The sequence below is a fragment of the Paraburkholderia sp. Tr-20389 genome (assembly GCF_017104565.1).
Taxonomy (GTDB): Bacteria; Pseudomonadota; Gammaproteobacteria; order Burkholderiales; family Burkholderiaceae; genus Paraburkholderia.
This window is the reverse complement of the sequence record NZ_JAAGPD010000026.1, coordinates 1-112,658: the sequence shown is the minus strand read 5'-3', so window position 1 is coordinate 112,658 and position 112,658 is coordinate 1. Positions and strand designations below refer to the sequence as shown.

The window sequence follows — 112,658 nt, the reverse complement described above, 5'->3', positions numbered from 1 at the left end:
GATCACGCATGCTCTGTTCGAGGTGGGTGGCCAGTACCGACGCAACATGTGATGTGCCGCTGCCAAACAAAAAGGCCGCGTCGAACACACGCGGCCTTTTCATGGATTCATTGAAAGGTCAGCGGCCGATCCCCAACCGCGCCTTCGCCGTCTCATACTCGTCTTTCAGTCGCGCGACGAGTTCGGCGACGCTCGGCACATCGTGCATCAGGCCGACGCCCTGGCCCGCGCCCCAGATATCTTTCCACGCCTTCGCCTTGTCGCTGCCGAAGTTCATCTTCGTCTTGTCCGACTCGGGCAGCGCATCGGGATCGAGGCCCGCGTTCACGATGCTCTCGCGGATGTAATTGCCGTGCACACCCGTGAAGAGGTTCGTGTAGATGATGTCGGCGGAATTCGAGGTGATGATCGCCTGCTTGTAGTCCTCGACGGCGTGCGCTTCTTTCGTCGCGATGAAGCGCGTGCCCATGTACGCGAGATCGGCGCCCATCGCCTGCGCGGCGAGAATCGAGCCGCCGTTCGCGATCGAACCCGACAGCACGATCGGGCCGTCGAACATTCGCCGCACCTCGCCGACCAGCGCGAACGGCGACGTCGTGCCCGCGTGACCGCCTGCGCCCGCCGCGACGAGAATCAGGCCGTCGACGCCGGCATCCAGCGCCTTTTGCGCGTGACGCAGATTGATCACATCATGCAGCACGATGCCGCCATAGCTGTGCACGGCATCGACGATTTCCTTCGCGGGCGCACGCAGGCTCGTGATGAATATCGGCACTTTGTGCTCGACGCATACGCGGATATCGTGTTCGAGGCGCGCATTCGACTGATGCACGATCTGGTTCACCGCAATCGGCCCGATGACGGCGTCAGGGTTCGCCGCCTTGTGCTCGGCCAGCGATGCCTGAATCTGCGTCAGCCATTCGTCGAGCAGTTCGGCGGGACGCGCGTTGAGCGCCGGAAACGAGCCGACGATCCCCGCCTTGCACTGCGCGAGCACGAGTTCCGGATAGCTGACGATGAACATCGGCGAAGCGACGACGGGTAAGCTGAGGTGCTGCAGGACGGCGGGCAATGCCATGATGCGAGTCTCCTGATCGACGTGCCGGTGCATCCGATGCCCGGCGATATGAGTGTAGCGGCTGCAATTCCCGGTTTTTCGGTCCAAACAGTCGGCGCAAATTAAGAACGATCGTTCGATTATAGGCGAGTCTCGGATGTGATACCTGCGGATTGCCGTTCGAAGGAGAGTTCAGGTTCTACGAAAGCGTGGGCTATCCCACTCGTAGCGACATGCCGGCCTTCTACAATGCCCAGACTTACAACGAGAACGAGACCTGACATGCCCTTCGCAGACTTCACTCCGTTTCGGGTCACAGCCGGCGACGTCGATATCTTTGGAGTCAAGGGCGGAGCGGGGCCGCCTTTGTTGCTGCTGCACGGTCACCCACAGAGCCATCTGATCTGGCATCGATGCGCGTCGCAGCTCGCCGAGCATTTCACCGTGATCGCGACGGACCTGCGCGGCTATGGCGCGTCGGCGAAACCGCCGAGCGATGAGACGCACGCACCGTATTCGAAACGCGCGATGGCCGCCGATCAGGTCGCCGTGATGCGCCACTTCGGCTATGAGCGCTTTCTCGTCTGCGCGCACGACCGCGGCGCGCGCGTCGCGCACCGGATGGCGCTCGATTTCGCCGATTCCGTTGAACGTCTGATGCTGCTCGACATCGCGCCGACGCTCGCGATGTACGAAGCCACCGACCGTGCCTTCGCGACGGCGTATTTCCACTGGTTCCTTCTGATCCAGCCCGAGCCGCTGCCGGAGACGCTGATCGAAGGCAATCCCGATGTCTACGTCGACCGCGTGATGGGCAGCCGTCACGCGGGGCTCGCGCCGTTCGCACCCGAGGTGCTCGCCGAGTACCGCAACGCGTTGCGGCAGCCGGGCGCCGTGCATGCGATGTGCGAGGACTACCGTGCGTCGGCGACCATCGACCTCGAGCATGATCGGGCGGATATCGAGCGCGGTCACAAGATCGCGTGTCCGCTGCGCGTGCTGTGGGGCGCGGAAGGCGTGATCGAGAAGTGCTTCGAGCCGATCGCCGAATGGCGCAAGGTCGCGCGCGATGTCAGCGGACGCTCGCTGGCGTGCGGTCATTACATCCCAGAAGAAGCGCCCGCCGAACTGGTCGCGGAAATGCTGTCGTTCTTCGAAGCCGTCGAGCTTTGATTTCGTTCTGCGCCCGCGCCACCCTCCGGATCAGGCGAGCGGCGGCAGGCGCCGCGGCACCGGCGTCGACTTGACGATGGCCGTGCTCGTTTCCGCACGCTCGGTCACTTTCGACAGGATCTCGTCGAGCTGATCGATCGAGCGCAGATACAGGCGGCAAATGAAACAGTCGTCGCCCGTCACCTTGTCGCATTCGACGAACTCTGGAATCCGCCGTATCACCTCTTCCACCAGATGCAGCTGCCCCGGCAGCGGCTTTACGCGCACGATTGCCTGCAGCGTGTAGCCGAGCGCACGCGGATCGAGTTGCACGGTGAAGCGTTCGATCACGCCTTGCGTGTCGAGGCGCCGCAAGCGGTCCGCCGTCGCGGGCGCCGACAGGCCGACATTGCGCGCGAGTTCGCTGACGGGCTGGCGCGCGTCGTCGGCGAGGCTCGCGAGCAGCATGCGGTCGGTGTCGTCGAGCGTTGTCGGCGCGGGTACCTGCTTAGGAGTGGGAGTAAGGTTTCTGGCCATGTTGACCTTCACATTCAAGGTGAAATCAGTAGATCGCCTCATTTTAGATATGTATCGTTCACATCCGATTAATTACACTGACCGCAGGATGTGATTCTTCGCGGAGAGTGTGATGGCGACAGGCAATGAAGTGCGGCGCGGCGCGTTCGAGATGACTCTGGCGATGCTGATGTCGGGAACGATAGGCTGGCTGGTCGTTTCGTCGCAGCAATCGGCGCTGAACGTCGCTTTCTTCCGATGCCTGTTCGGCGGCGCGACATTGCTGCTGATCTGCGCAGCGCGCGGCCTGCTCAAGCGCAAACTGTTCTCGTGGAAGATGGTCGCGCTGGCGACGCTCGGCAGCGCGGCCATCGTCGCGAACTGGGTGTTGCTGTTCGCCGCGTACTCGCGCGCGTCGATATCGATGGCGACGACGGTCTACAGCACGCAGCCGTTCATGCTCGTCGCACTGGGCGCGCTGGTGTTCCGCGAACGCGTGACGGCGTCGACGGTCGTGTGGCTGCTGATAGCGTTCGTCGGCCTCGTGTTCGTCGTGAAAGTCGAGCCGGCCGTGCTCGCGGTGCCTGGGCAATATCTGCAAGGCGTCGCGTACGCGGTCGGCGCGGCGTTCCTGTATGCCGTCTCGTCGATCATCACAAAGCACTTGAAGAACACGCCGCCGCACCTTATCGCGCTGATCACCGTGACGACGGGCGTCGTCGTGCTCGCGCCGTTCGTACAGTACGACGCGTTGCCTTCGACGGCAACGCACTGGCTGCAACTCGTCACGCTCGGAGTCGTGAACACGGGAATCATGTACGTGCTGCTGTACGGCGCGATCCAGAAGCTGCCGACGGCGATGACGGGCGCACTGTCTTTCATCTATCCGGTCGTGGCCATCGTCGTGGACCGCGTCGCGTTCGGACAGAAGCTCGCATGGATTCAGGTGCTCGGCGCCGTGCTGATCCTGCTCGCCGCGGCGGGCGTGAATCTCGGCTGGCGTATCGTGCCCGCGCGGCGTTACTCGATATAACGGTAGTTCATACCGATAGTACGGATTCCGAATAAGGCGTCAGGCCGGACGTTAAAGAATCTGTAGGGAAATCACCGATGCGTTCGAAAGGTGCGCACAGGTATTATTTCTTCGACGCTGATCACGTCAACATAATTACGCCGCTCGAACTGAAAGCCGAGCGGCTTTCTTTTTGTACGTCCGTTCGCGATGCCGCCCGTCCTGTTGATCAGCGCGGCTTCGTCTCACGAAATCATTCGGCGCGCGCACTGATTTGCTCGCCGTCGAATTGCAACGGACCGTTGTCCACCGCCAATCCTTCGACCAGTTCACGCAGCAACGCAGACCACGCGCTGCGCGGCTTCAGCATCGACGCGGCCGCTCGCATCACGCTCGCTTCATCGACCATGCGCAGTAACGTTTCGAAAGACATCCTGCGCGCGTCGAGCAGCTTGAACACGATCAACACTTTCAGCGCGTTCTTCGCGTTGCGTGCGGGATCGGCGCGCAGCCACGTCACACGCGACAGCGCGCGGTCGAGCGCCGCGTGCACATCGGAAAATGGCGCGCCGTGGCCGGGAATCACCGTTTTTACATCGAGCGTGCCGATCAGTTCGAGCACAGCCTGTTGCTCGGCGAATCCGCTTTCACCTTCGAGTTCGGGAAAGATCACGCCGAAGCCGTTTTCCCACAGCGCGTCGGCGCTGATCAGCAACTGATGTTCGGCGCAGTAGAGCATCAGAGAATGCGGATCATGACCCGGCGCACCAAGCACGTCCCAGGTGAGCCCGCCAAGCGTCAGCCGCGTGCCCGGCTGGATCGTGCCTGAAAATGCGAAAGGCTCGCAGAACTGGCCTGTCGCGCGAAAAGTCAGGCGCGTTTCGTCCCATTCGCGAACGGCATCGGCTTCCGTCGATGGAATCAGCGTCTTGCACGGCCACGTTGCCTGCAATTGCGCGTTGCCGCCGCAGTGATCCGAATGCAGATGGGTGTTGACGATCAGATCGAGCGGACGCTCGCCGAGCGCATGCCGCACGAGCGCGACCGTCTGCGCCGCGTGCGACGCGTAGCCCGTATCGACGAGTGCCGCGCATGCGTCGTCGACGAGCAGCACATTGTTCGACGACAGCCAGCCGCGTTCGAACACGCGTATCGACGCAGGCAGCGCGATCATGCAGCGCCTTCCTGCGCAGCGGGCTTCGGCATCACGAGTATCGTCGACTTGCCGATCACCACCGTTTCGGCGCGTTGATTGACGACGTTTCCTTCTAGCTGCGTCAGGTCGCCATTGAGGCTCGCTTTCCAGAACGCGCTGACGACGCGCCATGTCATCGTCAGCGTGTCGCCGCTATGCACGGCCTTCTTCAGCTTGATGTCGAACTCGAGTCCGAGCGGCTGCGCATAAGTGGAAAAGTGCGTGGCGAGCAGCGCCATGAAATGCGCGGTCGGCTGCGTGCCCGAAGCGATCAATCCGCCGAAGCGGCTTTGCGCCGCGTAAGCCTCGTCATGATGCAGCGGATTCAGATCGTTGACCGTGGTCGCGAACGATTTGATCGAGTCGGCCGAGAGGTTCAGCGTCGCGCAGAAGGTCTCGCCAATCGTGACGACGCGCGGCGGCGTATTCATGTCTTCGCCTCGCGCCTGTCTGCCTGCTTCGACATGATGTCAGCGTGACGCGTTTCGATTTCATCCCAGACCGCGCGCTTTGCCGCGTCGTCGAACGAAGACCACTTCGCGATTTCGTCGATCGTGCGCAGGCAGCCTTCGCACAGTCCGGTGGCCTTGTCCATCCGGCACACGTTGATGCAGGGCGACGGAACGGGCGCGATGTCTTGCGCCGTTGCTTGCATGAGTGCGGTGTCAGCCGTCATGCCGATTCGCGCAACGCCACGTCGACAATGGGCGCGCCCGTCAGCGCGGCCAGTTCCTGCGGCGTCAGATTGAACACCGCATGCGGGTGGCCGGCGGCGGCCCACAGGCTGTCCAGCGTGAAGAGATCAGCGTCGATCAGCGTGACGGGTGGCGTTGCGTGACCGATCGGGCACACGCCGCCGATCGCATAGCCAGTCTTCTCACGCACGAACTTCGCGTCCGCGCGCGCGATGTCGCCGACCTGCGCCGCGACCTTCTTTTCGTCGACGCGATTCGCACCGCTCGCGACGATCAGCACGGGCGCATCGTCTTCGCGGCGGCGAAACAGAATCGACTTGGCGATCTGTGCGATCGAGCAGCCGAGACCCGCCGCCGCTTCCGCCGACGTCTTGCCCGTTTCCGGCAACATCACGACATGTCCGGCGTGGCCGCGTTCGCGCAGCAGCAGCGCGACGCGCCGCGCCGAATCGGGCAGCGCATCCAGCTCGGGCGTGTGAGAGGGTTGTCGTACGGTTGCGTTATCCGACATGTTGTTCGTTCCTGAAATCAATCAAACGCAGTTGGTTTTTTCGCTGCGCGCTTTTGCCAGCAGCGCCTTGCCCGCGCGCGACACGTTCGGCCGGCCGATCGAGGTCGAGATGAAATCGCCGATCTCGACGACCTGCGCGAGATCGATGCCTGTCTCGATACCGAGGCCGTTCATCAGATACAGCACGTCTTCCGTCGCGACGTTGCCCGTCGCGCCCTTCGCGTAAGGACAGCCGCCTAGCCCCGCGACCGAGGCATGATAAATCTCGATGCCTTCCTGCAGCGCCGCGTAGATGTTCGCGAGCGCCTGGCCATAGGTATCGTGGAAATGTCCGGACAGACGCTCGCGCGGAAAGACCTGCGTGACGGCGGCCAACACTTCGCGCGTGCGCTTCGGTGTGCCGACGCCGATCGTGTCGGCGATATCGATCTCGTCGCAACCGAGCGCGGCAAAACGCTCGACCACGTCGACCACCGACGCGACGGGCACTTCGCCCTGATACGGACAGCCGAGCGAGCACGACACGCTGCCGCGAATGCGGATGCCTTTGTCTTTCGCGGCTTGCGCGACGGGCACGAAGCGCTCGATGCTTTCCGCGATACTGCAATTGATGTTCTTCTGCGAGAACGCTTCGCTGGCCGCACCGAAGATCACGATCTCGTCGGCATGCGCGGCGACAGCGCCTTCGAAGCCCCGCAGGTTCGGTGTCAGCACCGAGTAGATCGTGCCGGCGTGGCGCGCGATGCCCGCCATCACCTCTGCGCCGTCGGCCATCTGCGGCACCCATTTCGGCGACACGAACGAAGCCGCTTCGACATTTCTGAACCCGGCCGCCGACAGGCGATTGATCAGTTCGATCTTGACCTCGGTCGGCACGAATTCCTTTTCGTTCTGCAGTCCGTCACGCGGACCGACTTCGACGATTTTCACTGCTTGTGGCATGGCCATGTCTGTCTCCTGTTGACGGGCATCGGCGGCATGACGCCGACTTTCGTCCTGTGCAAGTCACGTGATGCTGGCTTGCGTGTCTATCTGGATGTTGGCGTGATCGGCTCTTGTCGTCGTCAATATCCGCGTTCGATATCGACGATTCCGCCGATCGGCTCGCCGCGCATCAACGCGCTGATTTTTTGCGCGATCTGCACGACGCTCTCTTCGCGCAGCGTCAACGCCGAGATATGCGGCGTGATGGATATGCGCGGATGCTTCCAGAACGGATGCTCGGCGGGGAGCGGTTCTTCCACGAATACATCGAGCGTGGCCGCGGCAATCCGGCCTTGCTCCAATGCATCGAGCAAGTCCTGTTCGACGAGATGCGCGCCGCGAGCGATGTTCACGAGGTACGCGCCGCGTGCCAGCTTCGACAGATTGCGCGCGTTCAGCACACCATTCGTGTCGGGCGTATGCGGGAGCAGATTGACGAGCACCTTGACGCCATCGAGGAACGCGTCGAACTGAGCTTCGCCCGCGAACGTATCGACGCCTTCGATCTCACGCGCGCTGCGACTGAAACCTCGCACAGGAAGGCCGAGCGGTGCGAGCGACCTCGCCACGTGCGAGCCGAGCACACCGAGACCGAGCACGCCGACCGTGAAGGTTTCGCGCGCGTGCGGTTCGAGCACATGCCAGCGGCGCTCTGCTTTCAGCTGGTCGTATTCGTCGAAGCGGCGCATGTAGCGCAGCACGGCGTGTGTGACGTACTCGGACATCTGTCGCGCCATACCCGTATCTTCGAGCCGCACGAGTTGCGCATTACGCGGCAGCGTGCCTGGGTGATCGCGTTCGAGCTTCAGGATGGCGTCGACGCCGGCACCCAGATTGAAGATCGCGCGCAGATCGCTGCGGCCGGCAAGCATGTCGCGCGGCGGCTTCCAGACGATGGCGATGTCGGCAGGCGCGGTATCGCCCGCTTGCCAGACGCGCAGGTCGGCGCCGGGCAGCGCGCGCGACAGGTCGCGCAGCCAGACGTCGGCATCGGATTGCGGTGTGTAGTACAGGACTTTCATGCGTGACCGTTGAGCGTTGCCGTCGAGCCTTGCGTCGATTCAGCAAGGGCTGCTTTTATGGACAAGCTTCATTCTACTTTTTCGCAGCCGGTCGCGCCCGTTGCCGCCGGCGAGGAGTGGCAAAGACGGACACGCGCGAGCCTGCGCCGCGGCACGGCGATATGCAAAGCAGGAAAAATTGGTTCGGGCCGGGCGCCGCCCACGCGACAATGATTTCCAGGATTCCCGTAGCGAGGAAAGAATCATGTTTTCGTGCACCCAATCGATCTGGCCGCCGCGGCTCGTGACCGTGCCTGGTTTGCACGGCAGCGAAGGCGCGCATTGGCAGACGTGGCTCGAACGTCAGTTTCCGCGTTCGTTGCGCGTCGAGCAGGCGGATTGGGATACACCGAATCTTGCGCGATGGGCGCAGTCCGTTCGCGATCTGCTGGCGCGCGAGCGCGGTCCGTTCGTGCTGGCCGCGCATAGCTTTGGTTGCCTTGCGACTGCGCACGCGTTGCAGCAAGGCGTGCCGGCCGCCGATATTGCCGGTGTGCTGTTCGTGGCGCCCGCCAGCCCGAAGAAGTTCGAGTTTGCAGGTGCGTTCGATGCACGCCGTCTAGGCGTGCCTTCCATCCTGATCGGCAGCGAGACCGACCCGTGGATGCCGCTTGCGGGTGCACGCGAGCTGGCGACGCATCTGGGCAGCGCCTTCGTCAATCTTGGCGACGCGGGTCATATCAACACGGCGGCGGGCTATGGCCCGTGGCCGCGCGCGAAGTACCTGGTCGATACGCTCGCGCACTGCGCCGCGCCGCTGCGCTTTCAGGATGAAGCCGAGGAACTTGCCACGCAGGTATTCAGCTAGCGCGAGCGATGCGGTGCCGCGGTTTCAGATCCAGTGAAAGCCCTTCGCGAGAATGCCGGCGAGCGCGAAATTCGCAGCCCATAGCAAGCGGAATTCGGTGCGCATGGAGGATTCAAGCGCGCTGAACCGCGCGTCCATCTTTGCTTCAAACAGACGGAACCGCTCGTCGACATAAGCCTTCAACTCGCGCATTTCCCGTTTGATGTCTTCGAGATCCTGGAGAATGTGTTCGATTGTGGTTTCAGCTCGGGTCATGCGTGCCTCCAAATTGACACCGCCGTGAATGAGTCGAAGCGCGTGAAAGCGGCGCTTCGCAAGAGGTTTTTCTAACGTTTCCATCGACACCATCCTAAGCAAATTCCTTCTTAAACAGGGTTCTTTTTGATCAGAAACCTGGCAGATGAACCACGTGCAATCACGTTGTTACGCGACGATCCGCAATTTGTGAGCGACGTGATGAACCGATCGTACGCGTGGCTGACATGCCGGGAAACCTGGCCGGAAGGTATAGGAAGTCCGGCCGATGTTTCCAGGAGTCGCAACAAGCGATCCGCTAGAATCGCTGCTCCAGCCGCGTCGTGGCGGCCACATGCTTCATCATTGACGAGCGGGGAAAAGATGGCAGGCAGAGGGGATCAAACGCGCAGGTTCGCGGCCGGCTTCATGGCTTTGGCGCTTGCGCTCGGCGCCGCGCAGAGCGCGCATGCCGAAGCATCGCTGTTGAACGTGTCGTATGACGTAACGCGCGAACTTTACAAGGACATCAACACGGCGTTCGTCGCGGCATACAGGCAGAAAAGCGGCGAGACGGTGGCGATCAAACAGTCGCACGGGGCATCGAGTGCGCAGGCGCTGTCGGTGCTGCAGGGGTTGCAGGCCGACGTGGTGACGATGAACCAGCCGAACGATATCGACTTGCTGGCCGAGCGCGGGCATCTCGTTCCCGACAACTGGCGCGCGCGTTTGCCGAACAACAGCGCGCCTTACACGACGACGATGGTGTTTCTTGTGCGCAAGGGTAATCCGAAGCACATCAAGGACTGGGACGATCTGGCGAAGCCTGGCGTGCAGGTGGTGATTCCGAATCCGAAGACGGCGGGCAATGGTCGCTACACGTATCTGGCCGCGTGGGGCTACAAGAAGCAGAACGGCGCGACGGATGCGCAGGCGCTCGATTTCGAGAAGGCGATCTTCCGCAACGTGCCTGTGCTCGACACGGGCGGCCGCGGCGCGACGACGACCTTCACGCAGCGGGGCATTGGCGACGTGCTGGTAACGTTCGAAAACGAAGTATCGCTGATCGACACAGGCGTGGGCGCGGGCAGTTTCGAGGCGGTGTATCCGTCGATGAGCATTCTTGCTGAGCCGCCTGTCACGATCGTCGACAAGGTGGTCGACAAGCGTGGCACGCGCAAGGAAGCGCAGGCGTATCTCGACTATCTGTACACGGCGCCCGCGCAGGAGATCATTGCGCAGCACCACTTGCGTCCGCGCGACCCGGCTGTGCTCGCGAAGCATGCGAGCGAGTTCAAGCCGTTGAAGACGTTCACCGTGGAACAGGTGTTCGGCAGCTGGCAGAAGGCGCAGCAAACCCACTTCGCCGACGGCGGCACATTCGATCAGATCATCGTCGACCGGAAGTAAGCACAGCGCATCGTGCGATAAGAAAAAGCCGCTTCGAAACTCGAAGCGGCTTTTTTGTTAGGGGTGACGCATTGGCGCATCCGACACACCTCGAAGCAACCGGGGCATTCGCCGATGCGAAGCCGTATGAATCAGGTGAGACATTCACACAAGCGTCGGCAACGAACAAGGAAAAGAGCGTTGCCGTGGGAAGCATGGGGACGTTGCGAGGCCGAGGGTAGACGTCAAGAACTGACGGTGTGAGCGGCTTTCTTTTGCCTACTTTTCTTTGCCGCTGCAAAGAAAAGTAGGTGCCGCCCCGCGCAGGGGCAACGCTGACGAACCAGAAGCAATACGCGGATGCCAGCTCATCAATGCCCGTCACACCCATGCGAGCACTCACGCTCGACCGGCATCTGCTGAGCCGCCTCAGCCCGAATCCCAAGTCGGGCTAACAACTTGCGATCAGCCTCAGCCTGCGGATTGCTGGTAGTCAGCAACTGATCGCCATAAAAAATCGAGTTCGCCCCAGCGAGAAAGCACATAGCCTGCAGCGCCTCATCCATTTGCTCGCGGCCGGCGGACAACCGCACCATTGCGCGCGGCATCGTGATACGCGCAACGGCGATCGTCCGCACGAATTCGAACGGATCGAGCGCTTCCGTCCCCGTGAGCGGCGTGCCCTCGACCTGCACGAGGTTGTTGATAGGCACCGACTCCGGATACGGCTCCATATTCGCGAGCTGCGCGATCAGCCCCGCACGTTCGCGACGCGACTCACCGAGTCCGACGATACCGCCGCAGCACACGTTGATGCCCGCATCGCGCACGTGCTCGAGCGTATCGAGCCGGTCCTGATACGTGCGCGTCGAAATGATCTGGCCGTAGAACTCGGGCGATGTATCGAGGTTGTGGTTGTAGTAGTCGAGACCCGCCTCACGCAGCGCTTGCGCCTGATGCGCCTCGAGCATGCCGAGTGTCACGCAGGTTTCGAGGCCCATCGACTTCACGCCGCGAATCATGTCCTTGATCGGTTCGAGGTGGCGGTCTTTCGGGTTGCGCCATGCGGCGCCCATGCAGAAACGCGTCGCGCCGTTTTCCTTCGCGACGCGTGCGGCGGCCAGCACCTCATCGACTTCCATCAGCTTTTCGGCCTTCAGCCCGGTCTCGTGATGCACCGATTGCGGACAGTACGCGCAATCTTCCTCGCAGCCGCCCGTCTTGATCGACAGCAGCGTGGAGAGTTGCACGGTATTCGCGTCGAAGTGTTCGCGATGCACCTGTTGCGCGCGGAACAGCAGGTCGTTGAACGGCAGTTCATACAGCGCGGCGACATCGGCGACTTTCCAGCGCGATGCGGCAGCGTCCGCGGCCGCAGCAGCCTTCGACGGCGTGACGGGCAACGGTGCGGTTTGGATCTGGCTCATGGGGTGGTCCTTGATGATTTGATTTGTCGAAAGCCTTCAGCGCTGCGCGGCGCGCAGCGTCTGCAACAGTCGGGTGGTGTCGAGATGTGTCGCGGCCACATCGGGCGACGCGGGGCTCAGATGCGGCACGATGCCGAGCAAGGGCGCGTCGTACTGTCGGTCGAGCCGGTCGCGCAGCGTGTCGATGTTTTCGTCGGGAAACAGCATGGCGGGATCGACACGGTTCGCGACCCAGCCCACGATGGGCAGTCCCCGCGCGGCGATCGCTTCCGCCGTCAGCAGCGCGTGGCTGATACAGCCCAGCCGCATACCGACGACGAGCACCACGGGCAGATTCAGCGCGAACGCGAGATCGGCGGTGTCGTGCGCGTCGGTGAGCGGCACACGAAACCCGCCGACGCCTTCCACGACGACGACATCGGCCATCTGTAGCGCTGCCTTATGCGCGTCGACGATACGCGTCATGTCGAGCGTGACGTTTTCATGCGCGGCCGCGATATGCGGCGCGGCCGGTTCCTTCAGCATGAACGGTGTGCGGATGTCGGGCGGCAGCAGCACATTGGCGGCGGCGTCGAGCTGATCGGCGTCTTCGTTGTGCAGCACGCCGTTCACCAGCGTTGCGCCTGCCGCGATCGGCTTCATCGCGGTCGCGCGCAAGCCCTCGCGGACGAAGCCGCGCAACAGTGCCGCAGAAACGAGCGTCTTGCCGATTTCCGTATCCGTGCCCGTCACGAAGAGCGACAGTGCGGGGCTCATGCGCGTGCCTCCGCTGTCTTCATCAGTGCGTTCTCGAGTTGCTCGAGGTCGTTGTGCGAGTGTGCGGCCGACAGCGAAATGCGCAGTCGCGACGTGCCCTCGGGCACGGTCGGCGGACGGATCGCAGGCACCCACAGGTTCGCGCGATCGAGCGATGCGGCGACTTCGAGCGTCGCCTCGTTCGAGCCGATGACGAGCGGCTGCACGGCCGTGTGCGAATCGACGGGCAGCCACGGCGTGCGCTTGAGCATGTCGCGCGTACGCGTGATCAGCGAACGCAGATGCGTGCGCCGATGCTCGCCTTCGTCGCCGCCGATGATGCGCAGACTCGCCGATACCGCATGCGCCGCCGCCGGCACGGACGCCGTCGTGAAGATATACGGCCGCGCGCGCTGCACGAGCCATTCGATCACCGTCTCATGCGCGACGACGAACGCGCCCGACACGCCCGCCGCCTTGCCGAGCGTGCCGATCACGATCAGATGCGGCGAGCGCAGCGCGGCTTCCGCAACCGCGCCGCTTCCTTGCGGACCGAGCACGCCGAAACCGTGTGCGTCGTCGACGACGAGCCATGCGCCGTGCTGCTCGGCGAGTTCGAGCAGACGCGCGAGCGGTGCGATGTCGCCGTCCATGCTGAACACGGTGTCGCTGACGATCAGCTTCACCGCGGCGTCCGACGCTTCGAGCATCGCGCTCAACGCTTCGGCGTCCGCATGCGGATAGATCTGGATGTCGGCGCGCGACAGACGCGCACCGTCGATCAGCGATGCGTGGTTCAGCGAGTCGGAGAACAACGTCGTGCCGCGTCCCGCAAGCGCCGTGAGCGTCGCGAGATTCGCCATGTAGCCGGTGCTGAAGTACAGCGCGCGCGGGTTGTCGACGAAGTCGCCCGCGAACTCTGCGAGGTCGTCTTCGAGTTGCGCGTGCGCGCGCGAATGGCCGCCCAGCAGATGCGATCCGCCGCTGCCCGCGCCATAGCGTCGCGCGCCTTCCGTGATGGCCGCGACGAGTAGCGGATGCGCGGCCAGCCCGAGATAGTCGTTGCTCGCGAAGCCGATCATGTTGCGGCCGTCGACGGTCATATGCGCGGAGCACGGCGAATCGACGGTGCGGCGGCGACGGCGCAGGCCGCGCGCGTCGATGTCCTTCAGTCCCTGTTCAAGTGTGTCGAGCAGTTGCATCAGCGCGCCTCCGTCAATGTCGCATCGAACGTGGCGCGCGTGCGCTCGGCGAGCAGCGCGATTTCTTCGTCGTCGAGAATGTACGGCGGCATCAGGTACACCGTCGTGCCGATCGGGCGCAGCAGCAGTTCGCGCTTCAAACCGTTCTCGAAGAAACGGCGCGAGAAGGTCTTCGCGGCATCGGCGTCGTCAACGACGGCATCGAACGCGAGGATCGTGCCGCGCTGACGCAGGTTGCGCACCTGCGCATGTTGCGCGAGCGGTTCGAGCGCGGCGCGCAATGCCGCCGATTTCTTCTCGTTTGCGGCAAGCACGTTGTCGCTCGCGAACAGATCGAGCGTCGCAAGCGCCGCGCGGCACGCGAGCGGATTGCCCGTGTACGAATGCGAATGCAGGAAGCCGCGCGTGGTGTCGTCGTCGTAGAAGGCGGCGTAGATTTCGTCGCGCGACAGCACGATCGACAACGGCAGATAGCCGCCGCTGATGCCCTTCGACAGACACAGAAAGTCCGGCCACACGCCAGCCTGTTCGCTCGCGAAGAAGGTGCCCGTGCGTCCGCAGCCGACGGCGATTTCGTCGGCGATCAGATGCACGCCGTAGCGGTCGCACAGCGCGCGCAAGCCTGCGATATACGACGGGTCGTGCATCGCCATGCCCGCTGCGCATTGCACCAGCGGTTCGACGATCAACGCGGCGATACTGTCGGCGCGCGATTCGAACAGCGCGCGAACGTCGTCGAGCGCGCGCTGCGCGACGTCGGCGGCCGTTTCGCCTTCGCGTGCGAGGCGCGCATCGGGTGAAGCGACAACGTGCGCGTTGCGGATCAGCGGGTCGTACGCGTCCTTGAACAACGCGACGTCGGTGACGCCGAGCGCGCCGATCGTCTCGCCGTGATAGCTGTTCGCGACGCAGACGAACTCACGCTTGTAGTCGTAGCCGCGATTGCGCCACGAATGGAAGCTCATCTTCAGCGCGATTTCGACGGCCGACGCGCCATCCGACGCGAAGAACGCGTGACCGAGCGTGTTCTGCGTGAGCGCGCCGAGGCGCTCCGCGAGTTCGATCGCGGGTTCGTGCGTGCAGCCGGCGAGCATCGCGTGCTCTAGCGTATCGAGCTGGTCTTTCAGCGCGGCGTTGATGCGCGGGTTCGCGTGGCCGAACAGGTTGACCCACCACGAACTGATCGCGTCGAGATAACGATGTCCCGCGCGATCGTAAAGCCATGCGCCGGCGCCGCGCGAAACGGGCACGAGCGGATAGCGCTCGTGATGCTTCATCTGCGTACAGGGATGCCACACAGCGCGCAGGCTGCGGGCGATCCAGTCTTCGGTTGCCTGTGTATTCAAAACTGCTCCGGAACATGAACCGGGCAAGGCGCGAGCGCGGCGCGCGTCGTGCCGGGCGGTCATGTAAATGGGTGATGCAAATGCTGCTGGCGAATCGGGACGAATGACGTCCGCCTGAATCCGGCGATGGAACGCGTCGTTCGCAATGCAGGTGAGGGCGATTGCGGGCGCTTACCGTGCGTCGGATGGGCTGCTGCATCGGCGCGCTGCGAAGCTTCGAAGCGCGCCTTTTTGCGGCGGCGGAAGTGAGATTAGCGCGATATCCGCTGCGATGCACTATCTGAAAACATCATGTTTTCAATGGCTTGGGTGCGATTTTCCGGGGTTGGCGACAGCTCGCGGCAGTTCGTTTTCAAAGGCCGCAAATGACCGTAGATAACGACGGCAAAGTCATGGGCCCCTTGTGAAAAAAATCTGGGCACGCGAAGGCGGCTTGGGCTGGCCGGATGGAATACGGGCAGAGGTGGCGCTCACGGCTACGCGGTCGACGCGGGGCGGGCGCGCGGTCCACCCATCGCTCGGCACGGCGTTGAGTTCGACGATCGGATGATGTGCGCGAGTCTCGCGCGCGGCGTTCAGATGTGCGCGCGTTCGAACCGGCGCGCGATGTTCCGAATCCTGAGAACGAACGGGTTTCGACAGTTCGAGCGGAGATTCTGCCCGGACGAATGCCGGGCAGCGCGTGAAGGAGAAGCGGGGAAGTCAGGAAATATCGCCCGGCGCGCGGAGCACGCAGCGGGCGGTGCGTAGATCAGCGGCTAGCCAGCGCGGGCTTGCTGCCGTCCTTCGACGGGGAATCGGTGTCTTCGTCAGCCGTTTGGGTCGAGCCGTCCTTCCAGACGACGCTGTCGTTGACGGCATACAGGCGGCACGGGTCCGAGCTCTGCTTCTGGCAGTTCGCGATGGCCACCGACATCGGATCGTCGCCGCCTTCGGCCCACGACCACGCGCCCGAGTCGGACACCGCAAATGCGCGGCTCGGGTATTGGTGCAGGAAGTTGCGGTAACCGGCGCGGCCGGCTTCGTCGACGAATGGCACGGAGTCGACGGCATCGATCCTGGCGAAATGCGTGGCCTTCGGCTGCGTCGGTTCGGCGACGCGGTACTGGACGCCCGTCGGCATGCCGACGCGTGCAAGGAACGCTTCGACGGACGGCCACCAGACACGCACGCCGTCGCGATCGCCGACGAGGCGATGCGCGTCGTTCTTGTACGAGCCGAAATCGACCATCTTCGCGTTGACGCCCTTGCCCAGCGTGTTGCCCGTGTAGGCGGTGTACATCCGCGAAACGAGCGTCGACGGCCAGATCGAATCGTTGTCGCCATACAGCCACAGCGACGGCACGTGCGTGCTCTCGCCATACGTGCCGAATGCATTCGTCAGATTGCCTTGCCAGTCGGTGCAGGCGTCCTGGCGCAAGCCGCCCGAGAAATTGATCAGTCCGCGCACGCCGGGCGCGGCGTTCGTGCCGTACGCGATGGTCGCGAGGCCGCCGTGCGAGGTGCCCGCCACGACGATACGCTTCGCGTCGACATAGCTTTGCTTCGACATGTAGTCGACCGTCGTCGCGACGTCGGCGGCCTGGCTCAGGCCGTTGCGCGTCACGTCGCAGCCGTCTTGCACGTACGAGCCGCCGGAATCGGCGAAACCCTGGCGATTCGGCGCGACGACGACATAACCGCGCCGCACGAATTCGCGCGCCAGCGACACCGGATCGCTGCGCGTCTGCATACGCGGATCGCCGTGAATCTTGCCGTGGTTGAACACGACCATCGGGAACGGGCCGGGACCTTCCGGCTTGTAGACGGTCGTTTCGAGGGTGACTTTGCCGTCGGCGTCGACGGGAATGCGGATGATCTGTTCGCTGAGCTTGACGACGGGCAGGTAGCCGTCTTCGTCGAGGGCGAGTCGCTGCACCTGGGCGCGACCGAGCGGGCCGGCTTCGGCGTCCGCGAGCGGGTCCGCGTGCGCGGCCGTCACGGCGCAGGCCATGAACGCCGCCGACATCGCACATACCGACAGAACTTTGCTGAACACCATCCGCTACACCTGCTCTCAAAAACGCTTGAACCTTCCTGTACGGGTTCCAGGTACGGATCGCCGTAAGGCCGATTTGGCTCCGATCGAACGCCAAAACAAGGTCAAAAAGATCACACACGCTGCGCGGTTCGCGCACGCATACAGATCAGGACCGCATTGGGATGAACCGAAGCCGGTCGACGCGACCCCACGCGTCGAAGTGAGCGCCTCGCGATGCCCCGGATCGCGTGCCCGCTGAACGATCAACGGGCGGTGCGTCTGGACATCCTGCGGGAGCGGTGGTCCGCTACCTCGCTACGGAGCGCTGCAACATCTGTAGGACTCATACTGGCACGACAATTTATATTTGTGCAATTCAGTACAAACCCCCTGCGGCACTATTTGCGCGGCGAGAAGCGCGCTCGCGACGGCGCGGCGCGGCCTGCGGGGCAAGGGCGGAAAGATTTGGATATGAGGGACGTAGCGTCAGTCCAACACATTGATTTTTCTACGGAAACGGCCCTTATTTGACTTCTTTAACAGGCATTTAAGACGTTGTTGCAGTGCAATCGGAAAGGTAGTGTCAGCGATCGCTCACATCGCCGTCGACGTAACGCCAGCGCGCGTCCTCGCCTCTGATGAAGCGGCTGGATTCATGCAGCCGATGCGCCCGTCCGCCCACCTTGTAGCGCGCGACGAACTCCACTTCGGCGTGCGTATCGTCGAGTGGCGTGAAGCGTTTGATCTGCAGACCTAGCCAGCGCGGCGCCTCGGGCGCGCTCGTATCGACGTCGAGATCGGCGGGGCAGGTTTGCGGCGCCCACGTGTCGCGCAAATAGTGGGATTCGCCGAGCACGTAGGCGCTATAGCGCGAGCGCATCAGTTCGAGCGCGTTCGGCGCCGCAGCGCCGCCGTCGATATACCGTCCGCAGCAGTCCGCGAAACGCGGCGGCTTGTCGGCGTCGCGCCGGTTCGGCGCGGCGCCGCCGCAAGGACATTCGACGGGACGTTGTTTCGCTGATGCAGTCATGAAAGATCGAAGAAAGGTTTAGCTCAGTCCGCGCGCGATCAGGATCTTCTGGATATCGCTGGTGCCCTCATAGATCTGGCACACGCGAACGTCGCGATAAATGCGCTCGACGGGGAAGTCGCTCAGATAACCGTAGCCGCCGTGAATCTGCAAGGCGGCCGAACAGATGCGTTCCGCGGCCTCGGAGGCAAACAGCTTGGCCATCGCCGCTTCCGTCAGACACGGCTGGCCCGCGTCCTTCAGCGAGGCGGCGTGCCAGATCAGCTGACGCGCGGCTTCGAGTTGCGTCGCCATGTCGGCGAGCCGGAACTGCACGGCCTGGTGCGAAAAAAGCGGTTGCCCGAAACTTTCGCGCTCCTTCGCGTAGGCGAGCGCCGCTTCGAGCGCTGCGCGCGCCATGCCGACGCTCTGCGCGGCAATGCCGATGCGCCCGCCTTCCAGCCCCGACAGCGCGATCCGATAGCCTTCGCCTTCCGCGCCGATCAGATTCGCGGCGGGCACGCGGCAGTTATCGAAGACGATCTGCGCGGTATCGGACGAATGCTGCCCGAGTTTCTCTTCGAGCCGCGCGACGACATAGCCGGGCGTATCCGTCGGCACGACGAACGCGCTGATGCCGCGCTTGCCGGCGCTTTTATCGGTGACGGCCATCACGATCGCAACGTTGCCGTTCTTGCCGCTCGTGATGAACTGCTTCACGCCGTTGAGCACGTAGCAGTCGCCGTCTCGCGTGGCCGTGGTGCGCAGCGCCGAAGCGTCCGAGCCCGCCTGCGGTTCGGTGAGGCAAAAAGCGCCGAGCATCTCGCCGCGCGCTAGCGGCGTGAGCCAGTCCCGCTTCTGTTGCTCGTTGCCATACGTCAGCAGAATGCTGCAGACAGGGCAGTTATTGACCGAGATCGCCGTCGACGTGCCGCCGTCGCCCGCCGCGATTTCTTCGAGAATCAACGCGAGCGCGAGCGCGTCGAGCCCGGCGCCGCCATATTCCTCCGGAACGAGCACGCCGTACGCGCCGAGTTCGGCAAGCTGGCGATGCACGTCAGCCGGAAACGTGCGCTCGCGGTCCCATTGCGCGGCGTTCGGCGTCACGGCTTCGCGCACGAAAGTGCGCACCGCGTCGCGGATCATCAGATGGTCCTGATCGAGCAACATGCGGGTGTCTCCTGAATGTCTTTATTCGTCTGATGGAACTACCAGTCGAGCGCCGTGCCGTCGAACTGGAAGAAGCGTCCATGAAAAAGATGCGGCGTGCTCGCCGCCTGCGCCAGCACGTCGCGCATGCCGCGCACGCTATGCGCCGGATCGACGGCGGCCGACGCGCCGCCCATGTCAGTGCGCACCCAGCCAGGATGCAGCGATACGCAGGTCGCGCGGCGCGTCTGCACCGACGTCACCTTCAGCACTTCGTTCAGCGCCGCCTTGCTCGCGCGATACAGCCAGCCCGTCGTGCCCGTCGTCTCGCTGATGCTGCCCATGCGGCTCGACAGCACGGCCAGCACGCCCTGCGCGTCTTCGACGAGCGGCAGCAGAACCGGGATCAGCTGCATCGGCCCGCGCACGTTGGTCGTCATCACGAAGTCGAAGTCTTCGGCGGTGACGGTTTCGACGCCTTCCGTCTGCGGGCCGTACACGCCCGACACGATCACGGCGGCGTCGAGCCGCTCGCCGTCGAGTTTCCAGGCGAGCGCGGCGATGTCCTCGGGTGAGGCTATGTCGAGCGAGAATGCTTCGGCGCCGAGCGCAACCAGTTCACCGAGCGATTCCGCATCGCGCGCGGTGGCGAGCACGCGCCAGCCGTCGTGCCGATACTGCTTCACGAATTCGCGTCCGATGCCGCGCGACGCGCCCACGATCAACACTGTTTTCATCGGATATCCTTTCGCGCGCGGAATCCCGCGCGCCGCCATAGAAACGGGTTAGACCAGTTCGACGCCCATCGCCGTCGCTTCGCCGCCGCCGATGCACAGGCTCGCGACGCCGCGCTTCAGTCCGCGCTTCTTCAGCGCACCGATCAGCGTGACGAGAATGCGTGCACCCGACGCGCCGATCGGATGCCCGAGCGCACACGCGCCGCCGTTCACATTGACCTTGTCGTGCGGCAGGTTGTGCTCTTTCATCGCGGCCATCGTGACGACGGCGAACGCTTCGTTGATTTCGTACAGATCGACGTCTTCCGCTTTCCAGCCGTTCTTCTCGAACAGCTTGCGAATCGCGCCGACGGGCGCCGTCGTGAACTTCGCCGGTTCCTGCGCGAACGTGGAATGGCCGACGACGCGCGCCAGCGGCGTCACGCCGAGCTTCTTCGCGGTGGATTCGCGCATCATCACGAGCGCCGCTGCGCCGTCGCTGATCGACGACGAGTTCGCGGCCGTCACCGTGCCCGTCTTGCTGAACGCGGGCTTGAGCGTCGGAATCTTGTCGAGATTCGCCTTGAACGGCTGCTCGTCGCGCTCGACCGTCACGCTGCCTTTCTTGCCTTCGATCGTGACCGGCGCGATTTCCCACGCGAACGAACCGTCTTCGTTCGCGCGTTTCGCGCGCATCAGCGATTCGACGGCGAACTTGTCCTGCGCTTCACGGGTGAAGTCGAACGAGCCCGCGCATTCTTCGGCGAACGTGCCCATCAGACGGCCTTTCTCGTACGCGTCTTCGAGGCCGTCGAGGAACATGTGATCCATCACCTGACCGTGGCCCATGCGCATGCCGCCGCGCGCCTTCGGCAGCAGGTACGGCGCGTTCGTCATGCTTTCCATGCCGCCTGCGACGATCACGTCGACGGAACCCGCCGACAGCATGTCGTGCGCGAACATCGCCGCGCGCATGCCGGAGCCGCACATCTTGTTGACGGTGGTCGAACCCGTCGACAGCGGCAGGCCCGCGCCGAGCGCCGCCTGGCGCGCGGGTGCCTGACCCTGGCCCGCGGGCAGCACGCAGCCGATCACGGCTTCTTCGACCTGTTCCGGCTTTAGACCTGCGCGCTCGACGGCCGCCTTGATCGCGATCGCGCCGAGTTGCGGCGCCGTCAGCGACGCGAACTCGCCCTGAAACGCCGCCATCGGCGTGCGCGCGACGGAAACGATGACGACGGGATCTTGTGTCTCACTCATGTTTCATCTCCTTGATAACACCGTGAACGACGGCGGTCACGTCGCCGAGCTTCGCGGCGTCGGCGGCGACCACGTCGTTGTCAGCCGTATGCGCGCGGCTCGCCGAGACGGCTGCGACGCAGCTCGTGTAGGTCTCTTCGAGCTTTGCGGGGTCCTTCACCGTCATGCCGAGATCGCGCACGCGGCCGTCGTGAACGCCGTAGACCCAGCCGTGAACGGTGAGGTCCTGGCCGCGTGCCCACGCGTCGTTGAGAATGGTCGTGCGGCACACGTTGACCACCTGTTCGATCGTGTTCAGTTCGACGAGGCGGCGATGCCGTGCTTCGCCCATCGGCCATTCTTCGAGAAGCGTTGCGTGCTTCGTGCGCACGTCCTGCACGTGATGCAGCCAGTTGTCCGCGAGACCCACGCGGCGGCCGTGCAGCGCGGCGCCGACGCCCGAGCAGCCGTAATGGCCGACCACCATGATGTGCTTGATCTTCAGCAGATCGACGGCGAACTGGACGACGGACAGACAGTTCAGGTCCGAGTGCACGACGACGTTCGCGATATTGCGGTGAACGAACACTTCGCCGGGCGGCAGGCCGATGATCTCGTTGGCGGGCACGCGCGAATCCGCGCAGCCGATCCACAAGTATTCAGGCGCCTGCTGGTGCGCGAGCCGCGAGAAAAACTCGGGGTCGTCTTCGAGCTTGTGTGTGACCCACGCCTCGTTGTTCGCGAAGAGATGGGCGAGGGGATGTTCAGCGGAAGAGGCGTTCGTAGTCATGATTCGTTTCAGTTCGATCGGGATGGTCGATGTTGTTCAATTGCGGACGGTGCGCCTTTTCAAGCTGCGCGTTCCGCCTGCGCGGTAGCGTGATCGGCAGCGAACCTTTCCGGGTAGCGGATGGAGAAACGCAGGCTGCGATCGTAGGGATAAAAGTCGGGCAACTCGCCCCGCAGAATGTGATCCTTCTGCTTTTGCCACAGTGCGGGATCGAAGAAATCCGCGTGATGCTTCAGAAAAGATTCGCGCACGCGCGGATCGCCGAGCAGGAAAGTGTTGTACGTCTCCGGAAAAATATCGTGCGGCCCCACCGAATACCACGGCTCGCCCGACATCTCGTCTTCCTCGTTGCGCGGCGGCGGCACCGCGCGCACATTGCAATCGGTGAGATATTCGATTTCGTCGTAGTCGTAGAACACGACGCGTCCGTGCCGCGTGACGCCGAAGTTCTTGTACAACATGTCGCCGGGGAAGATGTTCGCCTGCATCAGTTCCTTCACCGCGTCGCCGTATTCGCGGATGCCGTGTTCGATGTCGGCATCCGTGCCGTTCTGCAGGAAGATGTTGAGCGGCACCATGCGCCGCTCGATATACACATGCCGGATGACCAGATTGCCGCCTTCGTATTCGAGCATCGAAGGCGCTTCTCTTTCGAGTTCGCGAATGAGCGCATCGTCGAGGCGCGATAGCGGCAACGCGACGCTCGAATATTCGAGCGTGTCGGCCATGCGTCCCAGACGGTCATGTCGCTTGACGAGCTGATACTTGCCGACCACCTGTTCGCGGGTCGTTTCTTTCGGCGGCGGAAACGCGTCCTTGATGAGCTTGAACACGTACGGAAACGACGGCAGCGTGAACACGAGCATCACCATGCCCTTGATACCGGGCGCGATGATGAACCGGTCGCTCGAATGTTTCAGATGCCGCAGCAGATCGCGGTAGAAGAGATTCTTGCCCTGCTTCTGCAATCCCAATGACGTATAAATCTCCGCCTTCGGCTTGCCGTGCAGAATGCTGCCGAGAAACTCGACATACGCGGACGGCACTTCCATATCGACGAGGAAGTACGAATGCGCGAAGCTGAAAATGATCAGCAACTGGTCGCGCTTGCAGAGCAGCGCATCTAGCGCGAGCAGGCCCGGCTTCACGTGATGGATCGGCAACGCGAACGGCACCATCGTATCGCCGTTGATGATGCGCCCGATGATGTACGCCGCCTTGTTTCGGAAGAACAGCGACGACAGCACGTGAATCTGGAAATTGGGCGCTTCGTTGAACGTGCCGAAGTTGTCGCGCAGCGCCTGCATCACACATTGCACGTCGCGCGTCAGATCCTCGAACGGCGGGTTCAGCTGAAAGTTCGTGACGATGCGCTCCAGCGTGACGGCGAGGCCGTCCCTGCCGGGGTAATACGCGCGATACGTCGGCTTCGCGGCGGGCTCGTCGTTCTCGATGTACTCGGTCGAAATCGCCGGCCGCACGAAGATGAAGTCGTTGTTGAAGTACGAGCGATGCAGGATATGGCAGCACACCGAATTGAAGAACGTCTCCGCGCATTCGGGCTGCCGATGTGTCGTCAACAGACCGATGTAGTGCAGCTTGATCTGCTGCCACACGTCGTCGTCGATGTTCTCCGCGTCGTACTCGTCTTCGAGCTTGACGATGCACTCGCGCACGCGTTCGTCATACGACGTGATGCGCTCGCGCGCGAGTTTTTGCAGGCCGTGCCAGTCGGCGGCTTCGAAGAGGTCTTTGGCGCGGATCGCGGCTTCGCGGAAGATGCAGTAATGCCGGTCGAACCCCGCGAGCAGCGTCTCCGCGACGTCGAAGCCGATCTGTGACGACAGCAGTTTGGGAAAGTGATTCATGTCGACCGTGCATTCGCTCAGTGTTCGCTCAATGTCGTGAAGACTCCCGCGATTGTATCGCCCGGGTGAGCTTGCGAGACGCTCGTGAGCCTTTTGGGCGCGGCGCCGGCATATCGTCTTGACTGCGTGTTGCGTGGCGTTCGGCGCATCTTCATGCAATGCCGCGCCTACTGCCGCGTTTGTCGCGCTATCTCCGCATCACGATTTTTCTTTCAGCGCGTCTTCGTGCGCGGGCTTTTCAGCGCCGCCATAACCGTCGCCGCGCGTGCCGCTTTCGAGCAGCGCGCGTGCCTGCGCTTCGTATTGCGCGAGGTCTTCGAGCGTTGCATTCAGATCTTCGCGCTGACGTTCGAGCACTTCGCGATGCTGGACCACCGTCGCGAGAAACGCCTGCAACTGCGGCAAGGTATCCGTCGGCGAATCGTACAGGTCGAGCAGATCGCGGATTTCCGACAACGTGAACCCCAGCCGCTTGCCGCGCAGCGTCAGCCGCAGCCGCGTGCGGTCGCGGCCCGAGTACACGCGGCGCAGTCCGCTCGAACCTTCGCGGCTCGGTGAGAGTAAACCCTGATCTTCGTAGAAGCGGATCGCACGTGGTGTCACGTCGAATTCGCGGGCCAGCTCGGTGATCGTGTATTGCGTGTATTGGGTGTTCATCGCGGAATCTTCAGCGCGGCATAGTCGTCGCGCCCGTTTGGTCCGACGGCCGGGCACGAAAACGGATTGAACGTTAGAATCGACGTTTACGTTATCGTCAACCTCAACAAAGCGCAACCACGCTGCAATATGTCACCGACATGCAGCCGACGAAGGAAACCCCACGATGAATGCTCTCGAACACCAACTCGACTATCCATTCGCTGACGGGATGCCCGCCGCCGGCACGACCCAGGAAGTCGCACCGGGCGTCTACTGGCTGCGCATGCCGCTGCCGTTCGCGCTCGATCACATCAACCTGTGGCTGCTGCGCGACGAGATCGACGGACAGAAGGGCTGGACGATCGTCGACTGCGGCATCGCCTCCGACGAGATCAAGGCGAACTGGGAAACGCTGTTCGACACGGCGCTCGAAGGCTTGCCCGTGCTGCGCGTGATCGTCACGCATTGCCATCCGGACCACCTCGGTCTCGCGAACTGGCTGTGCGAAGGCGGCGACAAGAAGCGCTGGAACGTGCGTCTGTGGATCACCCTCGGCGAGTACATGCTGGGCCGCGTGATGGCGGCGGGCGACGGTTCGAACGCAGGCGGAGCGGGCGCGGCGCGTCATTTTGCGCGGCATGGTCTGCGCGACGAGGCATCGCTCGACAAACTGCGCAATCGGAAGAGCTATTACGCGAACCTGGTGCCGGCTGTGCCGGGTCAGTACCGGCGGCTGCGTGAGGGCGATGCGTTGTCGATCGGCGGGCGCACGTGGCGTGTCGTGACGGGCTTCGGTCATTCGCCGGAGCATTGCGCGTTGCATGCGGAAGCCGATGGCGTGTTGATCTCCGGCGACATGGTGTTGCCGCGCATTTCGACGAACGTCTCGGTGTTCGATATCGAGCCGGAAGGCAATCCGCTCGCGTTGTATCTCGGTTCGCTCGGCCGCTACGAAACGATGGCCGCTGACACGCTCGTGCTCCCTTCGCACGGCAAGCCGTTTCGCGGACTGCACACGCGTATCGGGCAGCTTCGCGATCACCACACGGCGCGGCTGGCGGAAGTGCGCGAGGCTTGCGCGGACAAGCCATGCAGCGCGGCGGATATCGTTCCGATCATGTTCAAGCGCGCGCTCGACATTCACCAGATGACGTTCGCGATGGGCGAGGCGCTCGCGCACCTGCATCTGCTGTGGCTGCAAGGCGAGTTGAAGCGTTCGCAGGGCGAGGATGGCGTGATTCGTTTCAGCGTGAAGTGAAGCTCGCAGTGCGGCGCTAAACGCGCACGCACCCAAGTAAAAAGCCCGGCCGCATTTCGCGACCGGGCTTTTTTGATGGATCGATGTGTCGTGACGACTACTGCACCGTCACCGCGCCAAAATTCTGCCGCCCGAACGGACTGACGTGATACCCGCTCACGTTCGTGCGCGTAATCGCGGCTGCCGTCGGATAACCCAACGGAATCCACAGCGCTTCGTCGTGGATGATCTGCTGCGCGGCTTCATACGCTTTCGTGCGTTTGCTCTGATCGGCGGTTTCCTTGCCTTGCGCGATCAGCTTGTCGAGTTCCGGGTCGCAGTAGCGCGCGAAGTTGATCCCCGACTTCACGGCATTGCAGCTGAAGAGCGGCGACAGATAATTGTCCGGGTCGCCGTTGTCGCCGGCCCAGCCCATGAACAGCGTGTCGTGCTGTCCCTGCTTGGCCTGCTTGATCAGCTCGCCCCATTCGATCACCTTCACCTCGGCCTTCACGCCGATCTTCGCGAAGTCCGCCTGCAGCATTTCCGCGCCCGCCTTCGGATTCGGATTCAGCACGCTGCCGTTCGGACGCACCCAGATCGTCGTTTCGAAGCCGTTCGGATAGCCCGCTTCAGCCAGCAGCTTCCTGGCCTTTTCGGTGTCGTACGGCCACGGCTTCACGGCCTTGTCGTAGCTCCACGTATTCGGCGGATACGGATTGTTCGCGGGCGTCGCGGTGTTGTCGAACACCGCCTTCAGATACGACGTGCGGTCGAACGCCATGTTCAGCGCGGCGCGCACCTTCTGGTTGTCGAGCGGCTTCTTCTGCGTGTTCAATGCGACGAACGCGGTCATGAACGCGGGCGTCTGCACGACGGCGAGCGACTTGTCCTTCTTCGCATCGGCGACATCCAGCGGCTTCGGCGACAACGCAATCTGGCATTCGCCGGCTTTCACCTTTTGCGCGCGCACGGCGGCGTCGGGCGTAATCGCGTAGATCAGCCGCTCGATCTTCGGCTTCGTCCCCCAGTACGTCGGATTCACGTCATAGCGAATGATCGAATCTTTCGTGTAGGTCTTCAGCACGAACGGACCGGTGCCGATCGGCTTCGCGTTCAGGTCGGCCGTCTTGTCCGCCTTGAGCAACTGGTCCGCGTATTCAGCCGAGTAGATCGACGCGAAACCCATCGTCAGGATCGACACGAAAGTCGCGTTCGGCTCGTTCAGTTCGAACTTGACCGTGTTGTCGTCGACCTTCGACACCGACTTGATGAGCTTCACGAGGCCCATCGATTGCGCATGCGGAAAGCCGCTCGCCCCCGTCACCTTGTGCCACGGATTGCTCTCGTTGAGCATGCGGTCGAAGGTGAACACCACGTCGTCGGCGTTCAGCGCGCGCGTGGGCTTGAAGTAGTCGGTGGTCTGGAACTGCACGTTCGGGCGCAGATGAAACGTGTAGGTGAGGCCGTCGGCGCTCACGTCCCATTTGTCGGCGAGCGACGGCACGACCTTCTTTGCCGCCTCGTCGTACGACACGAGCGAATTGAAGATCACATCCGCCGATGCATTGGTCGTGACGAGCGAGTTGTACTGGACGACGTCGAAGCCGTCCGGGCTCGATTCCGTGCAGACAGTGAGCGGCTTCGCGACGGACAGCGCAGGCGAGATGGCGAGGGCCGTCAACGTCGCGGCGGCGGCAAGCAACTTGAAACGCATAAGATCTCCCGGGAGTTCGAATTGTTCGTGGCGGGGCGGCGTCGTGGCTGCTGCGAACGACGCGCGCTCCGGGCGGGCTGTCACGCATTCACTCTGAAACGGTTCCGGCGCTGGCGCGCGATGTCGACGTCGATGTCAGCTTCGGCCGGTTCTGGCGCAAGCTTATCGAAGGCGTACGGCAGCGACAACAATTGAATCCGCATATCCATATGGCTGCCGATTTCGCCTAGCGGCTGGCGTAGTCCACAAGATACGCGATGCCGTCGATTGCACGCGAGCCATACCACGACACCATTTCGCCGTCGATCCGTTCGATTCGCCTGCCTTTGAACCGTGCGTCCTGTGAGAGCGCATCGCAATGCTGCTTGGTGAAGCGATACGGCTCGCTCGACAGCAACACGCGGTCGGCGCCAGCAAGCCACGCGGCATCGAGATCGAACGAAGGATAGCGCGCCGCACCCGTGTCGCCGCCGAGCAGGTCGGGCAGCGTGTGCCAGTTCACGAGGCGCAGCATCGCGGAAATATACGTGTCGCGCGCGACCGTCATCCACGGTTCGCGCCAGATCGCGTAGAGCACGTTCTGCCGCGGCCATGCGCGCGCTGCCGCTGCGTCCAGTTGCGCCCGTAGCGCGAGACTCAACGCGCGCGCTTCGTCGTCGCGATCGAAGAGCGCGCCTAACAGCGTGTATAGGGCGAAGTTGTCGTGCGGTACGAGCGGATGCGTGACGACGATATGCGGCACGAACGCGCGCAGTTGCTCCACGGTGTCGCGCTCGTTTTCGTCGATATTGACGATCACATGTGTCGGTTGCAGGGCGCGCACGGCGTCGAGTTTCACCGCTTTGGTGCCGCCGGTTTTCGGCACGCGGCGCACCTTCTCGCTCGGATGCACGCAAAAGCCCGTGCGTCCGACGATCTGCGCGTCCAGTTTCAATGCAAACAGAAGTTCGGTGAGACTCGGCACCAGCGACACGATGCGCGCGCCGCGTTCCGCTTTCGCGTGCTCGACACCGGCTGCATCGACGGCACGCGTGGCCATGACCTACTGCGCGGCGCGCGGCTTGCGTGGCGCCTTTTCGAACACGGCGTCGTAGAGCCAGCGCGGCGCGACGTGCAGCAGCATCGCCGCGAAGCGCATCTGCCACGGGAAGATCGCAAAGCGCTTCTTGCGCGCTATCGCATCGGCGACCTTGGCGGCGAAACGGTCCGCGTCCATCAGGAAGGGCATGGCGTATGGATTGTGCGCGGTCATCGGCGTGCGGATATAGCCTGGCGCGATCGTCGTTACCGACACGCCGAGCGGCCGCATCTCGACGCGCAGCGCTTCCAGATACTTGAGCGCCGCCGATTTGGACGCGCTGTACGCGCCCGAACCCGGCAAGCCGCGCACGCCCGCGACGCTCGCAATGCCGACGAGCGCGCCCTTGCGCGCCGCGATCATCGCTTGCGCGAAGGGTTCGAAGGTCGCGACCATGCCGAAGTAGTTGATGTCCATCACGTCGCGGAACGTCTGCAGATCGCCGTGGCCCGTGACGGCGCCGCGGCTGATGCCCGCGTTCGCGATCACGATGTCGGGGCAGCCGTGTTCGGCGATGAACCGCTGCGCCGCTTGCGCGAGCGCGTCCGCGTCCCGTACGTCGACGGCATACACGGAGATGGTGCTCTGGGGATGGGACTGCTGGAAGCGGGCCAGTGCGTCGCCGCGGCGGGCAACGAGGCCGAGGATCGCGCCGCGCCGCGCGTATTCGGCGGCGAGCGCTTCGCCTATGCCACTGGACGCGCCGGTGATGAAGACCTTCAGTGGTGAACTCATACCGGCGCTTGTGGGAATTACATCTTCTTGGCGCGAACCTGCGCGACCAGGTAGTCGAGCACCTGGATCGTGCCGGGCAGGCTGTTGGTCTGCGCCGGGCCCGTTTCGTACTTGCCCTGCACGGCGAGCGTGGGCACGCCGTCGATACGGAAGTCTTCCATCAGCTTCTTGTCACGCTGAACCGCGCTTTGCGTCGAGAACGAGTTGTACGCGTCCATGAACTTCTTCGAATCGACGCCGTTCTTCGCGAGGAATTTGGCCTGATCTTCCGGCGTCAGCAGATAGTTCTTGTTGACGTGGATTTCGTGGAAGATGGTCGGCGTGAGCTGGTTCGCGAGGCCGAGCGCGTCGACTGCGTGATAGAGCTTCGAGTGCGGGATGAAGTCGTCGCGGAACGCAACGGGCACGCGCTTGAACACGACATCCGGGCCCTGCTTCTTGATCCACGCTTCCAGATACGGGTCGAACTCGTTGCAGTGCGGGCAGCCGTACCACATGAACTCGATGACTTCGATCTTGCCGGCAGGCGCTTCGACAGGCTGCGGCGCGGACAGCACGGTGTAGTCCTTGCCGGCGACGGGCGCAGCGGGCGCCGCATGCGCCGCGCTAGCAACGAGGCCGAACGAAAGGAAAAGAATGCTGAGCAGTTTTTTCATGTCTTGTGAACCCAATCAGGGGAAGTAACGGTGGCGGGCAGTTACGCGCCGCGCCCGCTACGGATTCGACGGCAGGCTTCTGCCGCTCATGAGACTTGCGCCGCGCGCCGAAGGTTCAGCGGCGGCGCATGACAACTCATTACCGAATGTGAATCACTGCTTGCTGAAGCGGATCACTGCCGTATCGACACCTGCATCGGACAGGCGCTGACGCGTGGTGTTCATGTCCTCGAACTTCGAGAACGGGCCGATACGCACGCGATAGTACGTCACACCGCCTGCATCGCGCTGCGTGACCTTCGATTCGAAACCCTGGAACGCGAGACGAGCACGCTGCTGTTCGGCATCGGCTGCCGTCTTGTAGGCGCCGACCTGCAGCAGATAACCCGTGTTCGCGTCGTTGGCGGCGGGCGGCGTGCCGTTCGCATTCGGCGTCGAGCCGGCCTTCGGCTGCTGAGCGGGTGCGTTGTTCGCGGTCGTCGGCGCGCTGGTCGGGTTCGGCGCCTTCTTCGGCGGAATCATCGCCGTGGTCGTGCCGTTGTTCGCGTTCGCGCCGTTGTCCTGCGCGGGCTTCGGCGCGACGGCGACACCGTTGTTGTTCGACGGCGGCACTTCGACGATCTGCGGCTCTTCAAGCATGCCCGACGTCTGCGTCTGATTCGTGGTCTGTCCGGGTGCCGTGTTCGGCGGCGCAGGCTGCGCTGCCTGCGGCACCGGCTGGCCGGGGCTCTTGCCCTGCAGCGGACGGTTCGGATCGTATTGCGGCTGGCTTGCGCCGCTATCGGACGCTGCGGGCGGCGCGACCTTCGCGACGAACGGCGTAGGTGCGCGCGTGATGTAGAGCGCCACCACCACCGCGATGGCCAGGCCGACGATCAGGCCCAGCACGATACCGAGAAAAGTGCCCCCGGTCTGTTTAGACTGCTGCTTTGTAGTGCGGCGTGGTTTTGCCATCGTCTAATTCACCTGCAAAAAGAAATCTGAAATGACCGTCGATTATAGCGACGGTCATTCGGCTCGCGTCCCGAATAAATTCAATTAAACCGCGGGGAGATTACATTTTGGCGGGTGCGGACACACCGATCACAGCGAGGCCATTCGCCAGCACCTGGCGCGTTGCCGCGAGCAGCGCGATGCGCGCGTTGCGCGGCGCTTCGTCGTCGACCAGAACGCGCTCGGCATTGTAGAACGAGTGAAATTCGCCTGCGAGGTCGCGCAGATAGAACGCGACCGCGTGCGGCGCGAGCTCGCCGGCGGCATGCGTCAGCATGTCCGGGAATTCCGCGAGCTTTTGCAGCAGGGCGGTGGCGCGCTCGCTGTCGAGCGGCGACAGGTCGACGATGGGCAGACCCGTTTCATCGGCACCGTAGCGCGACTTCCATTCGTTGATCACCGAGCAGATGCGCGCGTGCGCGTACTGCACGTAGTACACCGGGTTCTCGTCGTTTTGCTTGAGCGCGAGGTCGACGTCGAACACGAACTCCGTGTCGGCCTTGCGGGAAATCAGGAAGAAGCGCACTGCGTCGCGGCCGCGGCGAATCGTCTCTTCGTCGAGCAGGTCGGGAGCGGCTTCCTGGCCGGGCACTGCGCCGCCCGACCATTCGATCAGATCGCGCACCGTCACGTAGCTGCCCGCGCGCTTCGAGATCTTTACTTCCTGGCCGTCGCGCATCACCGTGACCATCTTGTGCAACACGTAGTCGGGGTAGCCCTTCGGAATGCCGATGCCGAGACCCTGCAGACCGGCGCGCACGCGCGCGATCGTGCCATGATGGTCCGAGCCCTGGATGTTGATGACCTTCGTGAAGCCGCGCTCCCACTTCGTCTCGTGATAGGCGACATCGGGCACGAAGTACGTGTACGTGCCGTCGGACTTGCGCATCACGCGGTCCTTGTCGTCGCCGTCGTCGGTGGTGCGCAGCCACAGCGCGCCTTCCTGCTCGTAGGTCTTGCCCGCCGCGATCAGTTCGTTGACGGTCTTCTCGACGCGACCTTCCTTGTACAGCGACGATTCGAGGTAGTACTGGTCGAACTTCACGCCGAACGCCTGCAGGTCCATATCCTGTTCATGGCGCAGATACGCGACCGCGAAGCGGCGGATCGCTTCCAGGTCTTCGACGTCGCCCGCGCCCTTGACGGGCTCGCCGTCGCTGGCGGAGACGGTTTCGCCGTTCAGGTAGTCGTTCGCGATGTCGGCGATGTACTCGCCGTTGTACGCGGCTTCGGGCCAGCCGGCGTCGCCCGGCTTCAGGCCGCGGGCGCGCGCCTGCGTCGAGATGGCGAGATTGCCGATCTGCACGCCCGCGTCGTTGTAGTAGAACTCGCGGTGCACGTCGAAGCCTTGCGATGCGAGCACGTTCGACATCGCGTCGCCGAGCGCCGCCTGGCGGCCGTGGCCGACGTGCAGCGGACCTGTCGGGTTCGCCGATACGAACTCGACCAGCACGCGCTTGCCGGCTTCGCGCTGCGAGCGGCCGAAGGCGTCGCGCTGCGCGAACACGGCGGCGATCACGGCCTGCTTGGAAGCCGCCGACAGACGCAGGTTGATGAAGCCCGGACCGGCCACTTCGGCGCCGTCGACGAGACCCTTTGCGAGCGGATGCGCGAGCAGCGCGTCGACGATCTGCTGCGCGAGCTGGCGCGGATTGGCGCGCATCGGCTTGGCGAGCTGCATCGCGACGTTGCACGCGACGTCGCCGTGGGCGGCGACCTTCGGTCGTTCGAGCGTGATGGCGGGCGCGATGAATGCGGCTTCGGATTCGCCTTGAGTGGCCTGGGCGACCTGCTTGACCACGTCGGTCAACAGGGTTTCGAGAGTTTGTTTGTGTGCAGGCAGCATGCTTGTTGCGAGTCCAGTGAGGCAGTCCGATGAAGCGGGGCAGCGCCGCAAACGGCGTGGAGCCGGCCGTCGACGGCGTGGAAAGCGCCAGGGCATCCGCTGAGCGGCGCCGGCTGGTACAGCTGCGGCGGCGCAGCGAGCCGTGGCAACCGTGGCGGACACGCGCGGCTGCGATGCGGCGCAGCGTGCCCGTGCGCACGGCAGCGAGCTTTTTCCGTCAATGTCGGATTTTAGCAGGTGCTAATATGTCCAATGAGATGCCCAGCAAGGGCCGTGGCCGTCAACTCGCCGTGAAACGGCGGGCGGGCGCGCAAACGGAACTCGTGCGGCTGGCCGCGCGAGAAGCCACATAACGAAAAGGGAACCCTCATCATGCTGATTACTTTCAAATGCCGCTCCGCGCCTGACGTAATAATGCTCGAGAATCTCGCCCAGTATTTGCTGGGCATCATCGGCAAGCGGCTCGGCGCACGCGGCGTGATCAATCACGACGAACTGGGCGTGGCGATCTCGAAGCTCGAAGCGGCTATCGTCACGGACAAGCAGGAGCGTGCCGAGCATGAAGGCCACTACCACGAAGGCGAGGAAGGCCACGACCATCACGAGCTTCCCGTCGGCCTCGCGCAACGGGCGTTCCCGTTCCTGGACATGCTGCGCGCGGCACAGAAGGAAAACACAGATATCGTGTGGGGTATCTGAGGCGCAAACAAAAAGCCCGTCGTGACCGACGGGCTTTTTTCATGGCGATGTCGCTTACTGGCTCGCGCCAGCCGGCGCGGTCGCGGGAGCGGACGCGCCGTTCTTCTTCTTTTTCGGCTTCTTCACGTGCTTGACGGTGGGCGGCGAATACGAACTCACCGCGCTCGATCCACCCGGCGCCTGAGGCTGGGCCTCTGACAGCGGTGCAATGGCGGCGAGCGATAACGCGGTCAGCATCAGCGTCAGCTTCTTCATACGATTTTCTCCGTTGTTGCAAGTCGTTGAGCCGACGCGTTTTTCGGTTCGCGTCTGGCAGGGCGGCAGGTCATGCCCGAGCAGTCTACAAAGCCGAAAATATTCGCTGTGTTTGCAGCCGAAAATATTCAGCCTTCGGCCAGCGATATAGTCCTGCCTGTTTGCCTCCCGCCCGTCCCGTCTTACAGCAGCGGCGCTAGCGCACGCCCGGCATCCGCGAGCGACAGCGACATGCGCTGTGCGTAATCCTCCAGCTGATCCTGGCCGATCTTGCCGACCGAGAAGTAAGTGCTGTCGGGATGCGCGAGATAGAAACCGGAGACGCTCGCCGCGGGCAGCATCGCGAGCGATTCGGTCACGCTCATGCCGATCTCCTCGGCCTGCAGCACGGTGAACATGTCGCGCTTCACGAGGTGGTCCGGGCACGCCGGATAGCCCGGCGCGGGACGGATGCCGCGATATTTTTCGCCGATCAGATCGTCGTTCGACAGCGTCTCGCCTTGCGCGTAGCCCCACAGGTCGCGGCGCACGCGCGCGTGCATCGCTTCGGCGAAGGCTTCCGCAAAACGATCGGCGAGCGCCTTCAGCATGATCGCGCTGTAGTCGTCGTGATCCTGTTCGAACTGCTTTTCCTTCGCGTCGACGCCGAGACCCGCCGTGACCGCGAACATGCCGATATAGTCGGCCACGCCCGAATCCTTCGGCGCGATGAAGTCGGCGAGCGAGCGGTTCGGGCGCATCACGCCGTCCACCACGGGGCGCACGCTTTGCTGGCGTACGTTGCGCCACGTCAGCGCGACTTCGCTGCGCGATTCGTCCGTGTAGATTTCGATGTCGTCGTCATTGACGGTGTTCGCGGGCAGCAGCGCGATCACGCCGTTCGCCGTCAGCCAGCGCCCCTGGATCAGGCGCGCGAGCATCGACTTCGCGTCCGAGAACACGCGCCGTGCCGATTCGCCGACGATCTCGTCGTTCAGGATGGCGGGATACGGACCGGCGAGATCCCACGTCTGGAAGAACGGGCCCCAGTCGATGTAGTTCGAGAGATCGTTGAGATCGAAGTTCTTGAACACTCGGCGGCCGATGAACTTCGGCTTCACGGGTTGATACGCGCTCCAGTCGATCTTCGTTTTGTTCGCGCGCGCGTCGGCGAGCGTAACGAGCGGCAGCGCTTTCTTGTTGGCGTGCTGGTCGCGGATGCGGTCGTAGTCGGACTTCAGTTCGTCGAGATACTTCGCCGCGCCTTCGTCGGACAGCAGGTTCGACGCGACCGACACCGAGCGCGACGCATCCGGTACATACACGACAGGGCCTTCGTAATTCGGCGCGATCTTCACGGCGGTGTGCACGCGGGAAGTGGTTGCACCGCCGATCAGCAGCGGAATCTTCTTCACGCGGAAATAGTCGTCGCGCTGCATTTCCGACGCGACGTAGGCCATCTCTTCGAGCGACGGCGTGATCAGGCCCGACAGACCGATGATGTCCGCGCCTTCGACCTTCGCCTTCGCGAGAATCTCGTTGCACGGGACCATCACGCCCATGTTGACCACTTCGAAGTTATTGCACTGAAGGACCACCGAGACGATGTTCTTGCCGATGTCGTGCACGTCGCCCTTCACGGTCGCGATGACGATCTTGCCCTTCGCGCGCACGTCGCCGCCCGCCTCGGCGAGCAGACGCTTTTCTTCCTCGATGAACGGAATCAGATGCGCGACGGCCTGCTTCATCACACGCGCCGACTTCACGACTTGCGGCAGGAACATCTTGCCCTGGCCGAACAGGTCGCCGACGATGTTCATGCCGTCCATCAGCGGACCTTCGATTACGTTGATCGGGCGGCCGCCGCCGCCCATGATCTTCGCGCGCGCTTCTTCCGTGTCGTCGACGATGAAGTTGGTGATGCCATGCACGAGCGCATGCGCCAGACGCTGCTCGACGGGCTGGTTGCGCCATTCGAGGTTCTCTTCTTTCTTCGCGGCGCCCGTCTTGAACTTGTCGGCGATTTCGAGCAGACGGTCGGTCGCGTCGTCGCGGCGGTTCAGCACCACGTCTTCGACGCGCTCGCGCAGTTCGGTGTCGAGATCCGCGTACACGCCCAACTGGCCCGCGTTGACGATGCCCATGTCCATACCCGCCTGGATCGCGTGATACAGGAACACGGTGTGGATCGCCTCGCGCACCGGGTCGTTGCCGCGGAACGAGAACGACACGTTCGACACGCCGCCGCTCACCTTCGCATACGGCAGGTTCTGCTTGATCCAGCGCGTCGCTTCGATGAAGTCGACGGCGTAGTTGTTGTGCTCTTCGATGCCCGTCGCGATCGCGAAGATGTTCGGGTCGAAGATGATGTCTTCGGGCAGGAAGCCGGCTTCGTTGACGAGAATGTCATACGAGCGCTTGCAGATTTCCGTCTTGCGCGCGAACGTGTCGGCCTGGCCCTGCTCGTCGAACGCCATCACGACGCTCGCTGCGCCATAACGGCGAATCAGCTTCGCGTGATGGACGAACTGCTCCTTGCCTTCCTTCAGCGAGATCGAGTTGACGATCGCCTTGCCCTGCACGCACTTGAGGCCGGCTTCAATCACATCCCACTTCGACGAGTCGATCATGATCGGCACGCGCGCGATGTCCGGCTCCGACGCGATCAGATTCATGAAGCGCACCATCGCGGCCTTCGAATCGAGCATCGCTTCGTCCATGTTGACGTCGATGACCTGCGCGCCGTTTTCGACCTGCTGGCGCGCGACGGCCAGCGCTTCGTCGAACTGGTTGTTCAGGATCATCCGCGCGAATGCCTTCGAGCCCGTCACGTTGGTGCGTTCACCGACGTTGATGAAGAGCGTCCCCGAAGTGACGTTGAACGGCTCCAGGCCGGAAAGGCGCATCGTGTGATCGGTCATGGTTGGTGTGCGTGTTTCGTCAGTGCGTCAGTGCTTCGGTGTGTTCTTGCGATGCGCTTCGCGCGGGCTCAAGCCGCGTCGCGGTACTGGCTCGGCCACTTGCGCGGCTTCACTTCGCTCAACGCCTTCGCGATCGCGGCGATGTGGTCCGGCGTCGTGCCGCAGCAACCGCCCGCGATGTTCACGAGACCCGCTTGCGCGAATTCCTTCAGCAGGCCGGAGGTGTCGGCGGGCAGTTCGTCGAAGCCCGTATCGCTCATCGGATTCGGCAGGCCCGCGTTCGGATAGCACGACACGTAGGTATCGCACAGCTTCGCGAGTTCCGCGATGTACGGGCGCATCAGCGCCGCGCCGAGCGCGCAGTTGAGGCCGAACGTGAGCGGCTTCGCGTGGCGCAGCGAATTCCAGAACGCTTCGACCGTCTGGCCCGACAGAATGCGGCCGGATGCGTCGGTCACCGTGCCCGAGATCATGATGGGCAGGCGCTCGCCCGTGTCTTCGAAGAGTTCGTCGAGTGCGAACAGTGCGGCCTTGGCGTTCAGCGTGTCGAAGATCGTTTCGACGAGGAACAGGTCCGCGCCGCCTTCCATCAGCGCCTTTGCCTGCTCGTAGTACGCCGCGCGCAGTTCGTCGAACGTGACGTTGCGGGCGCCCGGATCGTTCACGTCGGGCGAAATGCTCGCCGTTTTGGGAGTCGGTCCGATCGCGCCCGCGACGAAGCGCGGCTTGTCGGGCGTCGAATATTTCTCGCACGCAGCGCGCGCGAGCTTCGCCGATTCGCGGTTCATCTCGACGGCGAGATCTTCCATCCCGTAGTCGGCCTGCGCGACGGTCGTGGCGCCGAAGGTGTTGGTTTCGATGATGTCCGCGCCCGCCGCGAGATACTGCTCGTGAATCTCGCTGATGATCTGCGGTTGCGTGATCGACAGCAGTTCGTTGTTGCCCTTGATGTCGCGCGCGTAGTCCTTGAAGCGTTCGCCGCGATAGGCGGCTTCGTCGAGCTTGTAGCGCTGGATCATCGTGCCCATTGCGCCGTCCAGAATCAGGATGCGCGATTCGAGCAACGCGGGCAGGGCCGCGCCGCGCGTGTAGGCGGCGCCGGCGCGGGCGGGAACGGCTGACGGGGCGGGCTGGTTCATGGTCTGATCGGCTCGTGCCGGCATGGCCGGCTTTTTTCAGGAAACTCAATATTGTAGCCGCATGGTCGCAGGCGCGCCGGACGCGGTGGGCGAGGCGGGATCGCGGCCCTTCAAGGCGCGTCGGATGCTGGGAATGTAGCGCGGAAAGTATTTCTTTCGCTGTTTGCGCAACGAGATGACGTCGACGCCGATCCGGCGTTTCGCGCCATATGCGGAGCGGCTGGCCGAACAAAACGAAAAACCCCGTCGGGCGATGCCGGACGGGGTCGATGGGGAACGTGTCGCCAAAGGGTGGCGCGTGGCGATCAGTGAAGAATGACCGGCTGGTTCATCAGGCTGTCGAATTGACCGAGAAATTCGTCCACTTCGTCGAGCGTGGGTTCGTCTTCGATCAGCTTTTGCACGTGTTCACGAAAACTGGCTGCCATCTCACCGTCGATGTAAATCTCGCGCTGCGTATTCTTGTCGACGATCTCATACCCGCCGGACTTCATCGCGAGATGGCCGTCCTGCGGCGGAAACTCGACGACGCAATAGTTGGGGCTGTTGTAGATCATTTGCATGGCGACACTCCTTATTTCCGATGGCTCCGGGCCAGTGTTGCACCGTAGATGGAGCCCTTGGTTTGGAATTCAAGGGGTGGGTCCGGCCTGACGCTACCCATTCTCCGGACCTATCTGTTAGACCCGTTCTTGCAGAAACGATTCCAGCAAAGCAGTAAAGCGTTGCGACTGTTCGATCGGCGCGAGGTGAGCTGCGTCCAGCAACTCGAACTGCGCGTCCCGGATGGCATTCGCAATTTCCTGTGTAGCAGCAGGTGGCGTGCCTGCATCGTGGCGTCCAGCCACAAGAAGTGTGGGAAGGGCGATCTCTTTCAGTCTACTGCGCACATCGAAATCGCGCAGCGCAATGCACGCCTGCGCATAACCTTCTGACGAAGTGTTCTCGAACACCTCGCGAATCTGCTCGACGACTTCCGGATGCGCGTCGCGAAAGCCCGCCGTCAGCCAGCGCTCCATCGTGGCCTGGGCCAGCGCCGCGACGCCTTCATCGCGCACCTTCGCCGCCCGCTGCTCCCACAACGCGCGTCCGTCAGACGGCGACGCGGCGTGCGTGTCGGCGAGCGTCAAGGTCTCGATGCGTGCCGGGTTGTCCAGCGCGAACTGCTGCGCGATCATGCCGCCCATCGACATTCCGACAATATGCGTCTTCCGGACGCCAAGCGCATCCAGCAGCGTGAGGAGATCCTGCGACAAATCTGCAACACTGAATTGTCCGCCGGAGACAGATGTTTGGCCGTGACCGCGAACGTCGTAGCGCAAGACCGTGAAGTCGTCGCGGAAGTAGCCGGCCAGCTGATCCCAGATCGACAGATCGCCGCCTAGCTGATGAACGAACGTGAGCCACGGGCCACCGCCTTCGTTGCTCATGACGTAGCGCGTATCGATGCCATTCACATTGATTTGCATGCGGACTCCATAAGTGATGTCGCAATGAAAGAACGAACGGATCGACAGTTCATGCGATGCAATTCATGGGATTCGCATGAACCGTCGGCGCAAATTGAACGCCTTGAAAAGAGCACTTCGCGTGTGCTTCGTCATGCGATCGACACAGCCGTCGGAAGTTTCTGACGCAGAATGTCGCCTCGGCTAACAGAGTGTCCTCCATTGCGAAGGACCTGTTTGTGTCAGGGCTTTTCGGGCCCTGCACCAGGATCGGTCACGGACGGTTGGGGTGCATCGGGCGACGTGTCGTCGGACGATGTATCGCTGCCGTTTTCATTGCCGTTGGCATCAGGCGCCGCGATCCTGCCGCGCCATACAAGCTCTATCTGCGTTCCGTTCGGTTCAGTTTGCACGAGACGCACGGGCAGCCAGCCAAGCGACGGCGCGAGCCACACGTCGATGCGCCGACGGTCGCCTTCGCGGCGCGGCAAGCGCATGAAATGACGTGCGTCGATGATTCCGCGATCGGTGCGCACCGATTCGTCGCCGATCGTTTCGATCGGCCAGATTTCACCGCTATCGTTATCGGTCACGTAGAACTGCCGCGTGACGCCAGGCTGATACGCATCGGGGTCGCCGCGCACGAGACTCGCCAGTTGCATCACCATGCTGAAGCGGTCTTGCGCGCCGTCCTGCAGCGGCAGCGTCGCCGGTGTGCGCGTGAAGCCGATCTGCTTCGTGTCGCGATGGAAGGTGGTGACATCCTCGCCGCGACGGCCACGTTTTTCGATGTACTGATCGGGCGCGAGACCGAACGCGTCGACATGTCCGTGGCTCGCGTAGCTGAACGTGCCGATGAACGGCAAGGGTACCGAAACGATCATGTCGTACGAACGGCCATCGCTCGACCAGTGGATCGTGCCCGGCTGGTTGCGCACGCCGTTGTAGAACGTGTCGTATTGCAGGTTCCCCGACGGCGGTACGGAAAACTTCACGCCGGGCGTCGTGTGCTGCGCGGTGCCCTGACCCGAGGCGTCGGCGTTCGTGGCGGCGCCCGCCGTTGCGGACGAGGCAACACTCGCGGCATAAGCGTCGACGGGCGCGCTCGCCGGCTCGGTTGCGGCCGCGGTTTCGTGCGGCTTCGGACCGGGACGCGTCGCGGTCAGCACGTGTTCGCGCGGCGCACGCACTGCATGAGTCGGCGCGGCGGGCGCCGCTTTCGCGGCCGGCGGAGAACCGGCTGCCTGGGTTTCGATACGCTCCGGCTTGAGCAGCGCGACCTGCACGGGCACGTGCTCCGGCGACACCGGCTTGAACGTGTCGTGATGCCGCTCGAACCATTGCGCGGCGATCAGATGCGCGCCGACGACGGCCGCCAGCACGCCCGTCCAGCGCAGGCGCGATGCGCGGCGCTGCGCGCGGGCGAGGCGTGCCGGCGGGATCGAACGGACAGCGGATGGAGACGACATCGGACGCAGTATTTAGAAAGACGAAACGTGAAGCATGGCGCAACGGAACCTGTTTCGACCGCGCTTCGCGGTCACGCGTTCCTCGCGCTTATCGCGGTGGTCGTGCTCAGCGCGCCGTCGGACTATAGCCGAGTTCGTACGACAGCTTCTGCGCGCACTCGCGCAATGCAATATCGACTTCGCCACCCCACGTTATATCGAACGCGCCTTCATGACCCAGCGCGATCAGCCCGAGCGCAAGATCGCCATTCGAATCGAACACAGGCGTGCAGAACGCGTGAATGGTCGGCAGCAGCATGCCTTCGACGCGCGCGGCACCCTGCGCGCGCACTTCGTCGAGCACGCGCTCGACATCCTCCGGCGTACGCGGGCTGTTCGCGGCGGCCCAGCGCTGCGTTTCGGCGAGTTCGCGATCGATCATCGCCGCCGTCTTGCCGCGCGGCAGATAGGCAGCGAACAGCAGACCGGTCGCGGAACTGAGCATCGGCATCACGTCGCCGAGTTTCAGCGAAGCCTTTGCCGGGTAGCTCGACTCCATCCAGTGCACGACGGTCGGCCCCTGGTTGCCCCACACGGCGATCCCCACCGTCATGTCGATCCGCTCGCGCAATTCGGCGAGCGCGATGCGCGCGAGCTTCACGCCGTCGACGCGCGCGAGCCGCGCGAGACCCAGCTGCAACGCAAAGCCGCCGAGTTCGTAGCGCCCCGTCAGCGGATCCTGCGCGACGACGCCCAGGCGCTGAAAACTCACCAGATAGCGATGCGCCTTCGCGGGACTCATGCCGGCGCGCTGTGCGAGATCGCGCAGCATCATCGCGCGCGGCTCGTGCGTGAGCACGTCGAGCAGACGGAAGCCTACCTCGATCGACTGGATGCCCGAACGCAGTTTCTCCTCGCCGCTATCGTGCTGGTCGGCGGCATCGTCGTCGACGGTATCGGGCGGTTCGGCGGATTCGGCATCCTTGCGGATCGAACTGGAGCGGGCGGTCGGAGGCATAGGAAACGGTTGAACGTTGAGCAGAAAAACGGCGGCGAACGGTGCGGAGAGGGCGCGTGCTTTGTAGCCGCACATCGCCGGCGTATAGCCTCCGCTTGGGCCGTGCCGATTCACCATCGTAGAATAGATTCCTCTTATCGTCATCCACACGCTTTTTCCGCCATGAAACTTGCCTCGCTGAAGGACGGCACGCGCGACGGTCAACTGATCGTCGTTTCCCGTGACCTGCATACGGCCGCGGTCGCCGACGCCATCGCACCGACGATGCAGCGCATTCTCGACGACTGGACCTTCTACGCACCGCAACTGCGCGACCTGTACGACGAACTCAATCAGGGGCGCGCGCGCAACACCTTTTCGTTCGATGCGAAGGAATGCATGGCACCGTTGCCGCGCGCGTTCCAATGGGCCGACGGCTCCGCATACGTGAATCACGTCGAACTGGTACGCCGAGCGCGCGGCGCCGAAATGCCGCCCGAGTTCTGGACCGATCCGCTGATGTACCAGGGCGGCAGCGACGACTTCATTGGGGCGAAAGACGACATCGTGTGTGCGTCGGAGTCGTTCGGTATCGACTTCGAGGCAGAAGTCGCCGTCATCACGGGTGACGTGCCGATGGGCACGAAGCCCGAGCAGGCGTTGAAGAGCATCCGGCTCGTGACGCTCGTCAACGACGTGTCGCTCCGCAATCTGATTCCCGCCGAACTCGCGAAGGGCTTCGGCTTTTTCCAGAGCAAGCCGGCGTCGTCGTTCGCGCCCGTCGCCGTGACGCTCGACGAACTCGGCGACGCGTGGCGCGAAGGCCGCGTGCATCGTCCGATGATCGTGCACTGGAACGGCAAGAAAGTCGGCCAGCCGGATGCGGGCACCGACATGGTGTTCAACTTCGGCCAGTTGATCGCGCATGCCGCGAAGACGCGCAATCTGCGTGCGGGGGCGATCGTTGGTTCGGGCACGGTGTCGAACAAGGACGCGAAGCGCGGCTACTGCTGTATCGCCGAGAAGCGCTGCCTCGAAACGATCGAGAGCGGCAGCGCGCAGACCGAGTTCATGAAGTTCGGCGATACCGTGAAGATCGAGATGTTCGACGAAGCGGGCAAGACGATTTTCGGTTCGATCGATCAGGCTGTCGCGCCGCTCGAAGCCGTGCAGTAACCAGGCGACAATGGCGGCGGCGCGCGGCGTCAGGCGAATCGAAAGGGTTTCGCCCGATGCCGATGGCGTCACGCGCGCCGCTACACTGACGCTCGCGCGAGGTCGTCGAGCCTCGCGCGCTGATTCGCGAACATCGCGAACAGCACATGCAACACGCAGCATCGCAGAAATGACAAAAAGCCAACTGGAGACAAAGGCATGCCGCGATACGGGACGTTTGCATTTTCAAACTTGCGCAAGAGCGCTTCGAACCGGCGCACGATGCTCGCCGCCACGCTTTTCGTTTTGCCCGGATTCGCGCTCGCCCAGGTGAAGATCGGCCTCGTGCTGTCGCTGACGGGACCGGCCGCATCGCTCGGCATTCCCGCGCGCGATACGTCGACGCTCTTTCCGAAAGAGATCGCCGGGCAGAAGGTCGAATACATCGTGCTCGATGATGCGTCGGATACGACGCAAGCCGTGCAAGACACGAAAAAGCTCATCTCCGAAAATCACGTCGATGCGATCATCGGCTCGTCGATCACGCCGAACTCGCTCGCGATGATCGACGTCGTTGCCGAAGGCGAAACGCCCGCGATTTCGCTGGCGTCGTCGGCGAAGATCATCGAGCCCGTCGACGCGAAGCGGCGCTGGATGTTCAAGACGCCGCAGACGGACGCGATGATGGCCTCCGCGATCACCGAGCACGCGAGCCAGCATGGCGTGAAGACGCTGGCGTACATCGGCCAGGCGGACGCGCTCGGCGAAACCTTCTATGCGGAAGTCGCGAAGTTTGCGCAGATTCACCACATCAGCGTGGTGGCCAACGAGCGTTTCAATCGCACCGACCCGAGCGTCACCGGTCAGATCCTGAAGATCATGGCCGCGAACCCGGATGCCGTCGTCGTGGGCGCGGCGGGCACGCCGGCCGCGCTGCCGCCGAAGACGCTGATCGGCCGAGGCTACAAGGGCAAGATCTATCACAACCACGGTGTGGGCAATAACGACTTCCTGCGCGTGTGCGGCACCGATTGCAACGGCACGTTCCTGCCCGCGAGCCCGGTGCTGGTCGCAGCACAGCTGCCGTCGGACTATGCTTCGAAGCGTCTTGCGCTCGACTACATCGCGCGCTTCGAGAAGCTGCGCGGTCCGGGCAGCGTGTCGGCGTTCGGCTCGTATGCGTGGGACGCGAGCATGCTGCTCGACAACGCGATTCCCATTGCGCTGAAAGCGGCCGCGCCCGGCACCGTCGAATTTCGCCGCGCGCTGCGCGACGCGCTCGAAGCGACGAAAGGACTCGCCGATACGAACGGCGTCGTCAACATGAGCACGACCGATCACCTCGGCCTCGATCAGCGCGCGCGCGTGATGGTCGAGATCAGCAACGGCAAGTGGGTGTATCAGCCGCGTTGAACGCGGCGGGTTTCGGGTGACGCAGCGTCGGCTGCGTCGCGCGCCTGATGTGTGGTCCGACGCCGACGCGTCGCTTTTTCGGATGCCTGCCATGTCTCACGAATCGGAATCGCAAACGGTCGAACCCGCGTTCTATGCGCACTACAGGTCGCTGCGCGTGCGGCGTCATGCGCACGGCATCCTCGAAATCGTGATGAGCGGCGAAGGTGCGAACAAGAGCAATCTCGCCACCGCCGATGCGAACATGCATCGCGAACTGGCAGACATCTGGCGCGACGTCGACCGCGATCCGGAGACGCGTGTCGTGGTGATTCGCGGTGAAGGCAAAGGCTTTTCGGCGGGCGGCGATCTCGGGCTCGTCGAAGACATGGCCAACGACTTCGACGTGCGCACGCGCGTATGGCGCGAGGCGCGCGATCTCGTCTACAACGTGATCAACTGCAGCAAGCCGATCGTCTCGGCGATGCACGGGCCGGCCGTCGGCGCGGGGCTCGTTGCGGGACTGCTCGCGGATATTTCGATCGCGACGAAGTCGGCGCGCATCATCGACGGTCATACGCGGCTGGGCGTCGCGGCGGGCGATCATGCGGCGATCGTGTGGCCGCTCCTGTGCGGCATGGCGAAAGCGAAGTACTACCTGATGCTGTGCGAACCCGTGAGCGGCGAGGAAGCGGAGCGCATCGGCCTCGTGTCGCTTGCCGTCGACGACAACGATCTGCTGCCGAAAACCTTCGAAGTCGCGCGCAAGCTTGCGAGCGGTTCGCAGACGGCGATTCGCTGGACCAAGTACGCGCTGAACAACTGGCTGCGCTCGGCGGGCCCGGCTTTCGATACGTCGCTCGCACTCGAATTCATGGGCTTCGCGGGACCCGACGTGCGCGAGGGCGTGGCGTCGCTGCGCGAGCGGCGCGCGCCGGACTTTCCGGGCAAGGAGCCTTTCTGACCGCACATGCTTTGCAGCCCGGATCGGCGAACGCGAAACCGTCACGGCACGCGGCGCACGATAGCCACACGATTGCTTCGGCGCCGCACCCGCTTCACGCGAAAAACGCTCGCGGTATCATCGAACCTCGACGTTAGAACATCGATAAGCCCCACAGGCAAGAACCGAACACAGGAGTTCAGCAATGACCGACAACCCCGGCTCGACGCCACCCTTCCCCGGATTTCCAGGTTTTCCGCCCGCTGAAATGCTCGACCGCATGTGGGGCATGATGCGCCTCACGCCGTTCGGCGCGGCGTTTCCGGGCACGAGTCCGGGCTCGGCGCAGGGTTTCGTGCCGTCGCTGTCGATCATGTCCGACATGATGGCGCCGCTCACGAACGTCGAAGAACTCGACAAGCGCATCACCGACATGCGCGCCGTCGAGCAGTGGCTCAAGCTCAATCTGAACATGCTGCAGTCGGCGATCCAGGCGCTCGAAGTGCAGCGCGCGACGCTCGCGACACTGCGCGCGTTCGGCGCCTTCGCGCAGCAATCGATGACGCAGCCGGCCGCCGAAGCGCCGCCGAAACAGCCCGAACCGCAGCCTGCCGCGAGCGCGCAGCAGGAAGCCGGCGAACCAGGCGAGTCGACGCCGCCTGCATTCGACGCATCGGGCTGGTGGAATCTGCTGCAGGCGCAGTTCAATCAGATCGCCCAATTCGCGATGGCGCAGCCGGCGGCCACGACCGCGACGGGTGCATCGGAAGCAGGCGCAGGCATCGAACCGAGCGATCTCGAACCGGACGAGGCACCCGAGCCTGACGCGGCAGGCGCCGCGCAAGCCAGATCCGACGACGCGCCGCGTCCGGCGGCGAAGCGCGCACCCGGCGCGAAGCGGGCGGGTGGCGCGGCTGCAAAGAAGACCTCGTCGACGTCCGAGTAATCGGCTGGCGATGAACAAACGGGCGCGCGGCCGCATCGGTCCGCGCGCCCGAGGTGCCAGCGCCGCGCTTAGCACATTACTTTGACACCGTGCCGGCGACGCGCGCGCTCGTTGTTTTACGTCAATCCCAAAATGGGTTTCGACAGTCCGGAAACGGGGCGCGACGGGCCCGCATGCTATTATTGTGTAAGCTTTTTCTGGTCCTCGGACGCGCGCGAAAACTGCCAGATTCGCCATTCATCCGGTGCCGTCCGGTGCCGGTGCGTCCGCTGCGGACCCAAATGCCGTCGTTCGGGCGGCAAGCTGGCACGACCTCAGGCACAGGTTCTCCCTCACCCACGGTTGGCCGCGCATGCGAGGCACAAAAATCGCGTGCGCATCACGAACCGCAGTATTTCTTTTGCCAAGAAGCATGTCGTTGGCAGCCGATTACCGCGTAAAATTCAATGCTGCGCTGACGACAGGGAAAGTTCCCGAAAGTTTCCGTTCGTCGGCAAACCATTGGCAACAGACATAACAGACGTCGCATTGCGCAGAACAGGGGTGGGATCATGAACACCATGCTTTATCCGGAACTTTACAAATCGCTCGAATCCGTTCGATGGGACATGGAGAAGGACATTCCCTGGGACAAATTCGACGGGTCGCTGCTCACCGACGAGCAGGCGGCGACCATCAAGATGAACGCGATCACCGAATGGTCGGCGCTGCCGGCCACGGAAATGTTCCTGCGCGACAACCACCACGACAGCGATTTCTCTGCATTCATGAGCGTGTGGTTCTTCGAAGAGCAGAAGCACTCGCTGGTGCTGATGGAATATCTGCGCCGCTTCAAGCCGCATATGGTGCCGACGGAAGAAGAGCTGCACGCCGTGCGCTTCGAGTTTGATCCGGCGCCGCCGCTCGAAACGCTGATGCTGCATTTCTGCGGCGAAATCCGCCTGAACCACTGGTATCGCCGCGCGGCTGAATGGCATACCGAGCCCGTCATCAAGGCGATCTACGAAACCATTTCGCGCGACGAAGCACGGCATGGCGGCGCGTATCTGCGCTACATGAAGAAGGCGCTGACCAACTTCGGCGACGGCGCGCGCGCCGCTTTCGCGAAGATCGGCGTGCTGATGGCGTCCGCGCGCCGCACGGAAAAGCCGCTGCACCCGACCAACCTGCACGTGAACCAGTCGCTGTTCCCGCGCGACACGGTTCAATCGCGTCTGCCCGATCCGGAATGGCTCGAGCGCTGGCTCGACGAGCAGATCCGTTTCGACGACGGCTGGGAAAAGAAGGTGATCGAGCGCATTCTGCACAATCTGTCCATTCTGTTCGAACGCTCGTTCACGACGGCTCAGGAACTGAACCGCTATCGCAAGGAAGTTGTGACGCGTCTGCAGGCCGAGCAACAGTCTGCGCAGCAGCAACCGGCCTGATGAGGGCCGCGCGTCGCTGGGCGTGAAGCCCGTGCGCCGCATAGAAACACGACGGCCCGGCTGGTGACAAACCGCCGGGCCGTTTTTCTTTTGTCACCGTTCCAACCCGCTCAACGTTTTCGCTCATGGCCGCTACTTTCGAACGCAAGCTCACGACACGCGACGCCCTCGCTCAACTTCGTCCGTCGCTGACAGGCCCCGTGGTCTTCACGAACGGCGTCTTCGACATCCTGCATCGCGGGCACGTCACGTATCTGGCGGATGCGAAGGCGCTGGGCGCGACGTTGATCGTCGGCGTGAACAGCGACGCTTCGGTGCGCATGCTCGGCAAGGGTGACGACCGGCCGATCAACAACGAGTCCGACCGGATGGCGCTGCTGGCGGCGCTGGAGAGCGTCGACTGGGTGGTGTGTTTCGGGGAGCAGACGCCCGTCGCGTTGATCGAGGCGTTGCACCCGGATGTGCTCGTGAAGGGCGGCGACTACGACATGGACAAGCTGCCGGAATCCGCGCTCGTGCGCGGCTGGGGCGGCAAGGCGCTGGCGATTCCGTTCGAGCACGACCGCTCGACGACGGCGCTGTTGAAAAAGGTACGCGCTCAAGGCTGAGCGCGAAACCCGCATCATAGAAAGTTTGCAGCGTTACTGCCGAAGCGCCGAAGCGGCAATCGGCGCGATGGGCGCGGGTCCGCCGACGACGGCGAGGTCCGCCGCATCGGCCGATGACATCGGCTGGACGCGCAGTTGATCCGGACGAACCTGCCGGTTCAAATGATTCGGTTCACGCGGCCCTGCGGCCGGCGACGGGCCGAACAGTCCGCGCATCGTGACGAACGCGAGGATGTTGGCGAGAAAGAGCAGGGCGAGTAGCCAGCGCAGCATCGTAGGAATTCTCCAGCTTGTCTGTTCAGTGTCCGGCGTTCAGGCCGGGCGAGCGTCCGTCGGCGGGTTCGCCGGAGCTTGCGCGGCAATCAGCGCGAGTCCCGCCAGCACGAGCGAGTCGTGACGCGTGTACGGCACGCCGAGCGCCTGCACGAGTTCGCCCGCCGCGCCGCCGCCCACGACGAGCCGCACGGGCACTTGCCATTCATCCTGCAGATCGCGCCACATGCGCTCGATCAGCCCGATCTGCGCCAATGCACATCCCGACGACAACGAGCGCGGCGTATCCGTCGCGAACCACGCGGCGCGTTTCGCCGGCTCACGTCGGCCTGCGGCGTTATCGCCATCGAGCAGTCCGCGCGCGGCCGTTGCATCCAGCGTCGGCAACTGCGCCGTGTGCTCGCCCAGCGAGCGCATCATCAGCGACCAGCCCGGCGCGATCAGCCCGCCGACGAACACGCCATCGGCGGTCAATGCTTCGAGCGTGGTCGCCGTGCCGAACGTCGCGATCAGCAGCGGTTCGCCCGGAAACGCCGCGCGCGCGCCGATCATCCCGGCCCAGCGATCGCTGCCGAGCTGCGACGGCGTCGTGTAGGCGTTCGTGACTCCGCATTGCTGCGGAGCCGAGCGAATCGTGGTGCGTGCAAGACCGGGCCAGTGCCGGTCGATGAACGCATCGATCCGGCGCGCCACGGCGTCGCCCGCGACATTCGATAACCATGCAGAACCGGGCGCAGGTAATGCCGACCAGTCCGGTTCATGTCTTGATTGCAGTGGGTCGCCCGTTCCCTTCACCAGTTGGCCGCCGTGGGAAAACGCGCCAGAGTGCGTCTGTGTACCATCGGCTAGAACCAGCGCCCACTTGACGCGGCTGTTGCCCGCGTCGATCAGCAGATACGGCGCGCTCATGCCGCGCCGCTTCCTTCGTCCGCGAGACGTAGCGACACGTCTCCCGTCGCAATGGCCTGCTGACCGGACGGCGTATCGAGCAGCAATTGCCCGAGTTCGTCGACGCCCGCCGCCACGCCGCGCCCGATTTCCACGCCCTGCTCGAACAGCACGACATCGCGTCCCGCGTACGCGTGGCAGGCGTTCCAGCGTTGCCGGAACGGCGCGAAGCCTTCCGCGCCGAAGCGCTGCAACGCCGGTTCGAGCGCGTTCAGCTCGGCGGCCAGGGTATCGGTGAGATTCGCGTGGGGCAGCGCCCGCGATAGCGCCGTCGGGGATGCGCCGCGAGCCTGCGCGGGCACGTCGGCGTTGAGCGCGCCGACCTTCGCGGCGAGTTCCTCGGCACCTTTCACGTTGGTGCCGATGCCGATCACGACGGCGCTCGCGTCCGGCGTGCTCCATGCCGTTTCGATCAGGATGCCCGCCAGCTTGTCGCCTTCGAGCAGCACGTCGTTCGGCCACTTCAGCGCGATCTGGCCGGGTCCGGCGACGGGCAGCGAGCGCAAACCGTCGACGAGCGCGACGCCGACCGCGAGACTCAGGCCCGCGAGTCCTTCGAGCGGCCTCGGCAGCACGCACGCGACCGAGAACAGCAGCGCATTGCCGGGCTCCGCGTACCAGGGGCGGCCGCGGCGGCCGCGACCCGCCGTCTGCAGATAGGCGACGCGCACGATCGGCCGCGCGAGCGCGCCGGGTTCGCGCGGCAGCGCTTTCACGCGTGCCATCAGGTCGGCGTTGGTCGAGCCGGTTTCTTCGACGATCTCGATCGGCCAGTCATGCGCGGCCGGGCCGAACAGCGCAACGGCGCGCTGCCGGTCGATTCGCCAGTCGCCCGAAGGGCTGGGGGAGGTTGGGGTAGTCATGAAGCGTATTTTAGCCATTGCGCCCGTCCGCGTGAGCGTCAGATGCGCGCCCCATGAATGCCGGAAGAGGCGCGCGCAGGCATTGCGCGCGCCGCCGGCGCGGGTCTGTGCGGCGCTGCGCTCAGACAGGCAGCCCACCAGGGCCCAATATCGAACCCTTCGTTACAATGCCCGTTAATCCGATAACGAGATCCCGCGATCCTTGAACTACGACACTCCTCCCGGACTTGAAGTCACGGCAGGCGGCCAGGGCAAGATCGTCCGCCTGTCCGGCCAGTGGACGGCGCTCGCGCTCGCACGCGACCGTCTGCACGGACAGGCGCTGCCGCGTCTGCGTGAACTGGTCGACAGCCGCTCGCATGTTGCGCAGTGGGATCTGTCGCGAGTCGAACGCATGGATCACGTAGGCGGCCAGGCGCTGTGGCGCGTGTGGGGCTACAAGCTGCCGCGCGACCTCGTCGCGCTCAACGACACGCAGCGCGATATCTTCGACCGCATCGCGTTGCTCGACACCGCGCGCGAGAACCCGGAGCCCGTGCATCGCTTCGATCCGTTCACGCAGCTCGGCCTCGGCATCTTCAGCTTCTTCGAGCATGTGTACGGCGGCGTCGCGATGTTCGGCCGGGTGATTCTCGATCTGCTGTCGATTGCGCGCAATCCGAAGCTCGCGCCGTGGAAGGAGATTTCGGCGAACGTCTACAGCGCGGGGACGCAGGCGCTGCCCATCACGGCGCTCGTCGCGTTCCTGATCGGCATCGTGTTGAGCTATCTGTCCGCGCAGCAATTGCGGCTGTTCGGCGCGAACCAGTTCATCGTGAATATTCTGGGGATGTCGGTGCTGCGCGAACTGGGGCCCGTGCTGTCGGCGATTCTCGTCGCCGGGCGCTCCGGATCGGCTATCACCGCGCAGATCGGCGTGATGCGCGTGACGGAAGAGCTCGACGCGATGCGCGTGATGGGGATTCCGCACGGTCTGCGGCTGATCCTGCCGCGCGTGATCGCGCTGTCCCTTGCGATGCCGCTGCTCGTGATGTGGACGAACATCATCTCGCTGCTCGGCGGCGCGCTCGCCGCCAAGATCGTGCTGCAGATCGACGTGTCGTACTTCGTGCGCGCGCTGCCCGGCGTGGTGCCCGTCGCGAACCTGTGGATCGGGCTCGGCAAGGGCATGGTGTTCGGCATGCTGATCGCGATCGCCGGCTGTCACTTCGGCTTTCGCATCAAGGCCAATTCGCAGAGTCTCGGCGAGGGCACGACGACTTCCGTGGTGTCGTCGATCACGATCGTCATCCTCGCCGACGCCGTGTTTGCGATTCTTTTTCAGAACGTGGGGCTGTCATGATCGCGCCGCTTACCACTGCCGTACGGGACCAGCCGCTGCCGGAAATCGCGGAAACCGTGATCGAGGTGCGCAATCTGAGCAAACGCTACGGGCGCAATATCGTCCATCAGCATCTGGATTTCGACGTGCGGCGCGGCGAGATCGTGTCGATCGTCGGCGGCTCGGGGTCGGGCAAGACCACGCTGATGCGCCAGATTCTCGGCCTCGAAAAGCCGACCTCGGGCAGCATCAAGGTATTCGGCGAGGACACGTCGAAGCTCGACGACGACGAAGCGCGCCTGATGCGCGTGCGCTCGGGCATGCTGTTCCAGCACGGCGCGCTGTTTTCGTCGCTGTCGGTGTTCGACAACATCGCGCAGCCGCTGCGCGAGCTCGGCAAGGTGCCCGAAGACCTGCTGCGCGATATCGTGATGCTGAAGCTGGAGATGGTCGGGCTGCCCTGCAAGCACGCGTCGAAGATGCCGGCGGCACTGTCGGGCGGGATGGTGAAGCGTGTGGGCATCGCGCGCGCGATCGCGCTCGAGCCGGAGCTGCTGTTCCTCGACGAGCCGACGGCGGGCCTCGATCCGCAGGCTTCCGACGAGTTCGTCGAACTGATCAGCGCGCTGCATCGCGCGCTCGGCCTGACGGTCGTGATGGTGACGCACGATCTCGACACAATGGTCGCGCTGTCGACGCGCGTTGCCGTGATCGCGGATCGCACGGTCGTGGTGGCGGCGCCCGTCGAGGAAGTGGCCGGGTTCGATCACCCGTTCATTCGAGAATATTTTCTCGGGCTGCGCGGGCGGCTCGCTTTGCAGGGACTGTCGCCGGAGCGGCGCGCGAAGCTGCCGCCCGAGGCGCTCGAACCCGCGACGGAAGCGCTTCCGCTGCGCACCGCGCCATGAACGCCAACGATAACGCCAGAGCGAACGTCCAGGCCGCCAGCGAGCGACGCGGCGCCGACGGGTGCGATGCGCGCTGCATGCGCGATGCGCGCCGCGTCGTCAGCCGATCGAGCCGATTCGCCGCGAACCAGGGAACCTGACAATGGAAAATAAATCACACGCCTTCTGGGCCGGGCTCTTCACCGTCGTGATGGTGGCTGCGATTGCCGCGGCGGCGTTTCTGTTCAACGTGGACCGGTCGGTCCGCATACCTTTCGATCTGATTGCACGCACCAATGTCACAGGTTTGTACCCGGATGCTGCGGTACGATATCGCGGCCTCGACGTCGGCAAGGTGCAGTCGATCAAATTCGACCGCGAACATCCGGGGCAGATCCTGATCCGTATCCTCGTCGACAAGAACGCGCCGATCACGCATTCGACCTTCGGGAGTCTCGGGCTGCAGGGCGTCACCGGTCTCGCGTTCATCCAGCTCGACGACACGGGGCGCGATACGACGCCGCTCGCGTCGTCGGCGAAAAGCGTCGCGCAATTGCCGATGCGCCCCGGGCTGCTCGACCAGTTGCAGGCGCGCGGCGACATCCTGATCCGGCAGCTCGAAAAGACGGTGCGCGACGTCGACGCATTGCTGTCGCCGGAAATGCGCGACCAGTTGCTGGCGACAGCAGCGAGCCTGCAGCATGCCGCCGACGGCGTCACGACGCTCACGGCGCAGATGGGCCCCGCCGTCGGCAAGCTGCCGAACACGCTCAATCAGCTGGATCAGACGCTCGCGTCGACCAACCGGATGATCACCAATCTGAATCGTCCGGACGGTCCGCTCGAAGGCACGCTGAACAAGGTCGGCACGGCCGCGCAGCAGGCGGGCGACGCGCTGACGGCGATGAACGCGACGCTGCAGGACATCTCGGCGCGGGTCGGCTACGACACGCTGCCGCGCGTGAATTCGCTGGCGGACGACGTGCGTTCGGCCGTGCGATCCGTCGACCGCGCCGCGGATACCTTCAGCGAGACGCCGAACAGCGTGTTGTTCGGCGCGCCTCGCGCAGCGCCCGGTCCCGGCGAGCCGGGCTTCGTGTGGCCGGCAGGCCACGCGGCCAAATGAATTTAAAGGAACTACAGCATGTCACGCTCGATCAACCGACTCTTCACCTCGCGCGCCGCGCTCGCTGCCGTGCTGCTCGCGCTCGGCGCGCTGGCGGGCTGCGTGGGCAACCCGGCTGCGATCTCCGACTATCGCTACGACCTCGGCCCGGCGCCATTGCCCGGCAGCACGGGCACGATGCCGGCCATCAAGGTGCTCGACGTCACCGCGCCCGCCACGCTCAATACCGACAAGCTCGTCTATCGTCTCGGGTACGCCGACGCGCAGCAGACGGCAGCGTACGCGAACAGTCACTGGACGATGCCGCCCGCGCAACTTCTGACGCAGCGTCTGCGCAACGCGCTGTCGTCGCGCGGCACCGTGCTGACGGGCTCCGACGGCGTGAGCGCGCCCGTGCTGAAGGTGGATCTCGACGTGTTCGAACAGGACTTCGACGGCGAGTCCGAAAGTCACGGCTCCGTCACCGCGCGCACGACGCTGATCGTCGGCGGCAAGGTCGCCGGGCAGCGCACGTTCATCGCGCGTGCGCCCGCGAGTTCGGCCGATGCGGCGGGCGGCGCGCGTGCGCTCGCTGCCGCCAGCGACGATCTCGTCGCGCAGATTTCCGCATGGCTCGGCGTGCAGGCGCTCGTCGCGCAGCAATGACGGGTTGCCGCGCAGTCACGGAGGCGCTGCATGGCTGACAAGCCGTGGCAGCGTCGTCCGTCGGCGTTTGCGAGGCAGGCGCTGGTGCTGTACGCGGCGCTGATCGTGTATGGCTCCTGGTATCCGTTCTATGGCTGGCGCTCGCTCGGCCTCGGCCCGTTCGACTATCTGTTCGATCCCGTCCCGCAATACCTGACCGCCTTCGATGTGGTGACGAACGTGCTCGGGTACATGCCGTTCGGCGCGCTCGTCGTGCTCGCCGTCTATCCGCGCTGGCGCGGCGCGCTGGCCGTGGCGTGTGCGTTCGGGCTCGGCACGCTGCTGTCGGGCGCGATGGAAGCGGTGCAGACGTATCTGCCGACGCGTGTCGCGTCGAATCTCGATCTTGCCGCGAACGCGCTCGGCGCGCTGTTCGGCGCGACGCTGATGTCGCCGCTGACGGGCGCGCTGCTCGATCGCGGCATGCTGCGACGGATGCGCTTTCTCTGGTTCGAGCGCGACAGCACGGCCGTGATCGGCCTTGCGGGCCTGTGGCCGTTCGCGACGATGTATCCGTCGCCGCTGCTGCTCGGGCTCGGCTCGTGGCCGCGCGAATTGTGGCTGCGTTCCGATTCGACGATGCAAGACGCGCTGCTCGCGTGGACGCCCGCCGCGTGGCATGTGCCGGCGTGGCCCGCGCTCGTCGCGGCGTGGATGCCCGACGACACGTGGGAAGCCGTCATCACCGCACTCAATCTGCTGGCGGCGGGCGCGCTCGCGTCGCTGCCGATGCGCGAGCGCGCGCCGCGCGTGCGTCTGCTGATCGCGTTCGTCGTCGCGATGCTGTTCGTGAAGGCGGGCGCCACCTTCCTGCAGTCGCAATCGGGACTCGCGTTCAACTGGGCGACGCCCGGCGCATTGATCGGCCTCGCCAGCGGCTTCGTCGCGATGTTGCTGGCGTTGAAGCTGCCGCGCAGTTCGCGCGCGGCAGTCGCAGTGCTCGCGCTCGCGGTGTCGCTGGTGTTCGTCAATCTGCTGCCGGTGAATCCGTATTTCGACGTCGTGCTCGCCGACTGGCGGCAAGGCCGCTATCTGCATTTCAACGGACTCGCGCGCTGGCTCGCGTGGATGTGGCCGTATGCCGTGCTGGTGTGGGTCGGGTTGTCGGCGGAACGGGCATTGCTGTCGAAGGGGCGCGGGTCGCGCGCTTGAGCCGTCGAACGGGATGCGCCCGCGTCGATCTGCGGTCTTCGATCCCCGTCGTTATAATCGACGGGCCCTCTCATCCCTGCTTCCGGCGGGCCGCGTGATGCATGCAGAGCGCCTCGCTACGGATCTCACACGTCAGCCATCATGGATTCCTTCTTCAAGCATCACGTCTTTTTCTGTCTGAACCAGCGCGAACCGGGCGCGACGCGTCCCAGCTGCGCGAACTGCAATGCGCAGGAAATGCAGGAATACGCGAAGAAACGCGTGAAGCAACTCGGTCTCGCCGGTCCCGGCCAGGTGCGCATCAACAAGGCGGGGTGCCTCGACCGCTGCGAGGAAGGCCCGACCATCGTCGTGTATCCGGAAGGCGTCTGGTACACGTACATCGACAAGACCGATATCGACGAGATCGTCGAGTCGCATCTCGCGAACGGCAAGATCGTCGAACGTCTTCTGATCGACCGCTAACCGCGTCACCTGCCCACACAAGATGAACGTACACACGAAGAAATATCTGATCGACGGCCCGGTCGGCAAGATCGAAGTAGCCGTCGACGCACCCGACGCCAGCCGCGACGGCGGCGCCGCGCCGCGCGGCATCGCGCTCGTCGCGCACCCGCATCCGCTGTTCGGCGGCACGATGGACAACAAGGTCGCGCAGACGCTCGCACGCACGCTGGTCGGGCTGAACTACGTCACGTACCGGTCGAATTTCCGCGGCGTCGGCGAAACGCAGGGCACGCACGACGCGGGCGTCGGCGAACGCGACGACTTGCGCGCCGTGCTCGACCACATGCGCGCACAGCCGGGCCAGGCCGATTTGCCGCTCGTGCTCGCGGGCTTTTCGTTCGGCACGTTCGTGCTGTCCCATGTCGCCGCGCGGTTGCGCGAAGAAGGGCAGGCGATCGAGCGGATGGTGTTCGTCGGCACGGCGGCGAGCCGCTGGGAGGTTGCGCCCGTGCCGGAAAATACGCTCGTGATTCACGGCGAAACCGACGACACGGTGCCGATCCAGTCCGTGTTCGATTGGGCGCAGCCGCAGGAACTGCCCGTCGTCGTGATTCCGGGCGCCGAGCATTTCCTGCATCGCAAGCTGCATATTCTCAAGCGCGTCATCGTCGACGCGTGGCGCTGATTACGCCTCGCTGACGCGTCGTGAAAATGAGCGGCCGCGTGCCGCTCATGTTGCAAAAAACCCGCGAAAAATGCGGGAAAACTCAATGACGTAGGGCAAATTGTCAGGCGGCCGCGCGTATAATGAGCGCTCTTTTTTTGGGCGCAGCGTTGCCCATCTGGTGGATCGAATCGCCTCGCTCGTGAGTTCATGGCGGCGAATTCGGCGCGAGATGCGAGGCGCGCTGCGCGAACCGACCGCGTGGCAGACTGTCTGACGAGCAGTCAAAACGACGCCGCACCGAATGCGTGCGGCGGCGCCTGCCAGTCCGGCATCACGCGAATCATCCGAACTGCGCATCCTTTGCGCGCCCAGCCCATTTCTGCCCGAATCGACCCTATGCGCTTTTCGAAATCCGGCTCCTTCAGCCTTCCCAGTCTCGCTTCTTTCGTTCCGCAATCCGCCGCCAGCAAATTCGCGCTGGGTCTCGCACTGCCAGCAGCGCTCGTCGCGGGCACTGCGTTCGCGCAGGTGCCGCCGCCGGGCGTGAACGCGCGCTCGTGGGTGCTCGTCGACGCAACCAGCAACCAGGTGCTCGCATCGGGCAATCCGGACGAGCGCGTGGAACCTGCCTCGCTGACCAAGCTGATGACGGCGTATCTGACGTTCGAAGCGCTGGCGTCGAAGAAGATCACGATGGATCAGTCGATCAATCCGAGCGAGGCCGTGCGCCGCGTGAAGAACGACGAATCGCGCATGTTCATCGAGGCGAACAAGCCCGTCACGGTGCACGATCTCGTGTACGGCATGATCATCCAGTCGGGTAACGATGCCGCCATCGCGCTGGCCGAACTGGTCGGCGGCAGCGAAGCGCAGTTCGTCAACATGATGAACGCGGAAGCGCAAAAGCTCGGCATGAAGAACACGCACTTCGCCGACGTGAACGGCATGCCCGATCCGCAGCACTACACGACGGCTGGCGACCTCGCCATCCTGTCGGCGCGCCTGATCCGCGACTATCCGGACTACTACAACATCTTTTCCGTCAAGGAATTCACGTATAACAAGATCAAGCAGCCGAACCGCAACCGTCTGCTGTGGATCGACCCGACCGTCGACGGCCTGAAGACGGGCCACACGCAAGCGGCCGGCTACTGCCTGATCGCGAGCGCGAAGCGTTCGCTGCCGGGCGTGCCGGATGCGTCGCGCCGTCTGGTGACGGTGATGATGGGCGAGCAGAAGGAACACGACCGCGTGCAGGACAGCCTGAAGATGCTGAACTACGGCTATTCCGCATATGACGCGGTGCGCCTGTACAAGGCGAACCAGGTCGTCGAGACGCCGCGCGTCTACAAGGGCTCGCAAGACACCGTGAAGCTCGGCGTGACGACGGATCAGTACATCACGCTGCCGAAGGGTATGGCCGACAAGGCCAAGCCGCAGGTCGAACACGCCGATCCGCTGATCGCGCCGATTGCGCAGGGCCAGCAGGTCGGCACGGTGAAGTTCGTCGCCGATGGCAAGACGCTCGCGCAGGTGCCGCTGGTCGCGCTGCAGGCGGTGCCGCAGGCGGGTATCGTCGGCCGCGTGTGGGATTCGATGATGCTGATGTTCAACAAGAAGAAGTAAGCCGTAGACAAGCGAAAAGCAAGAAGATCTGCGGCTTGCTTTTTCGCCGCGCGCAATCATATAGGGTGATTGCGTGCGGTGAGTAAAGGAGTCGAGGATGAGTCCCGTGAACGAATCATTGATAGATTTTCCGTGTGATTTCCCCATCAAGGTGATGGGCAAGTCGCACCCGGATTTCCAGACGACGATCGTCGAAGTGATCCGCCAGTTCGACGGCGGGTTCGACGCGGAGCGTGTCGAAGTGCGGCCGTCGAGCGGCGGCAACTACACCGGTTTGACGGTGACGGTGCGCGCGCTGAATCGCGAGCATCTGGATGACATTTACCGGGCGCTGACCGGGCATCCGATGGTCAAGGTCGTGCTGTAAATTGTGGTTCGGCGAGCAGGCGGGAGTGTCAGCGCTCCGCTTGCGCCGCCGGAAGCTGGACGTGCAACGTGTCCAGTCCCGTTGTCTTTGCCCCATCCGTCGACGAGCGCATCGCATTCTCGGTGCAGGCCTTCTCGAACAGCAGCCGGAAGCGCCCGACTTCGTCGAACACCCAATCCCGAAACGCCTTCACACGCGCCGTCTGCATCAACTGCGGCGTGCAGATGAAGTAGTACTGCCACGGGCTCGGACCGTCGATATCGAACAGTCTTACGAGCCGACCAGCCGCGACCTCGTGCATCGCCAGCGAACGGCGCGTGAGCGCGACGCCCTGGCCGTCGATGGCCGCCTGCAGCAGATTCGACGAATCCTGATACAGCACGCCGCGTTTCGGCTCGGGCCAGTCGTTGAGACCGGCCGCATCGAACCACGGACGCCATAGCTCGTCGTCGGAGCGCAGCAGCGGCACGTTCGCCAGATCGGTGGGCGTTTTCGGCAGGTTGCCGCCGTTGAAGGTCGGCGAGCAGGCCGGGAAAAACACCTCTTCGAGCAGCAGTTCGGCGTGCAGCCCCGGATAGTTGCCGTAGCCGAAGCGGATCGCGCAATCGACGTCGTCGCGGGCGAAATCGGTGAGCGCGTTGGTCGACAGCAGTTCCAGATCCCACTGCGGATTCGCCTCGATGAAGCGGCCGATGCGCGGCGTCACCCAGCGCGCCGCGAACGACGACAGCATCGACACGACGAGCCGCCGGTCGCGGTCGCCGGCGCGAATCTCGCGCGTCGCTTCCGCCAGCGAAATCAGCGCCGTGCGCACCTGCGCGGCATATCGACGGCCGATATCGGTGAGCCGCACGCGCTTGCCGTCGCGGGCGAACAGCTTCACGCCAAGCTCTTCTTCGAGCGCGCGAATCTGATGGCTGACGGCGCCGTGCGTGACGTACAGCTCATCGGCGGCGCGCGAGAAGCTCTCGTGGCGGGCGGCGGCCTCGAAGGCCTTGATCGCATTCAGTGCAGGTAGTTGACGAAGATCCATCGCAATTTTTCTCACATAGCCGTGAAAAATGATCGTTTGGCGTAAACCCTTGTCACGCCTACGATTGTAGCCATGAAACGATTTTTGGCGAGGCCATCATGCGAGAAATTTCCTCTAGCATCACGTTTGAAATCGTAGCCGGCGAAACCGTTCCGATGAAGGTCACGCGCAGCACGCGGCTGGCCGTGTCGGGCGGCGCGGTGTGGGTGACGCGCAGCGACGATGTCGAAGACTACTGGCTCGAACCGGGCAAGACGCTGCGTTTGCGGCGTGGCGAGCGGCTCTGGCTGTCGGTCGAGCGCGGAACGCAGGCGCGCGTCGCGTTCCTCGTGCCGACACGCCCGGAACAAAAGGCGCTCAACTGGTTTGCCCGCGTCGGCGAGCGTTTCGGGACGTGGCTGCGCTCGGGATGGCGGACCGTCTGATTCACAAATCAGATCCCACTTATTGCTGTCACGGTCGGCGAGGTGCGCAGGATTTCGGTAAACTGCCGCAATCATGTGTGCCACGCCGGTTTCACCGTCCCCCGAATCTTCGAGTTCCGTTCAGTCGGGCGCCGTAGCGTCCGGCGCGGCCGCGCAAGGCGCCGCCGTACAGCCGGTGATCGTTCGCTGGCGCGGCTCGGAAGACTATCAGGCCAGCTTCGACGCGATGCGCGCGTTCACCGATTCGCGCACCCCCGAAACCTCAGACGAAATCTGGCTCGTCGAACATCCGCCCGTTTTCACGCTCGGTCAGGCCGGCGACCCCGCGCATCTGCTGGCCGCCGACAGCGGCATTCCGCTCGTCAAGGTCGATCGCGGGGGGCAGATCACCTATCACGGTCCTGGGCAGGTCGTCGGCTATCTGCTGCTGGACTTGCGCCGCCGGAAGCTGATGGTGCGCGAACTGGTCACGCGGATCGAGCAGGCCGTGATTGACACACTCGCGGCGTATAATCTCGCCGGTGAACGCAAGGCAGGCGCGCCGGGCATCTATGTGTCGCCCGAGCAGCCGAATGCCGGGCTGCACGCCGGCGCGAAGATCGCCGCATTAGGTCTGAAGATACGCAACGGCTGCAGCTATCACGGCGTCAGCCTCAACGTGAAAATGGACCTGCAGCCGTTTCTCGCCATCAATCCGTGTGGTTACGCGGGGCTCGAAACAGTCGATATGGCGACGCTCGGCGTCGCAGCCGGCTGGGACGACGTAGCCCGAACCCTTGCAGCAAGCCTCATCGCCAACATCGACGGCATCCCCGCAGCCGTCGGCCTACCGCAGGCCGGTGCCATCACCGCCTGACTGGAACGAACGAATGACTGACGTTACCGCGAATCCCGCAGCCTCGAGTCCCGTCAACGGCGCAGCCGGGGCCGCTCCCTACGACGCTACCGCCAAGCAGAAGGCGCAAGCCAAGACTGCGCGCATTCCGATCAAGATCGTTCCGATCGAAAAGCTGAAGAAGCCCGACTGGATCCGCGTGAAGGCCGCGACGGGCAATTCGCGTTTCTACGAGATCAAGCAGATTCTGCGCGAGCACAACCTGCACACGGTGTGCGAAGAAGCGAGCTGCCCGAACATCGGCGAATGCTTCGGCAAGGGCACGGCGACGTTCATGATCATGGGCGACAAGTGCACGCGCCGCTGCCCGTTCTGCGACGTTGGTCACGGCCGTCCCGATCCGCTGGATCCGGAAGAGCCGGGCAACCTCGCGCGCACCATCGCCGCGCTGAAGCTCAAATACGTGGTGATCACCAGCGTCGACCGCGACGATCTGCGTGACGGCGGCGCGGCGCACTTCGTCGAGTGCATTCAGAAGACGCGCGAGCTGTCGCCGGAAACGCGCATCGAAATCCTGACGCCGGACTTCCGCGGCCGTCTCGATCGCGCGATCGGCATTCTGAACGCGGCGCCGCCCGACGTGATGAACCACAACCTCGAAACGGTGCCGCGTCTGTACAAGGAAGCGCGTCCGGGATCGGACTACGCGCATTCGTTGAAGCTGCTGAAGGACTTCAAGGCGCTGCATCCCGATGTCGCGACGAAGTCGGGCCTGATGGTCGGTCTCGGCGAGACGGAAGAAGAGATCCTGCAAGTGATGCGCGATCTGCGCGAGCACAACGTCGACATGCTGACGATCGGCCAGTATCTGCAGCCGTCCGAGCACCATCTGCCCGTGCGTGCGTACGTGCATCCCGACACGTTCAAGATGTACGAGGAAGAAGCGTACAAGATGGGCTTCACGCACGCGGCTGTTGGCGCGATGGTGCGTTCGAGCTATCACGCCGATGTGCAGGCGCACGATGCAGGCGTGGTCTGAACGGCGTTCGCAGTAGCAACAGCTTGAAGAAAAGCCCGCGAAAGCGGGCTTTTTTGTTTTCTACCCCACGCGGCCAGCCGAACACAATCTGTTGCAAATGCCACAAAACAGCAAAACGCACAAAATTACAACTACGCAAATATGTGCAACACTAGTCGGCATGGGTTCGGGACGGCTGCGTCAATCATAACGGCGCAGGCATTCCGGGCGATCGCGGAAGTCCTGAAGCGTCGTGCCTATGCTGATTCTGCTGAACTTGTTGTCGGGTGTAGCGTTGCTGGTGTGGGGCACGCATATCGTGCGCACCGGTATTCTGCGCGTGTGGGGCGCCGATCTGCGCCGCGCGTTGGCGCGCAGCACGAATAGCCGCGCGAAGGCATTTGCGGCGGGCGTCGGCGTCACGAGCCTCGTGCAGAGCAGCAACGCGACGGCGATGATCGTCACGTCGTTCGCAGCGCAAGGCATGCTGCCGCTCGCAAGCGGCCTTGCCATCATGCTGGGAGCCGATGTCGGCACGGCGCTGATGGCGCGCATTCTCACACTCGATCTGTCGTGGCTGTCGCCGTTTCTGATCGTCTTCGGCGTACCGCTCTTTCTCTCTCGCAAGCAGAACCGCTCGGGCCAGGTGGGCCGCACCGCGATCGGCCTTGGGCTGATTCTGCTGGCGTTGCATCTGATCGTCGAAAGCGCGCAGCCGATGATGCATGGCGCCGGCGTACGCGTGATGTTCGGCGCGCTGACGGGCGACACGATGCTCGATGCGCTGGTCGGCGCGACCTTCGCCGTCATTTCGTATTCGAGTCTTGCAGCGGTGCTGCTGACGGCGACGCTCGCATCGTCGGGCGTGATTTCGTTGAAGGTGGCGCTGTGTCTCGTGATCGGCGCGAATCTCGGCAGCGGCCTGCTTGCACTCGCGGGCACGCTCGCGCAGAACACTGCGGCACGCCGTCTGGCGCTCGGCAGTCTCGCGTTCAAGCTGGCGGGCGCGTTGCTGATCCTGCCGTTCACGTCACTGCTCGCGCGCGGCCTGCCCGTGTTGATCAGCAATCCGCGCGAAGCCGTAGTCGGCTTCCATGTGATCTACAACACGCTGCGCTGCTGCGCATGCCTGCCGCTCATCGACAGCGTTGCGCGCGCATGCTGCCGTGTGTTGCCGGAGCGGCCGGATCCGAATGGTCAGCTTCGTCCGATGCATCTCGACGCCGCCTCGATCGCGACGCCCACGCTCGCACTATCGAATGCCGCGCGCGAAGTGCTGCGCATCGGCGATATCGTGCGCGCGATGCTCGACAACGTCTCGCATCTGATCCATCACAACGACCCGCAAAAGGCGCGCGACACGATCCGCATGGACGACGACGTCGACCATCTGTATGCAGAGGTCAAGGCGTACCTCGCGCGGGTTTCCCGCGAACAGCTCGATGACGCCGACAGCCGTCGCTGGACCGATATCATCGCGTTGACCATCAACCTCGAACATGCGGGCGACATCATCGAGCGCATCGTCGTCGACATCGAAGAGAAGAAGATTGCGCATCGCCTTGCGTTTTCCGAAGAAGGTCTCGCCGAACTCGACGATCTTCATACGCGGCTGGTCGGCAATCTGCAGCTCGGCCTGTCGGTATTCCTGAACAACGATCTGCGCTGCGCGGAATTGCTGCTCGCGGAGAAAGAGCGCTTTCGCGATCTCGAACGCGCGTATTCATACAAGCATCTGGACCGGCTCGCGGTTGAGACGCTGCGCAGTGTCGAAACGAGTGCACTGCATCTCGATGTGATCAGCGACATGAAGCGGCTCAATTCGCTGTTCTGTTCGACTGCGTACCCGGTGCTCGACGCGGCAGGTGCGCTGCACGATACGCGCTTGCGCAAACGCATGCATGAGGACGCAGCGGCCGCGACGCTCACTCAACAGCCTTAACGCGTCCTCACGCGAGTATCACCTTGCCCACTTTGCGCTTGAGTTGAGAAAACGTCGCAATCTCCGACGCTTTGCGATTCGTGATCAGCAGATCGATCTTCTCAGGCGGACAGTACGCGATACGGCTGCGCTGTCCGATCTTGCTGTAGTCCGCGAGTATCACGACGCTGTCCGCATTCGCCACCATCGCGCGCGCGACTTCCGTTTCCGCGCGGTCATAGTTGCTCGCGCCGTGTTTCGGATCGACGGCGACAGGCGACAGCAGCGCGATGTCCGCGCGATATCGCTGGATGTCGAGTATGGTCGTGTCGCCCGTGGTGGACAGCGCGCGATCGCTGATCGAGCCGCCCAGCAGAATCACTTCGTTCGCCCATGATTCGCGCTGGTCCGGCGCGCCGCGCATCTTCATCGCGACATCGATCGAGTTGGTGATGACGGTGAGGTTCGCGAGCTTCGCGAGTTCATCGGCGAGGGCTGCCGTTGTCGTGCCTGCGTCGATGAACAGCGTCTGGCCGCTCGCGACGATTGCCGTTGCGGCCTTGGCGATCGTCTTCTTCGATTTGACATGCGTCTGCGCGCGTTCGGCGATGGGCGCTTCGTCGGCCGGCTTGATCGCGCCGCCGTGCACGCGACGCAGTTCCCCGAGCGCTTCGAGATCGAGCAGGTCGCGGCGAACCGTTTCGCGCGATACGCCCAGATCCGCCATGATGCGCTCCGTCGACACGCGCTTGAGTGTCGAGAGCAGCGCGCGTATTCTTTGATGACGGTCTTCCTGCCACATGCGTATCGTTCCTCGCCTGTCCGTATTTGAAGTTGAGCATCCCGCGCGCAATGCGCCCGTTATCCGCGTATTCCCGCACAGGATCACTACCAATTGAATATGTCGAGGCTATGTCAGAACGCATGACGGCGCTTCGCCTGTGCAGCTTCGAGGTTGTATTTTTTTGGGAGCTTGCAACTTTGGGTATTTGTATTTAGCCTTCGCATTCTGAGGCATTCGCGCCCGATTTGAAACATTGCGAACAGCGCGTTTTCGAAAACGAAATGAAATATCCGCTGCGTCATGTTCGCGCCAAGCCGAATGTCGTGCAATGACAAGCCTGTGTCGTATCGCGTATGGAAGACCATCCTTTCGCGATCCTCAGAATAAGATAGAACGGTGCAATGCGCGCCGTCGAATGCAGGCTGAAGTTCCATCAGATCTTTGTGAAGGCAAGCACGATGGGCAACGGGATCGATCAGGCATTATCCGCGGACTGGCCGTACCCACGGCTCGTCGCGCATCGAATCGGCGGCAAGCTTGCGCCGGAGAACACACTCGCGGGCTTCGAGATGTGCGCGCGTTTCGGCTACAGGATGATCGAGTTCGACGCGAAGCTTTCTTCAGATAACCAGATCTTTCTGCTGCACGACGACGACCTCGACCGCACGACGAATGGTCACGGCGCCGCAGCAGATCACACATGGCAACAGCTTGCATCACTCGATGCAGGCGCATGGTTCGACGCGCGCTTCAAGGATGAACGGCTGCCGACGCTCGCGCAGGTCGCGGCCCGTTGCACGAGCGAAGCGATTGCAGCGAACGTTGAAATCAAGCCTTGTCCTGGCCGCGATGAAATCACAGGGCGGCTCGTCGCGCTGGCGGCCAAAGATCTGTGGCGCAAGCAGAAGCCGCTTCTCTCTTCCTTTTCGTTCGACGCCCTGAAGGCCGCGCGCGATGCGGCGCCTTCTCTGCCGCGCGGCATGTTGTTCGAGGCGCTGCCCGACGACTGGCTCTCCATCGTGCGCGAACTCGCGTGCGTGTCGCTGCATGCCGATCACAAGCACCTGACTCAACAGAACATCCGCGCGATCCGCGATGCCGGCTTGCGCGTGCTCGCGTACACCGTGAACGATCCGGTGCGTGCGCGCGAACTCGCGAAGTGGGGCGTTGACATGATTTGTACCGATCGCCTCGATATGATCGGCGCGGACGTCGTGAACTGAACGAAAAGTGTGGCCGCACACGCAGACAAAGAAAGACGTCGAAAGGCAGTTTTCCTAACGTAGCAATCTTCGGCAAAGGATGAGAACACTATGAAACCGACCACGTTGCGTTGTTTACTTTTGGCGTCCGGCGTGGCCGCCGCGGGCAATGTCCTGGCAGCGCCACCCGACGCGCTCGTCGCGGCAGCGAAGCAGGAAGGGCAGCTCACCGTGATCGCGCTGCCGCACGACTGGTGTGGCTATGGTCCGATGATCGCGGACTTCCAGAAGAAGTACGGCATCAAGGTCAACGAGCTGAATCCCGATGCAGGTTCCGGCGACGAAGTCGAAGCGATCAAGGCAAACAAGGGCAACAAGGGCCCGCAGGCGCCCGACGTGATCGACGTAGGCTTGTCGTTCGGCCCGACGGCGAAGGCGCAAGGTCTGCTGCAGCCGTACAAGGTGGCGACGTGGAAGTCGATCCCCAACGACAACAAGGATCCCGAAGGCTACTGGTACGGCGATTACTACGGCGTGCTGTCGTTCGAAGTGAACGCCGACATGATCGACAAGGTTCCGACCGACTGGAGCGATCTGCAGAAGGCGGACTACAAGAACGCCGTGTCGCTCGCGGGTGATCCGCGCTCGGCGAACCAGGCGATCCAGGGCGTGTACGCCGCGGGTCTGTCGGCTGCGAAGGGCGACGCGAGCAAGGCTGCGCAAGCCGGCCTCAAGTACTTCGCCGATCTGAACAAGAACGGCAACTTCGTACCCGTGATCGGCAAGGCGGCATCGCTGGCACAGGGCACGACGCCGATCATCGTGCGTTGGGACTACAACGCGCTCGCCGATCGCGACACGCTGAAGGGCAATCCGAAGGTGCAGGTGGTCGTGCCGAAGACGGGTGTCGTCGCGGGCGTCTACGTGCAGGCGATCAGCGCGTACGCACCGCACCCGAACGCAGCGAAACTGTGGATGGAATACCTGTACTCGGACGAAGGCCAGATCGGCTGGCTGACGGGCTATTGCCACCCGATCCGCTACAACGAACTCGTATCGCAGAAGAAGGTGCCGCAGGCGCTGCTCGACAAACTGCCGCCCGCATCTGCATACAAGAACGCGGTGTTCCCGACGCTGCAGCAGCAGGATGCGACGAAGGATGTCGTGACCAAGCAATGGGACCAGGTGGTCGGCGCGAACGTCAAGTAAGACGTCGAATGAGCGCTGCGTGATTGCGTGCTGCGGGCCGCGTATGTTGCGTGGCCCGCTGCGCGTTCGTTGCGCGATGGCAGTCGGGTTTGTTCGAGGGTGAGTTATGAGCGCTTCATCGGAAGCCGGGCCGGGCGGCGGCGGCCAGGCGGACCTGATGGTTCCGTCCGTGCCGCAACCTGCGCCGAAGGTCGATGGTCCGGGCCGGACGTCGCCCATCTGGACGTGGATCGGCGTGTTGCCGTTCTTCATTTTCGCGTTGCTGTTCCTGATTCTGCCGACCGGCTTTCTGATGGTCGGCGCGTTCCAGGACGCACAAGGTCACTTCACGCTCGCCAACATGCGCGACCTGTTCCAGGAAAATACGCTCGACGCATACTGGATCAGCTTCAAGGTCAGCGCGGCATCGGCCTTCGGCGGCGCGGTGTTCGGCTCGCTGCTCGCGTGGGCGGCCGTGCACGGCAAGCTGCCCGGCTGGATTCGTCCGACCTTGCTGACGTTCTCGGGCGTCGCGTCCAATTTCGCGGGCGTGCCGCTAGCGTTCGCGTTCATCTGCACCTTGGGCCGCGTCGGTCTCGTGACGGTGCTGCTGAAGAAATACGCGGACATCAATCTCTATTCGACGGGCTTCAGCATCCTGAGCTTCTGGGGGCTGACGCTCACCTATCTGTACTTCCAGATTCCGCTGATGGTGCTGATCGTCACGCCCGCACTCGACGGCCTGAAGCGTGAATGGCGGGAAGCGTGCGACTGCCTCGGCGGCACCGCGTATCAGTACTGGCGCTACGTGGCGTTGCCCGTGTTATGGCCGAGCGTGCTCGGCGCGGCGCTGCTGCTGTTCGCGAACTCGTTCGGCGCGGTGGCGACGGCGTATGCGTTGACGGGCAGCTCGCTGAACATTGTGACGATCCTCCTCTACGCGCAGATTCGCGGCGACGTGCTGCATAACCAGAACCTCGGCTACGCGCTCGCGCTCGGCATGATCCTCGTGACGGGGCTGTCGAACGGCGGCTATATCTGGCTGCGCTCGCGCGCTGAAAGGGGAAAGCGATGAACAGGCAATCGCGCGTGGGCGCATGGACCGCGATGATCGTCGGTTCGCTGTATTTTCTGATTCCGCTTATCGCGACCTTTGAATTCAGCCTGCGCATGCGACGCGGCACGTACAGCTTCGATGCGTACCGGGTCGTGCTCGGCGATCCGCGCTTTCAGGCGTCGTTCGGCTATTCGATCCTGATGGCGCTGCTGACGATCGTCGTCGGCGTGCTGCTCGTCGTGCCGACCGCGTACTGGGTGCAGTTGCGCCTGCCGAAGCTGCGCGGCATCGTCGAGTTCATCACGCTGTTGCCGCTCGTCGTGCCCGCGATCGTGATCGTGTTCGGCTATCTGCGCATCTACAACAGCAGCTCGATTCTGCCGCTCACGTCGAATGAACGCGCGACGGACCTGCTGCTCGTGTTCGGCTACGTGACGCTGTCGCTGCCCTACATGTACCGTGCGGTCGACGCGGGCCTGCGCGCCGTCGACATCCGTTCGCTGACGGAAGCCGCCGAATGTCTCGGCGCGAACTGGCCGACCATTCTGTTCAAGGTGATCTTTCCAAACATCCGCTCGGGCATTCTGTCGGGCGCGTTTCTCACCTTTGCGGTCGTGATCGGCGAATTCACGCTCGCGAGTTTGCTGGACCGTCCGGCGTTCGGTCCGTATCTGCAGCTGATCGGCGCGAACCGCGCGTATGAGCCGTCCGCGCTCGCGATCATTGCGTTCGCCGTCACCTGGGCGTCGATGGGGCTGATCCAGGTATTCGGCTCCGCGCGCACGCTCGCCGCGCAGAAACCTTGAATTGAGGCTGGGGCAACATCATGGCATTTCTTGAAATTGACAGTCTGCACAAGGCGTTCGGCGCAAACACGGCGCTGCATCACTTCGACATGAAGATCGAGCGCGGCGAGTTCATCACGTTTCTCGGGCCGTCGGGCTGCGGCAAGACGACCGTGCTGCGCATGATCGCCGGCTTCGAAACGCCGACGCGCGGCACGATCCATCTCGACGGGCGCGACGTCACGCATCTGCGTACGCGGCAACGCAAGGTCGGCATGGTGTTCCAGGCGTACGCGCTGTTTCCTAACATGACGGTCGCGGAGAATATCGGCTTCGGGCTGAAGATCGCGAACCGGCCGCAGAGCGAGATCAAACAGCGCGTCGACGAGATGCTGCAACTGATCAAGCTGCCGCATCTGGGCGAACGGTATCCGTGGCAGCTGTCGGGCGGCCAGCAGCAGCGCGTCGCACTGGCGCGCGCGCTCGCGGGCAAGCCGCAAGTGCTGCTGCTCGACGAGCCGCTGTCGGCGCTCGACGCGAAGATCCGCATTTCGCTGCGTCAGGACATTCGCGCGTTGCAGCGCGAGCTGGGCATCACGTCGATCTTCGTCACGCACGATCAGGAAGAAGCGCTGTCGATTTCCGACCGCATCGTCGTGATGAACGAAGGGCGCGTCGAACAGGTCGGCACGCCGCTCGAGATCTACAACTATCCGCGTACGCGTTTCGTCGCGTCGTTCGTCGGCACGCTGAATATCCTGTCGGGCCACGTGATCGATCCGTCGACGGGACGCATGGCCGTCGACGGCCAGGAGCTGCACACCACGCAGCCGCTACCCGCCGACGACGCCGGCAAGAAGCGCATGCTCGCCGTGCGACCCGAGGCGATCGTGCTGGAAGCGCCCGCCACGGGCCGCAACACGCTGACGGCGACGGTCGAAGAGGTGAGTTTCCTCGGCGCGATCGTGCGCATCCGTACGCGCGTGAAAGACGAAGTGGTGTCCCTCGATATCTTCAACGACCCGAATCGGCGCTTGCCCGAACGCGGCCAGCCGGTGGCGCTCGGGTTCTCGCATGAGAATCTGCTGGTGCTGGAAGAGGGCGCGCAGGCTTAGGGTTAGCCCTAAGCCTTATGGAGTAAGGCGTTCGGGAATCCGGACGCCTGGATTCCGGATTTCCGGAAACCCGGAAGTTCGCGTTCGCGGCCGTTTGAGATTTGCTTTTCCAATCAACGGATTAAGCTAAAAACAAACGCTGGCATCGACCTTGCAAAAAGAAAGCGCGGCCGCAAGGCCCGTCAACTAAAAAGCAAGGAGACAACGATGCCTGAGTTCCTGTTCTGGTCCCTCTGATTTCGTCGTCATTTCGTCGTGCTGCGGCCTGATCGCCCGTGCAGATGACGGACGTCGAAACGTTCGCCATGCGCTGCGTGACCGGCCTTCGGTCCACCCTGGCTTTACTCCATTGCAGGAACACCATCGTGAAGAAACCTATTTATAAAGTCCTCTACGTGCAGGTGATCGTCGCGATCATCATCGGCATCGCGCTAGGACACTTCTATCCCGCGCTCGCCACCGACATGAAGCCGCTCGGCGACGCGTTCATCAAGCTGATCAAGATGGTGATCGGGCCGATCATCTTCTGTACCGTCGTGACGGGTATCGCCGGCATGGAAGACATGAAGAAGGTCGGGCGCGTCGGCGGCAAGGCGCTGCTGTACTTCGAAATTGTCTCGACCTTCGCGCTGATTCTCGGCCTGGCCGCGACGCACCTGCTGCGTCCGGGCGTCGGCTTCAACGTCGACCCCGCCACGCTCAACGGCAAGGAAGTCGCGTCGTATGCCGCGAAGGCGCATGGCCAGTCGACCGTCGACTTCTTCATGCACATCATCCCGGACACGCTGTCGTCGGCGTTCTCGCAAGGTGAAATCCTGCAGATCCTGCTGATCGCGCTGCTGTTCGGCGCGGTGCTCACGCATGTCGGCGAGCGCGGCAAGCCGGTCACGAACTTCATCGAAAGCCTGTCGAGCATCCTGTTCGGCATGGTCGGCATCATCACGAAGCTCGCGCCGATCGGTGCGTTCGGCGCGATGGCGTTCACCATCGGCAAGTACGGCATCGGCTCGCTGATCCCGATGCTCAAGCTGATCGGCACGTTCTATCTGACCTCGATCGTGTTCGTCGTGGTGGTGCTCGGCATCATCGCGAAGATGGTCGGCTTCAACATCCTGCGCTTCGTCGCGTACATCAAGGAAGAGATGCTGATCGTGCTGGGCACGAGTTCGTCGGAAGCGGCGCTGCCGCAACTGATGCTGAAGCTCGAAAAGCTCGGCTGCTCGCGCTCGGTGGTCGGCCTCGTCGTGCCGACGGGCTACTCGTTCAACCTCGACGGCACCAACATCTACATGACGATGGCCGTGCTGTTCATCGCGCAGGCGACCAACACCGACCTGACGTGGGGCCAGCAACTGACGCTGCTCGCGGTGACGATGCTGACGTCGAAGGGCGCGAGCGGCGTGACGGGCGCAGGCTTCATCACGCTGGCGGCAACGCTCGCCGTCGTGCCGACCATTCCTCTGTCGGGCATGGTGCTGATTCTCGGCATCGACCGCTTCATGAGCGAATGCCGCGCGCTGACGAACATCGTCGGCAACGGCGTGGCGACGGTGGTCGTGTCGGCGTGGGAAAAGGAACTCGACCGCTCGAAGCTGCGCGCTGCGTTGAGTCGCGATGTATCCGTCACCGAGTCGGCCGAGGTCTGAGCCATGAAGGCGGCGGCGCGGCAACATGGCGCGGCGCCGCACGCTACGAAAGCTGCGGCGGCGGCGTCCGGTGAAACGGACGGAGCGCACGATGGCCCCGAAGGATTCGACGACGAGCGATATGCCACAATAGGCGATCCTCATCGAACGAATCCTGCCATCGTGACGCGCCGCCTGCTGATCCTGTTCGCACTGGTCGCCGGGCTCGTGGCGGCCTGCGGACTCACGTGGACCATCACGTGGCAGCATGGCATCGATACGCTGCGGCGCAACGCTGCAGTGCGCGCGGACCGCACCACATCCACGCTCAAGAGCACGCTCGAACGCTATGAGTCGCTGCCTTATCTGCTCGGTGAACATCCCCTCGTACAAGATGTTCTCGTGAATCCGGACGCGGACAACGTCACCCGCGCCAATCAATATCTCACCGACCTGAACCGCCGCGCCCGCGCAAACGTCGCGTACCTCGTCACGGCGTCGGGCCGCTGCGTGGCGGCGAGCAACTGGGATCAGCCCGACAGCTTCATCGGCCAGGAGTATCTGTTCCGGCCGTATTTCGTCGAAGCGGTCAAGGGCAAGGTGGGACGCTTCTTCGGCATCGGCACGACCTCGCTCGATCCGGGCTACTACATTTCGCAGCCGGTGCGCCGCGACGGCAAGATCGTCGGCGTGGCCGTCGTGAAGCTGAATCTCGAATGGTTTCAGGGCGCCGATGCGTCCGAGCCGATGATCGTCACCGACGATCACGGCGTGATTTTTCTTTCCTCGGTGCCCGCGTGGAAGTACCACACGGTCAAGCCGCTCACGAGCGACGTGATCGCGTCGATCTACGACACGCGTCAATACGCGCGTCAGCCGATCGCGCCGCTGCCGATGTCGGTCGTGCGCACGCTCGAAGGCGGCGCGCAGATCGTGCGCATCGGCGGCGGGCGCGCCGGGAACTATGCGGCGCCGCGGTTTCTCGCGTCGCAGCGCACGCTCGGCGAACCGGACTGGCGCCTCATCACAATGGCGCCCGTCGATCCCGTCAACGCCGACGCACGCTATGCGACGATCGTAACGGGCTTCGGCTATGTGTCGCTGTGTCTGTTGCTGTTCTACTGGCGCATGCGCCGCGCTCGCGTACGCGAAGTGATGCGCAGCCGTGCGCTGTTGCAGAAGGCGTACGCCGAACTGAACCAGCGTGTGGCTGAACGTACCGCCGATCTGTCTCAGGCCAACGAGCAGTTGAAGAAAGAAGTCAGCGAGCGCACGCGCGCCGAACAAGAACTGCGCGATGCGCACGACGAGCTGATCCAGGCGAGCAAGCTCGCCGCGCTCGGACAGATGGCGGCGGGCATCACGCATGAGCTGAACCAGCCGCTTGCCGCGCTGCGCGGATTCTCCGACAACACGCGCGTGTTTCTCGAACGCGGCGATCATGAATCGGCGAAGGAAAATCTCGAAGCGATCGCCGCGCTCACGGAGCGCATGGGCAAGATCACGAACCAGCTGAAGCTGTTCGTCGGACGTGCGCGGCCGCGCAATGCACGCGCGGGCGTGGCGCGCGCATTGCGCAACGTGCTGACGCTGTTGCAGAAACGCTTGCAGGACGTGACGGTCGATGTATCGTTGAGCAATGAAGGCGCGGTGCCTGTTCGCTTCAACCTCGACGTCGACGATCCGAAGCTCGTCGCGCATTGCGACGACTTGCGGCTCGAACAGGTGCTGATCAATCTGCTAGGCAATGCGCTCGACGCAGTCGCGTCAACGCCATCGCCGCGCATCGCGATCGGCGTCCAAACGTCGCCGGATGTGCTCACGATTACCGTAAGCGACAACGGCCCCGGCATCCCCGACGACGTATTGCCGCGCCTTTTCGAGCCCTTCTTCACGACGAAGGAAATGGGCCAGGGCTTGGGGCTCGGCCTCGCGATCTGCTCGTCGATCGCGCGCGACTGCGGCGGCTCGCTTGCGGCACGCAACAACGCGCAAGGCGGCGCCGAGTTCGTGCTGACGCTGCGGCGCGCGCGTGCACAGGCAACGGATATTGCGGACTCCGTGACGACGGGGTCCTGATTCAGGACGTAATCAGGGCGGTACACGACATGGTGAACAAGGGCTTGCAGGTCCTCTATATCGAAGACGACGAACTCGTGCGGCGCGCGAGCGTGCAAAGCCTGCAACTCGCGGGATTCGAAGTGGTCGGGCATGCGTCGGTGGAATCGGCGGCGAAGCTGATCCACGCGGAGTTTTCGGGCGTGATCGTCAGTGACATCCGTTTGCCGGGCGCGAGCGGCCTCGATCTGCTCGCGCAGTGTCGCGAGCGCGCACCCGATGTGCCCGTGATTCTCGTCACGGGCCACGGCGATATTTCCATGGCTGTGCAGGCGATGCGCGATGGCGCATATGACTTCATCGAAAAGCCGTTCGCTTCAGAGCGGCTGATCGAAACCGTGCGCCGCGCGCTCGAACGCCGCACACTGGTGCTCGAAAACCTCGCGCTGCGGCGCGAACTCGCAGGACAGGGCACGCTGGCGCCGCGCATCATCGGACGCAGTCTCGCCATCGAGCAGGTGCGCAAGCTGATTGCGAACGTCGCGCCGACGGATGCATCCGTGCTGATCAACGGCGATACGGGCGCGGGCAAGGAACTGATTGCACGCAGTCTGCATGAGCTCTCTCCGCGCCGCGACAAGCCGTTTCTCGCCGTGAACTGCGGCGCGCTGCCGGAACCGATGTTCGAGTCGGAGATGTTCGGCCATGAAACGGGCGCGTTCACCGGCGCGGCGAAGCGGCGCATCGGCAAGCTGGAGCATGCGTCGGGCGGCACGCTGTTTCTCGACGAGATCGAAAGCATGCCGCTCGCGCTACAGGTGAAGCTGCTGCGCGTGCTGCAGGACGGCGTGCTGGAACGGCTCGGGTCGAATCAGCCTATCCGCGTCGATTGCCGTATCGTCGCGGCGGCGAAGGGCGACATGACCGATCATGTCGCGGCGGGCACGTTCCGGCGCGATCTGTTGTACCGGCTCAATGTGGTGACGATCGCGCTGCCGCCGTTGTCCGAGCGGCGCGAGGACATCGTGCCGTTGTTCGAGCATTTCCTGCTGGATGCGGCCGTGCGCTATCAGCGTCCCGCGCCCATTCTCACCGACCGGCAGCGCACGAATCTGATGCAGCGCGAGTGGCCCGGCAACGTGCGCGAACTGCGCAATGCGGCGGATCGCTTCGTGCTGGGCGTCGGCGACGACACGGCGACGGCCACCGCCGACGATGCGTTGACGTCACCCATGCAACCGCTGAAGGAACGCGTCGAACAGTTCGAGCGGGCGGTGATCGCCGAGGCGCTGGAGCAGGCGGGCGGCGCGGTGGCGGTGGCTGCGGACCGGCTGCAGTTAGGCAAGGCGACGCTCTATGAAAAAATCAAACGCTATGGATTGGCGGTGCGCGCAGAGGGCGAGCGCTAGCGCGACTTGAGGGGCGACCGGGCCAGCCGGTCGCGACGATTCCGGCGTTCTGCAATGCCGGATGGTAGCGAAGCGCGATGGCATACCGATCACGCTACGCCTGCGTCACTTGCCGGATGAACATGCCGTAGTTCTCGGCGTTGTGCATGGCGTTCGCGCTGTTGGTTTGCGCAAGTGTCCTGGCGTTCCCGTCGCCATATGCCAGGTCGCGTGTCCCGCCGATGTCGTTGAAATGGCTCAACTCGTGCGCAAGCGTGATCTCCGGTGTGTATTTGCCGTATACCGGGTCGAACATATGGGGCCTGATATGGATCGTATGGCTTGCGTCATCGGGAAACACATGTGCCATTTCCCATTTGTCACCCGTCGGCGGATCGAGCACGAGCTTATAGTTTCCGGACTTGAGCGTATCGCGCATCTTCGTCAGTGTCTGCCTGATCTGCTCGGGGTCGGCGTTCTCGCCGAACCATTGCTTGAGTTCAGGGTCGTTCGCGCCGTACTTGTCCAGCCTTTCGAGCGCGCGATCAATGATGTGTATCAGATTCTGAATTGCGCCATTCAGGCGGTCCTGCTGCGCCTGTGAAAACTGGGACGCATCGCCATTCGTGGTCGGGGCGGGGCCCGGCGCATCACCGGAGGGGCCGGCATTCCGCGTAGGGCCGGCATTGCCTGCGCCGCCCGTTGGACCTGCCGATCCGCCGCAACCTCCACCGCCACCGTCGCCGCTTCCGGGAGCGATCGTGCCGGCGCCGCGTCCATATCGACTGTCACCGACGGGTCGCGATGCAGGCGTTGTCACTTTGGGAGGGCCGGCGCGTCGATTGCCCGCGTCCGGGTGATGAAAATATGCGTCGCCTCGTTCGGTTCCCGGCCGGGTGTGACCGTCGACGGGCGAGCCGGGCGCGGACCAGACGTGCTTGCCGCGATTGCCTGACGGGCCGGCCTCGCCGCCGTGCTCGCGCTTGAACATGTCCTGCAAGCGAGCGGTCAGTTCCTGCCATGCCTTGCGCAGATATTGGCCTTGCGCGTTCCACACCTCCTGCTGATGGTTGCCCAGTTCATCCCACGCGTCGCGCACATGTGTGCCGTCCGAGGCCCATACGTCGCGTTGGTGCTGGCCGGTTCGTTCGTTCCAGGCAGCACGCGCGTGCACTCCGTCCCTGTCCCACGTCTCGTGAGCGCGCGCGCCGTTCCGGTCGTTCCATGAATCGCGGACGTGCATCCCGCTCCCTTCCCAGCGGTCGCGGACGTGATTGCCCATCTCGTCGCCGATCGAATTCCAGGGACGGTTTATCGCGCCGGGTTCCTGAGGCCGTCGCGGCCGGAGGGCGTTTCCTGTCGATCTGCCGTCGGCATTGCAGGTATGACGCGCATCGCCGGTACCGTACGGCGAGACATTGACATTTCGCGCAGGCGGTTGCTGTTGCGCATATGGGACCACATGCTGGGCCGGCGAATACCCGCGTACATGCGGTTGCGTCGCGTGCGCCAGCGAGGGCGGCATTTGATCCGGCGCACCATCGCGCGCATACGTGTTGCGATAGCCATTGATTCTCATGAGATTCCCGCCTTATTGATGTGAGCGATTCGCGATGTGAACTGACTGATCGATGTGTGCACAACGAAGTGCACGCACCGGACGATTTAAGCATCGCGGTGCAGGCGACCGGTCATACGGGGATCGCACATCAAATGGCATTGGGGCGCGTCAGGATATCGATACGCGCGGTGTCGGAGCGAGGCGAGGAAGAATTGGAGTGGTGAGGTGTTAACGCCATGCGTGACCGCGTGCTGCCGCAATCAAGGCGCAGGGCGAGTACAACGAAAAAAGCCCGCTTTGAGCGGGCTTCGTCGCTGGAACCTGCTGACGGAATGTGTGCTCAGGCTCAGGCCGAACCGAGTTCCTTGTCGAGCAGCGCGTCGAGTTCCTGGAAACTCGGCTCGCCGACATATCGTTTCAAAATCTTGCCGTCTCGACCGATGACAAATGTGGTTGGTGTGAGCTGCACGTTGCCGAACTGCTTCGCGGCAGACCCGTCGTCCATCGCGACCTTGAACGGCAGGCGGCGCGTCTCGGTGTAGTTCGTCACATACATGGGCGCGTCGTACTTCATCGCGACGGCGACGAACTCAAGGCCCCTGCCTTTGAAGCGGTTATACGTGTCGATCATCTGCGGCATTTCCTTCATGCAGGTATCGCAGCTCGTCGCCCAGAAGTTGACCAGATAGACCTTGCCCTTCAGATTGGCCGTCGACACTTTTTGGCCGGACAGAAGCGTGAACGTCGCATCGGGCACGTGCTGCTGGCTGCCGAACGCGAAGTAGCCCGCGACGGCGATCGCACCGGCGACGACGGCGGCAGCGATGTAGCGAATCGGGCTCGAACGCCGGGAAACGTTGGTTTGGCTCATGAACGGGACCTCGGGGAAACGCGTGTAGCACACGTCGTGAGGCGCTCGAACGCTGCAAGAACAGCAGCGCGACCGGGCGCCCAGGATTTCATCTCATATTGTACCGGCAATCCTGTGACGTGGCTGGCGACGCAGTTAAGGCGCGAATAACGGCCGATAATGATGCTTTCCGTCATGTCATTCACCTTTTGCCGCGTCATGCTCCGTTCCGCTCTTCGCCTGTTCGCTTCTTTCTACGCTTCGTCTCGTGCGCTGATGGTGACCTTTTTCGCCGTGCTGTCCGCCGGCTGGTTGCTGGCTGCGTGCTCGCCGACCTACGACTGGCGCACGATCATGAACAACGACAACGGGTACACCATCGACCTGCCCGCTAAACCGACCACCGATCAGCGCCAGATCGACATCGGCGGCACGCCGATGAACATGTCGATGCAGATTGCCGAGGCCGGCGACGCGGTGTTCGCCGTCGGCACGGTAATGCTGCCGAGCGACGATCCGCAGATGCAGCGCACCGCGCTCGATTTCCTGCGCTCGGGCCTCGCGCACAACCTGGGTTCGGCGCCCAACGCGCATGTCACGGCGATTCCTCTCGCGGCGGGCGGTCAGGTGGAAGGGCTGGAAATGACGTTCAGCGGTAAAGCGGGTCCGAAACAGGAGACGCGAACGATGCACGCGCGGCTGGTCGCGAAGGGACGCCATGTGTATCAGGCCGCGGTAATCGCGAGCAAGGAACCACCTCCGGAACAAGTTGAGCAATTCTTCACATCGTTCAAACTTTACTGATTTGGGGTCATACGGGCGACCTCAGAGTGCCGGATCAACTGAAAGTTCCTTCGCAGAAAAGAACGCTAATACCGCGTTTACACGGGACTTTTTTTGTTACCCACAGGATCTGTGGATAACTTTGTTAGTAACTCTGTGCGGTAGGCCGCAAATGCCCATCGGACGGGCCGTTTGCCAGTTTGCCCTGAATCTTGGCATTTTGAAAAAGCCAATAAAATCAATGGTATTCGCGGGATGCCTCACAACGGGCTTTCAGTTGTATCAAAATCTGTCGATGGTTCGAAAATGTGCATAAGTCAAGTCTTGACATGCATTTTTTGTCGTTTGCACGTTTTACTGACTGCCGAACGCACGTCGGTACTGAACGGCCTCGGACACCTGGGCGGCGTTCGGCATCGCGTCGCCGGCCAGATCGGCGATGGTTCGCGCCACCTTCAACACGCGATAGTAAGCACGCGCTGACCAGCCAAAGCGCTCGCCCGCTTCACGCAGCAAACGCTCGCCTTCGTCGTTGGGATGGCACACGTCGTCGACTTCGCGGCCGCTGAGTTCGCGGTTCGTTTTGCCTTGCCGCCGCAGTTGGCGTTCGCGCGCGGCTTCGACCCGGACCGCGATCGGCGCGCTCGGTTCGCCCGTCGCCGTCGACCGGGCCGAGAGTTCCGCCGGCGAAAGCGCGGGAATCTCGATCTGGATGTCGATGCGATCCAGCAGCGGCCCCGACAGCTTGCGCAGATAACGCGCCGCCACTTCCGGCGTGCAACGGCAGCGGCCGCCGGGATCGCCGCGCCAGCCGCATGGACAGGGATTCATCGCGGCGATCAGTTGACAGGCGGCCGGGAAGTCGGCCTGAAGCGCGGCGCGCGAGATCGTGATGCGGCCGTTTTCCAGCGGTTCGCGCAGGTTTTCAAGCACATGCCGGTCGAATTCAGGGAGTTCGTCGAGGAACAGCACGCCGAGGTGCGAGAGCGTGATCTCGCCGGGCTGCGGCGGATTGCGCCCGCCGACCAGCGCGGCCGCGCTCGACGAGTGATGCGGTGCGCGAAACGGCCGCTGCCGCCACTGCGCAGGCGTGAAGCCGACCGCGCTCGCCGAGAGGAGCGCGGCCGACGTCAGCGCTTCATCGTCGGTCATCGACGGCAGGAGGCCGGGCAGCCGCGCCGCGAGCATCGACTTGCCCGCGCCCGGCGGGCCGATCATCAGCATGTGGTGGCCGCCTGCCGCGGCGACTTCGAGTGCGCGACGCGCGCCGCGCTGGCCGATCACGTCGGCCATGTCGGGCGGCGCGACGGCGGCATCGTTCGAGAGCGTCGCGGCAGCGACGGGGTACAGCCGCGCGTCCACTTCACCAGCAAGGTGCGCGCACAGCGACGGTAGATCACTTGCGCCATATACGGCGACGCCCGGCACGAGCGCGGCTTCCTTCGCGCTGGGCAGCGGCAGATAGAGTTCCGGCGTACGCGCGTTCGAGTTCCCTGCGTCTTCCCATTGATCGAGGGCAACTTCGGCATTCGACAGATGACCGCGCGCCGTGCCGCACGCCATCGCGAACGCGCCGCGCATCGGACGCAGCGCGCCAGTCAGTGAGAGTTCTCCCGCAAATTCGCGGTGCGCGAGCGATTCGACGGGAATCTGTCCGCTCGCGGCGAGAATGCCGAGCGCAATAGGCAGATCGAAACGGCCGGATTCTTTCGGAAGATCGGCGGGCGCCAGATTGACGGTGATGCGGCGGACAGGAAAGTCGAGACCGCAATTGAGGAGCGCAGCACGCACCCGCTCGCGGCTTTCGCGCACTTCGAGATCGGGCAGGCCGACGATGGAAAAAGAAGGAAGCCCGTTGGCGAGATGAACCTCGACGGTAACTTCGGGCGCGCGGCCAGCGGCCGGCGCGCGACTGCGCACCACGGCAAGCGACATGTTTTCTCCCGTCCGGACGCGCCCGCGGGGCGCGTTCACCTTAAAGCGCTGTTGACGTCACGGGCCGCTTGCCAGTGATGTGCAGATCAGAAACGCGCGCTCAGGAGGACTGGCTCACGGGCAGCTTCTGCTCGAGTTCGGCGACACGCCGTTCCAGTTCCTCGAGCCGTGCGCGAGTGCGCACGAGCACCTGCGTCTGCGTATCGAATTCTTCACGCGTCACCAGATCGAGCTTCGAGAAGCCTTGCGACAGCATTGCGCGCACGTTGCGTTCGACATCTTTCGCCGGCGAGTTTTTGAACAGATCGGAGACCCGTGCCTGAAAGTCGTTGAAGACGTCGTTTGGTTGTTTCATTTCAATCCCCTTATTGCACAAAAAATGTGCATGTAACGTTACGTGCGTGCTTCGCAACGTCGAATGATCGTTTCTGGTGCAGGTTGCCTGGACGCCCGGTCGAGCATGGGCGCCTTTGGTGCGCACGCCTGTGGTCCAAGCCTGCGAACACTCTAGCAACGATCCCGATGGCGCGCCAGCGTGCACGGCCGCAACTGGCCATGCGGACAAGAAAACGCGCCAAACCCTTGTGCCACAAGCGTCGGCGAGAGTTTGCCATCAAATTGGCATGGACGTTGCTGTTACTGCCCCGCGCACCGGCGGGACGCCGCCTGGAGACGCGTCATTGCTGGGTCGTTCGGGGAGCAACCGAAAGCAAGGCGCAAGGCGAATGCAAGTCACGCAAACGGGTTGAGTCACTACAGCGAGGATTTCATGAAACTCATTACCGCAATCATCAAGCCGTTCAAGCTCGATGAGGCGCGCGAAGCCCTGTCGGCCATCGGCGTCTCAGGGATCACGGTAACGGAAGTCAAAGGGTTTGGTCGTCAGAAGGGCCACACGGAGTTGTATCGGGGAGCCGAGTACGTCGTCGACTTTCTGCCGAAGGTGAAGATCGAAGCCGCGGTGTCGGACGACATCGTCGATCAGGCGATCGAAGCACTTGAACGCGCGGCACGTACGGGCAAGATCGGCGACGGGAAGATTTTCGTCACGCCGATTGAACAGGTGATTCGTATTCGTACCGGCGAGACCGGCGCGGACGCACTGTAAAAAACAGCGACAAGAGGAAACTGAAGATGCGTAAATTATTGATGTCCCTGCTGATGGCCGGCTCGCTGCTGTCGGTCGGCATCGGCGCTGCCCTCGCGGACGACGCGTCGGCGCCTGCCGCGGCTTCCGCCCCGGACACGACGGCGAGCGCGCCTGCTGCATCCGATGCAGCAGCAGCGCCTGCGGCGAGCGCACCTGCCGCCGACGCTTCCGCTGCACCCGCAGCCAGCGCCCCGGCCGATGCCTCGGCAGCGGCAGCTGCTTCGGACGCGGCACCTGCTGCGCCGACCGCGCCGTTCTCGGTCGATTCGTCGAAGGTCAGCTCGGGCGACACGGCCTGGATGCTGACCTCCACGGCGCTCGTGCTGTTCATGACGATCCCCGGTCTCGCACTGTTCTACGCCGGCATGGTCCGCAAGAAGAACGTGCTCGCCACGGTGATGCAGAGCTTCGCGATCACCTGTCTCGTGACGGTGATCTGGACGGTGGTCGGCTACAGCCTCGCGTTCACGCCGGGCGGCTCGTTCCTCGGCGGCTTCTCGCGCGTGATGCTGCACGGCATGGCGTACATCAAGGGTGACAAGGCGACGACGCTGACGGTCAGCCATCTCGCGCCGACCATTCCGGAATCGGTCTACTTCGTCTATCAGATGACCTTCGCGATCATCACGCCGGCACTGATCACGGGCGCGTTCGCGGACCGCATGAAGTTCTCGGCAATGCTGATCTTCATGACGCTGTGGTCGATCATCGTCTACTCGCCGATCGCGCACATGGTCTGGGAACCGACGGGCTGGCTGGCGACGGCAGGCATCCTCGACTTCGCGGGCGGCACGGTGGTGCACATCAACGCCGGTATCGCGGGTCTGGTTTGCTGTCTCGTGCTCGGCAAGCGTACGGGCTACGGCAAGGACTCGATGGCTCCGCACAACCTCGTGCTGACGATGATCGGCGCATCGATGCTGTGGGTGGGCTGGTTCGGCTTCAACGCGGGTTCGGCAGTCGCGGCTGACGGCCGTGCCGGTTTCGCGATGCTGACGACGCAGGTTGCGACGGGCATCGCCGCACTGGGCTGGATGTTCGCTGAATGGATTGCGAAGGGTAAGCCGTCGGTGCTCGGTATCGCCTCGGGCGCAGTGGCCGGTCTGGTCGCGATTACGCCGGCTTCGGGCTTCGTCGGCGTGGGCGGCGCGCTCGCCATCGGTCTGATCGCAGGCGTGGTGTGCTTCTGGTCGGCAACGTGGCTCAAGCACAAGATGGGCTACGACGACTCGCTCGACGCGTTCGGCGTGCACTGCATCGGCGGTATCGTCGGCGCAATCCTGACGGGCGTGTTCGCGGTCAAGGATATCGGCGGCTACGACGGCAGCGTTCTGCTCCAGGCGAAGGGCGTACTCACGACGCTGGTGTACAGCGGCGTGATCAGCTTCATCCTGCTGAAGCTCATCGACATGACCATCGGCCTGCGCGTGACGGAAGAAGAAGAACGCGAAGGTCTGGACGTGATCCTGCACGGCGAACACGTCGAATAACGCAAGATTTTCCCCGGCGACGGGGTATCGAAAGGTACTAGCGCAGCGACTTTAGCCCGCCTTCATGGCGGGCTTTTTTCATGCTGCGGCCGTTCGCCGCAGCATGCCGCAATCTTGTCTCACAAACAGCAGATTTTCCGGCTATCGTTCCTATAGGGAGAATGCATCCGCCTACAACTTGCGAATGGAGAAAGCGTCCCCAAATGGGCAGAGCAATTGCTCTACAATCTTTTTTCTCCAGTCTGCGAGTGATCAATGGTTCCGCATTTAGTTACGGCGTTAAACGGCCCGCTGCTCGATCTCGAGCGGAAGATCCTCGACGCCACGCCTGCGATCGAACGCTGGTTCCGCCTCGAATGGCAGGAGCACACGCCGCCGTTCTATTGCTCGGTGGATCTGCGTAACGCCGGTTTCAAGCTCGCGCCCGTCGATACGAACCTCTTCCCCGGCGCGTTCAACAACCTGCCGCAGGAAACGCTGCCGCTGGCCGTGCAGGCCGCGATGGCATCGATCGAAAAGATCTGCCCGGATGCGAAGAACCTGCTCGTGATTCCCGAGCGTCACACGCGCAATGCGTTCTACCTGGAGAATGTCGCGCGGCTCGCGACCATCATGCGTCAGGCGGGTCTGAACGTCCGCTTCGGCACGCTCGATGAAAACATCGTCGGGCCCGTCACGATCGCGCTGTCGGACGGTCAGAAGATCGTGCTGGAGCCGCTGGAGCGCTCGGCGCGCCGCATCGGGCTGAAGAATTTCGATCCTTGCTCGATCCTGCTGAACAACGATCTGTCGGGCGGCATCCCGTCCGTGCTGGAAAATCTGCACGAGCAATACGTGCTCCCGCCGCTGCACGCCGGCTGGGCCGTGCGCCGCAAGTCGACGCATTTCTCCTGCTACGACGACGTCGCGAAGAAATTCGCGAAGATGGTCGAGATCGACCCGTGGATGATCAATCCGTACTTTGCGCATGTCGAAGGCGTCGACTTCGAGGCGCGCACGGGCGAGGAAGCGCTCGCCGACGCGATCGACGGCGTGCTGAAGAAGATAGCGAAGAAATACCGCGAGTACGGCATTTCGGAACGTCCGTATGTCGTGATCAAGTCGGACGCGGGCACGTACGGGATGGGCGTGATGACCGTGCACGACGCGTCGGAAGTCGCCGCGCTCACGAAGGGTGAGCGCACGAAAATGGCGACCACGAAGGAAGGGCTCGAAGTGCACGACATGATCGTGCAGGAAGGCGTCTATACGTTCGAGCGGATCGGCGAGGAAGTGGCCGAGCCCGTCGTGTACATGATCGACCGGTACGTGGTGGGCGGGTTCTATCGCGTGCACGGCAGCCGCGAACGCGACCAGAACCTGAATGCGCCAGGCATGCATTTCGTCCCGCTTGGCTTCGAGCACACCGCGCTGCCGGATGCGCACGCGAAGCCGGGCGCCGCGCCGCCCAACCGGTTCTACATGTACGGCGTGGTGGGGCGGCTCGGGCTGCTGGCGGCATCGGTGGAACTGGAGCGGACCGATCCCGAAGCGATCCAGGTCTGATCGCGCGCGGTTCGAAAGGCGTCGGCACGCCGCGAGCAGCGGCGCGCACTTCGCGTTAGGCTGACGCTCCCGCCGCGCCGAATGTGGCAAGAACTGCGCAGCATTGCGGAAGGATGCCGCTCCGGCGCATCTGCCTTACGCTATAACGAAACAATGTGTGGCCCGCGAGGGCGCCTCAGGAACTTCATGGACATTCTCTTCATCGCCGACCCGCTTTCCCGCTTCAAGATCTACAAGGACTCGACCTACGCGATGATGGCCGAGGCCGCGAAGCGCGGCCACACGCTGTATGCGTGCGAGCCGCAGCATCTGGCGTGGACGGGCAGCGGCGTCGAGGCGGACGTATACCGCTTCGAGATCGTCGGCGATCAGGCGGACGGTCATCGCGACGTCTGGTACGAGGCGCAGCCTGTGGAGGCGCGTAGCCTGACGCAATTCGGCGCCGTGCTGATGCGCAAGGATCCGCCGTTCGACATGGAATATGTGACGTCGACGTGGCTGCTCGAACTGGCCGAGCGCGCGGGCGCGCGCATCTTCAACAAGCCGCAGGCGATCCGCGATCACTCGGAAAAGATGGCGATCGGCGAGTTTCCGCAGTTCGTCGCACCGACGCTCGTCACGCGCGATCCCGCGCGTCTGCGTGCGTTTCATGCCGAGCATGGCGACGTGATCCTGAAGCCGCTCGACGGTATGGGCGGCATGGGCGTGTTCCGCGTGAAGGCGGACGGCATGAACCTCGGCTCGATCGTCGAGATGCTGAGCCATGACGGCGCACGTTCGGTGATGGCGCAGAAGTTCATCCCCGAAATCAAGGCGGGCGACAAGCGCATTCTGCTGATCGGCGGCGAGCCGGTGCCGTATTCGCTCGCGCGGATTCCGCAGGGCAGCGAGGTGCGCGGCAATCTCGCCGCGGGCGGCCTCGGCGTCGCGCAGCCGCTGACGGCGCGCGATCGCGAAATCGCCGAAGCGCTCGGGCCGGTGCTGAAGGCGCGCGGGCTGCTGCTGGTCGGGCTCGACGCGATCGGCGACTGGCTGACGGAAGTGAACGTCACGAGCCCGACGTGCTTTCGCGAGATCATGGATCAAACGGGTTTCGACGTCGCGGCGATGCTCATCGATGCGCTAGAGAAAGCCGTCGGTTGAAGCGGCGCGGGTGCGCCGCCATGTTCTGCCATGGAAGTCGCACTATTGGCCAGCCAAGCGTGAAAAGGCCGAAAGCGCGAAAATGAGGCTGATACAATGCCCGCTCGCCTGAAAGCAGCCCGCGAAGGCTCACATGATCCGGCCCCTTGGCGGCCCGGTCGCAGGCGAGTTCGATGGGCCTGTTTTCCTGTTCGCCGCGACAGGCCGTCCATTCGGTCCTGAAGCGCGGCGCAACGGAAACCCGGCCGCGATTCTCGGGCGGTTCTCTGCAGCAAGGCTGACATGGCAGGCATTCTGATCATTGCGCACGCTCCCTTTGCCACCGCGCTACGCGAGTGTGTCGCTCACATTTACGGCGGCTTGCCCGCCCGCATCGGCGTCATCGACGTATCGGCGGATTGCGATCCCGCTCAGGTCGTCGCGTTTGCGCATGCGGAGATCGACAGGCTGAAGGAAGAAAACGGCGCGCTCGTACTGACCGACATGTTCGGGGCCACGCCTGCGAACATCGCGGGCAGGCTCGCGACGGTTCCCGATGTGCGCGTGCTGGCGGGCGTCAATCTGCCGATGCTGGTGCGCGCCGTGTGCTATCGCGCCACACCGCTCGACGTGCTGGTCGACAAGGCACTCGCGGGCGCGACCAAAGGCATTCATGCAGTCGGTCCGGCGACGCCGCCGCCCGCTGCTTGCGTCACGAGTACCGCCGACTGCATTCCGGCACTTCCGCCCGACAAGGCGCTCGCCGAACCCTGCAAGACGGACGCGGAAACCAGCTGCAACCGGAACGACGTTTGAGCGTCGCGCGACGAATTCTTTCTCCTCGATAACATCAACACCCGCGCATCGGACCAACACATGCTGCAACAGGAAACGACTATCGTGAACAAGCTGGGCCTGCACGCACGCGCGTCGGCCAAGCTGACGCAACTGGCCGCCAACTTTCAGGCGGAAATCTGGATGAGCCGCAATGGCAGGCGCATCAATGCGAAGAGCATCATGGGTGTGATGATGCTGGCGGCGGGCATCGGCAGCACGGTCGTGATCGAGACGGAAGGCGCCGACGAAAAAGAAGCGATGGACGCGCTGCTTCAACTGATCGCCGACAAATTCGGCGAGGGACAATAAAAAATCCGCCGACGCATTCGTTTGAATGGAAGACGCCGCGCGATGTCGCGGCGTTTTCTTTTGGCTCGTCGGATTCGCGCATCGGGACGCGGATTTCGGCGGACGGTTATGCTGCGCTGCACAGCACGGTTATACGGGACGGAATTTATAATGACCGTCGGGGTCTGAGAGCACTGCAGCGGTTTGCCGCGGCATCACACAACTAGAGGAGGTGCGCGTGTCGTTCACGCTGCATGGAATTCCCGTGTCACGCGGTATCGCCATCGGGCGGGCATATCTGATCGCCCCGGCTGCACTGGACGTCGACCACTATCTGATCGAGCCCTCGCAGATCGAGAGCGAGGTGGAGCGTTTTCGCGCGGCGCAGGCAGTCGTGCATCAGGAACTCGCCGAACTCCGCGCCGATCTCGCCGCTGACGCGCCCTCCGAAATGGGCGCGTTCATCGACGTGCATTCCATGATCCTGAACGACGCGATGCTCGTTCAGGAAACCATCGACCTCATCCGCACGCGTCGCTACAACGTCGAGTGGGCGCTGACCGAACAGCTCGAACGCCTCACGCGCCATTTCGACGAAGTGGAAGACGAGTATCTGCGCGAGCGCAAGGCTGACATCGAACAGGTGGTCGAGCGCGTGCTGAAGGCGCTCGCAGGCGCGACGGGTGCGCTCGTCAACGGCATTCATGGTCGCTGCGACGAAATGATCGTCGTCGCGCACGACATCGCGCCCGCCGACATGATGCAGTTCAAGACGCAGACCTTCCAGGGCTTCGTCACGGATCTGGGCGGCCGCACGTCGCATACGGCGATCGTCGCGCGCAGTCTCGGTATTCCCGCGACGGTCGGCGTGCAGCACGCAAGCGCACTGATCCGGCAGGACGATCTGATCATCGTCGACGGCGATCATGGCATCGTGATCGTCGATCCCGCGCCCATCGTGCTCGAGGAGTATTCGTACCGGCAGAGCGAAAAGGCGCTGGAAGCGCGCAAGCTGCAACGCCTGAAGTTCTCGCCGACGCAGACGGTGTGCGGCACGCGCATCGAACTGTGCGCGAACATCGAATTGCCGGAAGACGCGCAGGCCGCGCTCGACGCGGGCGCGACGGGCATCGGTCTGTTCCGCACTGAGTTCCTGTTCATGAACACCAAGGACCGGATGCCGGAGGAGGAAGAGCAGTTCGCCGCGTACCGCCGCGCCGTCGAGCTGATGAACGGCATGCCCGTGACGATCCGCACGATCGACGTCGGCGCGGACAAGCCGCTCGAATCGATCGGCGACGAGTTCGAGACCGCGCCGAATCCGGCGCTCGGTCTGCGCGCGATCCGCTGGAGCCTGTCCGAGCCGCATATGTTCCTCACGCAGTTGCGCGCGATTCTGCGTGCGTCGGCGTTCGGTTCGGTGAAGATCCTGATTCCGATGCTCGCGCACGCGCGCGAGATCGATCAGACACTCGACCTGATCCAGGAAGCCAAGCGCCAGCTCGACGACGCGGGCCTTGCATACGACCCGAATGTGCGCGTGGGCGCGATGATCGAGATTCCGGCGGCGGCGATCGCGTTGCCGCTGTTCCTGAAGCGGCTCGATTTCCTGTCGATCGGCACCAACGACCTGATCCAGTACACACTCGCGATCGATCGTGCCGACAACGCGGTGGCGCATCTATACGACCCGCTGCATCCTGCCGTGCTGCATCTGATCGCGTTCACGTTGCGCGAGGCGAAGCGCGCGGGCGTACCGGTGTCGATCTGCGGCGAAATGGCGGGCGATCCGGCACTCACGCGTCTGTTGCTCGGGATGGGACTGACGGAGTTCTCGATGCATCCGAGCCAGTTGCTGCTCGTGAAGCAGGAGGTGCTGCGTGCGCAACTGAAGGCGCTGGAGAAGCCGGTTGCCGACGTGCTGGCCGCGTTCGAACCGGAAGAGGTGCAGTCGGCGCTGGAGCGTGTCGCGCAGGCCTGACGTCATGCCGAAGGGCGCGCGGAGCGCCTTCGGCCAACTGTGACTTATGAACGATGCCGCTCGCCGCACACCGGGCAATCCGGCTGGCGCGCGATGCGCATCGTGTTCCACTCCATCCTCAGCGAATCGAGCATCATCAGGCGGCCCACCAGCGGCTCGCCGATGCCTGCGATCACGCGCAGCGCTTCCGCCGCCTGCATCGCACCGATGATGCCGACTGTCGGCGCGAATACGCCCATCGTCGAGCACGCCACTTCCTCGAACGGCTGATCTTCCGGAAACACGCACGCATAGCATGGCGAAGCGTCGTTGCGGAAGTCGAACGTGCTGATCTGGCCGTCGAAGCGCAGCGCCGCGCCTGACACGAGCGGCACGCCATGCTTCACGCACGCGCGGTTGATCGCGTGACGCGTCGCGAAGTTGTCCGTGCAGTCGAGCACGACGGTGACTTGCGGCACGGTGCGATCGAGCCATGCATCGTCGACACGTTCAGCCACCGCGTTCACGACGACATCCGGGTTCAGTTGCGCGATCGTGTCGCGTCCCGATTCGACCTTCAGCCGGCCGACCGACTTCGTCACATGCAGGATCTGCCGCTGCAGATTGGTGAGATCGACGGTATCGGCGTCGACCAGCGTCAGCCTGCCGACACCTGCCGCCGCCAGATACATCGCAGCCGGCGAGCCGAGGCCGCCCGCGCCGACGACGAGCGCATGCGCATCGAGAAAGCGTTGCTGAGCCTCGATGCCGAGTTCGTCGACGAGGATGTGACGGGAGTAACGCAGGAGTTGATCGTCGTTCATGGCGGGGCGCGGCGTGTGTCGTGAGTGTCGCGCTGAAGCGGGAAGCGGCGCGAGCTTGTGGTTATTTTAATCGCGCGAGGGAAAGTGTCTTCGCGGCGCTGTAGAGCGATGCGCGGCGAAGACACGGGTTACGTCAGAGACTTACTTGGCAGGCGTAGCCGGCTGCGACGCAGGCTGCGTAGCCGAAGCGGGCGCGGCCGGGCTCGATGCCGTCGGCGTTGCCGGCAGCGCGGGCTTCACGGCGACAGGCGCCGAAGCCGATTGCGCCGGCTTGCTTTGCGCGAGACGCCGTTCCATCAGCGACTTCGACTCGGCGACCGGCTTGCCTTCGAGCTTGTTCAGGCCTTGTTGCAGCATGAAGTCGTCGGCGGAACCGAACTCGACCGGCTTGCGGTCGCGGTCCTTCGCGCGCTGTTCCGGCGTCTTCTTGTCGTTCTGCTCTTCGAGCTGACGCAGCTGATCCATGCGCTCCTGTTCGCGCTGTTCCTGTTCCTTCTTCTCGTTCGGGTCTTGCGTGTTGGCAAGGTGATTCGAGTAGTCGACTTCGCGCGTGACGAGTGCGTCGTCGGGATCGCCGTCTGCGTATTGATCGACCGCGACGTCGGGGCGAATGCCCTTGTTCTGGATAGACCGGCCGCTCGGCGTGTAGTAGTACGCGGTGGTCAGACGGAGCGCGGAATCCGCCGTCATCGGACGAACCGTCTGCACCGAGCCCTTGCCGAACGTCGTCTTGCCGACGATCAGCGCACGGTGTTGATCCTGCAGCGCGCCCGCGACGATTTCCGATGCCGACGCCGAGTAGGCGTTGGTCAGCACGATCATCGGCACGGTCTTGAAGATGGCGGGCAGGCCCTTCAGCGGATCGCCGTCGAAGGAGGGCAGGCGATAGTTGTCGTAGGTGTCGCGATAGACCTGCTTCGAATCCGGAATCTGGCCGTTCGTCGACACGACGACGGAATCCGGCGGCAGGAACGCGCCCGCGACGCCGACGGCGCTTTGCAGCAGGCCGCCGCCGTTGTTGCGCAGGTCGAGGACCAGGCCCTTCAGGTTCGGCTGCTGGCGCGCGATGTCCTGCAGCTTGGCCGTGAGGTCGGGCACCGTGCGTTCCTGGAAGCTCGTGATACGGACATACGCGTAGCCCGGCGCGAGAATCTTCGACTTCACGCTCTGAACCTTGATGATCGCGCGCGTGACCGTGAGCGGGAACGTGCGGTCGTCGGTCTTGCGGAAGATGGTGAGCGTGACCTTCGTGCCCGGCTCGCCGCGCATCTGCTTGACGGCTTTGTCGAGCGTCATGCCGCGCACGGGCTTGTCGTTGATGCGGGTGATCAGGTCGCCCGGACGGATGCCGGCGCGGAACGCGGGCGTGTCTTCGATCGGCGAGATGACCTTGATGAGGCCGTCTTCCTGCGAGATTTCAATGCCGAGGCCCGCGAAGCGGCCCTTGGTCTGTTCCTGCAGTTCTTCGTAGTCGGTCTTGTCGAGATACGACGAGTGCGGGTCGAGGCTCGACACCATGCCCTTGATCGCGGCCGTCAGCAGCTTCTTGTCGTCGACCGGCTCGACATACTCATGTTTGATCTGCCCGAAGACTTCGGCGAAGAGCCGCAACTGGTCGAGCGGCAGGGGCGCGGACGCGGGTTGCTGGGCCGAGGCGCTCAGTTGCAAGGTGGCAAAAACGCCGGTAGCCAGGCCCGCGGCGATAAGGCCGATATTTTTCAGGTTCTTTCGCATAGAGTATGTTGCGGTCGGAAGCGCGTGGCAGCGTCAAAGGATAAAGGACGGACAAGTATAACGTGACGCCTGCACGGCCTGTACGTGTGGGTGATCGGGTTTCGACAGTGGTCGCGCGGCGAGGTTCTAAGGATCGCTGGCGTCTCGCACGACGAATGTGCGCTGGCGGACGCCCGCAGCGCCAAAAGTGCCGCTACAAAGGGCGTGAAACGAGTGAAATGCGGGCTGAGCCGCCGATACCGTTGCGTGTGCATCGGTATGGACTGCAGCGTTGCACGCATGGCGGGGACAGGTCGTGTCATCGCGCTACCCATGCACGATGGCGCGAACATGGCGCCTACATGGCAGCGACGTCAGGCAGATGCGCCGGACGCGTGAAGCGCACATGCCGCGACCCGCAGCAGCATCGCCGCGGGTCGCGGTCATGATTGGTGAGGCGCGCTGATCAGCCTGCCTTGCCCTGCTTCGCGACGGCCGCCTGCGCCTTCGCGATCGCTTCCTGGTCGCCGAGGTAGTAGTGCGTGATCGGCTTCAGATTCTCGTCCAGTTCATACACGAGCGGCACGCCGTTCGGGATGTTCAGGCCGACGATGTCGCTGTCGGAAATGTTGTCCAGATACTTGACCAGCGCGCGGATCGAATTGCCGTGCGCGGCGATCAGCACCTTGCGGCCCGACTTGATCGCGGGAGCGATCGATTCGTTCCAGATGGGCATCACGCGCGCGACGGTGTCCTTCAGGCATTCCGTCAGCGGCAGCTCTTCGCGCGGCACCTTCGCGTAGCGCGGGTCGTCGTACGACGTGCGCGGGTCGGTCGCTTCCAGCGCGGGCGGCGGCGTATCGTAGCTGCGGCGCCAGACCAGCACCTGTTCGTCGCCGAACTTCGCGGCCGTCTCGGCCTTGTTCAGCCCCGACAGCGCGCCGTAGTGGCGCTCGTTGAGACGCCACGAGTGCACCACGGGCAGATACATCAGATCCATCTTGTCCTGCACGTGCCACAGCGTGCGGATCGCGCGTTTGAGCACCGAGGTGTACGCGATGTCGAACGTGTAGCCCGAATCCTTGAGCAGCGTGCCTGCCTGCTGTGCTTCGAGGTTGCCCTGTTCGGTGAGATCGACGTCGACCCAGCCGGTGAAGCGGTTTTCCTTGTTCCACGTCGATTCGCCGTGGCGGATGAGAACGAGTTTGTACATGTCGTTGCCGGTCGGTAGTGAGGAAGCCGTAATCGGGGCGGCACCGCAGCCTTCGGCTGGCGGTCGCCATCGCGTCAGACGGTTATTTTATAATGGTCGGATTGCCCTTTCCGATTTATCCCGTTTCTTTCCTTTTTTCCGGCGGATCTTCCGTGAAGTTTTTCACCGATTACACCAACCTTGTACTGATCGCGATTGCCCTCATCTCCGGGGCGTTGCTCCTGTGGCCGACGATTTCCCGGCGCGGACGCGGCGGTCTGTCCGCGGCTGCCGCCACGCAGCTGATCAACCGGCGTAACGCTGTCGTCGTCGACCTGCGTCCCGCGGCGGAATACGCCGCCGGGCACCTGCCTTCTGCCCGTCAGGTCGAGTTTGGCGAGTTGCAAGCGAAAGTCGGCCAACTCGTGAAAAATAAGAGCAACCCGGTGCTGCTCGTTTGCCAGAACGGCCAGCAGTCGAACAAGGCGGCACGTATTGTGCGCGACGCAGGCTATGCGGAAGTGCACGTGCTGGAAGGCGGCGTCAACGCCTGGCAGCAGGCGGGCATGCCCGTCGTCAAACAAGGAGTTGCGAAGTGAACAGAGTGATCATGTACAGCACGCAGGTGTGCCCGTATTGCCAGATGGCCGAACGTCTACTAAAGTCGCGCGGCGTCGAGCACATCGAAAAGGTGCTGATCGACAAGGATCCGGCGCGCCGTCAGGAAATGATGACGCGCACGGGCCGTCGCACGGTGCCGCAGGTGTACATCGGCGAGACGCACGTCGGCGGCTATGACGATCTGTCCGCGCTCGATCGCGCGGGCGGTCTGGCGCCGCTGCTCGAAGCCGTCGCCTGACGTCGGAGCGAAGCATCGCTTGCGCGCCGCGTCGATCCGTCGTCGCAGCGCGCGGCAGCCAAAAAATGAAGGCCGGGCAACGCGCTTGCGTCGTTCGCACCGGCAGGCTGGAAGCCGTCCTTCGGGCGGCCCGCAACACCACGAGATCTGGCGGCACCCGTCCGCCGCAACGAAATTTAGGGAGTAGAGAACCATGTCCGACGAGAACAACCAGCCGTTCTTCAACATCCAGCGCATCTACCTGAAGGACATGTCGCTCGAACAGCCGAATTCGCCGGCTATTTTCCTCGAGCAGGAAATGCCGTCGGTCGAAGTCGAGGTCGACGTGAAGGCAGAGCGCCTCGCGGACACCGTGTTCGAAATTCTCGTCACGGGCACCGTGACGGCCAAGGTCAGCGACAAGGTCGCGTTCCTGATCGAAGCCAAGCAGGCTGGCATTTTCGACATCCGCAACATTCCCGCTGAGCAGATCGATCCGCTCGTCGGCATTGCGTGCCCGACCATCCTGTTCCCGTATCTGCGTTCGAACATCGCCGACGCGATCACGCGCGCAGGCTTCCCGCCCATCCACCTCGCGGAAATCAACTTCCAGGCGCTGTACGAGCAACGTCTCGCGCAGATCGCCACGCAGGAAACGGGCGCGGGCAGCGCAGCCCACCACTGACGCGTGCAGGCGGTGCCGGGTATGAAGGTCGCCGTTCTCGGCGCCGGTGCATGGGGCACCGCACTCGCCGGCCATCTGGCCGCGCGGCACGACACGGTGCTCTGGGCGCGCGATGCCGCGCTCATCGCCGAACTCTCCACATCGCACGAAAACGCCCGCTATCTGGCGGGCGTTGCGTTGCCGTCCACGCTTCGTTTCGAAGCGGATCTCGAACTCGCACTGGATCACGCGCTCGACGACGCTGCGCTGTGCGTCGTCGCGACGCCCGTCGCGGGTTTGCGCGCGATGCTGCGCACGATGCGCGACATGGGCAAGGTGCCGGCGCATATCGTGTGGCTGTGCAAGGGCTTCGAAGCAGATTCGCAACTGATGCCGCATCAGGTCGTCGCGCAGGAGCTGAGCGGCCACGGCAGCAACGGTCCGTTGTCGGGACCGAGCTTCGCGCGCGAAGTGGGGCAGGGGCTGCCCGTGGCGCTGACGGTGGCGAGCGCGTCCGCGGCGTGCCGCGAGCGCACGGTGGCGGCGTTCCATCACGGCGCGATGCGCATCTATAGCGGCGACGACGTCGTCGGCGTGGAAGTGGGCGGCGCGGTGAAGAACGTGCTGGCCATCGCCACGGGTATCGCCGACGGTCTCGGCCTTGGTCTGAATGCGCGTGCGGCACTGATCACGCGCGGTCTCGCGGAAATGTCGCGTCTCGGCGCGGCGCTCGGTGGGCGGGCGGAAACGTTCACGGGGCTCACGGGTCTAGGCGATCTGATCCTGACCGCGACGGGCGACCTGTCGCGCAACCGCACGGTCGGCATGCAGCTCGCGAGCGGCCGTTCGCTCGACGATATTCTCAATGCCCTCGGGCATGTCGCAGAGGGTGTGCGCTGTGCGCGCAGCGTGCTGTCGATCGCGCAATCGCATGCCATCGAAATGCCGATCACCCAAGCCGTTTGCGACGTGCTGTTCAACGGCGTCGCACCGCGCGATGCCGTCAGCGCGTTGCTGCGTCGTGACGCGAAGGCCGAGTGACGGCTGTTCTACGAGCGGGCCTCACGGCCCGCTGCTCATCTCAGCAAATTCCTTGAAAGTCTTTTACGAAGCCGGTAAGGGCTAACGCCGAACGGCGATCGTCTTTCGTTGTCCACCTCCTATCGTTGCCGCATCGATTCTGGAGGTTTTCCCATGCTCACCATTGGCCATTGCACGCTCGAGGCGCGCGTCGTCGACATCACGACGCTCGATGTCGACGTGGTCGTCAACGCGGCGAACACGTCATTGCTGGGCGGCGGTGGCGTAGATGGCGCGCTTCATCGCGCGGCCGGCGCCGATCTGTTGCGCGAGTGCGAAACGCTGGGCGGCTGTGTGACCGGCGACGCGAAGATCACAGGCGGACATCGCCTGAAGGCGCGGCATGTGATTCATGCCGTCGGTCCCGTGTGGCATGGCGGCGGGCGGGGCGAGGCGGAGCTGCTGGCTTCGTGCTATCGACGCTCGCTCGAACTCGCGCGCGATGCCAACGCGAAGAGCATTGCGTTTCCGGCGATCAGTTGCGGGGTCTATCGCTTCCCTGCCGACGACGCGGTCCGTATCGCCGTGCAAACCGCGATCGACATGCTGCCTCACGTGCCTTGCGTCGAGCGCGTGATCTTCGCGTGCTTCGACGAAGCCATGCATGCGCGCTACAAGGCAGACCTCGCGCGGCGCGTTCAGGCGCCGCCTTCGAAGCCTGCCTGACGCCACGCCTCGAATACGACCACGGCGACCGTGTTCGACAGGTTCAGGCTGCGATTGCCGGGACGCATCGGCAGACGCACGCGCTGTTCGTTCGGAAAGCGCTCCAGCACGGCGTCGGGCAGGCCGCGCGTTTCCGCGCCGAACACGAACCAGTCGCCGGGCAGGAATGCGTGCGAATGGAACGGACTGGAGCCGCGCGTCGTGAACGCGAACATACGCGCCAGGTTGGGCGCTTCGCTTTCGATCAGCGCGTCCCAGTTGCGATGCACGTGCATTTGCGCGTACTCGTGATAGTCGAGGCCGGCGCGGCGCATCTTGGTGTCGTCGAGCGGGAAGCCGAGCGGTTCGATCAGATGGAGCCGCGCGCCCGTGTTCGCGCACAGGCGGATCACGTTGCCGGTGTTCGGCGGAATTTCGGGTTCGACGAGAACGACGTTGAACATAAGCGGTAAGTGGAGAACTAGTTTTTCGGCGTGCGCAGCGCGACGAGATTCGTCACGCGACGCGCACCGGCTGCCTTCAGCGTGCGGGCCAGCGCATCGAGTGTCGCGCCCGTCGTCATCACATCGTCGACGACGGCGACGTGCAAGCCCTGCACCGGCTTCGCGACGACGAACGCGCGGCCGACGTTCTGCCGGCGTGCATCGAGATCGAGCTTCGATTGCGGCGCGGTGTCGACTACGCGTCGCACGAGCGCTGCATCGCTGCGAACGCCAAGCGCTTTCGCGCAGGGCCGCGCGATCTCCCATGCCTGGTTGTAGCCGCGCTCGACGAGCCGCCGCGCCGACAAGGGCACGGGCGCGACGACATCGGGGCGGTCGCGTTCGTCGAGCGCATCGAGCGCGGACCACGCCAGCCGCCGCGCGAACTCGTTCGCAAGCGCGAGACGCGCGCGGAACTTGAGCCCGACGGCCAGCGCGTCCAGCGGCGCGCGATAGTCGGCGAGCGCCACAGTCGCATCGAACGCGGGCGGCGTGGCCAGGCAGTCGCCACATCGGTAATGCATCAGGCTTGCACGGCGAAAGCCGCTCAACGGCACCGCGCAGACCGTGCAGCGCAGCCGCGCTTCGTTCCACCACGCTTCGTCGCAAAAGCTACACAAGGTCTGATGCGACATATTGCCGCACAAGGCGCACGGGTTCGGCAACACGATGCGCGCGAGCGCCGGCAAAGCCGGCACGGAGCGCTGCGCGACCCCGACAACGCGATCGCGCAGCGGTCGCCCGGAACGGATGGCGTTAAGCCAACGAAAAGCCCAATTCGACATACCGACACGCCTCCGAAGGCCGCTGACGCTGAAGGGACGGAATCGAGCGAGTATACTTCGCACTCTTCGTCCGTACGACTCGAATAACCGTGTCTCCCACCGAAACTGGCCGTCCGGCCTATGATTCGCGCCGTCTCCGGAAGATTTTCGACCGCCGCGCCGCCTCTTTCGACGACGTCGCATTCCTGCCACGCGAGATCGCGCAGCGCATGCGCGAGCGGCTCGACTACATCAAGGTCAATCCGGCGCAGGTGCTGGACGCAGGGTGTGGCGCGGGCGACGACCTTCCTTCGTTGCGCGAGCGCTTTCCGGAAGCGCCCGTGTTCGGCACCGATCTGTCCCGCGCGATGCTGGCGCGCGCCGTCAGCCACGATGCCGCCGACACCAGTTGGCGCCGTTTTCTCCCCGCCTCGCTCGGCAAGGCGCTGGGCTCGCGCGGTCCGAGGTTCGCTCAGGCCGACTTCTCCGCGCTGCCGTTCGCATCGGGTGCATTCGAATTCATCTGGTCGAATCTCGCGCTGCACTGGCACTCGCGGCCCGATCTTGTGTTCCCGGAATGGCAGCGTGTACTCAAGGTCAATGGCCTGCTGATGTTCAGCACGCTCGGGCCTGACACGCTGAAAGAACTGCGCGGCGCGTATGCAGAGATCGAAGCGGCGCACGGCGTCAATACGCACAAACATGTAATCGACTTCGTAGACATGCACGATCTGGGCGATATGCTTGTCGAAAGTGGCTTCGAAATTCCCGTGATGGACCAGGAGACCTTGACCATCACGTACAAGTCACCGGAGTCGCTTCTCGCCGATGTCCGTCGTTGGGGGGCCTATCCGTTCCGGCGCGAGGCGCTGCCGGGTGTGGCATCCAGACGCATGCACAAGGCGCTGCTGGCTGCGCTCGAGGCGCGCCGGCGCGACGACGGCACGATTCCGCTCACCTTCGAGGTGATCTACGGGCACGCGTGGAAAGCCGTGCCGCGCATGACGCCGGAAGGGCATGGAATCGTGCGGATCGAGGACATAGGGCGAGGGCGGCAGGGCAATCGTTGAGGCGGTAAAGAGGGCATCCGTTATGTCCGAAATTAGCGGCTCAAAAACTGCGTCAAAACGGCGCAGAGGCTTATGTGGCTTGGGTTGGCGGCCGATAGAGCGTTGCTTGTCGCTGCCATAGATCGGCCCTATAATGCGTCAGTTTGTCGCTCAAAGTTCCCACAATTGGAGCGGCAGTCCGAGGCGTAAGCGGTTCGGGTAGCGGTAGTTGCGCCGGGGCGTGAATGGCATTGGCGGTATGCGGTGACTGGCGGTTCGCGGGAGGCAGCGATGAATGCAACCGATCTGCTGGCTGAGTCGGAACCCGTCCTCAAGGACTGGCTGATGAAGCGCAACTGTTCGGTTTCGCCGCGGCAATTCGTGTTCTTCTATGTCTCGCTCGCGGCATTCTCGCTCTTCATTGCATTCCTGCTGGTCCTGTACGGTGCGTGGCTGGTGTTGCCGTTCACGGGTATCGAGTTGCTCGCTGTCGGTGTCGCATTTGCAATCTATGCACGCCATGCTGTCGATTACGAGCGCATCCGGCTGTTTCCCAACCGGCTCGTAATCGAACAGGTCAGCGCCGAGCATCTCACGCAGTTCGAATTCAATCCGCGCTGGGTGCGGGTCGAACCAGGAGCGACGCCGCGCGACCGGATCAGGCTGGTTTCGCGTGGCGAGTCGGTCACGGTCGGGCAGCACCTTGCGCAATATCGGCGCGCGCAATTCGCCGACGAACTGCGGCTGTGGATCAGGCAGTGCCAGGCGCAAAAAGTTGCGTATTGAATTGCGCGCCGTTCCAGAAGACGAGAGGCAGCCTTCCAGCGGGGTCGAGGGTTTGAATGGAAATTTTGGGTAAGGAAGCTATGAAAACAATCAAGCGAGCCCTCACGGGTGTGCTGGCGTGTAGCGGACTGCTGTTCGCCGGTGCCGCCCTTGCAGTCGGCGACAGTCCAGGCGGCCCCCGCGTCAACGAGATCAATCTCCAGCCGCCGGTGACGAGGATTGCCGAAGAGCTCTACAGCCTCCACACGTTCATGCTGATTCTCTGCACGGTGATCTTCATCGGCGTGTTCGGCGTGATGTTCTATTCGATCTTCGCGCACCGCAAGTCGAAGGGCTACAAGGCGGCGAATTTCCACGAAAGCACCACCGTCGAAATCATCTGGACGATCGTCCCGTTCATCATCGTCGTGCTGATGGCGCTGCCCGCCACCAAGACGGTCGTCGCGATGAAGGACACCACCAACGCCGACCTGACCGTCAAGGTCACCGGCTATCAGTGGAAGTGGGCCTACGACTACGTGAAGGGTCCGGGCGAAGGCATCAACTTCTTCTCGACGCTGACCACGCCGCGCGCCGAAGTCGACGGCCGTCAGCCGATCACGGACACGTACCTGCAGGAGGTCGACAACCCGCTCGTCGTGCCCGTCAACAAGAAGATCCGCATCATCACCACTGCCAATGACGTCGTGCACTCGTGGTACGTGCCCGCGTTCGGCGTGAAGCAGGACGCGATTCCCGGCTTCGTGCGCGACACGTGGTTCAGGGCGGAGAAGGTCGGCACCTATCGCGGGTTCTGTACCGAGTTGTGCGGCAAGGAACACGCGTTCATGCCCGTCGTCGTGACCGTGTTGTCGGATGACGACTACGCGAAGTGGGTCGACGACCAGAAGAAGAAAATGGCCGCCGGTCAGGACGACCCCAACAAGAACTACACACTCGCTGAGCTGATGGAGCGCGGCGGCAAGGTGTACTCGGCGAACTGCGCCGTCTGCCACCAGCCGACCGGCAAGGGTGCGGGCGCATTCCCGGCGCTCGACGGCAGCAAGGTCGCGAACGGCCCGCTCGCCGAGCACGTGAGCATCGTGCTGAAGGGCAAGAATGCGATGCCGTCGTGGGCGCCGACGCTGAATGACGTCGAGATCGCTTCCGTCATCACGTTCGAACGCAATTCGTGGGGCAACCACACGGGCGACATCCTGCAGCCGAAGCAGGTCGCCGACGCGCGCAATGGCCGTATGCCGGCGGGCGGCGATCACCTCGCGGGCGCAGCGGCGGCTGCCGCATCGGACGCAGCCGCGGCAAGCGGTGCGGAAGGTGCGAGCGGCGCGGCTGCGGCAAGCGGCGAAGCGGGCGCATCGGCCCCTGCGGCAGCTTCGGGTGCATCGGACGGCGCGGGCGCTTCGGCGCCGCAGGCGTCGCTGCCCGCCAGCGTCTACTTCGAGACCAACAAGAGCTCGCTGCCCGCCGACGCGAAAGCGGCCATCGACGCCGCCGCCGCGTACGCGAAGGCGCATCCTGACGCGAAGTTCACGCTGTCGGGCTTCACCGACGCAACGGGTTCCGCCGACAAGAACGCGAAGCTCGCCAAGGCGCGTGCCGAAGCCGTGCGCGACGCGCTCAAGGCGGCAGGCATTGCCGAAGACCATATTATTCTGAAGAAGCCGGAGACGATCACGGGCGGTGCGGACGCTAAGGAAGCACGCCGTGTAGAGATCAGCCCAGCGGCCTGACGTGCCACAGTCAGAGAAAAGCAGGATTCGATTTAGGAGATTGTCATGTCTAGCATCGGACACGATGTAGCCGCAGGGCACGAGCACGTGCACGGCGACCACGCCCACGAGACGCCGCACGGCTGGCGCCGCTGGCTGTACGCGACGAACCACAAGGACATCGGTACGCTGTATCTGCTGTTCTCGTTCATCATGTTCCTGTCCGGGGGCGTGATGGCGCTGGGCATCCGCGCCGAGCTGTTCGAGCCGGGTCTGCAGATCATGCGTCCGGAGTTCTTCAATCAGCTGACCACCATGCACGGCCTCATCATGGTGTTCGGCGCGATCATGCCGGCCTTCGTCGGCTTCGCGAACTGGATGATTCCGCTGCAGATCGGCGCATCGGACATGGCCTTCGCGCGGATGAACAACTTCAGCTTCTGGCTGCTGCCCGTCGCTGCCGTGCTGCTGGTCGGCTCGTTCTTCGTGCCGGGCGGCGCGACGGCCGCCGGCTGGACGCTGTACGCGCCGTTGTCCACGCAGATGGGCCCGGGGATGGACTTCGCGATCTTCGCGGTGCACATCATGGGCGCGTCGTCGATCATGGGCGGCATCAACATCGTCGTGACGATCCTGAACATGCGCGCTCCCGGCCTCACGCTGATGAAGATGCCGATGTTCGTGTGGACGTGGCTGATCACCGCCTACCTCCTGATCGCCGTGATGCCGGTGCTGGCAGGCGCGATCACGATGGTGCTGTTCGACCGTCACTTCGGCACGTCGTTCTTCAGCGCGGCAGGCGGCGGCGACCCGGTGATGTACCAGCACATCTTCTGGTTTTTCGGCCACCCCGAGGTGTACATCATGATCTTGCCGGCGTTCGGGATCGTGTCGCAGGTGATCCCGGCGTTCGCGCGCAAGCCGCTGTTCGGCTATAGCTCGATGGTGTACGCAACGGCGTCGATCGCGATCCTGTCGTTCATGGTCTGGGCGCACCACATGTTCGCGACGGGCATGCCCGTCACGGGCCAGCTGTTCTTCATGTACGCGACGATGCTGATCGCCGTGCCGACGGGCGTGAAGGTGTTCAACTGGGTCGCGACGATGTGGCGCGGTTCGCTCACGTTCGAAACGCCGATGCTGTTCGCAGTGGGCTTCCTGTTCGTGTTCACGTTCGGTGGTCTGACGGGCCTGATGCTCGCGATGGCGCCGCTCGACATCCAGTATCACGGCACTTACTTCGTGGTCGCGCACTTCCACTACGTGCTGGTGGCGGGTTCGCTGTTCGGCCTCTTCTCGGGCTGGTACTACTGGTCGCCGAAGTGGACGGGCTGGATGTACAACGAGACGCGCGGCAAGATCCACTTCTGGTCGTCGCTGATCTTCTTCAACCTCGCGTTCCTGCCGATGCACTTCGTCGGTCTCGCAGGCATGCCGCGCCGTTATGCCGACTACCCGGCGCAATTCGCCGACTGGAACCAGGTCATCACCATCGGCGCATTCGGCTTCGGTCTCGCGCAGGTGTACTTCCTGTTCGCGGTCGCGTTGCCGGCTTATCGCGGCGGCGGCGAGCTCGAAAAGGCGAGCGACAAGCCGTGGGACGGCGCAACGGGCCTCGAGTGGACCGTGCCGAGCCCGGCTCCGTTCCACACGTTCGAGAATCCGCCGACGGTCGAATAAGCCGCAAGCAGTCTTCGATGCTTCCACTCCGGCATCGCAACGCCGGAGTGGAAGAGCGGGACGCCAACACAGTGCAGCAGTACCGCATCAAGAAAGTCGAGCATGAGCCGGAATCCACAAAAAAGACGTACGCCTGAAGAAATTCGCGCAGGAAATCTGCGACTCGGTCTGATTCTGCTTGCCGTCGTCGCCGTCTTTTTTCTGGGTGCCGTCGTCAAACAGGTCTGGTTTGCTTCCTGATCTGCCGTGACGAGTTCGTGGCGCCGTGCATGTGATCTGTTGAGGAAGTTCGATGTCGACGCAACCGCCCAACGGGGCCGATCGTTCTTTTAACCGACCGATGCTGTTCAAGCTCGTCGTCGTCGCGTTGTTGATGTTCGGCTTCGGTTTTGCGCTGGTGCCGATGTATCGCGCGATCTGCGAGGTCACGGGCATCAACAACCTCGTGCAGCGTGACGCAACGGCGCGCGAGGCGAAGAACACGCAGGTCGACATGAGCCGCACGATTTCGATCGAGTTCGACGCGAATGCGCGCGGCCCGCTCGGTTTCAAGCCGGAGCAGAACAGTATCGACGTTCACCCCGGCGAAGTGACGACAGTGATGTACGACGTGAGCAACCAGCAGGCGCGCACGATCCAGGCTCAGGCCATTCCGAGCTACGCGCCGAAGCAGGCTACCGAATACTTCAAGAAGATCGAGTGTTTTTGCTTTACGCAGCAGACGTTGAAGGCGAACGAGTCGAAGCGGATGCCCGTGGTGTTCGTCGTCGATCCGAAGCTGCCGAAAGACGTAAAGACGATCACGCTGTCGTACACGTTCTTCGAACTGAACGCGCCTGCGCCCACGACGCGCGGCGCGGATGGACAGACGGCGGACGGTGCAGCGAAGGCGTCGAATCCGGCCTGACGCGTACCCAACGACGCTTGCCCAACGAAGGCGAGGAACATGAACGATAGTGGCCGCGGCAGGAAGAGCAGTTTCGGGCAGTCGATGAAAGCGGTGATGTGGTCGTTTTTCGGTGTGCGCAAACGGCGCGATCTGGAAGCAGATGCCACGCAGCTGAATCCGCTGCACGTGATCGTCGCGGCGCTGATCGGTGCGGCGATTTTCATCGGCGTGCTGATCCTGATCGTGCGCGTGGTGGTCGGTTAGGAGGCCGTGGCGCGGTACGCAGTCTTCGCGGAACGAATGGATGGAGCAGCAGGGTGGCGCACTGCAGCGCAACGCAGCGCGCCGCAGGAGAGAGAGCCGGAGCACAGCGCAGTCGGCTGTGGATTCAACCGGACCAAGCGGAACAACTGGACTGAAGTGGAGAAACAACAATGAGCGGTCAAAACGAGAGCCCGTACTATTTCATACCGCATCCGTCGCGGCATCCGATCAGCGCAGCCGTCGGCCTGCTGGTCATGCTCGGATCGTTTGCGGCGTGGGTGAACGGCGAGCCGTGGGCACCCATCACGGCGCTGATCGGTCTGCTGTGGCTGCTCTTCACGCTGTACCACTGGTTCGGCGATGCGATCTCCGAGTCGGAAGGCGGCATGTACGGCAAGCGCGTCGACGCGTCGTTCCGCTGGAGCATGAGCTGGTTCATCTTCTCCGAAGTGATGTTCTTCGGCGCGTTCTTCGGCGCGTTGTTCTATGCGCGCCAGATCGCGATGCATCAGCTCGGCAGTCTCGACTACAAGCTGATCTGGCCGGATTTCACGGCGGTATGGCCGAATCTCGGACCGGCCGACCTCGTGTCCCACTTCAAGTCGATGACGCCGTGGCCCGTGCCGACCATCAATACCGCGCTGCTGCTGTCGTCGGGCGCGACCTTGACGGTTTCGCACCACGCGCTGCGCGACAATCACCGCACGAAGGCAATCGCATGGCTCGCGGCCACCCTGGTGCTGGGCGTGTCGTTCCTGTTCCTGCAAGGCTTCGAGTATTTCCACGCGTACAACGAACTGAACCTGACGCTTGCATCGGGCGTGTACGGCTCGACGTTCTTCCTGCTGACGGGCTTTCACGGTTTTCACGTGTTCCTCGGCGGCACGATGCTCGCCGTCGTGCTGGTGCGCCTGATTCGCGGTCACTTCACGGCCGATCACCACTTCGCATTCGAAGGCGCGGCGTGGTACTGGCACTTTGTCGACGTCGTGTGGCTGGGTCTGTACGTCGTCGTGTACTGGCTGTAAGCGTTGTTTGAAAGCTGCAAAGCGGCCGTGCACCATGCGTCATTTCGACGCGGCGCGGCCTTGAAAGCTGATCCGAAGAAGACGTAGACAACGCCGCCCTCGACCCCGTCAGGGCGGCGTTGTGCTTGATGGGACAGGAATTTCGCGGATCGGGTAACGGTGTGTTGCGCGATCGGCGTGGAGATTCGGTGGCATACTTCGCCGTCATTTCGAGACGGCGTAAACGCGTCAGCGACCGTACGGAATGCCCGTCGAGTGAATCCAGCCCATCCAGTGCGCGAACAGGATGAACAGGAACAGCGATATCGACAGACCGACGCGCGTCGCGAGCGACCAGACCATGCGCTTCGTCTTGCCGCGGTCGTGCATCATGAAGTACAGCGCGGACACCATGCTGGCAATGATCAGAGCGAACGCGATGGGAACGAGAATGTGCATGGAATCAACTGAGATTCAGGAACGCGAAAGTAACGATTTCATTATCGCACCGCGCGCAATGGTTCGCGTCTCGACCGAAATCCCACGATGAAGATTCGACTCATCCCTACGCTGCTGATTCTGATCGTGGTTGCGGTGACGCTGCGGCTCGGTTTCTGGCAGCGCGACCGTGCGTATCAGAAGGAAGCCTTGCAGGCGCACATCACGCAGTTCGAAAACGCGCCCGCGCAGAACATCGGCGCCACGCCCATCGCGTTGAAGGACATCGAGTTTCATCGCGTGCGTGCAGTCGGACGGTTTATGCCGCAGCAAGTGGTGTACCTCGATAATCGCCCGTATAACGACCAGCCGGGCTTTTACGTCGTGATGCCCTTTAAACTGCGCGACGGCGGTTATGTGCTCGTCAATCGCGGCTGGCTGCCGCGCAACATGAACGAGCGCACGACGATCGCGCCGTACGATACGCCGACGGGCGAGATCGAGATCGAAGGCATCGCACGCGCCGATGCCACGCGTGCATATGAACTCGGGCAGGGTGGATCGGCCGCGCATCAAACGATCCGACAGAATCTCGATGTCGCGTCGTACGCGGCGGAGACGGGCCTGCCGTTGCAGCCGTTCGTGATCCAGCAGACGGGCGACACCGGCGACAAGCTCGTGCGCGACTGGCCTGCGCCCGCGACGGGTGTCGAACGCAACTACGGATATATGTTCCAGTGGTGGGGCATGGCCGCCGCAGCGGTCGTGTTCGGTCTGTATGCGGCGCGACGCGGCGCGAAGAACGCGAAACTGGCGGACAGCAAGCGTCCCGATAGCACCGACGCGGCCAACGACGGACAGGCGCCCCACGCTTGACGCCAGGTTCGGGCGCAGTTCAAAGGCGTAATCGAAGCGCCATCAAGGAAGAGGATCAGGAGTGTCGACGCACAATCCCCGTTCGCAGCAAACGCGACAGCAACCCACGCAAGATGGACAACGCGTGGTTCCGGGCCGGCCGAGCGGAAAAGGCTCATGGCAGCGCGGCCGTTGGACCTTGCTGCTGATCGCGCTGGTCTGCGCGGCGCCCGTACTCGGCTCGTACTTCACGTACTACGTGATCAAGCCGAAAGGCGGCACGACGAGCTACGGCGCGCTGATCAACCCGCAGCGGCCGATTCCCGAGTCTCTTGTCGTGACGGGCGAAGACGGCAAGCCGATGAAGCTCGCATCGCTGCGCGGCCGCTGGCTGATGATCTCCGTCGATAGCAGCGCGTGCGACAAGCCTTGCGTGACGAAGCTGTACTTCATGCGCCAGGTGCGTGCGACGCAAGCGGGCGAGCGCGAGCGCATCGTGAACGTATTTCTGCGCACTGACGCGGGCAAGGTGCCCGACGTCGTCGACAACGCCTACAAGGACACCGAGATGCTGATCGCCGATCCGAAGGAGGTGTCCGCCTGGCTGCCCGCCGACGACGGCACGCAGATCACTGACCACATCTATATGGTCGACCCGAGCGGCAACCTGATGATGCGGTTCCCGAAAGACGCGAATCCGACCAAGATCAAGGGCGATGTTACAAAACTGCTGAAAAACTCGGGTATCGGCTAAAGTGCCCCGGGCACGTCAAAACGCGCTTAGAGGCGACAGAAGGAAAGATAGATGTTCGTATTGCAACTGGGGCTGATCGGGCTGTGCATTGCGCTGCTGCCGCTGTCGTACGTGTGGGTGAAAGCCGACGACAACAAGTTCCGCAAGCTGGTCTGGGTCACGACGTTCCTGACGCTCGATCTGGTCATGTTCGGCGGCTTCACGCGCCTGACCGACTCGGGCCTTGGTTGTCCGGACTGGCCCGGCTGCTACGGCACATCGTCGCCGTTCATTGCGCACGCGGCGATCAGCGCGGCCTATCAGGCGATGCCGTCGGGCCCCGTCAGCATGACCAAGGCGTGGATCGAGATGATTCACCGTTACTTCGCGATGGCGATCGGCGTGCTGATCGTCGCGCAGACGATCATCGCATGGGTCGCGCGCATCAAGCGCCGCCCGCTGCACGTGTCGCCGTGGTGGCCGACGTCGCTGCTGCTGTTGATCCTCGTGCAGGGCGCATTCGGTGCGTGGACCGTCACGATGAAGCTGCAACCCGTGATCGTCACGACTCACCTGTTGCTCGGGCTTGCGCTGCTCGGCACGCTAGGCTGGCTCGCCGCACGTCAGACGCCTGTGCCCGCGTACGAGCCCGAAGCATCGCGCTGGCGCGCCGCCGCGCTGTTCGGTCTCGGGCTGCTGATCGTGCAGATCGCGCTCGGCGGCTGGGTCAGTACGAACTACGCGGTGCTCGCCTGCACTGACTTCCCGACCTGCAACGGCCAATGGATTCCGCCGATGGACTTCGGCCACGGCTTCCATCTGTGGCGCGCGCTCGGCATGACGGGCGACGGCGATGTGATCACCCAGGACGCGCTCGTCGCGATCCACTGGACACATCGCACGTTTGCCTTCGTCGTGGTTGCGTATCTGCTGTGGTTCGCACTGAAGATGCGCCGCTTCGAGTCGCTGCGGCGGCCCGCGAACGGCGTGCTGCTCGTGATCGTCATCCAGTTCATCACGGGCCTGTCGAACATCGTTTTGCAATGGCCTTTGCCCATTGCCGTCGCCCATAACGGCGGGGCCGCGATCCTGCTGCTTCTGCTCGTTATGTTAAACTTTCGAATCGCTTATAGCCGTCCCGGCCGCGCCGTCGTTCCTGCGCGCGACGCCGCGCCAGCGTGACCCTCATGGACAGCACAACTCTCCCTCATTCGCCCGGTAGCCGGATTTCTCAATACATTGCGCTGACGAAGCCGCGTGTGACGCAGCTCGCCGTATTCTGCGCGGTGATCGGCATGTTCCTGGCCACGCCCGGCATGGTGCCGTGGACGGTGCTGATCGGCGGCGCCGTCGGCATCTGGCTGCTGGCGGGTGCCGCGTTCGCGATCAACTGCCTCGTCGAACAGAAAGTCGATGCGAAAATGCGCCGCACCGCGTGGCGTCCGTCGGCACGCGGTGAAATCACCACGTCGCAGATCCTGATGTTTTCGGCCGTGCTCGGCGGCCTCGGCATGTGGACGCTCTACACGTTCACCAATGCGCTGACGATGTGGCTCACCATCGCCACCTTCGTCGGCTACGCGATCGTCTACACGCTGCTGCTCAAGCCTTATACGCCGCAGAACATCGTGATCGGCGGCGCATCGGGCGCGATGCCGCCGGCGCTCGGTTGGGCGGCCGTGACGGGCGCCGTGCCCGGCGACGCGTGGATTCTCGTTCTGATCATCTTCGTGTGGACGCCGCCGCATTTCTGGGCGCTCGCGCTGTATCGTCGCAAAGACTACGAAAACGCCGGCCTGCCGATGCTGCCCATCACGCACGGCGAGGCGTACACCCGTCTTCATATTCTTCTGTACACGATCATCCTGTTTGCCGTCACGATGATGCCGTTCATCTCCGGCATGAGCGGAATCGTGTATCTGGCATCGGCGGTTCTGTTGGGCGCCGTGTTCCTCGCGTATGCGTGGAAGATTTATCGGGAATATTCTGACGACCTCGCGCGTAAAACCTTCCGTTATTCGATCGTTTATCTGTCGCTGCTGTTTGCGGCGCTGTTGATCGACCACTATGCGCGTGCCTTGATCGGCGCGTAACACCATGCTCACTGAACGGTTCGCGCGCGCGGCGCGCGTTGCTCTGGTCGCGTGCGCGCTCGGCGGCGCTGCGCTGATGTCGGGATGCGGGAAAGAACAGCCCGCGTTCACGAACGTCGATATCACGGGAAACAAGCAGTTCGGCACCGACTTCTCGCTGCCCGACTCGAGCGGCAAGACGCGCACGCTCGCGGACTACAAGGGCAAGGTCGTCGTGCTGTTCTTCGGCTATACGCATTGTCCCGACGTGTGTCCGACAACCATGGCCGAGCTTTCGCAGGCACTCCAGCAACTGGGCCCCGAAGACGCGAAGCGTGTGCAGGTGCTGTTCGTCACGGTTGACCCCGAGCGCGATACCCCCGAGCTGATGGCGCAGTACGTGCCTGCTTTCAATCCGACGTTCGTCGGCCTGCGCCCCGCCGATCAGGAGCAGCTGACCAAGGTGACCAAGGACTTCCGCGTGTACTACGCGAAGGTGCCGGGCAAGACGCCGGACAGCTACACGATGGATCACACGGCCGCCAGCTATGTGTTCGATACCGACGGCAAGCTGCGCCTGTTCGCGCGCGATGGCCAGGGCGCGTCGCCGTGGGTGCACGATCTCAAGCTGTTGCTCGGTTGATCGAACGGCACGAAAGCCGCGCATCGAAATTGAAAAAGGCTGCCCGCAACGTGCAGCCTTTTTCTGTTAAAGCCTCGCCTCATTCCGGCACTTTGAGGTTCATTCCAGGCGCCATCCGCGTCGCCTTGAATTCCGTCACGTCATAGCGCGCGAGCTTCTGCTGCGCAAACGGATCGCTCGCCAGAATTTCATCGAGTCGCGATCGTTCGATACCCGCCGCGATGATCACGCCGCCGTCGCGCGGCACTTTCGGCCCTGCAATGATGAACACGCCGGCGTCGAACTGACGCACGAGGAACGCGCGGTGTGCTTCCAGCGCGTCGTCCACGCGATCCAGCGATGCCGTATAGGTGAGGGAAACGACGTACATAAGAAACCTCGCAATAGAGATAAGCCAGCCGATGCCTGAATCCGGCGCGTTTCGTCATTATCGGTTCAGATCGCCGCGATGCGTCCCTTACAGCTAACCTCAAGTCGGTGCACCGTCCTGCCGTTATCCAGAAAGAGCAATCGTTTGCGCTGGTCTCATGTTCAAGGCGGGCGCGGCGGATATGCCGAGGAAGTGACTAGACCACGAGAGACCGATACAACATGAGTAGGATGAGTCTGAACCGCAAGCTGTGGTTATCGCTGGTGCTCGTATGGCTGGGTTTGCTGGGTGTCGGATTGTGGAGCGCGGTAGAAACCCGCTCGACGATGCTCGACGAACGCAAGGCGGGCATGGTGAATCTCGTCGACGCCGCACAGGGCGTGGTGAACGGCTACTACGCGCTCGCGCAGTCCGGCAAGATGAGCGAGGCCGATGCGCAGCGCGAAGCGCTCGCGCGCCTCGCGACGATGCGCTATGGCGAATCCGGCTATCTGTTCGTGATGGATTCGAAGCCCGTCGTGCTGATGCATCCGACCTTGCCGCAGATGAACGGCAAAGCGGTGGGCGACTTCAAGGATCCGGACGGCAAGCTGCTGTATGTGTCGATCGTCGATGCGGCGAAGGCGACGGGCAAAGGCTTCGCGGAATATCGCGGACGTCTGCCGCACAGCGAAGAAGCCGTGCCGAAGATCAGCTACGCGGTGCGTTTCGCGCCGTGGGACTGGAACATCGTGAGCGGCGTGTTCGTGCGCGATATCGACACCGCTTACTACGCGAACCTGATCGAGCATTTCGTCGTCGTGCTGGTGATCGGCGCGGGGATTTCGTTCGCGATGCTGCTGATCATCCGCAACGTGCGTGGCAGCCTCGGCGGCGAACCGCAGGACGCGGCGAAGCTCGCGGCGCGCATCGCAACGGGCGACCTTACGCAGATCGTGCCCGTGCGCGCCAACGATTCGACCAGCATGATGGCTGCGATGAACGAGATGCAAAGCCGCCTGCAGCGTGCGATCAGCGAGATTCGCGGGTCGGCGGAATCGATCGCATCGGCGACGCATCAGATTGCCGCGGGTAACGGCGATCTGTCGCAGCGCACCGAGCAGCAGGCTGCGTCGCTTCAGGAAACGGCGGCGAGCATGGAAGAGCTGACCGCGACCGTCAAGCAGAACGCCGACAACGCACGTCAGGCGAGCGGCCTCGCGAACAACGCATCGGAGATCGCGACGAAGGGCAACGAAGTTGTGAGCCGCGTGATCAGCACGATGACGGAGATCAACGACAGCTCGCGTCAGATCTCGGACATCATCGGCGTGATCGAGGGCATTGCGTTCCAGACGAACATCCTCGCGCTGAACGCGGCCGTCGAAGCGGCGCGTGCGGGCGAGCAGGGCCGTGGTTTCGCGGTCGTCGCAGGCGAAGTGCGCAGCCTCGCGCAACGTTCGGCGACGGCGGCGAAAGAGATCAAGCAATTGATCGGCGATTCCGTCGAACGCGTGAACAACGGCTACACGCTCGTCGAACAGGCGGGCACGACGATGAGCGAGATCATGCAGGCGGTGCGCCGCGTGACGGACATCATGGGCGAAATCGCGGCGGCTTCGGAAGAGCAGAGCAGCGGCATTTCGCAAGTGGGCCGAGCGGTGACGCAGATGGACGAGGTCACGCAGCAGAACGCGGCACTCGTCGAACAGGCTGCGGCCGCTGCCGCGTCGCTGCAGGATCAGGCGACCCGCCTGCGTCAGACGATCGGTACGTTTCGCGTGAATGGCTCGGATGCAGTCGTGACGCCGGTTGCGGCTCGGTCGGTTGCGAAGGCTATTTCAAAGCCCATGCCTAAGCCCGCGCCGAAATCGGCTGTCGAGCCTGCAACAGTTCAAACGAACCCTGCGCAGCACGATTCCGCGCCGCGAACCACGGCCCGCGACGAGCACGCGACACCGCCCGCCGCGCGCAAGCCTGTGGCCGCGCCGCGTCCCGCAGCGCCGAAGTCATCCGACGACGACTGGACGACGTTCTGAACAACTGATCAACGGATCATCCAGGGCCGCGCCGATGCGCGGCCCTTTTCATTTCAGGCGAAGTCAGCGTTGACGCGCCAATCTGCCGCATGGGCCGCATACCCATATGCGAACCCTGTATTTCACATCGACGCGAGCCTGTGAGACCATCTGACGCTCGGCGGGCCGCAGGGAATGTCCATGCGCCCACCGTCGAACACGAATCCGAACAAGGCAGTCAAGAGAGAATCACATGCAGCGCAGAACACTCATCAAGGTTTTTTCGGCAGCGCTCGCTTCGGCGGCACTCGTCACGAGCTTCGGCGCACACGCCGAGGACAAGGTCATCAAGGTCGGCACGATCAGCGGTCCCGATGCGCAAATCTGGTCGGTTGTGCAGAAGGTCGCGAAGCGCGAAGGCCTCAACGTGAAAGTCATCGAGTTCAACGACTACGTGCAACCGAACGCCGCACTCGACGCCGGCGATCTCGACGCGAACAGCTTCCAGCATCAGCCGTATCTCGACAGCCAGGTCAAGCAGCGCGGCTATAAGATCGTCAATGCCGGCCTGACGTACATCTCGCCGCTCGGCATCTATTCGAAGAAGCTGAAGTCGCTGAAGGATCTGTCGCAAGGCGCGAAGGTCGCGGTGCCGAACGATCCGTCGAATGAAAACCGCGCGCTGCTGCTGTTGCAGGCGCAAGGCGTGATCAAGCTGAAGGCGGGCGCGGGTACGAACGGCAGCAACGCGACGCCGCTCGACGTCGCCGACAATCCGAAGAAGGTGAAGCTTGTCGAACTCGACGCAGCGCAACTGCCGCGTTCGCTGTCCGACGTCGACGCCGCGGCGATCAACACGAACTACGCGTTGGCCGCCGGCATGCAGCCGACCAAAGACTCGATCGCGCTGGAAGACGTGCACAGCCCGTACGCGAACCTGATCGCCGTGCGCGCGAAGGACAAGGACCAGCCGTGGGTGAAGAAGCTGGTCGCGGCGTATCAGTCGGAAGACGTGCGTCAGTTCATCAAGACGGAGTTCAAGGGTTCCGTCGTGCCGTCGTTCTGAGCGGCACTGTCAAACTGCAGAATATGAAAAGCGCCACGGGAAACCGTGGCGCTTTTTTTTCTGGGTGCGCCCGGCAGGGCGCACTTACCTGGAGGTGAAAGTCCTCTACCCACCCGGCAAGGGGAAGGGTTAGCTGAACGGCAAGGGTGTCGCGGGCGACCGCGAATCTGGAGGAAGCCGAAGGCAAA

Annotated in this window: 112 protein-coding genes and 1 pseudogene (1 of these 113 running past the window's edge); 63 read left to right on the top strand and 50 right to left on the bottom strand. The window is 63.5% G+C overall.

Features of this window, described 5'->3' with window-relative positions; genetic code table 11:
- Nucleotides 1–52, top strand: the end of a protein-coding gene (gene icmF / locus G3N95_RS23050) for a fused isobutyryl-CoA mutase/GTPase IcmF (RefSeq protein WP_205972379.1). The gene continues 3,332 nt to the left of window position 1, outside the view; only the last 52 of its 3,384 coding nucleotides appear in the window; its start codon lies off the left edge, out of view; its stop codon occupies nt 50–52.
- A 66-nt stretch (nt 53–118) separates the two neighbouring features.
- On the opposite strand, the gene G3N95_RS23045 is transcribed toward icmF, so the two are convergent.
- On the bottom strand, nt 119–1,078 hold the full coding sequence (locus G3N95_RS23045) for a nitronate monooxygenase family protein (protein ID WP_205972378.1): 960 nt from the start codon (nt 1,076–1,078) through the stop codon (nt 119–121).
- Nucleotides 1,079–1,339: 261 nt separating this feature from the next.
- Between G3N95_RS23045 and G3N95_RS23040 the strand changes: the two genes are divergently transcribed.
- Complete coding sequence (locus G3N95_RS23040) at nt 1,340–2,230, top strand: alpha/beta hydrolase (RefSeq protein WP_205972377.1); 891 nt, start codon at nt 1,340–1,342, stop codon at nt 2,228–2,230.
- Between the two features lie 30 nt (nt 2,231–2,260).
- On the opposite strand, the gene G3N95_RS23035 is transcribed toward G3N95_RS23040, so the two are convergent.
- The gene (locus G3N95_RS23035; protein WP_205972376.1) at nt 2,261–2,746 is read right to left on the bottom strand and encodes an Lrp/AsnC family transcriptional regulator; all 486 of its coding nucleotides are present in this window, start codon (nt 2,744–2,746) and stop codon (nt 2,261–2,263) included.
- 112 nt (nt 2,747–2,858) lie between these two features.
- Between G3N95_RS23035 and G3N95_RS23030 the strand changes: the two genes are divergently transcribed.
- Entirely contained in the window at nt 2,859–3,758 is a 900-nt protein-coding gene (locus G3N95_RS23030; protein WP_205972374.1) for a DMT family transporter, read from the top strand.
- A 232-nt stretch (nt 3,759–3,990) separates the two neighbouring features.
- On the opposite strand, the gene G3N95_RS23025 is transcribed toward G3N95_RS23030, so the two are convergent.
- The 6 genes from G3N95_RS23025 to G3N95_RS23000 all read right to left on the bottom strand — a co-directional run bounded on the left by G3N95_RS23025 (nt 3,991) and on the right by G3N95_RS23000 (nt 8,144).
- Nucleotides 3,991–4,911, bottom strand: a complete 921-nt coding sequence (locus G3N95_RS23025) for an MBL fold metallo-hydrolase (protein ID WP_205972373.1) — start codon at nt 4,909–4,911, stop codon at nt 3,991–3,993.
- A complete protein-coding gene (locus G3N95_RS23020; RefSeq protein ID WP_205972372.1) occupies nt 4,908–5,363 on the bottom strand; it encodes a MaoC family dehydratase in 456 nt (151 codons plus the stop codon). The genes G3N95_RS23025 and G3N95_RS23020 overlap by 4 nt, the downstream gene beginning before the upstream one ends.
- Nucleotides 5,360–5,608 carry a DUF1289 domain-containing protein gene (locus G3N95_RS23015; protein WP_205972370.1) on the bottom strand — a complete coding sequence of 83 codons (249 nt, stop codon included), beginning with the start codon at nt 5,606–5,608 and terminating at the stop codon, nt 5,360–5,362. Before G3N95_RS23015 ends, G3N95_RS23020 begins: the two co-directional genes overlap by 4 nt.
- Nucleotides 5,605–6,138 carry a YbaK/EbsC family protein gene (locus tag G3N95_RS23010; protein WP_205972369.1) on the bottom strand — a complete coding sequence of 178 codons (534 nt, stop codon included), beginning with the start codon at nt 6,136–6,138 and terminating at the stop codon, nt 5,605–5,607. The genes G3N95_RS23015 and G3N95_RS23010 overlap by 4 nt, the downstream gene beginning before the upstream one ends.
- 21 nt (nt 6,139–6,159) lie before the next feature.
- Entirely contained in the window at nt 6,160–7,086 is a 927-nt protein-coding gene (locus G3N95_RS23005) for a hydroxymethylglutaryl-CoA lyase (protein ID WP_205972368.1), read from the bottom strand.
- A gap of 116 nt (nt 7,087–7,202) precedes the next feature.
- Nucleotides 7,203–8,144: a glyoxylate/hydroxypyruvate reductase A gene (locus G3N95_RS23000; RefSeq protein WP_205972367.1), complete on the bottom strand. Its 942-nt coding sequence runs from the start codon at nt 8,142–8,144 to the stop codon at nt 7,203–7,205.
- A 244-nt stretch (nt 8,145–8,388) separates the two neighbouring features.
- Here G3N95_RS23000 and G3N95_RS22995 point away from each other — a divergent pair, with 244 nt between their 5' ends.
- The gene (locus G3N95_RS22995; RefSeq protein ID WP_205972366.1) at nt 8,389–8,991 is read left to right on the top strand and encodes an alpha/beta hydrolase; all 603 of its coding nucleotides are present in this window, start codon (nt 8,389–8,391) and stop codon (nt 8,989–8,991) included.
- A 24-nt stretch (nt 8,992–9,015) separates the two neighbouring features.
- On the opposite strand, the gene G3N95_RS22990 is transcribed toward G3N95_RS22995, so the two are convergent.
- The gene (locus G3N95_RS22990) at nt 9,016–9,339 is read right to left on the bottom strand and encodes a hypothetical protein (RefSeq protein ID WP_241018832.1); all 324 of its coding nucleotides are present in this window, start codon (nt 9,337–9,339) and stop codon (nt 9,016–9,018) included.
- 315 nt (nt 9,340–9,654) lie between these two features.
- On the opposite strand from G3N95_RS22990, the gene G3N95_RS22985 reads away from it, so the two are divergent.
- Nucleotides 9,655–10,635, top strand: coding sequence for a sulfate ABC transporter substrate-binding protein (locus G3N95_RS22985; protein ID WP_241018831.1), 981 nt, complete (start codon nt 9,655–9,657; stop codon nt 10,633–10,635).
- A gap of 350 nt (nt 10,636–10,985) precedes the next feature.
- On the opposite strand, the gene bioB is transcribed toward G3N95_RS22985, so the two are convergent.
- The 12 genes from bioB to G3N95_RS22925 form a co-directional block, all read right to left on the bottom strand.
- A complete protein-coding gene (gene bioB / locus G3N95_RS22980) occupies nt 10,986–12,041 on the bottom strand; it encodes a biotin synthase BioB (RefSeq protein WP_205972364.1) in 1,056 nt (351 codons plus the stop codon).
- A gap of 36 nt (nt 12,042–12,077) precedes the next feature.
- A complete protein-coding gene (gene bioD / locus G3N95_RS22975) occupies nt 12,078–12,797 on the bottom strand; it encodes a dethiobiotin synthase (RefSeq protein WP_205972363.1) in 720 nt (239 codons plus the stop codon).
- Nucleotides 12,794–13,978, bottom strand: coding sequence for an 8-amino-7-oxononanoate synthase (gene bioF / locus G3N95_RS22970; RefSeq protein WP_205972362.1), 1,185 nt, complete (start codon nt 13,976–13,978; stop codon nt 12,794–12,796). Before bioF ends, bioD begins: the two co-directional genes overlap by 4 nt.
- Nucleotides 13,978–15,324, bottom strand: a complete 1,347-nt coding sequence (gene bioA / locus G3N95_RS22965; protein WP_205972361.1) for an adenosylmethionine--8-amino-7-oxononanoate transaminase — start codon at nt 15,322–15,324, stop codon at nt 13,978–13,980. The genes bioF and bioA overlap by 1 nt, the downstream gene beginning before the upstream one ends.
- A gap of 751 nt (nt 15,325–16,075) precedes the next feature.
- Nucleotides 16,076–17,365: a prolyl oligopeptidase family serine peptidase gene (locus G3N95_RS22960; RefSeq protein WP_205972360.1), complete on the bottom strand. Its 1,290-nt coding sequence runs from the start codon at nt 17,363–17,365 to the stop codon at nt 16,076–16,078.
- Between the two features lie 562 nt (nt 17,366–17,927).
- Nucleotides 17,928–18,374, bottom strand: a complete 447-nt coding sequence (locus G3N95_RS22955) for a YchJ family protein (RefSeq protein ID WP_205972359.1) — start codon at nt 18,372–18,374, stop codon at nt 17,928–17,930.
- An 18-nt stretch (nt 18,375–18,392) separates the two neighbouring features.
- The gene (locus tag G3N95_RS22950) at nt 18,393–19,523 is read right to left on the bottom strand and encodes an acyl-CoA dehydrogenase family protein (protein WP_205972358.1); all 1,131 of its coding nucleotides are present in this window, start codon (nt 19,521–19,523) and stop codon (nt 18,393–18,395) included.
- A 38-nt stretch (nt 19,524–19,561) separates the two neighbouring features.
- On the bottom strand, nt 19,562–20,239 hold the full coding sequence (locus G3N95_RS22945) for an SDR family oxidoreductase (protein WP_205972357.1): 678 nt from the start codon (nt 20,237–20,239) through the stop codon (nt 19,562–19,564).
- A gap of 48 nt (nt 20,240–20,287) precedes the next feature.
- A complete protein-coding gene (locus tag G3N95_RS22940) occupies nt 20,288–21,478 on the bottom strand; it encodes an acetyl-CoA C-acetyltransferase (protein WP_205972356.1) in 1,191 nt (396 codons plus the stop codon).
- A complete protein-coding gene (gene can, locus G3N95_RS22935) occupies nt 21,471–22,247 on the bottom strand; it encodes a carbonate dehydratase (RefSeq protein ID WP_205972355.1) in 777 nt (258 codons plus the stop codon). Before can ends, G3N95_RS22940 begins: the two co-directional genes overlap by 8 nt.
- A 59-nt stretch (nt 22,248–22,306) precedes the next feature.
- The gene (gene aceK, locus G3N95_RS22930) at nt 22,307–24,115 is read right to left on the bottom strand and encodes a bifunctional isocitrate dehydrogenase kinase/phosphatase (protein WP_205972354.1); all 1,809 of its coding nucleotides are present in this window, start codon (nt 24,113–24,115) and stop codon (nt 22,307–22,309) included.
- A 198-nt stretch (nt 24,116–24,313) separates the two neighbouring features.
- Nucleotides 24,314–24,772, bottom strand: a complete 459-nt coding sequence (locus G3N95_RS22925) for a MerR family DNA-binding transcriptional regulator (RefSeq protein WP_205972353.1) — start codon at nt 24,770–24,772, stop codon at nt 24,314–24,316.
- Nucleotides 24,773–24,938: 166 nt separating this feature from the next.
- On the opposite strand from G3N95_RS22925, the gene G3N95_RS22920 reads away from it, so the two are divergent.
- Entirely contained in the window at nt 24,939–26,012 is a 1,074-nt protein-coding gene (locus tag G3N95_RS22920) for an MBL fold metallo-hydrolase (protein WP_205972352.1), read from the top strand.
- Between the two features lie 97 nt (nt 26,013–26,109).
- Here the strand turns inward: G3N95_RS22920 and G3N95_RS22915 are convergent, their stop codons facing one another.
- The 6 genes from G3N95_RS22915 to argS form a co-directional block, all read right to left on the bottom strand.
- The gene (locus tag G3N95_RS22915; RefSeq protein WP_205972351.1) at nt 26,110–27,708 is read right to left on the bottom strand and encodes an ABC transporter substrate-binding protein; all 1,599 of its coding nucleotides are present in this window, start codon (nt 27,706–27,708) and stop codon (nt 26,110–26,112) included.
- A gap of 226 nt (nt 27,709–27,934) precedes the next feature.
- Nucleotides 27,935–28,747 carry a helical backbone metal receptor gene (locus G3N95_RS22910; protein WP_205972350.1) on the bottom strand — a complete coding sequence of 271 codons (813 nt, stop codon included), beginning with the start codon at nt 28,745–28,747 and terminating at the stop codon, nt 27,935–27,937.
- Between the two features lie 3 nt (nt 28,748–28,750).
- Entirely contained in the window at nt 28,751–29,521 is a 771-nt protein-coding gene (locus tag G3N95_RS22905) for an SDR family oxidoreductase (protein ID WP_205972349.1), read from the bottom strand.
- Nucleotides 29,522–29,538: 17 nt separating this feature from the next.
- Entirely contained in the window at nt 29,539–30,177 is a 639-nt protein-coding gene (locus G3N95_RS22900; RefSeq protein ID WP_012399608.1) for a thiol:disulfide interchange protein DsbA/DsbL, read from the bottom strand.
- 153 nt (nt 30,178–30,330) lie between these two features.
- A complete protein-coding gene (locus G3N95_RS22895; RefSeq protein WP_205972348.1) occupies nt 30,331–31,131 on the bottom strand; it encodes an SPOR domain-containing protein in 801 nt (266 codons plus the stop codon).
- 100 nt (nt 31,132–31,231) lie between these two features.
- Nucleotides 31,232–33,016 carry an arginine--tRNA ligase gene (argS, locus tag G3N95_RS22890; RefSeq protein WP_205972347.1) on the bottom strand — a complete coding sequence of 595 codons (1,785 nt, stop codon included), beginning with the start codon at nt 33,014–33,016 and terminating at the stop codon, nt 31,232–31,234.
- 372 nt (nt 33,017–33,388) lie between these two features.
- Between argS and G3N95_RS22885 the strand changes: the two genes are divergently transcribed.
- The gene (locus G3N95_RS22885) at nt 33,389–33,715 is read left to right on the top strand and encodes a DUF1840 domain-containing protein (protein ID WP_205972346.1); all 327 of its coding nucleotides are present in this window, start codon (nt 33,389–33,391) and stop codon (nt 33,713–33,715) included.
- A 54-nt stretch (nt 33,716–33,769) separates the two neighbouring features.
- Here G3N95_RS22885 and G3N95_RS22880 read toward each other — a convergent pair whose 3' ends face one another.
- The 7 genes and pseudogenes from G3N95_RS22880 to G3N95_RS22850 form a co-directional block, all read right to left on the bottom strand.
- Nucleotides 33,770–33,970: an acid-shock protein gene (locus G3N95_RS22880; protein ID WP_205972345.1), complete on the bottom strand. Its 201-nt coding sequence runs from the start codon at nt 33,968–33,970 to the stop codon at nt 33,770–33,772.
- A gap of 182 nt (nt 33,971–34,152) precedes the next feature.
- A pseudogene (gene metH, locus G3N95_RS22875) lies at nt 34,153–36,882 on the bottom strand (methionine synthase); the annotation flags it as partial.
- 56 nt (nt 36,883–36,938) lie between these two features.
- Entirely contained in the window at nt 36,939–38,009 is a 1,071-nt protein-coding gene (locus G3N95_RS22870) for a homocysteine S-methyltransferase family protein (RefSeq protein WP_205972343.1), read from the bottom strand.
- Nucleotides 38,010–38,314: 305 nt separating this feature from the next.
- Entirely contained in the window at nt 38,315–38,572 is a 258-nt protein-coding gene (locus G3N95_RS22865; protein ID WP_012399614.1) for a DUF3567 domain-containing protein, read from the bottom strand.
- A gap of 117 nt (nt 38,573–38,689) precedes the next feature.
- The gene (gene pcaD, locus G3N95_RS22860) at nt 38,690–39,478 is read right to left on the bottom strand and encodes a 3-oxoadipate enol-lactonase (RefSeq protein WP_205972342.1); all 789 of its coding nucleotides are present in this window, start codon (nt 39,476–39,478) and stop codon (nt 38,690–38,692) included.
- A gap of 221 nt (nt 39,479–39,699) precedes the next feature.
- Nucleotides 39,700–40,926, bottom strand: a complete 1,227-nt coding sequence (locus G3N95_RS22855; RefSeq protein WP_205972341.1) for a DUF3108 domain-containing protein — start codon at nt 40,924–40,926, stop codon at nt 39,700–39,702.
- A 106-nt stretch (nt 40,927–41,032) separates the two neighbouring features.
- Nucleotides 41,033–41,923, bottom strand: a complete 891-nt coding sequence (locus G3N95_RS22850) for an IclR family transcriptional regulator (protein WP_205972340.1) — start codon at nt 41,921–41,923, stop codon at nt 41,033–41,035.
- A 162-nt stretch (nt 41,924–42,085) separates the two neighbouring features.
- On the opposite strand from G3N95_RS22850, the gene G3N95_RS22845 reads away from it, so the two are divergent.
- The 6 genes from G3N95_RS22845 (at nt 42,086) to rfaE2 (ending at nt 48,373) form a co-directional block, all read left to right on the top strand.
- Nucleotides 42,086–43,078: a fumarylacetoacetate hydrolase family protein gene (locus G3N95_RS22845; RefSeq protein WP_205972339.1), complete on the top strand. Its 993-nt coding sequence runs from the start codon at nt 42,086–42,088 to the stop codon at nt 43,076–43,078.
- Between the two features lie 198 nt (nt 43,079–43,276).
- Complete coding sequence (locus G3N95_RS22840) at nt 43,277–44,470, top strand: ABC transporter substrate-binding protein (protein WP_205972338.1); 1,194 nt, start codon at nt 43,277–43,279, stop codon at nt 44,468–44,470.
- A gap of 91 nt (nt 44,471–44,561) precedes the next feature.
- Nucleotides 44,562–45,413 (top strand): enoyl-CoA hydratase/isomerase family protein, encoded by an 852-nt coding sequence (locus G3N95_RS22835; RefSeq protein ID WP_205972337.1) that lies wholly within the window; start codon nt 44,562–44,564, stop codon nt 45,411–45,413.
- A gap of 184 nt (nt 45,414–45,597) precedes the next feature.
- Nucleotides 45,598–46,338, top strand: a complete 741-nt coding sequence (locus G3N95_RS22830; protein ID WP_205972336.1) for a PhaM family polyhydroxyalkanoate granule multifunctional regulatory protein — start codon at nt 45,598–45,600, stop codon at nt 46,336–46,338.
- Between the two features lie 551 nt (nt 46,339–46,889).
- The gene (locus G3N95_RS22825; protein ID WP_205972335.1) at nt 46,890–47,765 is read left to right on the top strand and encodes a ferritin-like domain-containing protein; all 876 of its coding nucleotides are present in this window, start codon (nt 46,890–46,892) and stop codon (nt 47,763–47,765) included.
- Between the two features lie 125 nt (nt 47,766–47,890).
- The gene (gene rfaE2 / locus G3N95_RS22820) at nt 47,891–48,373 is read left to right on the top strand and encodes a D-glycero-beta-D-manno-heptose 1-phosphate adenylyltransferase (RefSeq protein WP_205972334.1); all 483 of its coding nucleotides are present in this window, start codon (nt 47,891–47,893) and stop codon (nt 48,371–48,373) included.
- A gap of 33 nt (nt 48,374–48,406) precedes the next feature.
- Here the strand turns inward: rfaE2 and G3N95_RS22815 are convergent, their stop codons facing one another.
- Genes G3N95_RS22815 through G3N95_RS22805 form a run of 3 tightly spaced genes read right to left on the bottom strand, consistent with a single transcriptional unit; the run spans nt 48,407 to nt 50,457 of the window.
- Complete coding sequence (locus G3N95_RS22815) at nt 48,407–48,646, bottom strand: hypothetical protein (protein ID WP_205972333.1); 240 nt, start codon at nt 48,644–48,646, stop codon at nt 48,407–48,409.
- Between the two features lie 39 nt (nt 48,647–48,685).
- A complete protein-coding gene (locus tag G3N95_RS22810; RefSeq protein WP_205972332.1) occupies nt 48,686–49,555 on the bottom strand; it encodes a type III pantothenate kinase in 870 nt (289 codons plus the stop codon).
- A complete protein-coding gene (locus G3N95_RS22805; protein WP_205972331.1) occupies nt 49,552–50,457 on the bottom strand; it encodes a biotin--[acetyl-CoA-carboxylase] ligase in 906 nt (301 codons plus the stop codon). The genes G3N95_RS22810 and G3N95_RS22805 overlap by 4 nt, the downstream gene beginning before the upstream one ends.
- Nucleotides 50,458–50,659: 202 nt before the next feature.
- Here G3N95_RS22805 and G3N95_RS22800 point away from each other — a divergent pair, with 202 nt between their 5' ends.
- The 10 genes from G3N95_RS22800 (at nt 50,660) to G3N95_RS22755 (ending at nt 58,734) form a co-directional block, all read left to right on the top strand.
- The gene (locus G3N95_RS22800; protein ID WP_205972330.1) at nt 50,660–51,799 is read left to right on the top strand and encodes an ABC transporter permease; all 1,140 of its coding nucleotides are present in this window, start codon (nt 50,660–50,662) and stop codon (nt 51,797–51,799) included.
- The gene (locus tag G3N95_RS22795; protein WP_205972329.1) at nt 51,796–52,686 is read left to right on the top strand and encodes an ATP-binding cassette domain-containing protein; all 891 of its coding nucleotides are present in this window, start codon (nt 51,796–51,798) and stop codon (nt 52,684–52,686) included. Before G3N95_RS22800 ends, G3N95_RS22795 begins: the two co-directional genes overlap by 4 nt.
- A complete protein-coding gene (locus G3N95_RS22790; RefSeq protein ID WP_205972328.1) occupies nt 52,683–52,826 on the top strand; it encodes a hypothetical protein in 144 nt (47 codons plus the stop codon). Before G3N95_RS22795 ends, G3N95_RS22790 begins: the two co-directional genes overlap by 4 nt.
- Before the next feature lie 2 nt (nt 52,827–52,828).
- The gene (locus G3N95_RS22785) at nt 52,829–53,791 is read left to right on the top strand and encodes an MlaD family protein (RefSeq protein ID WP_205972327.1); all 963 of its coding nucleotides are present in this window, start codon (nt 52,829–52,831) and stop codon (nt 53,789–53,791) included.
- Nucleotides 53,792–53,809: 18 nt separating this feature from the next.
- A complete protein-coding gene (locus G3N95_RS22780) occupies nt 53,810–54,436 on the top strand; it encodes an ABC-type transport auxiliary lipoprotein family protein (protein ID WP_205972326.1) in 627 nt (208 codons plus the stop codon).
- A gap of 30 nt (nt 54,437–54,466) precedes the next feature.
- On the top strand, nt 54,467–55,627 hold the full coding sequence (locus G3N95_RS22775; RefSeq protein ID WP_205972325.1) for a VanZ family protein: 1,161 nt from the start codon (nt 54,467–54,469) through the stop codon (nt 55,625–55,627).
- Nucleotides 55,628–55,768: 141 nt separating this feature from the next.
- Nucleotides 55,769–56,092, top strand: a complete 324-nt coding sequence (locus G3N95_RS22770; protein WP_205972324.1) for a ferredoxin — start codon at nt 55,769–55,771, stop codon at nt 56,090–56,092.
- A gap of 22 nt (nt 56,093–56,114) precedes the next feature.
- Nucleotides 56,115–56,759, top strand: a complete 645-nt coding sequence (locus G3N95_RS22765) for an alpha/beta hydrolase (RefSeq protein ID WP_205972323.1) — start codon at nt 56,115–56,117, stop codon at nt 56,757–56,759.
- Nucleotides 56,760–57,137: 378 nt separating this feature from the next.
- Entirely contained in the window at nt 57,138–58,367 is a 1,230-nt protein-coding gene (locus G3N95_RS22760; protein WP_205972322.1) for a D-alanyl-D-alanine carboxypeptidase family protein, read from the top strand.
- A 97-nt stretch (nt 58,368–58,464) separates the two neighbouring features.
- Nucleotides 58,465–58,734 (top strand): DUF493 family protein, encoded by a 270-nt coding sequence (locus G3N95_RS22755; protein ID WP_012399635.1) that lies wholly within the window; start codon nt 58,465–58,467, stop codon nt 58,732–58,734.
- A gap of 28 nt (nt 58,735–58,762) precedes the next feature.
- On the opposite strand, the gene G3N95_RS22750 is transcribed toward G3N95_RS22755, so the two are convergent.
- Nucleotides 58,763–59,767 (bottom strand): transcriptional regulator GcvA, encoded by a 1,005-nt coding sequence (locus G3N95_RS22750; protein ID WP_205972321.1) that lies wholly within the window; start codon nt 59,765–59,767, stop codon nt 58,763–58,765.
- Between the two features lie 98 nt (nt 59,768–59,865).
- Here G3N95_RS22750 and G3N95_RS22745 point away from each other — a divergent pair, with 98 nt between their 5' ends.
- The 4 genes from G3N95_RS22745 (at nt 59,866) to G3N95_RS22730 (ending at nt 63,987) form a co-directional block, all read left to right on the top strand.
- The gene (locus G3N95_RS22745; protein ID WP_205972320.1) at nt 59,866–60,192 is read left to right on the top strand and encodes a DUF2917 domain-containing protein; all 327 of its coding nucleotides are present in this window, start codon (nt 59,866–59,868) and stop codon (nt 60,190–60,192) included.
- A gap of 73 nt (nt 60,193–60,265) precedes the next feature.
- Nucleotides 60,266–61,048 carry a lipoyl(octanoyl) transferase LipB gene (gene lipB / locus G3N95_RS22740; RefSeq protein ID WP_205972319.1) on the top strand — a complete coding sequence of 261 codons (783 nt, stop codon included), beginning with the start codon at nt 60,266–60,268 and terminating at the stop codon, nt 61,046–61,048.
- Between the two features lie 13 nt (nt 61,049–61,061).
- A complete protein-coding gene (gene lipA / locus G3N95_RS22735; protein WP_205972318.1) occupies nt 61,062–62,066 on the top strand; it encodes a lipoyl synthase in 1,005 nt (334 codons plus the stop codon).
- Between the two features lie 238 nt (nt 62,067–62,304).
- Nucleotides 62,305–63,987, top strand: coding sequence for a Na/Pi cotransporter family protein (locus G3N95_RS22730; RefSeq protein ID WP_205972317.1), 1,683 nt, complete (start codon nt 62,305–62,307; stop codon nt 63,985–63,987).
- A 7-nt stretch (nt 63,988–63,994) separates the two neighbouring features.
- On the opposite strand, the gene G3N95_RS22725 is transcribed toward G3N95_RS22730, so the two are convergent.
- Nucleotides 63,995–64,768: a DeoR/GlpR family DNA-binding transcription regulator gene (locus G3N95_RS22725; RefSeq protein ID WP_205972316.1), complete on the bottom strand. Its 774-nt coding sequence runs from the start codon at nt 64,766–64,768 to the stop codon at nt 63,995–63,997.
- Nucleotides 64,769–65,208: 440 nt separating this feature from the next.
- Between G3N95_RS22725 and ugpQ the strand changes: the two genes are divergently transcribed.
- The 8 genes from ugpQ to G3N95_RS22685 all read left to right on the top strand — a co-directional run bounded on the left by ugpQ (nt 65,209) and on the right by G3N95_RS22685 (nt 75,189).
- Nucleotides 65,209–65,973 carry a glycerophosphodiester phosphodiesterase gene (gene ugpQ, locus G3N95_RS22720; protein WP_205972404.1) on the top strand — a complete coding sequence of 255 codons (765 nt, stop codon included), beginning with the start codon at nt 65,209–65,211 and terminating at the stop codon, nt 65,971–65,973.
- Nucleotides 65,974–66,063: 90 nt separating this feature from the next.
- Nucleotides 66,064–67,161, top strand: a complete 1,098-nt coding sequence (locus tag G3N95_RS22715) for an ABC transporter substrate-binding protein (RefSeq protein ID WP_205972315.1) — start codon at nt 66,064–66,066, stop codon at nt 67,159–67,161.
- A 106-nt stretch (nt 67,162–67,267) separates the two neighbouring features.
- Nucleotides 67,268–68,215: an ABC transporter permease subunit gene (locus G3N95_RS22710; protein WP_205972314.1), complete on the top strand. Its 948-nt coding sequence runs from the start codon at nt 67,268–67,270 to the stop codon at nt 68,213–68,215.
- Nucleotides 68,212–69,003, top strand: coding sequence for an ABC transporter permease (locus tag G3N95_RS22705; protein ID WP_205972313.1), 792 nt, complete (start codon nt 68,212–68,214; stop codon nt 69,001–69,003). Before G3N95_RS22710 ends, G3N95_RS22705 begins: the two co-directional genes overlap by 4 nt.
- A 20-nt stretch (nt 69,004–69,023) precedes the next feature.
- Nucleotides 69,024–70,097 carry an ABC transporter ATP-binding protein gene (locus G3N95_RS22700; RefSeq protein ID WP_205972312.1) on the top strand — a complete coding sequence of 358 codons (1,074 nt, stop codon included), beginning with the start codon at nt 69,024–69,026 and terminating at the stop codon, nt 70,095–70,097.
- A 365-nt stretch (nt 70,098–70,462) separates the two neighbouring features.
- Nucleotides 70,463–71,743, top strand: a complete 1,281-nt coding sequence (locus tag G3N95_RS22695; protein ID WP_205972311.1) for a dicarboxylate/amino acid:cation symporter — start codon at nt 70,463–70,465, stop codon at nt 71,741–71,743.
- Between the two features lie 3 nt (nt 71,744–71,746).
- Nucleotides 71,747–73,801, top strand: a complete 2,055-nt coding sequence (locus tag G3N95_RS22690; RefSeq protein ID WP_205972310.1) for a sensor histidine kinase — start codon at nt 71,747–71,749, stop codon at nt 73,799–73,801.
- A 29-nt stretch (nt 73,802–73,830) separates the two neighbouring features.
- Nucleotides 73,831–75,189 (top strand): sigma-54 dependent transcriptional regulator, encoded by a 1,359-nt coding sequence (locus G3N95_RS22685; protein ID WP_205972309.1) that lies wholly within the window; start codon nt 73,831–73,833, stop codon nt 75,187–75,189.
- A gap of 94 nt (nt 75,190–75,283) precedes the next feature.
- Here G3N95_RS22685 and G3N95_RS22680 read toward each other — a convergent pair whose 3' ends face one another.
- Together G3N95_RS22680 and G3N95_RS22675 are read right to left on the bottom strand one after the other, a co-directional pair.
- Nucleotides 75,284–76,450, bottom strand: coding sequence for a M35 family metallo-endopeptidase (locus G3N95_RS22680; protein WP_205972308.1), 1,167 nt, complete (start codon nt 76,448–76,450; stop codon nt 75,284–75,286).
- A gap of 625 nt (nt 76,451–77,075) precedes the next feature.
- Nucleotides 77,076–77,600 (bottom strand): TlpA disulfide reductase family protein, encoded by a 525-nt coding sequence (locus G3N95_RS22675; protein ID WP_205972307.1) that lies wholly within the window; start codon nt 77,598–77,600, stop codon nt 77,076–77,078.
- Nucleotides 77,601–77,855: 255 nt separating this feature from the next.
- Here G3N95_RS22675 and G3N95_RS22670 point away from each other — a divergent pair, with 255 nt between their 5' ends.
- Nucleotides 77,856–78,383, top strand: coding sequence for a hypothetical protein (locus tag G3N95_RS22670; RefSeq protein WP_241018830.1), 528 nt, complete (start codon nt 77,856–77,858; stop codon nt 78,381–78,383).
- Nucleotides 78,384–78,716: 333 nt separating this feature from the next.
- Here G3N95_RS22670 and G3N95_RS22665 read toward each other — a convergent pair whose 3' ends face one another.
- Together G3N95_RS22665 and G3N95_RS22660 are read right to left on the bottom strand one after the other, a co-directional pair.
- A complete protein-coding gene (locus tag G3N95_RS22665) occupies nt 78,717–80,297 on the bottom strand; it encodes a YifB family Mg chelatase-like AAA ATPase (protein WP_205972306.1) in 1,581 nt (526 codons plus the stop codon).
- 100 nt (nt 80,298–80,397) lie between these two features.
- Nucleotides 80,398–80,652 (bottom strand): accessory factor UbiK family protein, encoded by a 255-nt coding sequence (locus tag G3N95_RS22660; protein ID WP_012399677.1) that lies wholly within the window; start codon nt 80,650–80,652, stop codon nt 80,398–80,400.
- 414 nt (nt 80,653–81,066) lie between these two features.
- Here G3N95_RS22660 and G3N95_RS22655 point away from each other — a divergent pair, with 414 nt between their 5' ends.
- From G3N95_RS22655 to ptsP, 7 genes are all read left to right on the top strand, one after another.
- Entirely contained in the window at nt 81,067–81,405 is a 339-nt protein-coding gene (locus G3N95_RS22655) for a P-II family nitrogen regulator (RefSeq protein ID WP_006048089.1), read from the top strand.
- A gap of 26 nt (nt 81,406–81,431) precedes the next feature.
- The gene (locus tag G3N95_RS22650; RefSeq protein ID WP_205972305.1) at nt 81,432–82,937 is read left to right on the top strand and encodes an ammonium transporter; all 1,506 of its coding nucleotides are present in this window, start codon (nt 81,432–81,434) and stop codon (nt 82,935–82,937) included.
- Nucleotides 82,938–83,192: 255 nt separating this feature from the next.
- Nucleotides 83,193–84,482 carry a glutamate--cysteine ligase gene (gshA, locus tag G3N95_RS22645; protein WP_205972304.1) on the top strand — a complete coding sequence of 430 codons (1,290 nt, stop codon included), beginning with the start codon at nt 83,193–83,195 and terminating at the stop codon, nt 84,480–84,482.
- Nucleotides 84,483–84,668: 186 nt separating this feature from the next.
- Nucleotides 84,669–85,625 carry a glutathione synthase gene (gene gshB, locus G3N95_RS22640; protein ID WP_205972303.1) on the top strand — a complete coding sequence of 319 codons (957 nt, stop codon included), beginning with the start codon at nt 84,669–84,671 and terminating at the stop codon, nt 85,623–85,625.
- A 282-nt stretch (nt 85,626–85,907) separates the two neighbouring features.
- Nucleotides 85,908–86,420, top strand: a complete 513-nt coding sequence (locus tag G3N95_RS22635) for a PTS sugar transporter subunit IIB (RefSeq protein WP_205972302.1) — start codon at nt 85,908–85,910, stop codon at nt 86,418–86,420.
- A 60-nt stretch (nt 86,421–86,480) separates the two neighbouring features.
- A complete protein-coding gene (locus tag G3N95_RS22630) occupies nt 86,481–86,750 on the top strand; it encodes an HPr family phosphocarrier protein (protein ID WP_012399682.1) in 270 nt (89 codons plus the stop codon).
- A gap of 217 nt (nt 86,751–86,967) precedes the next feature.
- Nucleotides 86,968–88,710, top strand: a complete 1,743-nt coding sequence (ptsP, locus tag G3N95_RS22625; protein WP_205972301.1) for a phosphoenolpyruvate--protein phosphotransferase — start codon at nt 86,968–86,970, stop codon at nt 88,708–88,710.
- A 44-nt stretch (nt 88,711–88,754) separates the two neighbouring features.
- Here the strand turns inward: ptsP and moeB are convergent, their stop codons facing one another.
- The 3 genes from moeB to gpmA all read right to left on the bottom strand — a co-directional run bounded on the left by moeB (nt 88,755) and on the right by gpmA (nt 92,439).
- Nucleotides 88,755–89,513: a molybdopterin-synthase adenylyltransferase MoeB gene (moeB, locus tag G3N95_RS22620; RefSeq protein ID WP_205972300.1), complete on the bottom strand. Its 759-nt coding sequence runs from the start codon at nt 89,511–89,513 to the stop codon at nt 88,755–88,757.
- Between the two features lie 141 nt (nt 89,514–89,654).
- On the bottom strand, nt 89,655–91,247 hold the full coding sequence (locus G3N95_RS22615; protein WP_205972299.1) for a S41 family peptidase: 1,593 nt from the start codon (nt 91,245–91,247) through the stop codon (nt 89,655–89,657).
- A 445-nt stretch (nt 91,248–91,692) separates the two neighbouring features.
- A complete protein-coding gene (gpmA, locus tag G3N95_RS22610; protein ID WP_205972298.1) occupies nt 91,693–92,439 on the bottom strand; it encodes a 2,3-diphosphoglycerate-dependent phosphoglycerate mutase in 747 nt (248 codons plus the stop codon).
- Between the two features lie 152 nt (nt 92,440–92,591).
- Here gpmA and G3N95_RS22605 point away from each other — a divergent pair, with 152 nt between their 5' ends.
- From G3N95_RS22605 to G3N95_RS22585, 5 genes are all read left to right on the top strand, one after another.
- Nucleotides 92,592–93,017, top strand: coding sequence for a rhodanese-like domain-containing protein (locus G3N95_RS22605; RefSeq protein ID WP_205972297.1), 426 nt, complete (start codon nt 92,592–92,594; stop codon nt 93,015–93,017).
- The gene (gene grxC / locus G3N95_RS22600) at nt 93,014–93,277 is read left to right on the top strand and encodes a glutaredoxin 3 (protein ID WP_205972296.1); all 264 of its coding nucleotides are present in this window, start codon (nt 93,014–93,016) and stop codon (nt 93,275–93,277) included. The genes G3N95_RS22605 and grxC overlap by 4 nt, the downstream gene beginning before the upstream one ends.
- Before the next feature lie 193 nt (nt 93,278–93,470).
- On the top strand, nt 93,471–93,941 hold the full coding sequence (gene secB / locus G3N95_RS22595) for a protein-export chaperone SecB (RefSeq protein ID WP_007577679.1): 471 nt from the start codon (nt 93,471–93,473) through the stop codon (nt 93,939–93,941).
- Nucleotides 93,942–93,962: 21 nt separating this feature from the next.
- Complete coding sequence (locus G3N95_RS22590; protein ID WP_205972295.1) at nt 93,963–94,961, top strand: NAD(P)H-dependent glycerol-3-phosphate dehydrogenase; 999 nt, start codon at nt 93,963–93,965, stop codon at nt 94,959–94,961.
- Nucleotides 94,962–95,114: 153 nt separating this feature from the next.
- Complete coding sequence (locus tag G3N95_RS22585) at nt 95,115–95,666, top strand: O-acetyl-ADP-ribose deacetylase (RefSeq protein ID WP_205972294.1); 552 nt, start codon at nt 95,115–95,117, stop codon at nt 95,664–95,666.
- Here G3N95_RS22585 and trmL read toward each other — a convergent pair.
- Complete coding sequence (gene trmL, locus G3N95_RS22580; RefSeq protein ID WP_205972293.1) at nt 95,639–96,109, bottom strand: tRNA (uridine(34)/cytosine(34)/5-carboxymethylaminomethyluridine(34)-2'-O)-methyltransferase TrmL; 471 nt, start codon at nt 96,107–96,109, stop codon at nt 95,639–95,641. The two genes, G3N95_RS22585 and trmL, sit on opposite strands and share 28 nt — an antisense overlap.
- Nucleotides 96,110–96,126: 17 nt before the next feature.
- On the bottom strand, nt 96,127–96,783 hold the full coding sequence (locus tag G3N95_RS22575) for a ComF family protein (protein WP_241018836.1): 657 nt from the start codon (nt 96,781–96,783) through the stop codon (nt 96,127–96,129).
- 233 nt (nt 96,784–97,016) lie between these two features.
- Between G3N95_RS22575 and G3N95_RS22570 the strand changes: the two genes are divergently transcribed.
- The 8 genes from G3N95_RS22570 (at nt 97,017) to G3N95_RS22540 (ending at nt 104,317) form a co-directional block, all read left to right on the top strand.
- Nucleotides 97,017–97,982, top strand: coding sequence for a methyltransferase domain-containing protein (locus G3N95_RS22570; RefSeq protein WP_205972402.1), 966 nt, complete (start codon nt 97,017–97,019; stop codon nt 97,980–97,982).
- Nucleotides 97,983–98,252: 270 nt separating this feature from the next.
- A complete protein-coding gene (locus tag G3N95_RS22565) occupies nt 98,253–98,747 on the top strand; it encodes a DUF2244 domain-containing protein (protein ID WP_205972291.1) in 495 nt (164 codons plus the stop codon).
- Between the two features lie 56 nt (nt 98,748–98,803).
- The gene (gene coxB, locus G3N95_RS22560; RefSeq protein ID WP_205972290.1) at nt 98,804–100,477 is read left to right on the top strand and encodes a cytochrome c oxidase subunit II; all 1,674 of its coding nucleotides are present in this window, start codon (nt 98,804–98,806) and stop codon (nt 100,475–100,477) included.
- Nucleotides 100,478–100,522: 45 nt separating this feature from the next.
- The gene (ctaD, locus tag G3N95_RS22555) at nt 100,523–102,136 is read left to right on the top strand and encodes a cytochrome c oxidase subunit I (protein WP_205972289.1); all 1,614 of its coding nucleotides are present in this window, start codon (nt 100,523–100,525) and stop codon (nt 102,134–102,136) included.
- Between the two features lie 102 nt (nt 102,137–102,238).
- Nucleotides 102,239–102,376 (top strand): cytochrome oxidase small assembly protein, encoded by a 138-nt coding sequence (locus G3N95_RS40615; RefSeq protein ID WP_012399698.1) that lies wholly within the window; start codon nt 102,239–102,241, stop codon nt 102,374–102,376.
- Between the two features lie 52 nt (nt 102,377–102,428).
- Entirely contained in the window at nt 102,429–103,043 is a 615-nt protein-coding gene (locus tag G3N95_RS22550; RefSeq protein WP_205972288.1) for a cytochrome c oxidase assembly protein, read from the top strand.
- A 39-nt stretch (nt 103,044–103,082) separates the two neighbouring features.
- On the top strand, nt 103,083–103,289 hold the full coding sequence (locus G3N95_RS22545; RefSeq protein WP_205972287.1) for a DUF2970 domain-containing protein: 207 nt from the start codon (nt 103,083–103,085) through the stop codon (nt 103,287–103,289).
- A 170-nt stretch (nt 103,290–103,459) separates the two neighbouring features.
- The gene (locus G3N95_RS22540) at nt 103,460–104,317 is read left to right on the top strand and encodes a cytochrome c oxidase subunit 3 (protein ID WP_205972286.1); all 858 of its coding nucleotides are present in this window, start codon (nt 103,460–103,462) and stop codon (nt 104,315–104,317) included.
- Between the two features lie 228 nt (nt 104,318–104,545).
- Here G3N95_RS22540 and G3N95_RS22535 read toward each other — a convergent pair whose 3' ends face one another.
- Entirely contained in the window at nt 104,546–104,755 is a 210-nt protein-coding gene (locus G3N95_RS22535) for a twin transmembrane helix small protein (RefSeq protein WP_012399702.1), read from the bottom strand.
- 87 nt (nt 104,756–104,842) lie between these two features.
- Here G3N95_RS22535 and G3N95_RS22530 point away from each other — a divergent pair, with 87 nt between their 5' ends.
- From G3N95_RS22530 to G3N95_RS22510, 5 genes are all read left to right on the top strand, one after another.
- Nucleotides 104,843–105,610, top strand: coding sequence for an SURF1 family protein (locus G3N95_RS22530; RefSeq protein WP_205972285.1), 768 nt, complete (start codon nt 104,843–104,845; stop codon nt 105,608–105,610).
- A 61-nt stretch (nt 105,611–105,671) separates the two neighbouring features.
- On the top strand, nt 105,672–106,343 hold the full coding sequence (locus G3N95_RS22525; protein ID WP_205972284.1) for a cytochrome C oxidase subunit I: 672 nt from the start codon (nt 105,672–105,674) through the stop codon (nt 106,341–106,343).
- A gap of 51 nt (nt 106,344–106,394) precedes the next feature.
- The gene (locus G3N95_RS22520; protein ID WP_205972283.1) at nt 106,395–107,504 is read left to right on the top strand and encodes a COX15/CtaA family protein; all 1,110 of its coding nucleotides are present in this window, start codon (nt 106,395–106,397) and stop codon (nt 107,502–107,504) included.
- A 5-nt stretch (nt 107,505–107,509) separates the two neighbouring features.
- The gene (gene cyoE, locus G3N95_RS22515; RefSeq protein WP_205972282.1) at nt 107,510–108,415 is read left to right on the top strand and encodes a heme o synthase; all 906 of its coding nucleotides are present in this window, start codon (nt 107,510–107,512) and stop codon (nt 108,413–108,415) included.
- Between the two features lie 4 nt (nt 108,416–108,419).
- Entirely contained in the window at nt 108,420–109,037 is a 618-nt protein-coding gene (locus tag G3N95_RS22510; RefSeq protein ID WP_205972281.1) for an SCO family protein, read from the top strand.
- Nucleotides 109,038–109,116: 79 nt separating this feature from the next.
- Here G3N95_RS22510 and G3N95_RS22505 read toward each other — a convergent pair whose 3' ends face one another.
- Nucleotides 109,117–109,407: a YciI family protein gene (locus G3N95_RS22505; RefSeq protein WP_205972280.1), complete on the bottom strand. Its 291-nt coding sequence runs from the start codon at nt 109,405–109,407 to the stop codon at nt 109,117–109,119.
- 230 nt (nt 109,408–109,637) lie between these two features.
- Here G3N95_RS22505 and G3N95_RS22500 point away from each other — a divergent pair, with 230 nt between their 5' ends.
- Both G3N95_RS22500 and G3N95_RS22495 read left to right on the top strand, forming a co-directional pair.
- Complete coding sequence (locus G3N95_RS22500) at nt 109,638–111,425, top strand: methyl-accepting chemotaxis protein (protein ID WP_205972401.1); 1,788 nt, start codon at nt 109,638–109,640, stop codon at nt 111,423–111,425.
- A 232-nt stretch (nt 111,426–111,657) separates the two neighbouring features.
- Nucleotides 111,658–112,470 (top strand): MetQ/NlpA family ABC transporter substrate-binding protein, encoded by an 813-nt coding sequence (locus G3N95_RS22495; protein ID WP_205972279.1) that lies wholly within the window; start codon nt 111,658–111,660, stop codon nt 112,468–112,470.
- Nucleotides 112,471–112,658 lie beyond the last annotated feature (188 nt).

Coding starts and splice junctions, on each gene's coding strand:
- G3N95_RS23045 (WP_205972378.1), bottom strand. CDS start 1,078: ATGGCATTGCCCGCCGTCCTGCAGCACCTCAGCTTACCCGTCGTCGCT.
- G3N95_RS23040 (WP_205972377.1), top strand. CDS start 1,340: ATGCCCTTCGCAGACTTCACTCCGTTTCGGGTCACAGCCGGCGACGTC.
- G3N95_RS23035 (WP_205972376.1), bottom strand. CDS start 2,746: ATGGCCAGAAACCTTACTCCCACTCCTAAGCAGGTACCCGCGCCGACA.
- G3N95_RS23030 (WP_205972374.1), top strand. CDS start 2,859: ATGGCGACAGGCAATGAAGTGCGGCGCGGCGCGTTCGAGATGACTCTG.
- G3N95_RS23025 (WP_205972373.1), bottom strand. CDS start 4,911: ATGATCGCGCTGCCTGCGTCGATACGCGTGTTCGAACGCGGCTGGCTG.
- G3N95_RS23020 (WP_205972372.1), bottom strand. CDS start 5,363: ATGAATACGCCGCCGCGCGTCGTCACGATTGGCGAGACCTTCTGCGCG.
- G3N95_RS23015 (WP_205972370.1), bottom strand. CDS start 5,608: ATGACGGCTGACACCGCACTCATGCAAGCAACGGCGCAAGACATCGCG.
- G3N95_RS23010 (WP_205972369.1), bottom strand. CDS start 6,138: ATGTCGGATAACGCAACCGTACGACAACCCTCTCACACGCCCGAGCTG.
- G3N95_RS23005 (WP_205972368.1), bottom strand. CDS start 7,086: ATGGCCATGCCACAAGCAGTGAAAATCGTCGAAGTCGGTCCGCGTGAC.
- G3N95_RS23000 (WP_205972367.1), bottom strand. CDS start 8,144: ATGAAAGTCCTGTACTACACACCGCAATCCGATGCCGACGTCTGGCTG.
- G3N95_RS22995 (WP_205972366.1), top strand. CDS start 8,389: ATGTTTTCGTGCACCCAATCGATCTGGCCGCCGCGGCTCGTGACCGTG.
- G3N95_RS22990 (WP_241018832.1), bottom strand. CDS start 9,339: ATGGTGTCGATGGAAACGTTAGAAAAACCTCTTGCGAAGCGCCGCTTT.
- G3N95_RS22985 (WP_241018831.1), top strand. CDS start 9,655: ATGGCTTTGGCGCTTGCGCTCGGCGCCGCGCAGAGCGCGCATGCCGAA.
- bioB (WP_205972364.1), bottom strand. CDS start 12,041: ATGAGCCAGATCCAAACCGCACCGTTGCCCGTCACGCCGTCGAAGGCT.
- bioD (WP_205972363.1), bottom strand. CDS start 12,797: ATGAGCCCCGCACTGTCGCTCTTCGTGACGGGCACGGATACGGAAATC.
- bioF (WP_205972362.1), bottom strand. CDS start 13,978: ATGCAACTGCTCGACACACTTGAACAGGGACTGAAGGACATCGACGCG.
- G3N95_RS22960 (WP_205972360.1), bottom strand. CDS start 17,365: ATGGTGTTCAGCAAAGTTCTGTCGGTATGTGCGATGTCGGCGGCGTTC.
- G3N95_RS22955 (WP_205972359.1), bottom strand. CDS start 18,374: ATGACTGCATCAGCGAAACAACGTCCCGTCGAATGTCCTTGCGGCGGC.
- G3N95_RS22950 (WP_205972358.1), bottom strand. CDS start 19,523: ATGTTGCTCGATCAGGACCATCTGATGATCCGCGACGCGGTGCGCACT.
- G3N95_RS22945 (WP_205972357.1), bottom strand. CDS start 20,239: ATGAAAACAGTGTTGATCGTGGGCGCGTCGCGCGGCATCGGACGCGAA.
- G3N95_RS22940 (WP_205972356.1), bottom strand. CDS start 21,478: ATGAGTGAGACACAAGATCCCGTCGTCATCGTTTCCGTCGCGCGCACG.
- can (WP_205972355.1), bottom strand. CDS start 22,247: ATGACTACGAACGCCTCTTCCGCTGAACATCCCCTCGCCCATCTCTTC.
- aceK (WP_205972354.1), bottom strand. CDS start 24,115: ATGAATCACTTTCCCAAACTGCTGTCGTCACAGATCGGCTTCGACGTC.
- G3N95_RS22925 (WP_205972353.1), bottom strand. CDS start 24,772: ATGAACACCCAATACACGCAATACACGATCACCGAGCTGGCCCGCGAA.
- G3N95_RS22920 (WP_205972352.1), top strand. CDS start 24,939: ATGAATGCTCTCGAACACCAACTCGACTATCCATTCGCTGACGGGATG.
- G3N95_RS22915 (WP_205972351.1), bottom strand. CDS start 27,708: ATGCGTTTCAAGTTGCTTGCCGCCGCCGCGACGTTGACGGCCCTCGCC.
- G3N95_RS22910 (WP_205972350.1), bottom strand. CDS start 28,747: ATGGCCACGCGTGCCGTCGATGCAGCCGGTGTCGAGCACGCGAAAGCG.
- G3N95_RS22905 (WP_205972349.1), bottom strand. CDS start 29,521: ATGAGTTCACCACTGAAGGTCTTCATCACCGGCGCGTCCAGTGGCATA.
- G3N95_RS22900 (WP_012399608.1), bottom strand. CDS start 30,177: ATGAAAAAACTGCTCAGCATTCTTTTCCTTTCGTTCGGCCTCGTTGCT.
- G3N95_RS22895 (WP_205972348.1), bottom strand. CDS start 31,131: ATGGCAAAACCACGCCGCACTACAAAGCAGCAGTCTAAACAGACCGGG.
- argS (WP_205972347.1), bottom strand. CDS start 33,016: ATGCTGCCTGCACACAAACAAACTCTCGAAACCCTGTTGACCGACGTG.
- G3N95_RS22885 (WP_205972346.1), top strand. CDS start 33,389: ATGCTGATTACTTTCAAATGCCGCTCCGCGCCTGACGTAATAATGCTC.
- G3N95_RS22880 (WP_205972345.1), bottom strand. CDS start 33,970: ATGAAGAAGCTGACGCTGATGCTGACCGCGTTATCGCTCGCCGCCATT.
- G3N95_RS22870 (WP_205972343.1), bottom strand. CDS start 38,009: ATGAACCAGCCCGCCCCGTCAGCCGTTCCCGCCCGCGCCGGCGCCGCC.
- G3N95_RS22865 (WP_012399614.1), bottom strand. CDS start 38,572: ATGCAAATGATCTACAACAGCCCCAACTATTGCGTCGTCGAGTTTCCG.
- pcaD (WP_205972342.1), bottom strand. CDS start 39,478: ATGCAAATCAATGTGAATGGCATCGATACGCGCTACGTCATGAGCAAC.
- G3N95_RS22855 (WP_205972341.1), bottom strand. CDS start 40,926: ATGTCGTCTCCATCCGCTGTCCGTTCGATCCCGCCGGCACGCCTCGCC.
- G3N95_RS22850 (WP_205972340.1), bottom strand. CDS start 41,923: ATGCCTCCGACCGCCCGCTCCAGTTCGATCCGCAAGGATGCCGAATCC.
- G3N95_RS22845 (WP_205972339.1), top strand. CDS start 42,086: ATGAAACTTGCCTCGCTGAAGGACGGCACGCGCGACGGTCAACTGATC.
- G3N95_RS22840 (WP_205972338.1), top strand. CDS start 43,277: ATGCCGCGATACGGGACGTTTGCATTTTCAAACTTGCGCAAGAGCGCT.
- G3N95_RS22835 (WP_205972337.1), top strand. CDS start 44,562: ATGTCTCACGAATCGGAATCGCAAACGGTCGAACCCGCGTTCTATGCG.
- G3N95_RS22830 (WP_205972336.1), top strand. CDS start 45,598: ATGACCGACAACCCCGGCTCGACGCCACCCTTCCCCGGATTTCCAGGT.
- G3N95_RS22825 (WP_205972335.1), top strand. CDS start 46,890: ATGAACACCATGCTTTATCCGGAACTTTACAAATCGCTCGAATCCGTT.
- rfaE2 (WP_205972334.1), top strand. CDS start 47,891: ATGGCCGCTACTTTCGAACGCAAGCTCACGACACGCGACGCCCTCGCT.
- G3N95_RS22815 (WP_205972333.1), bottom strand. CDS start 48,646: ATGCTGCGCTGGCTACTCGCCCTGCTCTTTCTCGCCAACATCCTCGCG.
- G3N95_RS22810 (WP_205972332.1), bottom strand. CDS start 49,555: ATGAGCGCGCCGTATCTGCTGATCGACGCGGGCAACAGCCGCGTCAAG.
- G3N95_RS22805 (WP_205972331.1), bottom strand. CDS start 50,457: ATGACTACCCCAACCTCCCCCAGCCCTTCGGGCGACTGGCGAATCGAC.
- G3N95_RS22795 (WP_205972329.1), top strand. CDS start 51,796: ATGATCGCGCCGCTTACCACTGCCGTACGGGACCAGCCGCTGCCGGAA.
- G3N95_RS22790 (WP_205972328.1), top strand. CDS start 52,683: ATGAACGCCAACGATAACGCCAGAGCGAACGTCCAGGCCGCCAGCGAG.
- G3N95_RS22785 (WP_205972327.1), top strand. CDS start 52,829: ATGGAAAATAAATCACACGCCTTCTGGGCCGGGCTCTTCACCGTCGTG.
- G3N95_RS22780 (WP_205972326.1), top strand. CDS start 53,810: ATGTCACGCTCGATCAACCGACTCTTCACCTCGCGCGCCGCGCTCGCT.
- G3N95_RS22775 (WP_205972325.1), top strand. CDS start 54,467: ATGGCTGACAAGCCGTGGCAGCGTCGTCCGTCGGCGTTTGCGAGGCAG.
- G3N95_RS22770 (WP_205972324.1), top strand. CDS start 55,769: ATGGATTCCTTCTTCAAGCATCACGTCTTTTTCTGTCTGAACCAGCGC.
- G3N95_RS22765 (WP_205972323.1), top strand. CDS start 56,115: ATGAACGTACACACGAAGAAATATCTGATCGACGGCCCGGTCGGCAAG.
- G3N95_RS22760 (WP_205972322.1), top strand. CDS start 57,138: ATGCGCTTTTCGAAATCCGGCTCCTTCAGCCTTCCCAGTCTCGCTTCT.
- G3N95_RS22755 (WP_012399635.1), top strand. CDS start 58,465: ATGAGTCCCGTGAACGAATCATTGATAGATTTTCCGTGTGATTTCCCC.
- G3N95_RS22750 (WP_205972321.1), bottom strand. CDS start 59,767: ATGGATCTTCGTCAACTACCTGCACTGAATGCGATCAAGGCCTTCGAG.
- G3N95_RS22745 (WP_205972320.1), top strand. CDS start 59,866: ATGCGAGAAATTTCCTCTAGCATCACGTTTGAAATCGTAGCCGGCGAA.
- lipB (WP_205972319.1), top strand. CDS start 60,266: ATGTGTGCCACGCCGGTTTCACCGTCCCCCGAATCTTCGAGTTCCGTT.
- lipA (WP_205972318.1), top strand. CDS start 61,062: ATGACTGACGTTACCGCGAATCCCGCAGCCTCGAGTCCCGTCAACGGC.
- G3N95_RS22730 (WP_205972317.1), top strand. CDS start 62,305: ATGCTGATTCTGCTGAACTTGTTGTCGGGTGTAGCGTTGCTGGTGTGG.
- G3N95_RS22725 (WP_205972316.1), bottom strand. CDS start 64,768: ATGTGGCAGGAAGACCGTCATCAAAGAATACGCGCGCTGCTCTCGACA.
- ugpQ (WP_205972404.1), top strand. CDS start 65,209: ATGGGCAACGGGATCGATCAGGCATTATCCGCGGACTGGCCGTACCCA.
- G3N95_RS22715 (WP_205972315.1), top strand. CDS start 66,064: ATGAAACCGACCACGTTGCGTTGTTTACTTTTGGCGTCCGGCGTGGCC.
- G3N95_RS22710 (WP_205972314.1), top strand. CDS start 67,268: ATGAGCGCTTCATCGGAAGCCGGGCCGGGCGGCGGCGGCCAGGCGGAC.
- G3N95_RS22705 (WP_205972313.1), top strand. CDS start 68,212: ATGAACAGGCAATCGCGCGTGGGCGCATGGACCGCGATGATCGTCGGT.
- G3N95_RS22700 (WP_205972312.1), top strand. CDS start 69,024: ATGGCATTTCTTGAAATTGACAGTCTGCACAAGGCGTTCGGCGCAAAC.
- G3N95_RS22690 (WP_205972310.1), top strand. CDS start 71,747: ATGAAGGCGGCGGCGCGGCAACATGGCGCGGCGCCGCACGCTACGAAA.
- G3N95_RS22685 (WP_205972309.1), top strand. CDS start 73,831: ATGGTGAACAAGGGCTTGCAGGTCCTCTATATCGAAGACGACGAACTC.
- G3N95_RS22680 (WP_205972308.1), bottom strand. CDS start 76,450: ATGGGCAATCACGTCCGCGACCGCTGGGAAGGGAGCGGGATGCACGTC.
- G3N95_RS22675 (WP_205972307.1), bottom strand. CDS start 77,600: ATGAGCCAAACCAACGTTTCCCGGCGTTCGAGCCCGATTCGCTACATC.
- G3N95_RS22670 (WP_241018830.1), top strand. CDS start 77,856: ATGGTGACCTTTTTCGCCGTGCTGTCCGCCGGCTGGTTGCTGGCTGCG.
- G3N95_RS22665 (WP_205972306.1), bottom strand. CDS start 80,297: ATGTCGCTTGCCGTGGTGCGCAGTCGCGCGCCGGCCGCTGGCCGCGCG.
- G3N95_RS22660 (WP_012399677.1), bottom strand. CDS start 80,652: ATGAAACAACCAAACGACGTCTTCAACGACTTTCAGGCACGGGTCTCC.
- G3N95_RS22655 (WP_006048089.1), top strand. CDS start 81,067: ATGAAACTCATTACCGCAATCATCAAGCCGTTCAAGCTCGATGAGGCG.
- G3N95_RS22650 (WP_205972305.1), top strand. CDS start 81,432: ATGCGTAAATTATTGATGTCCCTGCTGATGGCCGGCTCGCTGCTGTCG.
- gshA (WP_205972304.1), top strand. CDS start 83,193: ATGGTTCCGCATTTAGTTACGGCGTTAAACGGCCCGCTGCTCGATCTC.
- gshB (WP_205972303.1), top strand. CDS start 84,669: ATGGACATTCTCTTCATCGCCGACCCGCTTTCCCGCTTCAAGATCTAC.
- G3N95_RS22635 (WP_205972302.1), top strand. CDS start 85,908: ATGGCAGGCATTCTGATCATTGCGCACGCTCCCTTTGCCACCGCGCTA.
- G3N95_RS22630 (WP_012399682.1), top strand. CDS start 86,481: ATGCTGCAACAGGAAACGACTATCGTGAACAAGCTGGGCCTGCACGCA.
- moeB (WP_205972300.1), bottom strand. CDS start 89,513: ATGAACGACGATCAACTCCTGCGTTACTCCCGTCACATCCTCGTCGAC.
- G3N95_RS22615 (WP_205972299.1), bottom strand. CDS start 91,247: ATGCGAAAGAACCTGAAAAATATCGGCCTTATCGCCGCGGGCCTGGCT.
- gpmA (WP_205972298.1), bottom strand. CDS start 92,439: ATGTACAAACTCGTTCTCATCCGCCACGGCGAATCGACGTGGAACAAG.
- secB (WP_007577679.1), top strand. CDS start 93,471: ATGTCCGACGAGAACAACCAGCCGTTCTTCAACATCCAGCGCATCTAC.
- G3N95_RS22590 (WP_205972295.1), top strand. CDS start 93,963: ATGAAGGTCGCCGTTCTCGGCGCCGGTGCATGGGGCACCGCACTCGCC.
- G3N95_RS22585 (WP_205972294.1), top strand. CDS start 95,115: ATGCTCACCATTGGCCATTGCACGCTCGAGGCGCGCGTCGTCGACATC.
- trmL (WP_205972293.1), bottom strand. CDS start 96,109: ATGTTCAACGTCGTTCTCGTCGAACCCGAAATTCCGCCGAACACCGGC.
- G3N95_RS22575 (WP_241018836.1), bottom strand. CDS start 96,783: ATGTCGCATCAGACCTTGTGTAGCTTTTGCGACGAAGCGTGGTGGAAC.
- G3N95_RS22565 (WP_205972291.1), top strand. CDS start 98,253: ATGAATGCAACCGATCTGCTGGCTGAGTCGGAACCCGTCCTCAAGGAC.
- coxB (WP_205972290.1), top strand. CDS start 98,804: ATGGAAATTTTGGGTAAGGAAGCTATGAAAACAATCAAGCGAGCCCTC.
- ctaD (WP_205972289.1), top strand. CDS start 100,523: ATGTCTAGCATCGGACACGATGTAGCCGCAGGGCACGAGCACGTGCAC.
- G3N95_RS40615 (WP_012399698.1), top strand. CDS start 102,239: ATGAGCCGGAATCCACAAAAAAGACGTACGCCTGAAGAAATTCGCGCA.
- G3N95_RS22550 (WP_205972288.1), top strand. CDS start 102,429: ATGTCGACGCAACCGCCCAACGGGGCCGATCGTTCTTTTAACCGACCG.
- G3N95_RS22545 (WP_205972287.1), top strand. CDS start 103,083: ATGAACGATAGTGGCCGCGGCAGGAAGAGCAGTTTCGGGCAGTCGATG.
- G3N95_RS22540 (WP_205972286.1), top strand. CDS start 103,460: ATGAGCGGTCAAAACGAGAGCCCGTACTATTTCATACCGCATCCGTCG.
- G3N95_RS22535 (WP_012399702.1), bottom strand. CDS start 104,755: ATGCACATTCTCGTTCCCATCGCGTTCGCTCTGATCATTGCCAGCATG.
- G3N95_RS22530 (WP_205972285.1), top strand. CDS start 104,843: ATGAAGATTCGACTCATCCCTACGCTGCTGATTCTGATCGTGGTTGCG.
- G3N95_RS22520 (WP_205972283.1), top strand. CDS start 106,395: ATGTTCGTATTGCAACTGGGGCTGATCGGGCTGTGCATTGCGCTGCTG.
- cyoE (WP_205972282.1), top strand. CDS start 107,510: ATGGACAGCACAACTCTCCCTCATTCGCCCGGTAGCCGGATTTCTCAA.
- G3N95_RS22510 (WP_205972281.1), top strand. CDS start 108,420: ATGCTCACTGAACGGTTCGCGCGCGCGGCGCGCGTTGCTCTGGTCGCG.
- G3N95_RS22505 (WP_205972280.1), bottom strand. CDS start 109,407: ATGTACGTCGTTTCCCTCACCTATACGGCATCGCTGGATCGCGTGGAC.
- G3N95_RS22500 (WP_205972401.1), top strand. CDS start 109,638: ATGAGTCTGAACCGCAAGCTGTGGTTATCGCTGGTGCTCGTATGGCTG.
- G3N95_RS22495 (WP_205972279.1), top strand. CDS start 111,658: ATGCAGCGCAGAACACTCATCAAGGTTTTTTCGGCAGCGCTCGCTTCG.